85 protein-coding genes, 4 tRNA genes and 19 pseudogenes (2 of these 108 running past the window's edge) are annotated in these 115343 nt (G+C 62.8%); 26 read left to right on the forward strand and 82 right to left on the reverse strand.

Translation table 11 applies throughout. The annotated features are described in order from the left end of the window. Nucleotides 1–307, forward strand: the 3' portion of a protein-coding gene (locus ACQVLG_RS06425; RefSeq protein ID WP_474293506.1) for a hypothetical protein. 101 nt of this gene lie to the left of the window's left edge; only the last 307 of its 408 coding nucleotides appear in the window; its start codon lies beyond the left edge, outside the window; it ends in the stop codon at nucleotides 305–307. Nucleotides 308–333: 26 nt separating this feature from the next. On the opposite strand, the gene ACQVLG_RS06430 is transcribed toward ACQVLG_RS06425, so the two are convergent. The 6 genes and pseudogenes from ACQVLG_RS06430 to ssb form a co-directional block, all read right to left on the reverse strand. Continuing rightward, nucleotides 334–1557, reverse strand: coding sequence for an MFS transporter (locus ACQVLG_RS06430; RefSeq protein ID WP_474295556.1), 1224 nt, complete (start codon nucleotides 1555–1557; stop codon nucleotides 334–336). 19 nt (nucleotides 1558–1576) lie between these two features. After that, entirely contained in the window at nucleotides 1577–2335 is a 759-nt protein-coding gene (locus ACQVLG_RS06435; RefSeq protein ID WP_474293508.1) for a nucleotidyltransferase family protein, read from the reverse strand. Continuing rightward, the gene (locus ACQVLG_RS06440) at nucleotides 2332–3420 is read right to left on the reverse strand and encodes a DUF455 family protein (RefSeq protein WP_474293510.1); all 1089 of its coding nucleotides are present in this window, start codon (nucleotides 3418–3420) and stop codon (nucleotides 2332–2334) included. Before ACQVLG_RS06440 ends, ACQVLG_RS06435 begins: the two co-directional genes overlap by 4 nt. 108 nt (nucleotides 3421–3528) lie before the next feature. Further along, nucleotides 3529–4719, reverse strand: coding sequence for a tRNA lysidine(34) synthetase (locus tag ACQVLG_RS06445; RefSeq protein WP_230542127.1), 1191 nt, complete (start codon nucleotides 4717–4719; stop codon nucleotides 3529–3531). A 65-nt stretch (nucleotides 4720–4784) separates the two neighbouring features. Continuing rightward, complete coding sequence (locus tag ACQVLG_RS06450; protein WP_230542128.1) at nucleotides 4785–5009, reverse strand: hypothetical protein; 225 nt, start codon at nucleotides 5007–5009, stop codon at nucleotides 4785–4787. A 306-nt stretch (nucleotides 5010–5315) separates the two neighbouring features. Beyond that, nucleotides 5316–5823: pseudogene (ssb, locus tag ACQVLG_RS06455) on the reverse strand (single-stranded DNA-binding protein). A gap of 382 nt (nucleotides 5824–6205) precedes the next feature. On the opposite strand from ssb, the gene uvrA reads away from it, so the two are divergent. Next, nucleotides 6206–9055, forward strand: a complete 2850-nt coding sequence (uvrA, locus tag ACQVLG_RS06460) for an excinuclease ABC subunit UvrA (RefSeq protein ID WP_230542129.1) — start codon at nucleotides 6206–6208, stop codon at nucleotides 9053–9055. A gap of 104 nt (nucleotides 9056–9159) precedes the next feature. After that, nucleotides 9160–10341, forward strand: a complete 1182-nt coding sequence (locus tag ACQVLG_RS06465; protein ID WP_474293513.1) for a hypothetical protein — start codon at nucleotides 9160–9162, stop codon at nucleotides 10339–10341. Nucleotides 10342–10485: 144 nt separating this feature from the next. Here ACQVLG_RS06465 and ACQVLG_RS06470 read toward each other — a convergent pair. Next, nucleotides 10486–12354, reverse strand: a pseudogene (locus tag ACQVLG_RS06470) (phosphoenolpyruvate carboxykinase (GTP)). 328 nt (nucleotides 12355–12682) lie between these two features. Between ACQVLG_RS06470 and ACQVLG_RS06475 the strand changes: the two are divergent. After that, nucleotides 12683–13696 (forward strand): D-2-hydroxyacid dehydrogenase family protein, encoded by a 1014-nt coding sequence (locus ACQVLG_RS06475; RefSeq protein WP_230542132.1) that lies wholly within the window; start codon nucleotides 12683–12685, stop codon nucleotides 13694–13696. Here the strand turns inward: ACQVLG_RS06475 and ACQVLG_RS06480 are convergent. Further along, nucleotides 13684–14457 carry an L-asparaginase gene (locus ACQVLG_RS06480; RefSeq protein ID WP_230542133.1) on the reverse strand — a complete coding sequence of 258 codons (774 nt, stop codon included), beginning with the start codon at nucleotides 14455–14457 and terminating at the stop codon, nucleotides 13684–13686. The two genes, ACQVLG_RS06475 and ACQVLG_RS06480, sit on opposite strands and share 13 nt — an antisense overlap. A gap of 162 nt (nucleotides 14458–14619) precedes the next feature. Here ACQVLG_RS06480 and ACQVLG_RS06485 point away from each other — a divergent pair, with 162 nt between their 5' ends. Next, nucleotides 14620–15105, forward strand: coding sequence for an asparaginase domain-containing protein (locus ACQVLG_RS06485; RefSeq protein ID WP_034754431.1), 486 nt, complete (start codon nucleotides 14620–14622; stop codon nucleotides 15103–15105). A gap of 548 nt (nucleotides 15106–15653) precedes the next feature. After that, on the forward strand, nucleotides 15654–18401 hold the full coding sequence (locus tag ACQVLG_RS06490; protein ID WP_474293515.1) for a TonB-dependent receptor domain-containing protein: 2748 nt from the start codon (nucleotides 15654–15656) through the stop codon (nucleotides 18399–18401). Between the two features lie 135 nt (nucleotides 18402–18536). Here the strand turns inward: ACQVLG_RS06490 and ACQVLG_RS06495 are convergent. After that, a pseudogene (locus ACQVLG_RS06495) lies at nucleotides 18537–19434 on the reverse strand (recombination-associated protein RdgC). 116 nt (nucleotides 19435–19550) lie between these two features. After that, nucleotides 19551–20670: pseudogene (gene dinB, locus ACQVLG_RS06500) on the reverse strand (DNA polymerase IV). 227 nt (nucleotides 20671–20897) lie between these two features. Here dinB and ACQVLG_RS06505 point away from each other — a divergent pair. From ACQVLG_RS06505 to ACQVLG_RS06540, 8 genes are all read left to right on the forward strand, one after another. Then, complete coding sequence (locus ACQVLG_RS06505) at nucleotides 20898–23057, forward strand: S9 family peptidase (RefSeq protein WP_474293517.1); 2160 nt, start codon at nucleotides 20898–20900, stop codon at nucleotides 23055–23057. A gap of 98 nt (nucleotides 23058–23155) precedes the next feature. Then, nucleotides 23156–23231 (forward strand) — tRNA-Val (locus tag ACQVLG_RS06510). Nucleotides 23232–23285: 54 nt separating this feature from the next. Next, a tRNA-Asp gene (locus ACQVLG_RS06515) sits at nucleotides 23286–23362 on the forward strand. 217 nt (nucleotides 23363–23579) lie between these two features. Next, nucleotides 23580–23655 (forward strand) — tRNA-Val (locus tag ACQVLG_RS06520). 53 nt (nucleotides 23656–23708) lie between these two features. Continuing rightward, a tRNA-Asp gene (locus tag ACQVLG_RS06525) sits at nucleotides 23709–23785 on the forward strand. Nucleotides 23786–23887: 102 nt separating this feature from the next. After that, nucleotides 23888–24991 carry a hypothetical protein gene (locus ACQVLG_RS06530; RefSeq protein ID WP_474295558.1) on the forward strand — a complete coding sequence of 368 codons (1104 nt, stop codon included), beginning with the start codon at nucleotides 23888–23890 and terminating at the stop codon, nucleotides 24989–24991. Further along, the gene (locus ACQVLG_RS06535) at nucleotides 24982–25608 is read left to right on the forward strand and encodes an ATP-binding cassette domain-containing protein (RefSeq protein ID WP_474293519.1); all 627 of its coding nucleotides are present in this window, start codon (nucleotides 24982–24984) and stop codon (nucleotides 25606–25608) included. Before ACQVLG_RS06530 ends, ACQVLG_RS06535 begins: the two co-directional genes overlap by 10 nt. 135 nt (nucleotides 25609–25743) lie before the next feature. Beyond that, nucleotides 25744–26091, forward strand: coding sequence for a CzcE family metal-binding protein (locus ACQVLG_RS06540; RefSeq protein ID WP_474293521.1), 348 nt, complete (start codon nucleotides 25744–25746; stop codon nucleotides 26089–26091). A gap of 75 nt (nucleotides 26092–26166) precedes the next feature. Here ACQVLG_RS06540 and ahpF read toward each other — a convergent pair whose 3' ends face one another. The 22 genes and pseudogenes from ahpF to ACQVLG_RS06650 all read right to left on the reverse strand — a co-directional run bounded on the left by ahpF (nucleotide 26167) and on the right by ACQVLG_RS06650 (nucleotide 51666). Then, nucleotides 26167–27762: an alkyl hydroperoxide reductase subunit F gene (gene ahpF / locus ACQVLG_RS06545; RefSeq protein WP_230541991.1), complete on the reverse strand. Its 1596-nt coding sequence runs from the start codon at nucleotides 27760–27762 to the stop codon at nucleotides 26167–26169. A 98-nt stretch (nucleotides 27763–27860) separates the two neighbouring features. Further along, nucleotides 27861–28424 (reverse strand): alkyl hydroperoxide reductase subunit C, encoded by a 564-nt coding sequence (gene ahpC, locus ACQVLG_RS06550; protein ID WP_071326099.1) that lies wholly within the window; start codon nucleotides 28422–28424, stop codon nucleotides 27861–27863. A 188-nt stretch (nucleotides 28425–28612) separates the two neighbouring features. Next, nucleotides 28613–29005, reverse strand: coding sequence for a DUF3597 domain-containing protein (locus ACQVLG_RS06555; RefSeq protein ID WP_474293523.1), 393 nt, complete (start codon nucleotides 29003–29005; stop codon nucleotides 28613–28615). Between the two features lie 178 nt (nucleotides 29006–29183). Continuing rightward, nucleotides 29184–32027, reverse strand: coding sequence for an EAL domain-containing protein (locus ACQVLG_RS06560; protein WP_474293525.1), 2844 nt, complete (start codon nucleotides 32025–32027; stop codon nucleotides 29184–29186). Between the two features lie 134 nt (nucleotides 32028–32161). Further along, the gene (gene rbsD, locus ACQVLG_RS06565) at nucleotides 32162–32554 is read right to left on the reverse strand and encodes a D-ribose pyranase (RefSeq protein WP_034753900.1); all 393 of its coding nucleotides are present in this window, start codon (nucleotides 32552–32554) and stop codon (nucleotides 32162–32164) included. Between the two features lie 4 nt (nucleotides 32555–32558). Beyond that, entirely contained in the window at nucleotides 32559–33467 is a 909-nt protein-coding gene (gene rbsK / locus ACQVLG_RS06570; protein ID WP_474293527.1) for a ribokinase, read from the reverse strand. Next, on the reverse strand, nucleotides 33464–34528 hold the full coding sequence (locus tag ACQVLG_RS06575) for a LacI family DNA-binding transcriptional regulator (RefSeq protein ID WP_474293529.1): 1065 nt from the start codon (nucleotides 34526–34528) through the stop codon (nucleotides 33464–33466). The genes rbsK and ACQVLG_RS06575 overlap by 4 nt, the downstream gene beginning before the upstream one ends. A 9-nt stretch (nucleotides 34529–34537) precedes the next feature. After that, a pseudogene (locus ACQVLG_RS06580) lies at nucleotides 34538–35510 on the reverse strand (ABC transporter permease). A gap of 18 nt (nucleotides 35511–35528) precedes the next feature. Then, nucleotides 35529–37082 (reverse strand): sugar ABC transporter ATP-binding protein, encoded by a 1554-nt coding sequence (locus ACQVLG_RS06585; protein ID WP_474293531.1) that lies wholly within the window; start codon nucleotides 37080–37082, stop codon nucleotides 35529–35531. Nucleotides 37083–37168: 86 nt separating this feature from the next. After that, nucleotides 37169–38126 (reverse strand): annotated as a pseudogene (locus tag ACQVLG_RS06590) (substrate-binding domain-containing protein). Nucleotides 38127–38334: 208 nt separating this feature from the next. Continuing rightward, nucleotides 38335–39218 (reverse strand): annotated as a pseudogene (locus tag ACQVLG_RS06595) (EamA family transporter). A gap of 160 nt (nucleotides 39219–39378) precedes the next feature. Next, entirely contained in the window at nucleotides 39379–40467 is a 1089-nt protein-coding gene (locus ACQVLG_RS06600) for a zinc-ribbon domain-containing protein (RefSeq protein WP_474293533.1), read from the reverse strand. A gap of 8 nt (nucleotides 40468–40475) precedes the next feature. Beyond that, nucleotides 40476–41591: a hypothetical protein gene (locus tag ACQVLG_RS06605; RefSeq protein ID WP_474293535.1), complete on the reverse strand. Its 1116-nt coding sequence runs from the start codon at nucleotides 41589–41591 to the stop codon at nucleotides 40476–40478. A 67-nt stretch (nucleotides 41592–41658) separates the two neighbouring features. Then, a complete protein-coding gene (locus ACQVLG_RS06610) occupies nucleotides 41659–42381 on the reverse strand; it encodes a hypothetical protein (RefSeq protein ID WP_474293537.1) in 723 nt (240 codons plus the stop codon). 47 nt (nucleotides 42382–42428) lie between these two features. Beyond that, a complete protein-coding gene (locus ACQVLG_RS06615; protein ID WP_474295917.1) occupies nucleotides 42429–43139 on the reverse strand; it encodes a hypothetical protein in 711 nt (236 codons plus the stop codon). A gap of 174 nt (nucleotides 43140–43313) precedes the next feature. Further along, nucleotides 43314–43421: pseudogene (locus ACQVLG_RS06620) on the reverse strand (zinc-ribbon domain-containing protein); the annotation flags it as partial. Between the two features lie 281 nt (nucleotides 43422–43702). After that, entirely contained in the window at nucleotides 43703–45964 is a 2262-nt protein-coding gene (locus ACQVLG_RS06625; RefSeq protein WP_474295560.1) for a YgiQ family radical SAM protein, read from the reverse strand. A gap of 226 nt (nucleotides 45965–46190) precedes the next feature. Continuing rightward, complete coding sequence (locus ACQVLG_RS06630) at nucleotides 46191–46469, reverse strand: DUF4404 family protein (protein WP_070219601.1); 279 nt, start codon at nucleotides 46467–46469, stop codon at nucleotides 46191–46193. Between the two features lie 11 nt (nucleotides 46470–46480). Beyond that, nucleotides 46481–46693 carry a VF530 family protein gene (locus ACQVLG_RS06635; RefSeq protein WP_070219603.1) on the reverse strand — a complete coding sequence of 71 codons (213 nt, stop codon included), beginning with the start codon at nucleotides 46691–46693 and terminating at the stop codon, nucleotides 46481–46483. A 118-nt stretch (nucleotides 46694–46811) separates the two neighbouring features. Further along, on the reverse strand, nucleotides 46812–48965 hold the full coding sequence (locus ACQVLG_RS06640) for a M3 family metallopeptidase (RefSeq protein WP_474293540.1): 2154 nt from the start codon (nucleotides 48963–48965) through the stop codon (nucleotides 46812–46814). 226 nt (nucleotides 48966–49191) lie between these two features. After that, on the reverse strand, nucleotides 49192–51327 hold the full coding sequence (locus tag ACQVLG_RS06645) for a M3 family metallopeptidase (protein ID WP_230542002.1): 2136 nt from the start codon (nucleotides 51325–51327) through the stop codon (nucleotides 49192–49194). A gap of 120 nt (nucleotides 51328–51447) precedes the next feature. Then, nucleotides 51448–51666 (reverse strand): SlyX family protein, encoded by a 219-nt coding sequence (locus ACQVLG_RS06650; protein WP_034753936.1) that lies wholly within the window; start codon nucleotides 51664–51666, stop codon nucleotides 51448–51450. 159 nt (nucleotides 51667–51825) lie between these two features. Between ACQVLG_RS06650 and ACQVLG_RS06655 the strand changes: the two genes are divergently transcribed. Both ACQVLG_RS06655 and ACQVLG_RS06660 read left to right on the forward strand, forming a co-directional pair. Further along, nucleotides 51826–52206, forward strand: coding sequence for a type II toxin-antitoxin system RelE/ParE family toxin (locus tag ACQVLG_RS06655; protein WP_474293542.1), 381 nt, complete (start codon nucleotides 51826–51828; stop codon nucleotides 52204–52206). Continuing rightward, nucleotides 52203–52559, forward strand: a complete 357-nt coding sequence (locus ACQVLG_RS06660; protein ID WP_219312054.1) for an addiction module antidote protein — start codon at nucleotides 52203–52205, stop codon at nucleotides 52557–52559. Before ACQVLG_RS06655 ends, ACQVLG_RS06660 begins: the two co-directional genes overlap by 4 nt. A gap of 7 nt (nucleotides 52560–52566) precedes the next feature. Here ACQVLG_RS06660 and ACQVLG_RS06665 read toward each other — a convergent pair. Continuing rightward, nucleotides 52567–54631, reverse strand: a pseudogene (locus tag ACQVLG_RS06665) (UvrD-helicase domain-containing protein). Nucleotides 54632–54840: 209 nt separating this feature from the next. Between ACQVLG_RS06665 and ACQVLG_RS06670 the strand changes: the two are divergent. After that, nucleotides 54841–55326, forward strand: coding sequence for an SRPBCC family protein (locus tag ACQVLG_RS06670; protein ID WP_230542004.1), 486 nt, complete (start codon nucleotides 54841–54843; stop codon nucleotides 55324–55326). A 9-nt stretch (nucleotides 55327–55335) separates the two neighbouring features. Here ACQVLG_RS06670 and ACQVLG_RS06675 read toward each other — a convergent pair whose 3' ends face one another. Beyond that, nucleotides 55336–56457 carry an HD-GYP domain-containing protein gene (locus ACQVLG_RS06675; RefSeq protein WP_474293545.1) on the reverse strand — a complete coding sequence of 374 codons (1122 nt, stop codon included), beginning with the start codon at nucleotides 56455–56457 and terminating at the stop codon, nucleotides 55336–55338. Nucleotides 56458–56621: 164 nt separating this feature from the next. Further along, nucleotides 56622–58070 (reverse strand): dihydrolipoyl dehydrogenase, encoded by a 1449-nt coding sequence (locus ACQVLG_RS06680; RefSeq protein WP_474293547.1) that lies wholly within the window; start codon nucleotides 58068–58070, stop codon nucleotides 56622–56624. Between the two features lie 129 nt (nucleotides 58071–58199). On the opposite strand from ACQVLG_RS06680, the gene ACQVLG_RS06685 reads away from it, so the two are divergent. Continuing rightward, nucleotides 58200–59090 (forward strand): ArgP/LysG family DNA-binding transcriptional regulator, encoded by an 891-nt coding sequence (locus ACQVLG_RS06685; RefSeq protein WP_474293549.1) that lies wholly within the window; start codon nucleotides 58200–58202, stop codon nucleotides 59088–59090. Here the strand turns inward: ACQVLG_RS06685 and ACQVLG_RS06690 are convergent. The 3 genes from ACQVLG_RS06690 to hemE all read right to left on the reverse strand — a co-directional run bounded on the left by ACQVLG_RS06690 (nucleotide 59087) and on the right by hemE (nucleotide 63071). After that, nucleotides 59087–61141 carry a primosomal protein N' gene (locus ACQVLG_RS06690; protein ID WP_474293551.1) on the reverse strand — a complete coding sequence of 685 codons (2055 nt, stop codon included), beginning with the start codon at nucleotides 61139–61141 and terminating at the stop codon, nucleotides 59087–59089. The genes ACQVLG_RS06685 and ACQVLG_RS06690 overlap by 4 nt on opposite strands. A gap of 188 nt (nucleotides 61142–61329) precedes the next feature. Then, nucleotides 61330–61611, reverse strand: coding sequence for a hypothetical protein (locus ACQVLG_RS06695; protein WP_474293553.1), 282 nt, complete (start codon nucleotides 61609–61611; stop codon nucleotides 61330–61332). A gap of 374 nt (nucleotides 61612–61985) precedes the next feature. Beyond that, nucleotides 61986–63071: a uroporphyrinogen decarboxylase gene (gene hemE / locus ACQVLG_RS06700; RefSeq protein WP_072457493.1), complete on the reverse strand. Its 1086-nt coding sequence runs from the start codon at nucleotides 63069–63071 to the stop codon at nucleotides 61986–61988. A gap of 1456 nt (nucleotides 63072–64527) precedes the next feature. Between hemE and ACQVLG_RS06705 the strand changes: the two are divergent. The 5 genes and pseudogenes from ACQVLG_RS06705 to ACQVLG_RS06725 all read left to right on the forward strand — a co-directional run. Then, nucleotides 64528–64659: pseudogene (locus ACQVLG_RS06705) on the forward strand (prolyl oligopeptidase family serine peptidase); the annotation flags it as partial. Between the two features lie 85 nt (nucleotides 64660–64744). Continuing rightward, entirely contained in the window at nucleotides 64745–65224 is a 480-nt protein-coding gene (locus ACQVLG_RS06710; protein ID WP_474293555.1) for a prolyl oligopeptidase family serine peptidase, read from the forward strand. A gap of 2513 nt (nucleotides 65225–67737) precedes the next feature. After that, nucleotides 67738–68795: pseudogene (locus ACQVLG_RS06715) on the forward strand (DEAD/DEAH box helicase); the annotation flags it as partial. A 24-nt stretch (nucleotides 68796–68819) separates the two neighbouring features. Beyond that, entirely contained in the window at nucleotides 68820–69401 is a 582-nt protein-coding gene (locus ACQVLG_RS06720; protein ID WP_474295562.1) for a DEAD/DEAH box helicase, read from the forward strand. 52 nt (nucleotides 69402–69453) lie between these two features. Next, nucleotides 69454–69942 carry a hypothetical protein gene (locus tag ACQVLG_RS06725; protein WP_474293557.1) on the forward strand — a complete coding sequence of 163 codons (489 nt, stop codon included), beginning with the start codon at nucleotides 69454–69456 and terminating at the stop codon, nucleotides 69940–69942. A gap of 118 nt (nucleotides 69943–70060) precedes the next feature. Here the strand turns inward: ACQVLG_RS06725 and ACQVLG_RS06730 are convergent, their stop codons facing one another. Further along, on the reverse strand, nucleotides 70061–70318 hold the full coding sequence (locus ACQVLG_RS06730) for a hypothetical protein (protein ID WP_474293559.1): 258 nt from the start codon (nucleotides 70316–70318) through the stop codon (nucleotides 70061–70063). On the opposite strand from ACQVLG_RS06730, the gene ACQVLG_RS06735 reads away from it, so the two are divergent. Together ACQVLG_RS06735 and ACQVLG_RS06740 are read left to right on the forward strand one after the other, a co-directional pair. Then, nucleotides 70317–71969 carry a DUF885 domain-containing protein gene (locus tag ACQVLG_RS06735; RefSeq protein WP_474293561.1) on the forward strand — a complete coding sequence of 551 codons (1653 nt, stop codon included), beginning with the start codon at nucleotides 70317–70319 and terminating at the stop codon, nucleotides 71967–71969. The two genes, ACQVLG_RS06730 and ACQVLG_RS06735, sit on opposite strands and share 2 nt — an antisense overlap. Nucleotides 71970–72140: 171 nt before the next feature. Beyond that, the gene (locus ACQVLG_RS06740; RefSeq protein ID WP_230542013.1) at nucleotides 72141–72542 is read left to right on the forward strand and encodes a hypothetical protein; all 402 of its coding nucleotides are present in this window, start codon (nucleotides 72141–72143) and stop codon (nucleotides 72540–72542) included. An 83-nt stretch (nucleotides 72543–72625) separates the two neighbouring features. Here the strand turns inward: ACQVLG_RS06740 and tatC are convergent, their stop codons facing one another. The 35 genes and pseudogenes from tatC to ACQVLG_RS06915 all read right to left on the reverse strand — a co-directional run bounded on the left by tatC (nucleotide 72626) and on the right by ACQVLG_RS06915 (nucleotide 105749). Beyond that, nucleotides 72626–73384: a twin-arginine translocase subunit TatC gene (gene tatC, locus ACQVLG_RS06745; RefSeq protein ID WP_474293563.1), complete on the reverse strand. Its 759-nt coding sequence runs from the start codon at nucleotides 73382–73384 to the stop codon at nucleotides 72626–72628. Then, nucleotides 73381–73913: pseudogene (gene tatB / locus ACQVLG_RS06750) on the reverse strand (Sec-independent protein translocase protein TatB). Before tatB ends, tatC begins: the two are co-directional and overlap by 4 nt. 48 nt (nucleotides 73914–73961) lie before the next feature. Further along, on the reverse strand, nucleotides 73962–74198 hold the full coding sequence (tatA, locus tag ACQVLG_RS06755) for a Sec-independent protein translocase subunit TatA (RefSeq protein WP_230542016.1): 237 nt from the start codon (nucleotides 74196–74198) through the stop codon (nucleotides 73962–73964). Between the two features lie 80 nt (nucleotides 74199–74278). Then, a complete protein-coding gene (locus ACQVLG_RS06760) occupies nucleotides 74279–74650 on the reverse strand; it encodes a histidine triad nucleotide-binding protein (protein WP_230542017.1) in 372 nt (123 codons plus the stop codon). 15 nt (nucleotides 74651–74665) lie between these two features. Further along, nucleotides 74666–75037, reverse strand: coding sequence for a phosphoribosyl-ATP diphosphatase (locus ACQVLG_RS06765; RefSeq protein ID WP_034753849.1), 372 nt, complete (start codon nucleotides 75035–75037; stop codon nucleotides 74666–74668). After that, nucleotides 75034–75471, reverse strand: a complete 438-nt coding sequence (gene hisI, locus ACQVLG_RS06770) for a phosphoribosyl-AMP cyclohydrolase (RefSeq protein WP_166448584.1) — start codon at nucleotides 75469–75471, stop codon at nucleotides 75034–75036. The genes ACQVLG_RS06765 and hisI overlap by 4 nt, the downstream gene beginning before the upstream one ends. A gap of 26 nt (nucleotides 75472–75497) precedes the next feature. After that, nucleotides 75498–76259 (reverse strand): imidazole glycerol phosphate synthase subunit HisF, encoded by a 762-nt coding sequence (gene hisF, locus ACQVLG_RS06775; protein ID WP_070290307.1) that lies wholly within the window; start codon nucleotides 76257–76259, stop codon nucleotides 75498–75500. Between the two features lie 60 nt (nucleotides 76260–76319). Further along, nucleotides 76320–77094, reverse strand: a pseudogene (gene hisA, locus ACQVLG_RS06780) (1-(5-phosphoribosyl)-5-[(5-phosphoribosylamino)methylideneamino]imidazole-4-carboxamide isomerase). 55 nt (nucleotides 77095–77149) lie between these two features. Beyond that, nucleotides 77150–77788: an imidazole glycerol phosphate synthase subunit HisH gene (gene hisH / locus ACQVLG_RS06785; RefSeq protein WP_474293567.1), complete on the reverse strand. Its 639-nt coding sequence runs from the start codon at nucleotides 77786–77788 to the stop codon at nucleotides 77150–77152. A 38-nt stretch (nucleotides 77789–77826) separates the two neighbouring features. Continuing rightward, nucleotides 77827–78417, reverse strand: coding sequence for an imidazoleglycerol-phosphate dehydratase HisB (gene hisB, locus ACQVLG_RS06790; RefSeq protein WP_010402123.1), 591 nt, complete (start codon nucleotides 78415–78417; stop codon nucleotides 77827–77829). 19 nt (nucleotides 78418–78436) lie between these two features. Next, nucleotides 78437–79531, reverse strand: a complete 1095-nt coding sequence (gene hisC, locus ACQVLG_RS06795; protein WP_230542021.1) for a histidinol-phosphate transaminase — start codon at nucleotides 79529–79531, stop codon at nucleotides 78437–78439. A gap of 33 nt (nucleotides 79532–79564) precedes the next feature. Then, nucleotides 79565–80542 carry a DNA-methyltransferase gene (locus tag ACQVLG_RS06800; RefSeq protein WP_474295564.1) on the reverse strand — a complete coding sequence of 326 codons (978 nt, stop codon included), beginning with the start codon at nucleotides 80540–80542 and terminating at the stop codon, nucleotides 79565–79567. A gap of 5 nt (nucleotides 80543–80547) precedes the next feature. Beyond that, nucleotides 80548–81873 carry a histidinol dehydrogenase gene (gene hisD / locus ACQVLG_RS06805; RefSeq protein ID WP_474293569.1) on the reverse strand — a complete coding sequence of 442 codons (1326 nt, stop codon included), beginning with the start codon at nucleotides 81871–81873 and terminating at the stop codon, nucleotides 80548–80550. Nucleotides 81874–81902: 29 nt separating this feature from the next. Continuing rightward, nucleotides 81903–82584, reverse strand: a pseudogene (gene hisG / locus ACQVLG_RS06810) (ATP phosphoribosyltransferase). Nucleotides 82585–82596: 12 nt separating this feature from the next. Beyond that, nucleotides 82597–83849 (reverse strand): annotated as a pseudogene (murA, locus tag ACQVLG_RS06815) (UDP-N-acetylglucosamine 1-carboxyvinyltransferase). A 4-nt stretch (nucleotides 83850–83853) separates the two neighbouring features. Continuing rightward, nucleotides 83854–84090, reverse strand: coding sequence for a BolA family protein (locus tag ACQVLG_RS06820; protein ID WP_034753824.1), 237 nt, complete (start codon nucleotides 84088–84090; stop codon nucleotides 83854–83856). 58 nt (nucleotides 84091–84148) lie between these two features. Beyond that, nucleotides 84149–84909: pseudogene (locus ACQVLG_RS06825) on the reverse strand (ABC transporter permease). Continuing rightward, a pseudogene (locus tag ACQVLG_RS06830) lies at nucleotides 84906–85822 on the reverse strand (ABC transporter ATP-binding protein). Before ACQVLG_RS06830 ends, ACQVLG_RS06825 begins: the two co-directional pseudogenes overlap by 4 nt. A 210-nt stretch (nucleotides 85823–86032) precedes the next feature. Then, a complete protein-coding gene (locus tag ACQVLG_RS06835) occupies nucleotides 86033–86380 on the reverse strand; it encodes an STAS domain-containing protein (protein WP_230542024.1) in 348 nt (115 codons plus the stop codon). 52 nt (nucleotides 86381–86432) lie between these two features. After that, nucleotides 86433–87068 carry an MlaC/ttg2D family ABC transporter substrate-binding protein gene (locus ACQVLG_RS06840; RefSeq protein WP_230542025.1) on the reverse strand — a complete coding sequence of 212 codons (636 nt, stop codon included), beginning with the start codon at nucleotides 87066–87068 and terminating at the stop codon, nucleotides 86433–86435. Between the two features lie 72 nt (nucleotides 87069–87140). Next, nucleotides 87141–88022 carry an MlaA family lipoprotein gene (locus tag ACQVLG_RS06845; protein ID WP_230542026.1) on the reverse strand — a complete coding sequence of 294 codons (882 nt, stop codon included), beginning with the start codon at nucleotides 88020–88022 and terminating at the stop codon, nucleotides 87141–87143. After that, nucleotides 88019–88489: an outer membrane lipid asymmetry maintenance protein MlaD gene (gene mlaD, locus ACQVLG_RS06850; RefSeq protein WP_070219660.1), complete on the reverse strand. Its 471-nt coding sequence runs from the start codon at nucleotides 88487–88489 to the stop codon at nucleotides 88019–88021. Before mlaD ends, ACQVLG_RS06845 begins: the two co-directional genes overlap by 4 nt. 79 nt (nucleotides 88490–88568) lie before the next feature. Beyond that, nucleotides 88569–89351 (reverse strand): lipid asymmetry maintenance ABC transporter permease subunit MlaE, encoded by a 783-nt coding sequence (gene mlaE / locus ACQVLG_RS06855; RefSeq protein WP_152255879.1) that lies wholly within the window; start codon nucleotides 89349–89351, stop codon nucleotides 88569–88571. Beyond that, a pseudogene (locus tag ACQVLG_RS06860) lies at nucleotides 89348–90083 on the reverse strand (ABC transporter ATP-binding protein). Before ACQVLG_RS06860 ends, mlaE begins: the two are co-directional and overlap by 4 nt. A 331-nt stretch (nucleotides 90084–90414) precedes the next feature. After that, nucleotides 90415–91877: pseudogene (locus tag ACQVLG_RS06865) on the reverse strand (glutamate synthase subunit beta). 79 nt (nucleotides 91878–91956) lie between these two features. After that, on the reverse strand, nucleotides 91957–96669 hold the full coding sequence (locus ACQVLG_RS06870; RefSeq protein WP_474293573.1) for a glutamate synthase-related protein: 4713 nt from the start codon (nucleotides 96667–96669) through the stop codon (nucleotides 91957–91959). 194 nt (nucleotides 96670–96863) lie between these two features. Further along, on the reverse strand, nucleotides 96864–97571 hold the full coding sequence (locus ACQVLG_RS06875) for a transposase (protein WP_230542031.1): 708 nt from the start codon (nucleotides 97569–97571) through the stop codon (nucleotides 96864–96866). A 156-nt stretch (nucleotides 97572–97727) separates the two neighbouring features. Next, nucleotides 97728–98408, reverse strand: a complete 681-nt coding sequence (locus ACQVLG_RS06880) for a response regulator transcription factor (protein ID WP_034753797.1) — start codon at nucleotides 98406–98408, stop codon at nucleotides 97728–97730. A 137-nt stretch (nucleotides 98409–98545) separates the two neighbouring features. After that, nucleotides 98546–99673, reverse strand: coding sequence for a PAS domain-containing sensor histidine kinase (locus tag ACQVLG_RS06885; protein ID WP_474293575.1), 1128 nt, complete (start codon nucleotides 99671–99673; stop codon nucleotides 98546–98548). 49 nt (nucleotides 99674–99722) lie between these two features. Further along, nucleotides 99723–100265, reverse strand: a complete 543-nt coding sequence (locus ACQVLG_RS06890; RefSeq protein WP_474293577.1) for a DEAD/DEAH box helicase — start codon at nucleotides 100263–100265, stop codon at nucleotides 99723–99725. Then, complete coding sequence (locus tag ACQVLG_RS06895; protein ID WP_474293579.1) at nucleotides 100217–101764, reverse strand: DEAD/DEAH box helicase; 1548 nt, start codon at nucleotides 101762–101764, stop codon at nucleotides 100217–100219. Before ACQVLG_RS06895 ends, ACQVLG_RS06890 begins: the two co-directional genes overlap by 49 nt. Beyond that, the gene (locus ACQVLG_RS06900; protein WP_474293581.1) at nucleotides 101722–102765 is read right to left on the reverse strand and encodes a hypothetical protein; all 1044 of its coding nucleotides are present in this window, start codon (nucleotides 102763–102765) and stop codon (nucleotides 101722–101724) included. The genes ACQVLG_RS06895 and ACQVLG_RS06900 overlap by 43 nt, the downstream gene beginning before the upstream one ends. A 276-nt stretch (nucleotides 102766–103041) precedes the next feature. Then, on the reverse strand, nucleotides 103042–103530 hold the full coding sequence (locus tag ACQVLG_RS06905) for a YbjN domain-containing protein (protein ID WP_474293583.1): 489 nt from the start codon (nucleotides 103528–103530) through the stop codon (nucleotides 103042–103044). Between the two features lie 29 nt (nucleotides 103531–103559). Beyond that, nucleotides 103560–104255 carry a hypothetical protein gene (locus ACQVLG_RS06910; RefSeq protein WP_474293585.1) on the reverse strand — a complete coding sequence of 232 codons (696 nt, stop codon included), beginning with the start codon at nucleotides 104253–104255 and terminating at the stop codon, nucleotides 103560–103562. 9 nt (nucleotides 104256–104264) lie between these two features. Beyond that, nucleotides 104265–105749, reverse strand: coding sequence for a putative porin (locus ACQVLG_RS06915; protein WP_474295566.1), 1485 nt, complete (start codon nucleotides 105747–105749; stop codon nucleotides 104265–104267). Between the two features lie 26 nt (nucleotides 105750–105775). On the opposite strand from ACQVLG_RS06915, the gene ACQVLG_RS06920 reads away from it, so the two are divergent. Then, the gene (locus ACQVLG_RS06920; protein WP_474295918.1) at nucleotides 105776–105979 is read left to right on the forward strand and encodes a hypothetical protein; all 204 of its coding nucleotides are present in this window, start codon (nucleotides 105776–105778) and stop codon (nucleotides 105977–105979) included. 57 nt (nucleotides 105980–106036) lie between these two features. On the opposite strand, the gene ACQVLG_RS06925 is transcribed toward ACQVLG_RS06920, so the two are convergent. From ACQVLG_RS06925 to ACQVLG_RS06960, 8 genes are all read right to left on the reverse strand, one after another. Continuing rightward, nucleotides 106037–106756 carry an energy transducer TonB family protein gene (locus ACQVLG_RS06925; protein WP_474293587.1) on the reverse strand — a complete coding sequence of 240 codons (720 nt, stop codon included), beginning with the start codon at nucleotides 106754–106756 and terminating at the stop codon, nucleotides 106037–106039. A gap of 10 nt (nucleotides 106757–106766) precedes the next feature. After that, entirely contained in the window at nucleotides 106767–107177 is a 411-nt protein-coding gene (locus ACQVLG_RS06930; protein ID WP_034753784.1) for an ExbD/TolR family protein, read from the reverse strand. Nucleotides 107178–107190: 13 nt separating this feature from the next. Then, nucleotides 107191–108258, reverse strand: coding sequence for a MotA/TolQ/ExbB proton channel family protein (locus ACQVLG_RS06935; RefSeq protein WP_474293589.1), 1068 nt, complete (start codon nucleotides 108256–108258; stop codon nucleotides 107191–107193). After that, complete coding sequence (locus ACQVLG_RS06940) at nucleotides 108249–108971, reverse strand: DUF2341 domain-containing protein (RefSeq protein WP_474293591.1); 723 nt, start codon at nucleotides 108969–108971, stop codon at nucleotides 108249–108251. The genes ACQVLG_RS06935 and ACQVLG_RS06940 overlap by 10 nt, the downstream gene beginning before the upstream one ends. Before the next feature lie 56 nt (nucleotides 108972–109027). Continuing rightward, nucleotides 109028–109771, reverse strand: coding sequence for a ShlB/FhaC/HecB family hemolysin secretion/activation protein (locus tag ACQVLG_RS06945; RefSeq protein WP_474293593.1), 744 nt, complete (start codon nucleotides 109769–109771; stop codon nucleotides 109028–109030). Further along, entirely contained in the window at nucleotides 109768–110664 is an 897-nt protein-coding gene (locus ACQVLG_RS06950) for a POTRA domain-containing protein (protein ID WP_474293595.1), read from the reverse strand. Before ACQVLG_RS06950 ends, ACQVLG_RS06945 begins: the two co-directional genes overlap by 4 nt. A 147-nt stretch (nucleotides 110665–110811) precedes the next feature. Further along, entirely contained in the window at nucleotides 110812–112239 is a 1428-nt protein-coding gene (locus ACQVLG_RS06955; RefSeq protein ID WP_474293597.1) for a filamentous hemagglutinin family protein, read from the reverse strand. A 119-nt stretch (nucleotides 112240–112358) separates the two neighbouring features. Then, nucleotides 112359–115343 carry the 3' portion of a hypothetical protein gene (locus tag ACQVLG_RS06960; protein WP_474293598.1) on the reverse strand. It continues 1422 nt past the right edge of the window, so the window shows 2985 of its 4407 coding nt (coding positions 1423–4407); its start codon lies off the right edge, out of view; it ends in the stop codon at nucleotides 112359–112361.

Raw genomic sequence — 115343 nt, forward strand, 5'->3', positions numbered from 1 at the left:
GGCATTGACGGCGAACCAGGCCACGCATACGGTCAAAGGCAAGATCAAGGGCTACGCCACGGCCGAATACACGCTGACGGGCAAGGCGGGCCAGACCCTCAGCGTCAAGCTCAAGACCAATCAAACATCAAATTACTTCAACATCCGCCAGGCCGGCCAGGAGGAAGCCCTGTTCATCGGCTCGACCAGCGGCAACACTTACCAGGCGGCACTGCCGGCCGATGGCGAGTACACGGTGCAGGTGTATTTGATGCGCAATGCGGCGCGCAGGAATGCGGTGGGAATTACAGCCTGGAGATGGGCATAAAAGAAGCCGCATCGCATTGATCCGCGTCATGCCGGCTTGCTGCCAGCCGAGTATTTGCTGGCGGCAAGCGCCAGGCAGGCGGCCAGCAAGAGCATGGCGGCCAGGATAAATGCCGCACCGCTGTCGTGGCTGGCAGGATCAACGGCGACCAGCATGGCGAACAGTGCCGGTGTCGCCAGGCCCGCCAGGCTGCCGGCACTCTTGACGGCGCCCTGCAGCCAGCCCTGCTGCCGCGCCGATACGGCGCTGGTGAGCAGACCCTGCAATGCCGGGTTGGCCATTTCTCCCACGCCGAGCAAAAAAATGGCCACATATGCCCCCGCCGACTGGCGCGACAGGGCAAGGCACAAGAAGCCGGCACAGCAGCCGGCATAGGCCAGCATGGCCGTGCGCCGCGGGCCGTATCGTGTCATCAGAAACGGTGCACATTTCATCTGGGCCACGCCGCCCCAGCCGGCCAGCACGGCAAGCATCAAGCCGACCTGGGTGGAGTCCCAGCCATACCGCTGTTGCGTGTAAAACACGAACGCCACGGAAATCGACCAGTGCGCGCTGGCCACCAGCAGATACGCGAGGGTCAGGAAACGCAGTTCGGGGCGCCTGGCCAGCTCGAACACGGCGCCAAATGGATTGCTCATGCGCCAGCTGACGGGGACGCGCTTGTCCGGCGGCAAAGATTCGGGCAAGACCAGTACGCCGTACAGGAGATTGCCGAGCGACAAATAGCCGGCAAGGTAGAAGGGCAAACGCACGTCGATATTGCCCAGCCAGCCGCCCAGGGCCGGCCCCGCCACCAGTCCCATGCTGTACGCCGCGCCCATCGAGGCAAACGCGCGGTTGCGCGCAGCCCCCTCGGAACAGTCCGCAATAAATGCATAGGCGATGCCAAAGCTGGAAGCGGTGATACCGCACAAGATACGCCCCAGCACCAATTGGCCCAGCGTTTCAGTGTCCGCCAGACAGAAAAAATACACTGCCACGCCCAGGTTCGACAGCAGCAGCAGGGGGCGCCGGCCAAAGCGGTCCGACAATGCCCCCAGCAGTGGCAAGGCAAACATTTGCGACAGCGAAAACAACATCCCCAGATAACCGAGCCATAGCACGGGCTGGGCGGGACTGTCCGTCAATTGCAGCAACAAGCGCGGCAAGACGGGGGCCACCAGTCCCGCGCACAGGACGTCGATCAGGACGGTCATGAAGACCAGCGGAAAACCGAATAGCTGTACCGGCCGGCCCTGCTCCGTGCGCATCAACACAGTGCCAGCCGTCTCAGGCGGCAAGCGCTGACGTGTCACTCTTCCATTCCGCCGGCGCATGCAGGGCATACCCGTCGAGCAAGGGCCCGCCATACGGCTGCAGCGCACGCGCGGCCAGGCCGCCAAACGCCTGCTTGCCGGCGGGTGGGTCGAGCAGGATCGCGCGCATGGCGGCATGCAGCTCATCCGCAATCGACGGGCTATGGGCCCTGAGCCGGCGCGCCAGATGCTTGCCGACGCCACTCCACGCCCCCCCGGCCCGCAGCACGAAATTGGCCAGCACGTCATACAGCTTGGTGGCGATCGCCAGTGTTTCCTCGGCCACCGTGCTGTCGACCAGGTCTTCTAGCAAGGTCGTGATCTCGTAGCGGCGGCTGGCCAGGGCATCGCCTGTCAGCGCCGGCGGACCTGCGTCGTAGATCGCCTGCGCCAGCTGGTACAGGGCGACGGATGTGTTTGTCTGTGGCAAGAGATTCCTGCCCTCGATAACCATCATCGCCATCGGAATCCGGCCGCCGGGACGATCCATCTTGCGGCAAAAGTAATCGAAGGAGCGCAAGTCATGGCCATACAATTCCACCGTCTGCTGGCCCAGCTTGCGCGTCTCGCGCCAGGCATGCGGCACGTTCTCGAACAGGAGCAGAAGGTCGATATCCGAGGTGGCCGTTCCCTGGCCGCGCGCGATGGAACCGCCGATGATCGCCGCCAGGACATGCGGATAGGCGGGCAGGATGTGTTGTTCCACCAACTGGCGGGCTGCGTCGAAATTCATTCCATCATCCCCTGCAGGTCAGGTAACTCCACCGGTTGAGAACGGCCCCGCTGGCGTTCGATTTCCGTCGCGCTGAAACCGACATACTGGCGCGCGGCGGCATTGAAAAATCGCCCGCCGACCACGCTCACCTTGGAAGACTCTTCCAGCGTGCGCAGGCGCTGCACGGCTTGCGCGCCGAGCAGGGTGTGAAAACTGGCCAGACCATTCTTCACGTGGTTGACCTCGTCGATATAAATGCATTCATGCAGCAGGGAAATATCAGCGCGCCCGATGGCACGGTACAGCTCCGCATAGTACAGGTCGGCGCCCAGCGAAAAGCCTTCGCCGATCACTTGCTCGAGGCCGATGCAGTCTGCCGCATTCTGCGCCGCCCGGCAACTTTTCCAGATACCCAGGGACACCGGCGTTTCGCCGATGCGGCCCCCTTCGTTCGCCAATGCGCCCAGCAGCAGCAGCTGCGCGTGGCGGAATTCTTCCGCGCACTGCAAGGTCAGCGATTCGGCCACGTCGCCCGGCAACTCCGGGAATCGCAGCACCAGCATGGCGCACACTTCGCCGGCGCACACTTCCACATTAAAAATCTGCTGGTGCAATTTCCTGCGCGGATAATCGCGGTCCAGCTCATAGCGCACATAGTCGACGATCTCCAGCTGCTCGGGGCGCCCGGGCAGCTCGGGACAATCCCACTGCGCCGGCAGCACCTGCCCTTCGAGGCGCTGGCAGCCGCTCTGCATGGCAGGCAGTAACCACAGCACTTTCTGTGCCGCCAGCTCGCTCTTGGCCCACAAGCCGAACGAGGCGAGCGCCTGCATGCTGTGCCGGAGGGTGGCGAAATGCGCGTCGATGTGCACGCCCTCGTCCGCGCAAGGCGGGGCGCCAGGCGCTTCGCCCAGGGCAAAGCTCCTGCAGCAATCCTCTACCGTCGACAGTGCCTGCTGCGCCGCATGCAAGGTCATGGACCACGCGATCTTGCCAGCCACCTCGCGTTCCGTAATCAACGCGTGCGCCGCAGCGTTCCGGATGGCCTCAAGGGCGTGGGCGGCAGCAGCCAGGTGTGCCGTGTGTTCTTTGATGACGGACATATCATTCCCAACGATAGCTAATGGAGTATCAACCGCATCGGAACAACCGTGGCGCGCGGCAATGCGAAGGATGCCCAGGGCAAGGCGCGCCAGCGGTTGTCCGGCAGGCTAGGCGGTGGTGCGCAACATCCTGAGGAAGCGTTCCCTCAGTGCCCAGTTCACGGGCTCGAGCGTCTCATAGCCCAGCACCTCATCCACAGGGAACACCGTCTCCCCGGCAGAACCTTCCTTTGCCGCCCAGCGCAACATTTTCTCGGGCAAGCCAGGAAACGCCGACGCCATCCAGTACGCCATCGAATAGTATGCGTTGCGTCCCTCCGCATAGCCGGGATAACGGTCTGCGTAATTCGAAAACGAATACTTGGGGAAGCAGCCATCGATAATTTTCTTGGGCGTCATCCACAGGGGATAGACGAGGGTGACATCGCCGATCGGGCGGGCCGGCAGGGGCAATAATCGGCGCTCGGTCGCCATGATCGCGAACATCTCGCCCAGCAAGTCTTCGAAATTCAGGCCGGTGGCGATAAATTTCGCATCGAGCGATTTGGCCACGCTCGTCAGTACGCGCCGGATGATCAGGGTGCCGAGGAATTCGAAGTCATCGTCGGGAAATTCCCGGGCAAAACGGTCGGTGATGCCCAGGCCGCCAGCGCTGGCGCCGAGTATCGCTTTCGATTCTTCTTCCGATACCACGGTCAGCGGCAGATGGTAGGCCTGTGCCAGCTCGCGCGCGCGCGGAACGCCGGAATTCCACTCGCCCGGCCCTTCGATAATGACTGGATGGATGTCGATCGGGAACTCGTCAAATTGCGACAAGGCATACAGCAAGGCATTGCTGTCGCCTCCGCCACTCACGCCGACCACCAGCTTGTCGCCAGGCGACAGGGTGTCGCGCAGCGTTTGTGCCACGGCATCGCGCACGGCCAGCTTGCACTCGTTCGACGAGAGGCGTTTCAGGATATTCGGACCGCCCTTTGCCGCGCCGTTGGCGTAGATATATTCGGCAACGGCTTCTTCATTGTTGGCGGGCGGGGAAACCTGCAAGGTATTGTTGGTGTGCAGGAAAGGATCAATATTTCTTTGAAAAAATGCATAGACTTGCCGGTCCGGCGGAATCGCGCTGCCTGTTTCACTCAAGCAAGGAAAAAGGCTATAGGCGCCAGACGGATCGCGCAGGTAGGTCGCCACCGCCGTCCAGGGCACATGATTGCGCGCCAGGGCATCGAGCACGCGCTCATCCTCGCCGATGTCAAAACTGGATGTTCCATGGGTCGTTACTACAATTAATTCTCGATTCATTGAGCCTCCCTCGGATAAAGCCCAAGGTGGGCTAGGGCTAGCACCACCTTGGGCACAGTCAGTAATTACATCGACGACAGCACGGTGCTCGGGCCGACGATGCACTCGAGGTTATTGCGCGAGCATTTCGGAGCGGCGCCGTGCATGCGGCTGTTTTCCAGCGCGGCAATATCCAGTGCGGCCACGGCGACGTTGCTGGCAGCAGCGATGTCACGGTTGGCGCGTTTCAGGGAATAGCCAGAGGTGTTGAAAGAACCGGTACCATGAACCACTTGGGTATTACTAATCATAAGTTTCTCCTTGAGTGATGGACCTGCGCTCGGAACCGCAAAAAATACACAATTCCGGCCACCGGCAAAGGGTGGCGTAGATTATTTTATAAGGTTTCATCTACGACATTCTCTCGTTTTGTCACCACTGGACAGTAAACTGTATCGGCAATGGTCTTTTGTTACTCCTAGAAAATATTACGCTGCAGCTTGCGCGCAGGACAGGCCCACCTCTTGGCGTGGCAGCCCATCGCAGGCGCCGCAAAAGAAAAATGCCCTGCACATCCAGGATGTGCAGGGCATTGCTGATGAAATGATGTATTCCGATCAGAACGGGATGTCGTCATCCATGTCCGAGAAGTTCGGTGCTGGCTTCGGCGCCGGACGTGGCGCCGGTGCCGGGGCTGGACGCGGGGCTGGTGCCTGGCGCGGAGCCGGGGCTTCGTAGCCGCCGCCACCGCCGTAGCTGTCATCGCCGCCGGCGTCGCCGCCCATGCCGGAACGGCCGCCCAGCATTTGCATCTGTTCCGCGATGATGTCGGTTGCGTACTTCTCGACGCCGTCCTTGTCCGTGTATTTACGGGTTTGCAGGCGGCCTTCGACGTAGACGGACGAGCCTTTTTTCAGGTACTGGCCGACGATTTCCGCCAGGCGGCCGAAGAACGAGATGCGGTGCCATTCTGTCAATTCTTTTTGTTCGCCCGTGTTGCGGTCCTTCGATTTGTACGAAGTGGCCACGGCGATGTTGGCGATCGCGTCGCCGCTAGGCATGTAGCGGATTTCCGGGTCACGGCCCCAGATTGCCGACGATGATGACTTTGTTGACTGATGCCATGAATAACTCCTGATGAATCGCTGCGGGAGCCGGTAGCCCCGCGCGTGAGATTTTTTACCAAACGACGATTATAAGCGACCATGCGGCGCAAAGCATCCGCTTTCTAACGGACGCCAGCGACCATGCGGCAGCACGTTTTTTTCACGGCAAGGGAAAACAAGAAACTTGAATACTGGTATTATATACAGTGTTTGAACGTCAGCACGCATCTGTATCAAACTTTGCCGGGGCACCTACGCGGGGCGATGCAATCCGCCCGTGACTGCCTCAGGCATGCAGAGCAAAACCCGGCTATAGTAACAGGTTGACCCGTTGTGGCTGCCTCATCTGGCAGTTCCCGCAATGCGCCGGCCGCACCACTCACTGAAAGCAAGGCAATCACATGGAACAGATCCGCATTCGCGGCGCTCGCACGCATAACCTCAAGAATATCAATCTCGATTTGCCGCGCAATAAGCTGATCGTGATTACCGGCCTGTCCGGTTCCGGCAAATCGTCGCTGGCCTTCGACACCCTGTACGCGGAAGGCCAGCGCCGCTATGTCGAGTCGCTGTCGGCGTATGCGCGCCAGTTCCTGCAGCTGATGGAAAAGCCCGACGTCGACCTGATCGAGGGTTTATCGCCCGCCATTTCCATCGAACAGAAGGCAACGTCGCACAACCCGCGCTCGACGGTGGGCACCGTGACGGAAATCCACGATTATCTGCGCCTGCTGTATGCGCGCGTCGGCACGCCCTACTGCCCCGACCATCCGGAAAACGCGCTGGCCGCCCAGTCCGTATCGCAAATGGTCGATGCCGTGCTGGCCATGCCGGAAGACACCAAGCTGATGATACTGGCGCCCGTCGTCGCCAACCGCAAGGGCGAGCACGTCGACCTGTTCGAGCAGATGCAGGCGCAGGGCTTCGTGCGCTTCCGCGTGCAAAGCGGCACGCATGCGGCCAAAATCTATGAAGTCGATGACCTCCCGAAATTAAAGAAAACGGAAAAACACACGATCGACGTCGTCATCGACCGGGTCAAGGTGAACCAGGACATCAAACAGCGCCTGGCGGAAAGTTTCGAGACGGCCCTGCGCCTGGCCGACGGCCGCGCCATCGCCTACGAAATGGATACCGCCCAGGAACACGTGTACTCCAACAAGTTCGCCTGCAATGTGTGTGGCTATTCCCTGCAGGAACTGGAGCCGCGTCTGTTCTCGTTCAACAACCCCATGGGCGCCTGCCCCGAATGCGACGGCCTGGGACACATTGAATTCTTTGACCCGAAACGCATCGTCGCGTTCCCCAATCTGTCGCTGGCGTCGGGCGCCGTCAAGGGCTGGGACCGCCGCAACCAGTTTTATTTCCAGATGCTGTCGAACCTGGCCGCCTACTACGAGTTCGACCTGGACATGCCGTTCGAGCAGCTGGACCTGAATTCACAGCAAGCCGTGCTGTACGGTTCCGGCAAGCAAGTGATCCCGTTCAGCTATGTGAACGAGCGGGGCCGTACCGTCATCAAGGAACACACGTTCGAAGGCGTGGTCAACAATCTGCAGCGCCGCTACCGCGAGACGGATTCGATGGCCGTCAAGGAAGAACTGGCCAAGTTCATCAATGAAAAATGCTGTCCATCATGCGATGGCGCGCGCCTGCGCGTGGAAGCGCGCTTCGTCAAGGTCGGCACGGGCAAGCAGCAGCGCGCCATCTATGAAGTGGCGGGCAAACCGCTGCGCGAGACGCTGGAATTCTTTGAAAAGCTGAAATTGACAGGCGCCAAGAAAGAGATCGCCGACCGCGTGGTCAAGGAAATCATTTCGCGCTTGAAATTCCTCAACAACGTGGGCCTCGATTACCTGTCGCTGGACCGCAGCGCCGATACGCTGTCCGGCGGCGAAGCACAGCGCATCCGTTTGGCATCGCAGATCGGCTCCGGTTTGACGGGCGTCATGTATGTGCTCGATGAACCGTCGATCGGCTTGCATCAGCGCGATAATGACCGCTTGATCGAAACCTTGAAACATTTGCGCGACATCGGCAACAGCGTGCTGGTGGTCGAGCATGATGAGGACGCGATCCGCACGGCCGACTACATCGTCGACATGGGTATCGGCGCGGGCGTGCACGGCGGCGAGATCATCGCCGAAGGCAGCCTGCAAGACATTTTGAAAAACAAGAAGTCGCTGACGGCGCAATACCTGAACGGCAAGCTGAAAATCGCCGTGCCGGCCAAGCGCCACGCCAGCAATCCGGAAAAGCAGCTGGTGATTACTGGCGCAACGGGCAACAACCTCAAAAAGGTCTCGCTGAGCTTGCCGGTGGGCCTGATGACGTGCGTGACGGGCGTGTCCGGTTCAGGCAAATCGTCGCTCGTCAACGACACCCTGTATCCGGCCCTGTCGCGCCATTTGTACGGTTCGCAGACGGAACCGGCGCCGCACGAATCGATCAGCGGCCTGGAACATTTCGACAAGGTCATTTCCGTCGACCAGGCACCGATCGGCCGCACGCCGCGCTCGAATCCGGCCACCTATACCGGCTTGTTTACGCCGATCCGCGACCTGTTCTCCACCGTGCCGACGGCCAAGGAACGGGGCTACAGCGCGGGGCGCTTCTCGTTCAACGTGAAGGGCGGGCGCTGCGAGGCGTGCCAGGGCGATGGCGTGATCAAGGTCGAAATGCATTTCCTGCCCGACGTCTACGTGCCTTGCGACGTCTGCCACGGCAAGCGCTACAACCGCGAAACGCTGGAAGTGCAATACAAGGGCAAGAACATCACGGAAGTGCTGGGCATGACGGTGGAAGAAGCACATGAATTCTTCAAACCCGTCCCCTTGATCGCGCGCAAGCTGCAAACCCTGCTCGACGTGGGCCTCGGCTACATCAAGCTGGGCCAGAGCGCCACCACGCTGTCCGGCGGCGAGGCGCAGCGCGTGAAATTGTCGCTGGAATTGTCCAAGCGCGACACGGGCCGCACCCTGTACATCCTCGACGAGCCGACGACGGGCTTGCACTTCCACGATATCGACTTGCTGCTGAAAGTCATCCACCGCCTGCGCGACCAGGGCAACACCCTCGTCATCATCGAGCACAACCTGGACGTCATCAAGACGGCCGACTGGATCGTCGACCTGGGCCCCGAAGGCGGCGCCGGCGGCGGGCAGATCATCGCCACGGGCACGCCGGAAGACGTGGCCGTCAACCCGGCCAGCGTGACGGGCAAGTACCTGGGGCCGCTGCTCAAGCAATAAACGGCGTCTCCCTCTCAATCCCCCGGCCAGTTGTCTTGCCCGGGGGATTTTTCTATGGGAAACTGTTCTCCCGGCCCTGTGGCCACTTTCATACCGAGGGCCATTTGTCGCTTGCATCATCACTTGCAACATTGGCGCGCCGCAGCATCGCCATTGCATTGGCTGGCGCCACGCTGCCCGCATGGGCCTGTTTTTGCCCGCCAGACGCATCCGGGGAATTCCTGCACCTTGCGCAGGCCGAGGGCAAGCGTCCGCCGTCCGTCACCTTGCCCGCCAATGCACGCGGCATCCTGTTTCTTCCCGGGCAGTATCCCGATACCCTGGCCAGCGATGAGGACGGCTATTCGATCGTCGCTCCGCCTGTCGCCCTCTCCGCGAAGCGCTTCCATATCCAGGAACGCGGCACGGGCCGCAAGCTGACACCGGTAGTGGTGCGGCTGCATGTGGAAAAGCAGATGGGCGTGCAAGATAAGGCCAGCTTTCTGGCCAATACCCGAATGCAGCAATGCGCAAAGCAAGAACAGCCGCTCACGCCACTCTGCCGCACCCTGATATCGTTGAAATGGGACTGGTCAAAACAGGAACAGGACGGCCCCAGCGACAAGGTGAAGCGATTTGCCTTACAGAATGGCTTGCGCGATGTCAGCGAAGAAGTCGATGCAGCCTACGGCCTGTACCGGATCGAGGCACGTGAAGGATTCAAGCCTGGCAAGGTACGTACGATATTTCTCTATCGCGACGGCGGGCGGCGCGTGAAGGCCGAGCTGCGCATGGCAAGAACGTCGCTGAATCTGGACGGCCAGACACCCTTCACGGTCGGCGCGGACGGTGCCGCCAGGCGCGAAAAGCTCCGCATGGCCCGCGGCGGCAGTTGCGACATTCTGATCACGCTGGCCAGCCAGCCATTGCGCCTGGCGCTGCCTCCGGCGTACGAGGCCTATCCAGCAATGCTGATGTACTTCATGCAGGAAAAACTGGAGCAGCGGGACCAGCAGCAATTCTCTGCGACACAAGGTTTTACGGCATTCCGCTATTGGCCGACAGTCTGCACCAAGATTCCCTATGGCAGCAGTTTCCATGGCCAGGGACGCGAACTGGCGATCGGCGATTGCCAGGCGCCGGCACCACGCCAGGTCAAGGCGTACGCAGGCGTACTGGAAGTGGAAGACAACCTGCATGAGACGGCGCCGCTGGCCATTACCTTTCCCGCAGAAAAGCCTGGGCAATGTCCCAAAATGATGGACAGGGTCTACCCTATTTATGTCGTGCCGGCCAAGGCCGGCTAGACACATCGTACTCGCCATAAAAAACGGCGCGGATTGCTCATGCAATCCGCGCCGTTTCTCTTTTTGCTAGCACCCCAGTCATTGCCGGCGTGTCATTTATCGCACGCCAGTCTTTGCCGGCGTGTTCTCCCCCACTACTAAACCTTATGCACTCAGCCGCTTTTCCAGCGCAGCCTTGTGACCTGTCAATTCCTGCGGCAGATGATACGCGAGTTTTTCAAACAACTCCGTATGCAATTTCAATTCTTCCACCCACGCGGCCTTGTCGATCGAGGTGATGGTGTCGAACTGTTCTTGTGTGAATGGCAAGCCATCCCAGTTCAGGTCGCCATACTGCGGCGTCGTGCCGAACAGGTTTTCCACGCCGCCCGCCTTGCCTTCGATACGCTCCAGCATCCACTTGAGCACGCGCATGTTGTCGCCAAAGCCAGGCCAGACGAATTTGCCAGCCTCGTCCGTACGGAACCAGTTGACGCAATAGATCTTCGGCAGGGCAGCCGGGTTGACCTTGCCCACCTTGACGCCCATGTCCAGCCAGTGCTGGAAGTAATCGCTCATGTTATAGCCGATAAACGGCAACATGGCAAATGGATCGCGGCGCACGACGCCCATCTGGCCCACGGCAGCCGCCGTCGTTTCGGAACCCATGGTGGCGGCCATGTACACGCCTTCGACCCAGTTGCGCGCTTCGGTCACCAATGGCACGGTGGTCGAGCGGCGGCCGCCGAAGATGAAGGCCGAGATCGGCACGCCGGCCGGATCGTCCCAGGCCGCGTCGATGACGGGGTTTTGCGTAGCAGCAACAGTGAAGCGCGCATTCGGATGCGCCGCCTTGGTGCCAGACGCCGGCGTCCAGTCCTTGCCTTGCCAGTCGATCAGGTGGCTTGGTGCTTCTTTCGTCAAGCCTTCCCACCAGACGTCGCCGTCGTCCGTCAGCGCCACGTTGGTGAAGATCGTGTTGTCGCGCATGGACGCCATGCAGTTGTAATTGGTTTTTTCGTTGGTGCCCGGCGCCACGCCAAAATAACCGGCTTCCGGGTTGATGGCGTACAGACGGCCATCGGCACCGGGTTTGATCCAGGCGATATCGTCGCCGATGGTGGTCACTTTCCAGCCGTTAAAACTTGCCGGCGGGATCAGCATGGCGAAGTTGGTCTTGCCGCAAGCGGACGGGAACGCTGCCGCGACGTAATGCTTCTTGCCTTCCGGCGATTCCACGCCGAGGATCAGCATGTGTTCGGCCAGCCAGCCCGGATTGTTGTCCGATGCTTGCGCTTCCTGGTAGCCCATGTTCGAGGCGATGCGCAGGGCGAAACATTTCTTGCCCAGCAAGGCGTTGCCGCCGTAGCCGGAACCGAAGGACCAGATTTCGCGCGTTTCCGGGAAATGCACGATGTATTTAGTGCTGTTGCACGGCCATTTCACATCTTGCTGGCCGGCAGCCCGGCGCGCCCACGCTGTGCACGCACGGCACGAACTCGCCATCGGTGCCCAGCACGTCGTACACGGCACGGCCCATGCGGGTCATGATCTTCATGTTGACGGCGACATACGGCGAATCGGACAGTTCCACGCCGATGTGCGCGATCGGCGAGCCCAGCGGGCCCATCGAGAAGGGCACCACGTACATGGTGCGGCCGCGCATGCAGCCGTCGAACAAGCCGTTCAGGGTATGGCGCATCTCGCCAGGCTCGGTCCAGTTATTCGTCGGGCCAGCCGCTTCTTTCGTTGCCGAGCAGATATACGTGCGGTCTTCGACGCGGGCCACGTCGCTCGGATCGGAGCAGGCCAGGTAGGAATTCGGGCGCTTTTCGGCATTCAGTTTTTTCATGGTGCCGCTGGCAACCATTTCAGCGCACAGGCGCTCGTACTCTTCTTGCGAGCCATCGCACCAGTAGATGCGGTCTGGCTTGGTCAGCGCGGCAATATCGGCCACCCAGTGATCAGTTTCTGTTGTTTAATATAAGCTGGGACGTTGAGTGCGGCGACGCCACCCATGACGGGCTGATTCATATTACCTCCAATACCAATAAAAGAAATTCTGGTCATTCCGGCAAGACAGGCAGCATCGTTGAGAGGTGGCTGCGGCTCACTGCGGGCGGGGTGCTCACGCGGGCAGGGCTCTGGCGTCGTTTACCTGGATCATGCACCCAGGCTGCAGGAACAGTTTGCGCTATAACTATAATCAGGAAGCTTTAAAAGTGCCGGCGATTGTACACCCGCCTAACGGCTATTCTCGCAAAAATGTAGGAGAATAGCTTGACTAATGTAGTAGGCTATTCAGCATTTCCCGTATCCTGTTATTTCCCTACCAAATCTTCACTAAAATCGGCCATCCACCATGAAAATTGCCATACTCGATGATTACCAGGATGCCGTGCGCGGCCTCGATTGCTTCAAATTGCTCGATGGCCACGAGGTCAAAGTGTTCAGCAATACGGCGCGGGGACTGGGCCAGCTGGCCATCCGCCTGGCGCCGTTCGATGCGCTGGTGCTGATCCGCGAACGCAGCAGTTTCAACCGGGCCTTGCTGTCGAAACTGCCGAACCTGAAACTGATATCGCAAACGGGCAAAGTCAGCGGACACATCGATGTGGCCGCCGCCACGGAACTGGGCATCGCCATCGCGGAAGGCATCGGCTCGCCCACGGCGCCGGCCGAACTGACGTGGGCGCTGATCATGGCGGCGCAACGCAAGATCGTGCCGTACGCGCAACATTTACAGGAAGGGCTGTGGCAAACGTCGTCAATCGAGCCGGCGCGCAACACGCTCGGTACGGTATTGAAAGGGCGCACCCTGGCGATCTGGGGCTACGGCAAGATCGGCCAATTGATCGCCGGCTATGGCCGCGCCTTCGGCATGACCATCCTCGTGTGGGGCAGCGAAGCGAGCCGCGCCGCGGCCGTGGCGGCCGGCGACACGGCCGCGCCATCGCGCGAGGCATTTTTTGAACAGGCCGACGTGCTGACCTTGCACCTGCGTCTGTCCGACGCCACGCGGGGCCTGGTAACGGCAGAAGACCTGGCGCGCATGAAACCAACGTCCCTGTTCGTCAACACCAGCCGCGCCGAGCTGGTGGCCGATGGCGCGCTGGAAGCGGCGCTGCCCCAGGGGCGCCCGGGCGCCGCCGCGCTGGACGTGTTTACGGATGAACCCTTGCCGCCCGGCTCGCCATTGCTGCTGCTGCCGAACGTGCTGGCCACGCCGCACCTGGGCTACGTCGAGCGTGACAGCTATGAACTGTATTTCCGCTACGCCTTGCAAAACATCGTTGATTTTGCGCAAGGTCAATGCACGCGCCTGCTCAATCCCGAGGCATTGCAACATGCACGCCAAGCCCCTCAGGAGCGCTGAAAGCCCTTGATCAGGTCGGGCTCGCCCGTGAGGCGGATGGCGGGCGCGGGCAGCACGTGCCTGCCGCGCCACAGGCCGGCCCAGCCGGGCGGCCAGGCGATGTCCTGGCCGGCATACGGCGCCACGCCAGCGCGCACGGCCACGACCGGCACCGGCGGCATGTCGGGCAAGGGCTCGCCCGGGGTGCGCGGCATGTCCAGGCTGTACATGTAATTGGGCAACAAGGCGTCGCAGACGCGGCCAAACCAGTCGGTGTGGTCGTCGTCGCGCCCCAGCGCCTGCGCCAGGCCTTGCGGATCGAAACGGGCCAGGGCATCGATCAACTCGCCAGTGGTGGCGCCGGGCGTGTCGCCCCAGCCCATCACGGGGTTGACGTTGTAATCGGCGCCCGAACCGTACCAGCCTTCGCGCCACGGCCGCTGCATCCAGTCGCGCGGCCCCGTAAACAAATGCCAGCGCCAGTGCAGGCCGGACGGTTTCGGCCAGGAATACAGATACAGTTTCTGATAGCCGGCCTGGTGCAGCTCGCGCACCATGGCCATCAGGCGCGCGTGCGGCATGCGGTCGGGCGGCGCGCGCCGAAACAGGATCGCTTCGCCGTCGGCAAACTGCACGTCGTCGGTCGACAGGTTCAGGTCCAGGGTCCGCGCTTCGCTGCCGAAACGGGCGGCGATCCAGCCCGTCAGCAAATTGACGGACGTGATCACCCCGTAACCGCGGTGGCGGTGAAAAATGACGGTGCCGGGAGCGAGCGCTTTCATACGGAGTCGGGGTGGCAGGCAAACAAAGAAACCAGTGTACTCACAGATGGCCAAATTTTCCAGATGCGATCCGCAACGGCCCGCAGCGGGCCCGCCATTCACGCAAGGCACACAATCCACGCTATCATGCGCGTCATTCTCCACTGACATCGTGACCACATCATGACTTTGCGCATACTCGCCACTGGCGGCACTTTCGACAAACACTACAACGAATTGAACGGTACCCTGGGCTTTTCCGACAGTCATTTGCCGGCAGCGATTGCCCGCGCGCGCATGACGGCGCCCGTGGCGCTGGAGCAATTGCCCCTGCTCGACTCGCTCGACATGCAGGATGCGGACCGCCAGCGCGTGCTGGCCTCGTGCCGCGCGGCACACGAAAAAGCCATCGTCATCATCCACGGCACCGACACCATGCGCGAAACGGCGCAGGTGCTGGGCGCGGCGAACCTGCAGCAAACGGTCATTTTGACGGGCGCCATGATCCCCTACGAAATCGACAACTCCGATGCCCTGTTCAACCTGGGGTTTGCCTGCGGCGTGGCGCAAACCTTGCCAGCCGGCGTGTACGTGGCCATGAATGGCCAGATTTTTGCATGGGACAATGTGCAAAAGAACCGCGCCGCCGGCGTGTTCCAGCCCTTGTAAGGGCGCCGATGGCGGGCAGGGTGCGCACAACAGACCGGGAAGCGGTCGACTGACACTCTGTCACAATTCTAGCAGCCCGCTTTAGCGGGCTTTTTTTACGTTTTTTGACCTTTCATAAATTCTGCAAAGCGACAGTTTTTCTCGAATTATTGTAGGTAAAACATCGAATTGCCAATAGAATAATTTTATGTTGTAAAAAAACGCCATCTATCATTTTTAAAAACAACGATATTGTTGAATATAAAACTGCAATTTAACAATTAATTTAAACATTCTTCTGTATCCACAATTTATTGCCAAATCCGACACGGTTGACATGCATTTTTTCTTGCTGAGACGACATAATGTTCGCCTCGACAAGTTATAAGTGCATTTATAACAATATTGCGCTAAGTAGTCTTCCACCTCCCACCGACGTGGTTCCGCCTACCGTACACGAGCACCGCAAGCCGTCTATCCGATAGCTTGCGCGGTGCTCGTGTACCGCTTGTCGTTATTAAAACTACTACGGAGTAATTGTTACAATGGCATTTAAAGAAAAAATTGGCGTGCGCAGCGTACGCCTGGCCCTGACCGTCCTGGCAGGCAGCGTCTTGTTCTCTGGCCAATCCATGGCGGACGAAGCAATTCAAAAAGTTGAAATTACCGGTTCGAGTATCAAGCGTATCGCCGTCGAAGGCGCCTTGCCTGTGCAGCGCCTGTCGCTCGAAGCGATCGCCAAGACCGGCGCCACCACGATTGCCGACCTGGTACAGAATCTGCCCGCCATGCAAGGTTTCCAGATCGGCGCCACGGCAGCCGGTTCCGATTCCGGTGGCCGTACCAGCGCCTCGATCCATGACATCGGCGAAAGCTATACCCTGGTCCTGCTGAACGGCCGCCGCATTGCGCCGCAAGGCGCCGACAATACGGTCAACCTGAACGCCATCCCGATGAGCGCGGTTGAACGTGTCGAAATCCTGACCGACGGCGCTTCGGCCCTGTACGGCTCGGACGCCATTGCCGGCGTGATTAACTTCATCCTGAAGAAGAACATGCAAGGCGGCAACGTCGAAGCCACCTACACCGCGCCAGAACACAGCGGCGGCGGCAATAGCTGGAATACCAACATCACCTACGGTTTCGGCAATCTGGACGAAGACCGCTACAACGTGATGGTCAGCTATCGTCACGACGAGCAAGAGAAAGTGCGCGCCACCGACCGTTCGTTCGCCCGCAGCGGCTACATTCCGTTCAGCCGCAACGGCAAAAACTACGTCTACAACAACACCAGCACGTCCGCAGCTCCAGCCAACGTCGCGCTGTCCTTCAAGGACAACAACCCGACCAAGGGCTATACCTACAATCCCTACAAACAGGCCAACGGTGATTGCGCACCGCAAAGCTATGTTTTGCAGACGAATACCAATGCGTGCGGCTTCGACGGCGCCTCAATGGTGGAAATCGTGCCGCAATCGAAGCGCGATAGCCTGTTTACCCGCGCCAGCTACAAGGTCTCGGACGACATGACGGCGTTTGCCGAAGTGGCGCTGTCGCACTATGACCTGACGGCGCGTATCGCCGCCAATCCGGTGCCGATCACACTGTTCAACCGCGATGAAAAGACTGGCAAGATCACGCAATTGCCTGGCTACAGCCAATACATTCAGCCTGGCCTGACGACGGCCCAGCAGACGGTCGGTCTGTCGTCGGTCATCGCCAACTACCGCCTCGTCGACTGGGGCCCGCGTGCCAGCCAGTCGATTACCGACACCAAGCATCTGGTGGTGGGCGTCGAAGGCGAGTTCGCCGGCTGGAACTACAGCAGTGGCCTGACCTGGTCGAAAAACGCGATCAACGAGCGCTACGTCGGCGGCTATGCCAAACGCGACAACCTCCTGTCCTTGCTCAACAACAAGGATTTCAATCCCTTGGCGTTACCAGGCCAGCAATCGGCCGCGATTCAGCAACTGATCGGCGAATCGCAATTCAGCGGTTCCGTGCGTACTGCATCGACCACCCTGCGCGGCGTAGATGCGCATGGTTCGCGTGAAGTGTTTAGCTTGCCAGGCGGTATGGCCAACATCGGCATCGGCGGCGACTACCGCGAATACAGCTACGAGCAAACGCCAGATGCCGGTGCCACCAAGGACACCATCTATGGCTTTGAAAGCAAGAAGGCTTATGACCTGAGCCGCAAGACGTATGGCGTCTTCGCCGAATTGCTGGCCCCTGTCACCAAGACCGTGGAAGTGACCATCGGTGCTCGTCTGGACAATGTGTCGGCAGTCGACAATGGCTTGACCCACACCACCACCGGCAAGAGCGAAAGCGCGTCGACCTACAAGGTGTCGGCACGCTGGCAGCCAGTGCAATCGTTGTTGATCCGCGGCTCCTACGGCACGGGCTTCAAGGCGCCAAGCATGCTGGACCTGGGTCAGCCACTGGTCAGCTCCGGTTTCACCTCCACCTCGTATGACTGCCCATTCCCGGGCACCCCAGGCTGCCAAGACAGCAAAAAGCAATACAACCGCTTGTCTGGTGGCAATCCGGACCTGAAATCGGAAACGTCGAAGCAATTCACGGCCGGTTTCCGCGTTGAGCCTAACTCGAGCTTCTCGTTCGGTGCCGACCTGTGGGATGTGAAAATCTTTGACGCCGTATCGTCGGTGGCCGAATCGCTGGCCTTCTCGAATCCAGAGAAATACAAGGATTACTTCGTCATGTTCACGCCGGCGGAAAGCCCGAAGGCATTCTATGCATTCAAGTCGCTGGCCATGAACATCGGCCAAATGCATAACCGTGGTATCGACTGGGATATGACGGCACGCAAGAAGCTGGACTTCGGCAACCTGACCGTGAACCTGAACGGCACCCACATGCTCAAGGCAGACTACACCGTGCCAGGTACGCGTAACGACTGGACCAGCAGCCTGAACATCTATGGTATCAACCAGGCCGTGACGTTCCGCGATCTGATCAAACTGACCGCCACCCTGGATACGGGCAAGCTGAGCAACACGATGGTGGTGAACTATCGCAATGGCTACACCGACGCCCTGACCGAGGTATACAACGTCGACACCAAAGGCATCGAAAAGATCCGCCTGGACGTGCCGTCGCACATCACCTTCGATTGGCAAGGCCGCTACGCGATCAACAACAAAACGTCGATCCGTGCCGGTATCAAGAACCTGTTTGACCGCAATCCACCGCTGTCGCTGCGTGCGTCGTCCGGCCACCAGGTCGGCTTCGATCCGCGTTACGCTGATCCGATGCTGCGCACGTTCTACATCACCGGTTCGTACAAGTTCTAATATAAAAACTTGAATTAGCCTGTCTGAAAAGCGCCTTGCACTTCACCGTGCCAGGCGCTTTTTTTATGCGCCCGCAGATTGCACAGGCAAAAAAAAAGGAGCCGCAGCTCCTTTTCCGTACCGATATATCTGCTTTTATGCAGTCGCTTCGCCGCCCAATGCCTCGACCACGTCGGCCATCAGCTTGGAGAGCTCGCCCGTCATCAGCATCACGTCGCCGTCGAAACGCTCTTCGTCGTTCTTCGTGCTCGATTCCGTTTCCTTGATCACGTCCAGCGGCTTGACGCTCTTGATGGCCAGGGACTCCGTCAGCACGAACGAGATCTTGTCGTTCCACGTCATGGCCAGGCGCGTGCATTGCTTGCCGGCAGCGATGTGGCGGCGCACGTCGTCCGCTTCCAAGGTGTGGCGCACGTAGCGCACGGTGGCCTTGCTTTCGCCCGTGGCGCGCAATTCCGTGTCCATGTCGACCGTGAAGCCGGCAGGCGCATCGTCGGCCTGCAGCCATTCCGTCATCACCGCCACGGGCGAGCGCTGCACGCGCAGGCTTTCCAGCGGCAATTTGTCGACGGCTTTGAGCAGCAGCTTGATCACTTCATCGGCTTTCGCCGGGCTGGCCGCATCGACCACCAGCCAGCCATTGACGGGATCGATCCACGTCCAGACGTTGCTGCGGATGCTGAAGGCGCGCGGCAGCAGTTCGTCGGCCACGCGCTCCTTCAATTCCTTCATGGCCTTCTTACCAGGCGCAAAGCCTTGCGCTTCTTCCATCTCGGCGGCGCGGGCCTTGGCCACCTGGTTGATGACGGTCGCTGGCAGCAATTTCTTTTCCGTGCCCAGCAGGATCAGCATTTGCTTGTTGACAACATGGACCAGGCCGCCCGTTCGGGCGCGGCGTATCCCAGCCCTGGCGCATCAGATCCATGCTGGTCGCCGGCGTAAATTTGTTCGAGGACAAGGCCTCTTCCAGTTGTTCTGGCGTATAGGCCCATGGTGCGGGCAGGCGGTAAATCTGAAGATTCTTGAACCACATAGTTTTTGTCTTCCGTTTGTTTCAGTAGTGCCAGGGGAACGCCATTCTACACTTTCGACATGAAAATGCCGTCAAAAGCGCGGTCTGGCGCGGTATGTATCTTGTAGGAAACGCCGCTACAGGGCGGGAAACAGCTCCGCCTGGGCGGGTATCTGCCGCGTCACGACGGCCGGATCGGACAAGGTCGAGATGCGCACGCCCAGCAGGCGGATTTTTTTCTCGAACGGCACGCGCCGCAAGCAGTCGCGGCTGGCGCGCAGGATGGCGGCGGCGTCCGCCGTGGCGCTGGGCAGGGTGACGTCGCGCGTGACGGTGCTGAAATCCTCGAAGCGCAGCTTGATGCCCACCGTGCGCCCCGCCAGCGACTGTTTATCGAGGTCGCCGGCCACGCGCGTGCACAGGCTTTCCAGCTTTTCCGACAGGGTGGCGCGGTCGCGCACCACCTGCAAGTCGCGCTCGAACGTCGTTTCGCGGCTGACGGACTTGGTTTCCCGGCTCGTCTGCACGGGCCGCTCGTCGATGCCCAGCGCCGCCTGGCGCAGCCAGCCCGTGTACAGGTCGCCGAACTGCGTGCGCAGCATGGCCATGTCGGCCCGCGCCAGCTCGCCGATGGTATTGACACCCAAGGCTTCCAGCTTGGCCGTCGCCTTCGGGCCGATACCGTTGATCTTTTTTGCCGGCAAGGGCCACACGCGCGCTTCAATGTCCTCGGGCGACAAAATGGTGAGCCCGTCGGGTTTTTCCAGGTCGGAACAAATTTTCGCCAGCAATTTGTTCGGCGCCAGGCCGATCGAGCACGACAGGCCCGTCGCCTCGGACACGGCCGCCTTCAGGCGCGCCGCCATGGGCCGGCGCCTGCTCGCCGTATTCCGTCAGGTCGACATAGATTTCATCGATGCCCACGTTCTGGATGATGGGACACAGCTGGGCCACGGCTTGCTTGAAGCGGGCGGAATACTCGCGGTAAGCCTCGAAATCGGCGGGCAGCAGGATGCTGTCGGGCGCCAGTTTCGCCGCCTTCATGATGCCCATGGCGGAAAACACGCCGAACGCGCGCGCCGCATAGGTCGAGGTGGTGACGACGCCGCGCCCCACGTAGTCGCGCATGCGCGCAAATTGCCGCGTGCCGTCTTCCTGCAGCACGGGCTGCTGCAGCCGGCCGCCACCGATCACCACCGGCTCGCCGCGCAATTCGGGATATTTCAGCAATTCCACGGAGGCAAAGAAGGCGTCCATGTCCAGGTGGGCTATCCAGCGGCGGGCGGGCGGCTCGAGAAGGGGGGAGGCAGATGTGGTCAAGGGCACCTCGCGGCGGAATGCAGTTAAATACTGTTGTTATATACAGTATCGCGCTGGAAATGCCCGTGGATGCAAGCACCGCGCCGTGTTGACTGAAATCATGATTGGCTTTTCTATTTAGCAAGAATAGAATTGCTGCACAACAACGAACCGAAGGAGTTGCCTTGTCCACAGCACATCACGCCTTGCGCCGCATTGCCGCCTGCTCATCCATCGTGCCGGCCCTGCTGCTGTCCACGCTGGCGCCATCCGCGCTGGCCGCCGACGCCACCGCTGCCACCGCGCCCGTCGCCGCCAGGACGGCCTGGCAGGAAACGCGCCACGGCACGGTCGTCACGGACGACTACCGCTGGCTGCAAAAGAAGACCGACCCTGCCGTGATCGACTACCTGAATGCGGAAAACGCCTACACGGCCGCCGTCACGGCCCCGATCCAGCCGCTGGCCGACAAGGTGTATGCGGAAATCAAGGGCCGCATGCAGGAAGTGGACCTGTCCGTTCCCGCGCGCCAGGGCAATTTCTACTATTACACGCGCGTGGAAGCGGGCAAGCAATATCCGATCCATTGCCGCCGCCCCGTGGGCGCGAAGGGCGCGTATGACGCCCAGGCGGTCGAAGAGATTTTGCTTGACCAGAATCAACTGGCCGAAGGCCACAAATTCTTTGCCGTGCGCGCCTTCAGCGTCAGCCCGAATGAACAATTGCTGGCCTACACCACGGACACGACGGGTTTCCGCCAGTACGAGCTGCATGTCAAGGATTTGAAGACGGGCAAGTTGCTCTCGGACAGCATGCCGCGCGTGACCTCGCTGGCCTGGGCGGCGGACAATGCCACCCTGATGCTGACGCAGGAAGACGCCACCACCAAGCGCGCTGACCGCTTGTTCCGCCTGGCGCTGGGCGGCACGCCGCAGCAGGTCTACCACGAGCCGGTGGAGCAATTCGCCATCGGCGTGAGCCGCACGCGCGACCAGCGCTACTTTGTGCTCACGGCGCGCAGCACGGACACGAGCGATGTGCTGCTGTTGCCAACGAACAAGCCGGAAGGCAGTTTCCAAAGCGTGCTGCCACGCGAGAAGGGCCACCGCTACGGCATCGAACACCGCGACGGCCAGCTGTATATTCTGACCAACAAGGATGCGAAGAATTTCCGCGTCGTCAGCGCGCCGGTCGCCGCGCCGCAGCCGAAGCACTGGAAACCCGTCGTGCCGCACAACAAGGATGCCGTGATCCAGTCCATCGACGTATTCCAGGGCTACCTGGTGGTGATGGAAAAGGCCCGCGCCCTGAACCGCGCGCGCATCCTTGATTTTGCGCAAAAGAACTGGAAAACCGTGCAGTTCGACGACCCCGTCTACCTGGCGACATCCGTCGGTACGCCGGAATTTTCCGCCACACAATTTCGCATGTCCTACCAGTCGCCCGTCACGCCGCCCACCGTCATCGACGTCAGCATGCAGGATGGCAAGCGCACGGTGCTGAAGCAGCAGGAAATCGTCGGCGGCTTTGACGGCAGCCGCTACACGACGCAGCGCCTGTGGGTGAAGGCGCGCGACGGCGTGCAAGTGCCGCTGTGGATCGTCTACAAGAAGGGCGTCAAGCTCGACGGTTCCGCGCCGCTGCTGCTGTATTCATATGGTTCCTACGGCATCTCGACGGAAGCCAGTTTTGCCATCAGCCGCATCAGCCTGCTGGAGCGGGGCGTCATCTACGCGCAGGCGCACATCCGCGGCGGCACGGACATGGGCGAAGCGTGGCATGAAGACGGCATGCTGATGAAGAAGAAAAACACCTTCAACGACTTCATCGACAGCGCCGACTACCTGGTGCGCGAAAAATGGACGAGTCCGAACCGCCTGATCATCCAGGGCGGCAGCGCGGGCGGCCTGCTGATGGGCGCCGTCGTCAACATGCGCCCCGAGCTGTTCCACGCCGTGCACGCGGCCGTGCCCTTTGTCGACGTGATGAACACCATGATGGATGCCAGCCTGCCGCTGACGACGGGAGAGTACCTGGAATGGGGCGACCCGAACCAGAAGGCGGCCTACGACTACATGCTCAGCTACTCGCCCTACGACAACATTGCCCGCAAGAATTACCCGGCCATGCTGGTGACGACGGGCCTGAACGACAGCCAGGTCATGTACTGGGAACCGGCCAAGTACGTGGCCAAGCTGCGCGCGCATAAAACGGACGGCAATCCCTTGCTGCTGAAAACGAATATGGGCGCCGGCCACGGCGGTGCCTCGGGCCGCTATAACGCCATCGCCGAGAACGCGTTTAATATGGCGTGGATGCTGTCGCAGTGGAATATCACGGAATAATGTGAAAAAGCGCTTGCAGAAGGATTTTAGCCATCCTATAATAGCGCCTCTTCCAGACGTGGTGACAAACGTCGGGATGGTTTTCTGAGACAAGCAACGGGTGCTTAGCTCAGTTGGTAGAGCGGCGCCCTTACAAGGCGTAGGTCGGGAGTTCGAGCCTCTCAGCACCCACCAAATCAGAAAACTGTCCAGTGCTTCATGGATCAGCAACACAGATCATACGAGCTTGGAGTGGTAGTTCAGTTGGTTAGAATACCGGCCTGTCACGTCGGGGGTCGCGGGTTCGAGTCCCGTCCGCTCCGCCAATAAAAGAAAAGCCCTTTGGTTCCCAGAACCGAAGGGCTTTTCCCATTTCAGCAGCCAAAAACACGCCAGTTCCCCCTCCTTTGAGCATTTTTGCGCTTTTCAGCAAAAAAACTGCTTTTATCCCATAAGAATAGTTGCACAAGCGCGATAGCGCCCCCTATAATAGTGCCTCTTCCAGACGTGGTGACAAACGTCGGGATAGTTTTCTGGGTATGCGGGTGCTTAGCTCAGTTGGTAGAGCGGCGCCCTTACAAGGCGTAGGTCGGGAGTTCGAGCCTCTCAGCACCCACCAAACAGAAAATTATCCAGTGCTTCATGGATCAGCAACACAGATCATACGAGCTTGGAGTGGTAGTTCAGTTGGTTAGAATACCGGCCTGTCACGTCGGGGGTCGCGGGTTCGAGTCCCGTCCGCTCCGCCAATAAAAGAAAAGCCCTTTGGTTCCTGGAACCGAAGGGCTTTTCCCATTTCCGGGCAGCAAATGCACTAGAATCAGCGCTATCCTGACTCAGTCCACGCCTTGATGCGCCTGCCCCGCAGCTTTCCCCCCTACCTCGCCCTGCGCTTGCGCCTGGCCCATCATGCTTTGCTGCAATTTGCCGCCAGCGTGACCAGTTCCGTGGAAATCTTCTTTTTCCTGGCCGGTCCCGTCCTGCTGGGCCTGCTCAGCGTCATCGCCCTGCCCGGATTTCTCGCCGTGAACCAGCCCTGGCCCGCCGCCCTGGCCATCATCGGCACGCAAGCCCTGCTCACTTGCCTGCCCGCCTGGCTGCTGCGCAAGCGATTGCTGCCGGCGCATACCGCCGCCTGGCTGCGCCAACTGCCCTTGCCGCCGCGCCTGCGCTGGCAAGCCGATATCGCCGTGGCCGGCCTGCTGATGCTGCCGCTGGGCCTTGCCTATGCCGTCTCGGCCGCCATCTGGCTGCTGCAGTCACCTCCCTGGCTGCGCCCGGTTGCCGCGCCAGGCACTATTGCCACCATTGGCGCATGGCTGCTGGCCTGGCTGCTGACGACGCTCATCGTGGCCCGGCGCCTGCGCGCGCCACGCCCCGCACAAACGGCGCGCCCGGCCACGATGAGTACCTATGTGCCGCAGCCCCCCCGCTGGCGCAGCGTCTTCCTGTGGCGCCAGCTGTTCTGGCTGCCGTTCTGGCGCAACGAGAATGTGATCGGCCTGCAGCAAAGCGTGCTGCTGGCCACGGCCGGCGCCAGCATGCTGGCCTGGCTGCTGCGCATGCCCCTCGTGCCCGCGCCGCTGCTGGGCTTGCTGGCCAGCGCCAGCCTGGTCATCGTGACGGACCGCGGCGACAAGGCCGTGCGCGAGCAGATCGCCGTGCTGCGCCCCGTACTGAACGCCTGGCCCCTGGCCAGCACGGCCCTGACGCGCCTGGCCTGCGCGGCCAGCCTGCTGCCGGCGTTTGCCGTGCTGCTGGCGGGCGCTGTCTTGCTCTACAACATCAACCCTGCCGCCCTGCAACAGCGCGTCACCACGGTGTACGCCATCACGGCCAGCGTCGCCCTGCTGGCCATCGTCGGCCTGCCCCGCCTGACGGCACGCGGGCGTGTCGCCCTCGTCGTCCTGTCCATCCTTGCCTTGAGCGCCATCGGAAGCGAATTATGGAATTGAACCTGCCTTCTCCCGTGCTGTATATCGAGCACCTCGATTTTCACTTCCCCACGCACAGCGTCTTCCAGGGGTTCAAGCAGCAATTCGGCCCCGGCATCACCTGGCTGCGCGGCGCGAACGGGGCCGGCAAGACGACCCTGCTGAAGCTGGCGGGCGGCGCCCTGCTGCCCGCGCGCGGCGCCATTCGCCTGGACGACATCGACAGCGCTCACATGCCGCTGGCCTACCGCGCGCACACGTTCTATTGCGGCGGCGATGCGCCCGCCCTGCCCTGGCTGCAGGTGCACGAATTTCTCGACCTGCACCTGGCCCTGTACCCGGGCAGCGACCAGGCCCTGCTGAACGATGAGCTGAACGCGTTTGCCCTGCTGCCAACCTTGCAGCAAAGCATCAACGCCCTCTCGCTGGGCCAGCATAAAAAACTGCAACTGGCCTTGGCCCTGGCCTTGCCCGTGCGCCTGTTGCTGATCGACGAACCGTTCAACGGCCTCGACGCGGCCGCCATGGCGCACCTGCGCGCGCGCCTGGCCGAGCCGGACCGCCTGGCGCGCCAGTGCATCGTGCTGACCAGCCACCTGGCGCCGGACGTGCCGCTGGCGGCGACGGTGGAAATATAGACAGGAAATACAGCTTTGCAGATCGGCCAAGGACAGCTTACGATGCCGTGTTGCAAAAACCGGCGATCCCGGTGCAGCCACAACGACAACATGGCGCGGTTACTCGCCGCGCCAGGCTTATTCTTGGAGATTAATATGTTGAACACCCACCGCAGCGCCCTGGCCATCCTGTGCGCCGCTATCACCACCTGTACCGCCTCGGCCCTCGCCGCCGGTCCCACGGGCACGGCCGCCGACTATGGCAGCAGCGCGCCCCACGCCGCCGCCCAGCGCAGCATCGAACTGCAGGCCGATACCCGCCACATCAACGTCACGCGCGGCGAAACCGTCACCATCGCGCGCGCCGGCCAGCGTTTTACGTGGCACGTGCAGACTTTTAATAACAGGACCGCCTTTGCCCTGAGCGACATCGCGCCGAAGGACATGCCCGTTGACGGCATTCAAGTGTATGTGGCCGCCAATCCCCTGTACGCGGGCAGTTAAGTTTCCTGCGCGCATAAAAAAAAAACCGGAACCACCTTGCGGCAGTTCCGGTTTTTTCTTGATAAGGCTCAATAGTTAGGCCGTCAGTGCTTCTTTCGCTGCGGACTCGTCAACCACTTCCTCGTCGTCCGAGCGGATCAGGTGGTCAAAGGCGGACAGGGCTGCCTTGGCGCCTTCGCCGGTGGCGATGATGATCTGCTTGTACGGCACCGTGGTGACGTCGCCGGCCGCAAACACGCCGGGGATCGAGGTCTGGCCGCGTGCGTCCACTTCGATTTCGCCGTGGCGCGACAGGGCTACCGTGCCTTTCAGCCATTCCGTGTTCGGCACCAGGCCGATTTGCACGAAGACGCCTTCCAGCTCGACCTTTTTCGACTCGCCGCTGACCCGATCCGTATAGCTGAGGCCATTGACGATCTTGCCGTCGCCGTGGATCTCGGTGGTTTGCGCCGACGTAATCACGGTTACGTTAGGCAGACTGTGCAGCTTGCGCTGCAGCACCGCATCGGCACGCAATTCCGCGCCGAACTCGATCAGGGTCACGTGTTTCACGAGGCCGGCCAGGTCGATCGCCGCTTCCACACCCGAGTTGCCGCCGCCGATCACGGCCACGCGCTTGCCCTTGAACAAAGGACCGTCGCAGTGCGGGCAGTAGGCGACACCGTGGTTGCGGTATTCCTTCTCGCCCGGCACGTTGATTTCGCGCCAGCGGGCGCCGGTGGCCAGGATGACGGTCTTGGCTTTCAGCACGGCGCCATTCGCCGTTTCAATCTCGATCAGCTTGCCTGGCGTCAATTTCGCGGCGCGCTGCGTGTTCATGATGTCGACGTCGTATTCCTTGACGTGCTGTTCCAGCGCCACGGCGAACTTCGGACCGTCCGTTTCCTTGACGGAAATAAAGTTTTCGATGGCCAGGGTATCGAGCACCTGGCCGCCGAAACGCTCGGCCAGCACGCCCGTGTTGATGCCCTTGCGGGCCGCGTAGATGGCTGCTGCCGCGCCGGCTGGGCCGCCGCCGACGATCAGCACGTCAAACACGTCTTTCTTGTTCAACGCTGCCGCCTGGCGTGCGCCGGCGTTGGTGTCGAGCTTGGCGAGGATTTCCTCGACATTCGTGCGTCCCTGGCCAAAGTGCTGGCCATTCAGGAACATCATCGGCACGGCCATGATCTGGCGTTCTTCCACTTCCTTCGGGAACACGCCGCCATCGATGGTGGTGACCTTGATGCGCGGGTTGATCACGGCCATGGCATTCAAGGCCTGCACCACTTCCGGGCAGTTATGGCAGGAAAGCGAAATAAACGTTTCAAATTCGTAATCGCCGTCGAGGTTGCGGATCTGCTCGATCACGGCATCGTCGAACTTGATGGTGTGGCCGCCCACTTGCAGCAGCGCCAGCACCAGCGAGGTAAATTCATGGCCCAGCGGCACGCCGGCGAAACGCACGCCGATGTCGGAGCCGGTACGGTTGATGCTGAACGACGGAACCCGTACGCCAGCGTCAAGGCGCTCGACCAGCGTGATCTTGTCGCTCAACAGGACTATCTCCTGGAGCAATTCCTTCATCTCGCGGGCTTTTGCGCTGTCATCGAGAGAAGCGACCAGCTCAAGCGGATACACCACTTTTTCCAGGTAGGATTTCAGTTGGGTTTTGAGGGTTGCATCTAACATGATTTTTTCTTCCTTTACAAATATTTAGGCGAATGCCGGGCCGGACGCCCGGTCCGGCATCGCGGTAACTACTTGTTTGCTACATCGTGCATCGAGACTTAGATCTTGCCGACCAGGTCCAGCGATGGGGTCAGCGTTGCTGCGCCTTCCGTCCATTTTGCCGGGCACACTTCGCCTGGGTGGGAAGCCACGTACTGGGCGGCTTTGACTTTGCGCAACAGTTCTGCGGCGTCACGGCCGATGCCGTTGTCATGCACTTCCAGCACTTTGATGAAGCCGTCCGGATTGATGACGAAGGTGCCGCGCAGTGCCAGGCCTTCTTCTTCGATCATGACTTCGAAGTTGCGCGACAGGGCGCCCGTTGGGTCGCCGATCAGTGCGTATTGCACTTTCTTGATCGCGTCCGAGGTGTCGTGCCATGCTTTGTGCGCGAAGTGGGTATCGGTCGAGATACCGTACACGTCGACGCCCAGCTTCTGGAACTCGGCGTGGTGATCGGCCAGATCTTCCAGTTCGGTTGGGCAAACGAAGGTGAAGTCGGCTGGGTAGAAGACGAATACCGACCACTTGCCTTTCAGCGACGCTTCCGTCAGATCGACGAATTTGCCATTGTGGTATGCGGTTGCCTTGAATGGTTTAACTTGGGTATTGATCAGCGACATAGTCATTTCCTCTCGTGTGGTGAATCAGTAAGACTCTAGTGTAAGGGGTTTTAACCCATATGCAAAATTGATTGTCACAATAGTTTCAATTGGTTTTAACTATCATGACGCCATGGGAACTCCATGATAGGCAGTTCCCACGGGATTGAACAGCGACAACAAGGGTTTCCCTTCCTGCCGCCGGGTCTTTAATTTTTGAGTTCTTCCGGTACTTTGCCGCCGTTTTCCGCCAGCTTGATCATCACCTGGCGATGCAGCCAGATATTCATGCTGGCCGAATCATTGGTGTCGCCCGTGAAGTGCAGCTCTTGCGCCAGTTCCTTGCGCGACGCCAGGCTGCTGTCAAGTTGAAGCAATTTCATCAGGTCGACGATGGACGTGCGCCAATTGAGTTTTTCCGCGTTTTTGCTGGCCAGGTCGACCAGCACCACTTCCACGTCCACCACCGGCACGGCAGCGGCAGGTGAGGCCGCCGGTGCGGCTGCCGCTGGCGCGTCGGTGGCGGCAGCTGGCGTGGCTGCAGGGGCAGCGTCGGACGAATGGTGGAAGATCTTGTTGTAGATATTGCTGAAAATGCCCATGAGGTCACCTCGAGTTGAGTGAATGGAAGAAGAGTTGCCTGCGCGCCCGGTTCACATGACGCGAACCGGTGACAGCTGGAGCCGGGCGCAGGCGCCAGCCCATCGAGTATAAGCCCGTTCGGGCCGGGAGCCCTGTCCCGCAGGCTTGCGTCAAATCTGGTGGCGGGCTACATCTGTTTCAAGGGTGCAAGGGCCGCCGGGCATGCAGCAGCGCATCGAACGTTTCGATGGCCAGCGGCGGCGCAAACAGATCGCCTTGCGCAAAATCGCAGCCGATGTCCTGCAGCAGCACGCGCTGCTCCGGCGTCTCCACCCCTTCGGCAATCACCTGCAAACCCAGCTTGTGCGCCATGGTGACGATGGCTTCGCACAGCGCCAGCTCGCTGGCGCCGGGGGCCAGCTTGCGCACCAGCACGCCGTCGAGCTTCAGGTAATCGATGCCGCAATGCTGCAATTGCGTCAGCGAAGCCTGGCCGCTGCCAAAGTCGTCGAGGGCGATCTGCAAGCCCGCCTCGCGCAGGTGCTGCAGGCGGGGCGCCATGCCGCTGGCCGGTCCCAGCAGCGCATCTTCGCGCATGTCGAGCACAATGGCCGAGGCCGGCACATCGAGCGCCAGCAGCTGGCGCAGCCAGGTGCCGGGCGCCTCCGCTTCGCGCTGCAGCTCCAGCGGCGACTGGTTCAGGCACAGTTGCAGCCCCGGCAAGCCGATGACCTGGCCCTGCGCGCGCCAGCGCAGCAATTGCGCGGCCGCCGTGCGCAGCACCCAGTCGCCGATGTCGACGATCAGCCCGCTGCTTTCGGCCAGCGCCAGGAAATCGGATGGACAGATGATGCCCCGCTGCGGATGGTGCCAGCGCAGCAAGGCTTCCACTTTGGCAATATTGCCGCTATGCAGCTCGACGATGGGCTGGTAATGCAGCCGCATCTGCTGTTCGCGCAGGGCCGTGCGCAAGTCCGCCCCCATGCGCATGCGGTTGACGGCCGCCACCTGCATGGCGGGCGTGAAATAACTGTAGCGGTTGCGCCCCGCGCCCTTCGAGACATACATGGCCTGGTCCGCATGCTTGAGCAAGTCTTCGATATTGCCCGCGTCGTCAGGGTACAGGGTGATGCCGATCGAGGCGGAGACGAAGGCCTGCTCCTGGCCCAGCAGGAACGGCGCCAGCAAGCCGTCGAGTATCTGCCGCGCGATGCGGTCGACTTGCTGCAGATCATCAAGGTCGGACAGGATTACCGTGAATTCATCGCCGCCCAGGCGCGCCACCGTGTCCGTTTCGCGCACGCCCACGCGGATGCGCCGCGCCGCCTCGATCAGCAGGATATCGCCCTGGTGGTGGCCCAGGGTGTCGTTGACTTCCTTGAAATGGTCGAGGTCGATGAACAGGATGGCCACGCGGCTCGTATCGCGCCGGCCCTGGGCCAGCGCCTGGCGCAGGCGCTCGTGGAACATGCGGCGGTTCGGCAATTGCGTCAGGGTATCGAAATTGGCTTGCTGCCAGATCAGCGCTTCCGTTTGCCGCTTGTCCGTCACGTCTTCCAGCATGCACAGGTGGTGCGGGCCACGGTGGCGCGCCGTGTCGATGGCCGTCACCGAGGCATCGACCCACACCACGCCGCCATCGGGCCGCACGATGCGTTTCGAGTGGCGAAAGCCGGGCAGGCTGCGCGCCAGCAATTGCGCCACCTGTTCCTGCTCGCCCGCCACGTCGTCGGGATGGCTGATCTCCATCCAGCTCGATTGCTTCATGTGCTCCAGGCTGCGGCCGCTGATGGCCAGGTAGCGGGGATTGATATCGAGAAAACGCCCGCTCAGGGTATCGATCAGGGCGATGCCCATGGGTGCTTCCTCGAACATGGTGCGAAAGCGCAGTTCTCCCTGGCGGATGGTTTCCTCCGTGCGGCGGCGCTCGCGCGCCAGATTGCTGAAGTGAAAGGCCGCCGACACGGCCAGCAGGCTGCCCGCCACGCCCAGCGACAGGTACAGCCAGCCGAGATCCGCGCCCGGCACGGGGCGATACAAAAAGCCCTGGTAGGCGCGGCTGTCCGTGGCATTGCGCGGCAACACGCCCATGGCCGCATAGGTATCGGCGATATGCTGCCAGCGCTGGGGATTCATGTAGCCCGGTTCCACCAGTGTGGGCTGCAGCAGCAGCTCCATCTGCTGCGCCTCGTACAGCAGGTGGGCATGGTCGTGGCGCTGGCTGTATTTGACGTGGATCAGCTGCGCCATTTCCTCGCGGTGCGCCATTGCGTATTGCCAGCCGCGCAGGCTGGCAGCGCGGAATGCTTTCACGCGCTCGGGATGGCGGCGCAGTTCGTGCTCGCTGGTAAACAGGTTGTCGCCGTAAAAATCGATGCCGGCCGTGCGCGGCGTAAACTGGTAATAGGGAAATCCCGCCCGGTCCAGGTAATCGGGTTCGTTGGTGGAATACGCGGCAATCGCATCGACCTTGCCATTGATCAAATCCTCGATCCTGTAGCTGGGCGGCAAGTGGCGCATCTGCTGCGGCGCGACACCCATTTTCCGCAGGAACAGCGAGACTTCATCGGATGCGGCCGCCACGTCGGTGGGCGCGCCTATCATCACGGGCGCCCCCACCAGCTTGCGCACGTCGGGCGCGCCGCCTTGCTGGCGCATCAGCAGCACGCTGGGCGAATGCTGGAACACGACGGCCAGCACCACCAGGGGTTTGCCGGCCAGGCGGCTCAGCAGCAGGGTGCTGTTGCCCACGCCATACTCGGCCTGGCCCGCCAGCACGGCCGCCTCGGCGCGCGGCGCGCCGCTGCCTTCGAGCAGCGTCACGTCGAGGCCCGCCTCGCGGTAATAACCCTGCTCGATGGCCGCGTAATAGCCGGCGAACTGGAACTGGTGCGTGAAATTGAGCTGCAGGGAGACGGGCTCCAGCGCGTGCGCCGGCGTGGCCAGGCACAGCAGCAGGAAGAACAGGCCGCGCCAGCCGCGCGCCAGCCTGCCGGCGAGCGGCAAGACAAAGCGGAAAGCGTCGCGGGCTTTCATCGGCATGGCGGCACACCACAGGAAGCTGCCGGGCTGGCAGGGATACGGCTATTGTAGCCGCCCCTTTTGCCGAAGGATAACTATTTCAGTGAGGACAATAACGTTAATGTTTTTGGCAAACAATCTGGCGTTTGTTTGCGCTAGAACACGACGCCGGCCACCAAAATGATGTTGGCATACGGACTGCACTCGCCCGTGCGCACGATGGCGCGCGCGCCCTTGCTCAATTGCTTGAACTCATCATGCGTCACCTGGCGCGCATCGGGCAAGGCCAGGGCCGCCACCTGCGCCGCCATGGCCGGATTATGCTGCGGCAACTCGCTGGCGAGCAAATGGTATTCCACCTGCATTTCGCTCAATACCGTGTTCACGGTATCGATGAAGCCGGGAATGCCGCGCGTCAGGGCCAGGTCGATCAGGGGCACGCCCGGCTGCGACGGCAAGCCCGCGTCGCCGATGACGAGCATGTCGCCATGGCCCAGCGAGGCGATCAGTTGCGACAGTGCGATATTCAGCAGCGGTGATTTTTTCATGGTCTCAGAACAACTCGTGCAAGTGGGGGATCGACGTTTGCGCGCCGGGCTTGGTGACGCTCCAGGCAGCCGCGCGCTGGCCTTGCTGGATCGCTTCCGCCTCGTCCATGCCGGACGCCAGGCCCGCCACAAAACCGCCGATGAAAGTGTCGCCGGCCGCCGTCGTGTCGACCGCTTGCACCGCTTCGGCCGGAAACGTGTAATCGCCGCCATACAGGGCCGCATGCACGCCCTTGGAGCCGAGGGTGATGATGACGTTGTCGCTGCCCAGCTTTTGCAGCGCGGCCGCCAGCGCCTTGGCGTCCGCGCCTTCCGGGCTGACGCCGGCCAGCATGGCCGCCTCGATTTCGTTGGGAATCAGGTAGTCGACCAATTCCAGCACGCCTTCCGGCAAGCTGGCGGCTGGCGCCGGGTTCAGCACCACGGTCTTGCCCAGCGAGCGGGCCAGCTTGATGACGTGCACGACGGTGGCCATCGGCGTTTCCAGCTGCAGCACGACGATGTCGGCCTGCTCGATCAAACCTTGCGCAGCGTCAATGTGCGCGGGGCTCAACAGATCGTTGGCGCCGCCGGCGATCACGATGCTGTTCTGGCCATGGTCGTCGACGAGGATGGAAGCGATGCCGGACGCGACGCCCGGCAAGGTGGTGATGTGGCTGTCGATGATGCCGTCGCCCACGAGGGCCGCGCGCAAGGTGGCGCCGAACGCGTCGTCGCCCACGCAGCCGACCATGGCCACTTGCTGGGCGCCCGCCACTTTGCCGCTCAGGCGCGCGCAGGCCACGGCCTGGTTGGCGCCCTTGCCGCCAGGAATGGTGCGGAAAGCGCCGCCCGTCAGGGTTTCGCCGGGGAGGGGCATGCGCGGCACGCGCAAGACCAGGTCCATATTGATACTGCCGATAACCACGATCATGATGTCATTCCCATCAGTTCAGTTGCAGGAGAAGAAGTAGGTACAGCAGAAGGTACGGTGGCGGCCACGCTGGAGCCGCGCACGTGCAGCTCGGGCGCGATGCTGCGCTGCTGGCGCGGCAAGGCGGGGTCGGCGATGCGCGCCAGCAGGCAGGCGGCCGTGATGCGGCCCAGCTCGCGCGTATTTTGCGCCACGCTGCTCAAGGCCGGATGCACGAAGCTGGCCAGGTCGATATCGTCGAAGCCGACGACGGCCAGTTCCGCCGGCACGGCAATGCCGCGCTCGGCGGCGGCGCGCAGGGCGCCAAAAGCCATCAAATCATTGCAGCAGAACAAGGCGTCAGGACGCTGGCCCTGCGGCAGCGCCAGCAAGTCCAGCGCGGCCGCATAACCGCCCGCGCTCGTAAAATCGCCATGCACGCACAGGGCGTCGGCCAGGGTCACGCCCGCGTCCGCCATGGCGCTGCGCGCGCCGGCGATGCGCTCGTTGGAAATGCTCACTTCGCGGGGACCGGCGATGCAGCCGAGGCGCCGGCGTCCCAGTCCCAGCAGATGGCGCGCGGCCAGGGCGCCGCCGGCGCGGTTATCGACGGCCACCGCATCGATGGCCAGGTCGCTGGGCGCGCGGTCGAGCAGCACGGCCGGCACCTTCATCTTGCGCAGCAATTCGCCATCGCTGTCGGCCAGCGCGGACAAAATCAGGCCGTCACAACGCTTGGTCAGCAGCACGTTCAGGTAATCGCGCTGCTTGACGGGGTCGTCATCGGAATTGCACAAAATCACGCTGTAGCCGGCCGCGTAGCAGCTGTCCTCGTCCTCGATGCCGCGCGCCACTTCCGAGAAATACGGGTTCGTATTGTTCGGAATGATCAGGCCGATGGTGCCCGTGCTGCGGCTGCGCAGGGAACGCGCCAGCGCGCTGGGCACGTAATGCAGTGCCTCCGCCGCCGCCAGCACGGCGCGGCGCGCCTCGTCGCTGACGGGGCGGGTATTGTTGAGGACGTGCGACACGGTGGTAAACGAGACCCCCGCCGCCTGCGCCACTTGCTTGATGGTTGCCATGGGCCAGTATTATGAACGCTCGCCGCGGCGGCGGTAGGTGTCGAGCACGACGGCGGCAACGATCACCAGGCCCGTGACGATGCGTTTCACGGGTTCGGACACGCCCACTTGCGCCAGGCCCGCTTCCAGCACGGAAATAATCAACACGCCGATAAACGTGCTGATGACGGAACCGCGCCCGCCCATCAGGCTCGTGCCGCCGATCACGACGGCAGCGATCACCTGCAACTCCATGCCCACGCCGCCGTTCGGGTCGGCCGCTTTCCAGGCGCGACACCTGGAACAGCGCGCCCACGCCGGCCAGAAAGCCCATCAAGGCAAACACCAGCACTTTCGACGGTTTTGTATTGATGCCGGACAAACGCACGGCTTCTTCATTCGTGCCGATGCCGATCCAGTGGCGTCCCAGCACCGTGCGCGTGAGTACCAGGTGGCCGATGACGACGATGGCGATCGAGGCGATGAAGGCGGGCGACAGGCCAAATGCGATGGGCGAGCTGATGCCGTCCACGGCGCTGCCGATGTATTCCGTGCGCGAGTTCGTCACTTGATACGCCATGCCGCGCGCCATTTCCAGCACGCCCAGCGAGACGATGAACGAGGGAATGCGCCAGCCGACGGAAATGAGGCCCGTCGTGGCGCCGCACAGGGCGGCGACGAACATGCCCAGCAGGGCCGCGCTCCACACGGGCCAGCCCCAGTGCACGACGGCCAGCGACAGCACGGAAGCGGCCAGCGCCATCACGGAGCCGACGGACAAATCGATGCCGCCGATGATCAGCACGAACGTCATGCCGACGGCCATCACGACCAGGGTCGGGATGTTGTTCGACAGGGTACTCAAGGTGGCCAAAGTAAAAAAGTTTTCGCTGGCAAACGAAAACAGCACGCACATGGCCAGCAAGGCGCCGATCAGGCCCGCATAGTTTTTCAGGTCGGCCAGGCTGCGCTGCAGATACGAAGGAGAGGAGTTGGAGGTCATGGGAATCTTTCCGGCGGATCAGGCCGCAGCTGGAGTGGAGTTGGGGGTCAAATAGCCGGAGAAGGCGGCCGACAGCAGCGCGTCCTGGCTCCAGGCGCCGCGCTCGAAGGTGTCGACGATGCTGCCCGCGCTCATGACGGCGATGCGGTCGCAGATCAGCATCAGTTCGCGCAAATCGCTCGACACGATGACGAGGCCCTTGCCCTGGCGCGCCTGTTCGGCCAGCACCTGATAAATATCAAACTTGGCGCCGATATCGATGCCGCGCGTGGGCTCGTCGAACAGCATCACGGGGCAGTCGCGGTACAGCCAGCGGGCGATCACCACCTTTTGCTGGTTGCCGCCGGACAACTCCGCCACCCTTTGCGCGCTGTTGCGCGAGCGGATGCCCAGGCGCTGAATGTAATCGTCGGCCACCGTCGCTTCGGCCGCGTCGTTGAGCCAGCCGGCGCCACTGACGGTATCGAGCGAAGCCAGGGTCGTGTTGACGGCGATGGACTGGCGCAACAACAAACCTTGTCCCTTGCGGTCTTCCGTGATCATGGCGATGCCCGCTTTCACGGCTGCCTGCGGCGAGTGCAAGGCGGCGGGTATTTCGCTGTCGCCGAGGAACACGTCACCGGCGTCGGCGCGGTCGGCGCCGAAGATCAAGCGCAGCAATTCCGTGCGGCCCGAGCCGATCAGGCCGGCAATGCCGAGGATTTCGCCGGCGCGCAAGTCAAACGAGGTCGGATTGACCACCTTGCCGCGCGCCAGGCCGCGCACGCGCAGCAGCGGTGCGCCGATGGTGCGCCCGCTCAGGTCGACGGCGTCGTCGGCCGAACGGCCCACCATCAGGCTGACCAGGTCAGCGGCGGAATGGCCCGCGATGTCGTCGTCGCACACCAGCTGGCCGTCGCGCAGCACGGCGATGCGGTCGGCCACGCGCTTGAGTTCTTCCAGGCGGTGGGAAATATAGATGATGCACACGCCGTCGGCTTTCAGGCGTTCGATCTGCAGGAACAGCAATTCCACTTCGCGGTGCGTCAGCATGGCCGTCGGCTCATCTAACACCAGCAAACGGCAGGCGCCGATCAGGTTGCGCGCGATTTCGATCATTTGCTGGTGGCCGATGCCCAGTTCGCCGACCAGGGTCCACGGGTCGAGGCCGCCCAGGCCCACTTTCTCCATCTGTTCGCGCGCATCGCGCTCGAGACGGTTGCGGTCGATGAAGCCGAAGCGCTGCGGCAAATTTTTCAAATACAGGTTTTCCGCGATCGACAGGGTGGGAATCAGATTCAATTCCTGCATCACCATGCGGATGCCCAGCGCCTCGGCGGCGCCGCGCGAGGCGGGCTGGTAGGGCTTGCCGTCAAGCAGCATCGTGCCCGTGGTGGCTTGCTCCAGGCCGCAGATGATCTTCGACAGGGTACTCTTGCCCGCGCCGTTCTCTCCCGTCAGCGCCAGCACCTGGCCAGGGGCGAAGCGCAAGCCCACGCCACCGAGGACGGGGCCGACATAGGACTTGCCGATGTTGTCCAGGGTCAATAGAGGGATGGCGGCTGATGGCGCCGGGGGGATGTCGGTAGGCATGATAAAACTCCGCGGAAAAAGGCGGCGGGGCCGGCGCCGCAGTCTCAGGCAGAGACGCGGACGCTGGCCCCGGCGGGATCAGACGATCAAGACTTGGCGCCCTTGGCGACCAGTTCGACCTTGGTTTCGATGACGCCGCCGAGATCGGCCTGTTTCTTCTTCTGCGCCAGGGCTTTCAGCACGGTCTCGATGCCGAACACGGCTTGCTGAACCGAACTGGTCGGCGGTGGCCAGCACGCGGCCATCGGCCAGCATCGGCTTGATGGCGTTGATGTTGTCGTAGCCGACGACGAGCACTTTGCCCGTCTTGCCGGCCGCCTTGATGGCGGACACGGCGCCGATGGCCATGTTGTCGTTACCGCACAGCAAGGCCTTGATGTTCGGGTTGGCATTCAGCATGGCGGCCGCCACCGTATTGGCGGGGGCGATTTCCCACTGGCCCGACTGTACGCTGACCACTTTCGCACCGGCCGCGCTCATGGCATCCTGGAAGCCCAGGGTGCGCTGCTGCGCGTTGTAGGTAGTCGACACGCCTTCGATGATGCCGACGGGGTCGCCCTTCTTGATCTGCTTGGCCAGGAAGTCGCCGACGACCTTGGCGCCCTTGCGGTTGTCCGGACCGACGAAGGGCACGGTGATGCCCTTCTCTTTCAGGGCGCCATCGTCGAGCTTGTTGTCGATATTGACGACGATGATGCCCGCGTCGATGGCTTTTTTCAGCACCGGCACCAGCGCCTTCGAGTCGGCCGGGGCAATCACCAGCGCGTTGACGCGCGAGACGATCATTTGCTCGACCAGCTTGATCTGGCTCGACGTATCCGTTTCATCCTTGATGCCGTTCGACAGCAGGTCGTACTTGGCGGCATTGGCCTTCTGATGCGCCTTGGCGCCATTTTCCATGGTCAGGAAAAATTCATTGGCGAGCGACTTCATCACCAATGCCACCTTTGGTTTGGCTGGCGTCTGCGCCATCGCCGGCACGGCGGGCAAGGCACACGCGAGGACAGCGGCGGCAATCATTTTCAGGCGAATACGGGATGTCATGGGCGTCTCCAGAGTGGTTGGTCAAGCACGTGTACTGCATGCTTTTTAGGAAATTCGTTGCGCGCAAACGTTTGCGCGAAGCGAATAGTGCCTCAATGCCCCATATCAGTGCAAGCAAAACAGTATGTGCGGTGCAGCAAAAAGGAGGTATCCATAGGGAAACGGGCAGGCCGATGCGATCGGCCTGCCGAGGGGAAATGCGCGGAAGTCAGGCGTTTGTTGCGGGACGGGCACTGGCCCACTGCACGGCCAGCACGCTGGCCAGCACCAGCAGCAAGCCCAGCATCGACCAGCCCGTCATGGCCTGGCCCAGCAAGGCCCAGCCCAGGACGACGGCCATCAGGGGACTGAGCAGGCCCAGCGAGGAGACGGCCACGGGCGACAGGCGGCTGATGCCGCGGAACCACAGGGCATAGGCCAGCAGCGCGCCGGCCAGGCACAGGTAGGCGTAAGCCAATACTTGCTGCAGGGACAGCGGCGGCAACGGCGCGTCGGCCAGCCAGGCGACGGGCGCCAGCATCAGGCCGCCGAGCAGCAATTGCCAGCCCGTCAGCGCCAGCACGGGCAAGTCCGGCTTCCAGCGCCGCGTCAGATAGGTGCCGGCCGCCATGCAGGCCGTGCCGCCCAGCGCGGCCGCGATGCCGACGGGTTCCCACACGGTGCGCGCGGCGACAACAGCAACACGCCCATGCCGGCCACGCCCAGCACGCTGGCGCCCAGTGCCAGGCGGGCCGGACGGCGCCCTTCCACGCCCCAGGCCAGGCCCATCACCAAGAGCGGCTGGATGGCGCCCACCACGGCCGCGAGGCCGCCCGGCAAACGGTAGGCGGCGACGAACAGCAGGGCCTGGAACACGCCGATATTCAGCGCGGAAAGAATCAGCACGCGGCCCCAGTCGCGCCGCGCGGGCAGGCGCCGCATGATCAGCAACAACAGCAGGCCGGCCGGCAGCACGCGAATCAGGGCCGCCGTGTAGGGCCGGTGCGGCGGCAGCAGTTCGGACGTGACGATGTAGGTGGAACCCCAGATCAGGGGCGCCAGCGCCGTGAGCACGATATCGCCCCAGGCGGGACGGAGAATGGAGGTGGACATGAACTATCTCGACGTTAAGATAATTCCAGTGTGGGCGTGAACTATCTTGATGTCAAGATAAATTGGCGGATGCACCGCTGCGTGCGGGCGTAAAAAAACCCGGCATGGCCGGGCTTCGGGAATGATGCAAGGCGGCAAGTTGCGCCGCCTGGCTCTCCGCCTAATCGCGCACGCGCCGCAGGGTTGTCACCCGCATGCCGCCCATGCTGATCTGCGCCGTGCTGCCATCATCGCTGACGATAATGTCCATGGCCGCTTCGCCCGCGCCTTCCGGCGCGATCGTCACGGTATTGCCGTTGGTGGTGAAGGTGGCCTTGGTCGAGGTTCCGTTATTGATCACGCTGTCGCGTGTAAATTCCAGGACATTGCCCATCGCCGCCTGCCATTTCCCCACCGCCGGGTGACCGCCAAAGCTGAACACGCTTTTCAGCTTGTCCAGCAGGCCCGCGCCCTGCACGGCCGGCGATCTGCCCATCGCAGCGGCCACGCCCCCCAGGCTCATCTGCTCTTGATCGATGACTTGCCATCGCTTGTCGACCAGCGCCAGCGGCAGCCGTACTTCCAGGTCGCCGTCCGGCAAGCGTTGCAGGATCAGCGCGCGGTCCGGCGATTTGGCGAACCACGCCGCCTCATCGGTCAGCGTCAAGGTAGCCTTGGCCATCGCCACTTGCTGTGCGCCCAGGTCGCGCACCTGATCGTAGCCGCTGACCTTGGCCACTTTCACGCCCGTGGCCACGCACAGCTTGTCGCCGCGCAAGGCTGCCTTGCCCGGCGCGGCCAGCGCGTAGACAAATTGCGATTGCGCAACCCAACCGCCGCTGCCTTGTTCCACGGGGGCGGCGTACAGTCCGCTACGCACGAGGATATCCAGCCATTGCCGAGTGGAACTGTCGTACGAGGCCACGCGGATCTCTTCCTTCTGGTACGGCAAGTTGCTCAAGCAGAGCAACTTGTCGCGTGCCGCCTCGTCGGCCGCCAGGTGGGCATCGATGGCGCGGCTGAAACTGTTGGCCGAGGCCGCCTCTGGCGCCAGCAGCCACGCCAGGGCGCCGCCTGCCACGATGAGCACCGCCAGCGCGCTGCCGGCGATGATGACGTGGCGCCGCTTCACGCGGGACGGCGCCGGCGTCGCGGCTGGTGCAGATGCCGGTGCCGGTGCCGGCGCCGCGTTGACGGCCTTGCCGCATTCATCGCAGAAGCGCGCGTCGGGCGTATGGGCGGTGCCGCATTGGGTGCAGAAGTGAGCCATGGTCAGCCTTATTTGAGTTTATGCGCGCATTCGCCGCAGAACACGTCATCGGACGCAACCGGTGCCTTGCAGCTGGGGCAGTGCAGATTCTCAGCTGCCGCTGCCGGGGCGGCTGGAGCGGCTGGTGCCGCCGCCTGCTCGGCCAGGGCACGCGCGCGTTCGCGCGCTTCTTCGGCTTTCTTCTTGACCGTGGCCAGGCCGTCGTTCAGGCTCGCTTCCGAGGCGCTGAAATCGACGTTGCGCGTGGCGTTCAGGTAAATGATGCACACGCCCTTGGTAAAGATCAAACTTGGCACCACGGCCGCGGCCGCCATCAGCAAGCCGCCGCCCAGGCCGGCAGCGATGATGTAGCCGGAACCGCCGCCCAGGCCCGAGGCCAGGGAATACATGTTCAGCTGGCTACCCAGGCCGAGTATGGTGGCCGACATGCCCGTCGTCAGCGACACGCCCGTGCCGACGACGCCAAAGATCAGCAGCGTCACAAACGCGGTGATCAGGAACAGCAGCACTTCCAGCAGGATCACCGACACCAGCTTGGTGCGCACGATCTGGTTCAGGCGGGCAATGATCTGGAACACGGTGGCGCCCGACCAGGCGGCAGGGCCGGCCAGCGGCAGCATCACGTAAAACAACGCAAACACCAGCACGCCCAGCACGATGGCCGACAGCGGGAAGACCACCGTGTACAGCACGGGGCCCAACACGGGAATCTTGCAGACGAACAAGATAATGGCGATGGCGATCATGGCCGCCAGCACGATCAAAAATTCAAGGAAGACCACCGCGATCAGGCGGTGGCTTGTGACCAGCGAAACGAGCACGGCGGCATCAACCAGACTCATGCCAGGCTGGCCCTGCGCATCGCGCATCAGCATGATGCCCACGGCGTTGGAACCGTAAAACATCACGAGGAAGGCCATCAGGCCGCCCAGGAAGACCAGCACGACACTTTTCATGCTGCCGGCGAGCACGGTCAGCACGCCACCGACGAGCACGGCGCCGATGAAGGTCAGGGCCAGCAGGGCAATCGCGCGGAAGTTCCTGATGGCGTCGGTCGCTTCGATCAGCGAGCCCACGGCGGAGGAAAAGGGAAGAGGTTTTGCTGCTTCAGTGGAAATGGTCATGTCTAGCCTGGATGGGGGTAAATCGGGGAACGGAACGGCCGGCATGGCCGCCCCGTGGTAATCAATGTCAGTAAGCGCGGGCCAGCTGCAGGTCGGACGCGGGCGCCTGGCGCTGGACGATCTGCAGCTTGACGTTCTGACCGCCGACGCGCTTGCTATTCAGGTACAGGGCCGTGCGCACCGGGTAAATGCCCTGCGGCACGCCTTCCGGCATGGGAATCGAGAAGCCGCCCTTGTAGGCGCCGCTGCCGTTGTTGCTGCTGACCACCTTGCGCACCGTCTTGATCAAGTCGCCATTCGGCTTGTACAGGCTCAATTCCTCTTCCACCAGCGGGTTCGGATCGCGCGTGCCGGCCGCCACTTCGATATACGAATTGGTCTGCGCCTTCTGGCCCGGACGCACGGAGGATGGCGTAAAGCCCGTCTCGTACTTCACCAGGGTCGACTGCTCGGGCAGCTTGCCCTTGTTGGCCACCTTGTAGTCGGTCTGCACCTGCTGCGCCGTCTTGACTTGCTGGCTTTGATAATTCAGGGCCACGCAGGCGAGCGCGCCCAGGCTGGCGCCCAGGGCCGCGCCGCGCACCGTGTTGTTGCCGCCGCCCAGCAAGCCGCCGACGACGGCGCCAATGCCGGCCAGCATGGCCGTGTTGCATTCGCCGCTGGCCGCTTCCGTGCCGGCGGTATTGGTGCCGGTGGCGCCAGGGCCGCCCGGCGCGGCACAGCCGGCCAGCATCGAGGACACGACCAGCAGCGCCACCATGGGCTTGGCAATTTGTTTCATTTTTTTCACGTTATTCTCCAGGAAGATCAAAATAGGGGGAAGGCCAGCCGCGCGGCTTACTCGATCTGGATTTGCGACAGCGCCTTGTCTTGCGCTTCCTTCGCCTTGCGCTTGATGTCCTGCGCATGGCGGTTGCCCGTATCCATGCGCAACACGGCATTCGCGTTGGCGATGGCGCAGTCGTATTTGCGCTGGCTCATGCAATGGCTCGCTTCCGACAGGCTCTCCGTGATCACGCTTTCCAGGCCGGTAGTCTGTTTGACAGGCGCCGGTGGCGGCGGTGCCGCCTTGACGGGCTTGGCGGGTTTTTCCGCGACAGGTGCCGGTGCCGGTGCCGGCGCAGGTGCAGGAGCTGCCGCTGGCACTGGCTCAGGCTCGGCAGCAGGTGTCGCGGCCAGGTCGGCCGACGTGCCGCCATCGAGCGCAGGGTCGCTGATGGCCAGCGGCTGCTCGGCGGCAACCGTCTCCTCGGCAGGAACCGTCGGTGCGGGGACTGGCGCGGGCACGGCAGGCTTGCCTGACAGGTAATAGTATCCCCCTGCCGCACCCACTACCACTACTGCCGCGACGGCCGCGGCGATCAATTTCATGCGGCTGCTACCGGTCGGGCCGTCGGATGGCGTTTCCGGCACGCCGGCGGGTGCCGGAGCAGGTTCTGGCGCCGGTGCAGGTGCCGGTGCGGGATCGGCACGGCGCTTTTCCAGCACGGGCGGCGGCGCAGGTGGCGCGACCGGTTCCGCCACCGGTGCCGGGACAGGCTCAGGCACGGGCACCGGTTCAATGACAGGCTCAATCATCGGCTCGATAACCGGCTCGATAACCGGCTCCGGCAGCGGCGGCGGCACCGCTGCGGCAAGGGGTGCCACGGCAAAGCTGAACGCGCACTTGGGGCAGAACCTGGCTTCGGGCTTGCAATCATGGCCGCACTGGCCGCAGGTCTTGCCTGGCACCGGGGGGGCGGCGGCAGGGGCAATAGCAAACGTGGTGCCGCAGGAGGAACAGAATTTGGCGCCCGGCTTATTCTCGGCCTGGCAGGAAAGGCATTTCAATTGGCATCTCTTTTCATATCAACGCAGGGAGTCGCGTACGCTGGCGATTGCCAGAAAGGCAGCTTTGTTGCCGTACGGCTAAATATCTGACGAGTATATTTTCAAACACCAAGTTGCCACAAGGGAAAATTGCCTTTTGCTCTATTCAATTTTTAAATATTGGTAAAAATTATGCCGCCATGGCGGGCCATGCCCCATGTTGGTGCACCAATAACAAAAAACCCGGCAACGCAGTACGCGTTGCCGGGTTTTTCAAAGGATGCCCGAGGGCCGAAGACTATCTACTTGCGTCCGCCCCGTGCCGGCGCGGCATGGCCGCCCTTGGCTGGCGGCTTGCCGCCACGGCCCATCGGCACGGCGACCGGCTTGGCCTTGGTCTTGATGGTCGACAAGATTGACGGACGCACTTTCGACTCGACGGCCGTCGCCTTCGGCGCTGCGGCCGTGCCGCCCAGGGCGATACGGTTCTTGCCGGGCGTAACCTTGAACTTGTCCGGCGTGCCGGCGCCATGCGTCTGGCGGCTGCGTTCGCCGGCGGCCAGGCCGCCCGACTCGGATGACGTCCAGGCGGGGATCAAATGCTTGTCGCCATTGCCGATCAAGTCGCCTCGGCCCATGTTGACCAGCGCTTCGCGCAAAATCGGCCAGTTGGCCGGGTCCTGGTAGCGCAGGAACGCTTTATGGGTGCGGCGGATCTTGCCGCTGCGGGCCGTTTCCACCACTTCCGAGTCTGCCGTGACCTTGCGCAGGGGATTCTTGCGCGTGTGATACATGGTCGTCGCCATCGCCATCGGCGTGGGCATGAAGGTTTGCACCTGGTCCAGCTTGAAATTGTTTTTCTTCAGCCACAGGGCCAGGTTCAGCATGTCCGTGTCCGTCGTGCCCGGATGGGCGGCGATGAAATACGGGATCAAATACTGCTTCTTGCCCGCTTCCAGCGAGAAACGGTCGAACATTTCCTTGAATTCGTCATACGCGCCGATGCCGGGCTTCATCATCTTCGACAGGGTGCCCTCTTCCGTGTGCTCAGGGGCAATCTTCAGCAAGCCGCCCACGTGGTGCGTCACCAGCTCCTTGACGTACTCGGGGGACCGCACGGCCAGGTCGTAGCGCAAGCCCGAGCTGATCAAGACTTTCTTGATGCCGGGAATGGCGCGCGCCTTGCGGTACAGGGAAATAAGCTTGCTGTGGTCCGTGCCCAGGTTCACGCAGATGGACGGGTACACGCACGACAGGCGGCGGCACGACACTTCGATCTCTTTTTCCTTGCAGGCGAGGCGGTACATATTCGCCGTCGGACCGCCCATATCGGAAATGGTGCCCGTAAAGCCTTTGGTTTTATCGCGGATATGCTCGATTTCGCGCAGGATCGACGGTTCCGAACGGCTCTGGATGATGCGTCCTTCATGCTCCGTGATCGAGCAGAAGGTGCAGCCGCCGAAGCAGCCGCGCATGATGTTGACGGAAAAGCGGATCATTTCCCACGCGGGGATATGCGCCTTGCCGTAGCTCGGGTGCGGCGCGCGCGCGTAGTTCATGTCGTACACGCCATCCATCTCGTCCATGGCCAGCGGCAGCGGCGGCGGATTGAGCCACACGTCGCGTTCGCCGTGCGCCTGCACCATGGCGCGCGCATTGCCGGGATTCGATTCCAGGTGGAACACGCGCGAAGCGTGTGCATACATGACGGGGTCATCCTTGACGACGTCGTAGGCGGGCAGGCGCACCACCGTCTTGTCGTGCTTTTCCTTGGCCATGGCCAGGCGCTCTTCGCGGCTCATGATGCGGATCGGCTTGATGACTTCGGCCGATTTCGACGCATTTTCCGTGGCGCAGGCGGTCTTGTCTTCCTGCACCATCTCGTAGGGGCTGTAGTGCGGATCGATCTTGCCGGGCACGTCGACGCGGGTGGAATTGTGCACGCCCCAGTCGTCACCGGGCAGCCAGCCGGCCGGCACCATGAAGGCCGTGCCGCGCAAGTCGCGGATATCCTTGATGTTTTCGCCGGCGGCCAGACGGTGCGTCAGGTCGACCAGCGCGCGCTCGGCATTGCCGAAAATCAACAAATCGGCCTTGGAATCGGGCAAGACGGAACGGCGGACCTTGTCCGACCAGTAATCGTAATGGGCGATGCGGCGCAAGGACGCCTCGATGCTGCCGATGACGATGGGCACGTCGGAATACGCTTCGCGCGCGCGCTGGGCGTACACGGTGACGGCGCGGTCCGGGCGTTTATTTGGTTCGGCATTGGCCGTGTAGGCATCGTCGGAGCGGATCTTGCGGTCGGCCGTGTACTGGTTGACCATGGAATCCATGTTGCCGGCGGTAATGCCGTAGTACAAACGCGGCTTGCCGAGGATGCGGAAGGCGTCGGCCGACAGCCAGTCGGGCTGGCTGATGATGCCGACGCGGTAACCTTGCGCTTCGAGCAGGCGGCCGACCAGGGCCATGCCGAAGCTCGGATGGTCGATGTAGGCGTCGCCCGTGACGAGGATGACGTCGCACTGGTCCCAGCCCAGCGCGTCCATCTCGGCACGCGACATCGGCAGGAAAGGCGCCACGGCAGCGCGGGCAGACCGCTTGGGAACGGTCGCAAATAAATTGGTAGGGGAGCTCATAGGGTACGGATTGTACCGGAATTGGCCATTTCCAACCTGACGGCCTGCTTTTTACTGTTGGATTTCAGTACAAAAAACGTTTAATTTTCAAACACTTGGGGAAAGAAGGCCCGTCCCGGCAGGGCCAGGCCCAGCATTTCCCGCAACTTGCTTAAATGCCCATATTGGCTAGAATCTCACCCAGTTCCCGCAAAGCCGGCTCCAGTTTCGGATGCTTGACGGCAAACTTGGCCGACAATTCCTGGCTGCGCTCGGCCAGTCCATACGTGGTCGACTCTTCTTCCTGTTCCTGCGCGGCGCGCTTTTCCATCAGCAACTTGATGTCGACATCGAGTTTTTGCAGCAAACCATGCAGTTCTTCATCGACGGGGCCGCTGCTTGCGAGGGTCGAATGCAGTTGTTGCAGCGATTCCTTGAGTTTGCTATCCATGTTTTTTCCTGTCAGTCAGTAAATTGCGTGTCCAGGAACAATTGTTCCACCTTGCTCCTGGCCCACGGGGTCTTGCGCAAAAACTTCAGGCTCGACTTGATGCTGGGATCGCTGATGAAGCAATTGATATCGATGTGCTTGGCCAGGCCGTCCCAGCCGTAGTGGGCGTGCAGGCGCGTCACGATACCTTCCAGGGTAATGCCATTCAAATCTTGCTGACTCATATACTCTTTCGACTGCCTTGGTTACGTCTTCATTTACATCTTACTCAATTCTACGCCGCCGGCACAGAAAGCTTGCGTGCGCCAGGTCAACGCAACGCAAGCTTCTGATGAGAACGGCTTACTTCGCGTTCAAGCCGCGGCGTTCCAGCAGCGGTTCCACGGTAGCATCGCGGCCGCGGAAGTCGCGGAACAGCTGCAGCGCATCGACGCTGCCGCCGCGCGACAGCAATTTGCTGCGGAACCAGTCGCCATTCTTGCGCGTCAGGCCGCCGTTTTCCTTGAACCAGTTGACCGATTCCGCGTCCAGCTTTTCCGACCACAGGTAGGCGTAATACGCCGCCGAGTAGCCGCCCGAGAAGCTGTGCGAGAAATACGCGGTGCGGTAGCGCGGCGGCACGGGCGCGTAATCGACGCCCGCATCTTTCAGCGATGCCGCTTCAAAGGCCAGCACGTCCGTCGGAATCTGGCTCGGCGCCAGCTGGTGCCAGCGCTGGTCCAGCAGGGCGGCCGACAGGTATTCCGTCGTCATGAAGCCCTGGTTGAATTTCTTCGCCGCAGTGACCTTGTCGAGCAATTCCTGCGGCATGGCCGCACCGCTCTGGTAGTGCTTGGCATAGTTTTGCAGCACTTCCGGCCAGACGGCCCACATTTCATTGACTTGCGACGGGTACTCGACGAAGTCGCTCGGCACGCTGGTGCCGGCAAAGCGCGGGTATTTCACGTTCGAAAACATGCCGTGCAGCGCATGGCCGAATTCGTGGAACATGGTCGTCACTTCATCGAACGTCAGCAAGGTCGGCTGGCCGGCGGGCGGCTTCGGAATGTTCAATTGGTTGGCGACGACGGGATGCGTGCCCATCAGCGATGATTGCGACACATATTCATTCATCCACGCACCGCCATGCTTGTTGCCGCGCGCATAGAAATCGGCAATGAACAGGGCCAGCGGCTTGCCGTTGGCATCCAGAACGTCGTAGACGCGCACGTCCGGGTTGTACACCGGCAAGTCCTTCCGTTCCTTGAAGCTGATGCCATACAGTTTATTGGCGGCAAAGAAGACGCCGTTGTTCAGCACGCTATTCAGTTCCAAATACGGTTTCAGCTCGTTTTCATCGAAATTGAAACGCTGCTTGCGCAGCTTGTCCGTGTAGATGGCCCAGTCGGCCGCTGCCACCTGGAAACCGCCTTTTTCCGCATCGACCACTTGCTGCAGGTCGGCCGCTTCGCGGCGCGCGTTGGCGACGGCCGGTTTCGCCAGTTCCGACAGCAGGGTGTTGACGGCCGTGGTGGTCTTGGCCGTCTGGTCTTCCAGCGAATACGCGGCGTAGTTGGCGTAACCGAGCAAAGTCGCCCGTTCGGCGCGCAGTTTGGCCAGCTTCAGCACGATGGCGCGGTTGTCGAACTCGCCGCCCTGGCTGCCGCGGTTCAGCGACGCATCCATCAGGCGCTGACGCGTCTTGCGATCCGTCAATACGGCCAATGGCGGCTGGCCGCTGGTGTTCACCAGGGCAATGACGAACTTGCCCGTCAAGCCCCGTTCCTTGGCTGCCGTGGCGGCCGTATCGATATCGCTGTCCGTCATGCCCGCCAGTTCGGCACGCGTGTCGACGATGATGCTCTTGGCATTCGTTTCCTTCAGCACGTTTTGCGCGAAAGCCGTTTCCAGGCCCGCCTGCTCGGCGTTATAGGCTTTCAGTTTTTCCTTGTCCGCATCGGACAGCTTGGCGCCGGCGCGCACGAAATCCGTGTGATAGCGCTCGAGCAGGCGCAGGGATTCCGCATCGAGGCCCAGCTTGTCGCGCTTGGCATACAGGGTGTCGATGCGGGTAAACAATTTCGGGTTCAGGGTGATGGCATCGCCATGCGCGGCCAGTTTCGGCGACACGTCCACTTCCACCGCTTCCAGCACGCTGTTCGTGTTGGTCGACGTCATGTTGCTGAAGATGCTTTGTACGCGGTGCAGCAGCTGTCCCGTGCGCTCCAGGGCCACGATGGTGTTCTCGAACGTGGCCGGCTGGCGGTTGCTGGCGATCACGTTGACTTCGGCCAGCTGGCGTTTCATGCCTTCGGCAAACGCCGGCGCATAGTGCTCGTCCTTGATCAGGCCGAATTGCGGCATCTGGAACGGCAGCGGACTGACTTTCAACAGGGGATTCTGGGCGCTGACGGCGGCGGCAGGCGCGGATTTTGCGGTGGCGGCAGCCATGGCGGAAGGAACGGCGTGGGCCAGCATGACGCTGGCGGCGATGACGAGCAGTTGTGGACGGATCATGACATCTTTCAGGAGGCGCGGGAAGAACCGCGATCGCGTCGCGGGCCAGTGGCAGATCATAGCAGCCTGTCACACAGGCGTCATCCAACATGGGCGATCCTGTGGTGCAGCACGCCAAATGCGCGGTTTACCACGGTGTACAATCAAAATCCCCAAATAAAAATGGCCGCCCATTGCCGGGCGGCCATTGATGTTCAGCACCGGCGAGGCCGGTGCTGGGGAGAAATTACTTGCCGTTCAAGCCACGGCGTTCCAGCAGCGGTTCGATCTTCGCATCGCGGCCGCGGAAGTTGCGGTAGATGTCGAGCGCATCGGCGCTGCCGCCGCGCGACAGCAGTTTCTGACGGAACCAGTCGCCGTTCTTGCGCGTCAGGCCGCCGTTTTCCTTGAACCACTCGACCGTGTCGGCGTCGAGCTTTTCCGACCACAGGTAGGCGTAGTAGCCGGCCGAATAGCCGCCCGCGAACGCGTGCGAAAAATACGTGGTGCGGTAGCGCGGCGGCGCCGGGGCGAAATCGACGCCCGCGTCCGTCAAGGCGGCCTTTTCAAACGCCAGCACGTCGGTCGGGATCTGTGCCGGGGTCAGCTGGTGCCAGCGCTGGTCCAGCAGGGCCGATGCCAGGTATTCCGTGGTCTTGTAGCCCTGGTTGAAATTGTCCGCCGCCGTCACCTTGGCCAGCAGTTCAGCCGGAATGGCCGCGCCCGTCTGGTAGTGCTTCGCGTAGTTTTGCAGCACTTCCGGCCACAGCGCCCACATTTCATTGACTTGCGACGGGTATTCGACGAAGTCGCGCGGCACGCTGGTGCCGGCAAAGCGCGGGTACTTCACGTTCGAAAACATGCCGTGCAGCGCATGGCCGAATTCGTGGAACATGGTGTTGACTTCGTCAAACGTCATCAGGGTCGGCTGGCCCGCTTCCGGCTTCGGAATGTTCAGGTTATTCGCGATCACCGGCTTGCGGTTCAGCAAGCTCGACTGGCCCACGTAGGCATTCGCCCAGGCGCCGCCGCGCTTGTTGCTGCGCGCGTAAGGGTCGAGCGTAAAGATGGCCAGCTGCGTGCCGTCTTCATTGAAGACGTCGTACACCAGCATGTCGGTGTTGTAGACGGGCAAGTCGGTGCGCTGCTTGAAGGTGAGGCCGTACAATTTACCGGCGGCAAAGAACACGCCACGGGTCAATACGCTGTGCATCTCAAAGTACGGTTTGAGTTGCGTTTCGTCAAAGTTGTAGCGTTCGGCGCGCACCTTGTCGCTGTAGAAGGCCCAGTCGGCGGCGCCTACCTTGAAGCCGCCTTTGCCCGCATCGATGACCTTCTGGATGTCGTCCGCTTCACGGCGCGCATTGACGACGGCCGGCTTCGCCAATTCGCCCAGCAGGGCGTTCACGGCGGTGGTGTCGTGCGCCGTCTGGTCTTCCAGCGAGTAGGCCGCGTAGTTCGGGTAACCCATCAGCGCGGCACGTTCGGCGCGCAGCTTGGCCAGTTCCAGCACTTCCTGGGTGTTGTCGAACTCGCCGCCACGGCTGCCGCGCGCTTGCGAAGCGGCCATGATGCGTTCGCGCACGGCGCGGTTGGTCAGCAGCGACAGCGGCGCCTGGCCCGTCGTGTTGACGAGGGCGATCACGTACTTGCCGTCCAGGCCGCGCTTCTTGGCCAGGCCGGCGGCCACTTCGATGGCGGCCGGCGACAGGCCGTCCAGTTCTTCGCGCGTATCGACGACGACAGCCGAGGCGTTCAATTCCTTCAGCACGTTCTGCGCGAACTTGGTCGACAGGGCTGCCAGCTGGCCATTGTAGGCGCGCAGCTTTTGCTTGTCGGCCGCCGACAGCTTGGCGCCCGCGCGCACAAAATCGGTGTGATAGCGTTCCAGCAAGCGTTTCGATTCCGCATCCAGGCCCAGCTTGTCGCGCTTGGCGTACAGGGCGTCGATGCGCTTGAAGAGCTTGTCGTTGAGCATGATGGCGTCGCTGTGGGCCGCCATTTTCGGCGCCAGTTCGCGTTCCAGGCCCTGGATCGTCTCATTCGTGTTGGAGCCGGACATCACGGAAAACACGGTGCGCACGCGGCTCAGCAGCTGGCCCGAGCGTTCCATGGCCACGATGGTGTTGTCGAAGGTCGCTGGCTGCTTGTTATTCGCAATCGCGTCGATTTCCGCCAGGTTGGCGGCCATGCCTGCCGTAAAGGCGGGCGCGTAGTCGGCATCCTGCACCTTGTCGAACGGCGGATAGTGGAAGGGCAGGCTGCTGGCCTGCGCAAACGGGTTCGAAGCAGGCAGCGCTGCGGCCGCGGTGGCGGCAAAAGCGGCGGCGGCTGGCGCCAGCATCAGGCTGGCGGCGATGACGAGCATAGTTGGACGGGTCATGTCTTCTTTCAAGGAACGCAAGAGAGCCGCGATTGTGTCGCGGGCCAGCCTGAAATAATAACAGCCAGAAACACTTGCGTCACCCGCAACTACCGATGGTAGCGATACGCCCGTACAGCGTTAGTAATGCGGCGGACGTTCGTTGACCAGCCCGCCATTCGCCTGCTGCGCCCCGTCGCGCACGTGCTCGCCCAACTTGTGCAGCATCGCTTCCAATTGATCGATGCGCTTGCCCTGCTGGTACACCATCTGGTTCAACGACTCGACCAGGTCTTCCTGCTGCGCCAGCTTGATTTCGATATCGACGAAACGTACTTCCATCTGTTCTGCATTGTCCATGGTGCTCTCGGTGATTCCTGACTGAAAGGGGGCATTCTACCGCCGCAGCGGCGTGAGCCAGGACAAACTCCCTCCATTCCCCGCCGGACGGGCTGCGATTTCTGTTTATTCTTCCTGTATGGGCTCAAACCGCTTGACGAATGAGAACAAACGATTACAATGAATGCACCAACGCCGCCCGAACCAGTACTCATCGATACGCGCAAGACGGCCGAATACCGGCGCTGGGAAGATGGTTTGCACGATGTGGCGGCCGCCGCCATCGATGCCCGCATCAAGCATTTGCAGCACGGTAAGAAGGGCGACTGGCGCCCTGTGGGCGAAGGCGTGTGCGAACTGCGCTTTTTACAGACGGGGCCGGGCTGGCGCGTGTATTTTCATGAAACGAATCGGGGCACCCTGATCTTGCTGCTGCTGGGTGGCGACAAATCCAGCCAGCAACGCGACATCAAGCAGGCGCAAGCGATCCTCAGGGAACTGAAAGCCCGGCAGGCGGCCATCCGGAAAGCGGCGGCATCCACAGGAGCACGAAAGCAATGAACCAACATATCGACCATGACACCTTCGACCTCGACGACCTGGAGGCCTTAGGCCTGAGCAAATTTGACCCAACGCAACATCTGACCAGCAAGGCCGCCGTGGCCGCCTACATGAGCGAAATCGTCGCCACCGGCAACGCGGAACTGTTCCAGTCCGCCATGAACGACGTGGTGCGCGCCTACGGCATGGGCAAGGTGGCGGCCAGGGCCGACATCACGCGCGAAGGCGCATATAAAGCCTTGCGCGAAGGCAGCAAGCCGCGCTTTGAAACCATTTTAAAGATGCTCGACGCGCTGGGCATGCAGCTGGCCATCGTGCCGAAAACCACGCCCGACGGCGCAGTGGAAGCGTGAACGCTGCTTAAGCCTTCGGCGCGGCCAGCAAAGCCTTCATGCGCGCCAGACGTTCTTTCGGCGAAATCACTTCCGCTTCCGTCGGCACGGCGTCGCCCACGTCGAGTTGCATTTCCTTGATGAAGCGCGACGGATCGCAATGGACTTGCTCGCCCGCCCGCTTGCGCTTCTTGCACCAGGTGACGTGCAGAGTGCGCTGGGCGCGCGTAATGCCCACATACATCAGCCGCCGCTCTTCCTGGATGCGCGCGGCGATGGTTTCGGCGGGCGCGTCCGCGTCGCCCTTGTGCGGCAAGATGCCCTCTTCCACGCCAACGAGAAACACGTGCGGAAACTCCAGCCCTTTCGACGCGTGCAGGGTGGACATGCGCACGGCGTCCTGCTCCTCATCCTTGCCCTCCAACATCGTCATCAGGGCCACCATCTGCGTCAGTTCCAGCACGTTCTTTTCTTCGCCATCGCGGTCCTTGCCGCCCCGGCCACGCTCCTTGAGCCAGTTGACGAATTCGAGCACGTTCTGCCACTTGCTTTGCGCTTGCCGTTCCTCGAAGGCATCATACAGATACGATTCGTAGTGGATTTCCTTCATCATGTCGTCCAGCACTTCGGCCGCGTTGTCGCCGCTGCCGGCCGCGCCGGGGCGGCTGGCGCGCGATTCGAGGTCGTTGATGAAGTTGCAGAAGTCGCGCAGCGGTCCCAGCTGGCGGTCCGTCAGCTTGGCCTCGCCTCGATGCCGCCTTTAAAGACGGCCTGAAACAGCGAGCACTGCCACTGCCCCGAAAACGCGCCCAGCACTTCCAGGGTCGACTGCCCCACGCCACGGCGCGGCGTCGTCACGGCGCGAATGAAGGCCGGGTCGTCGTCTTCGTTGGCCAGCAAACGCAGGTAGCTGATGATGTCCTTGATCTCGGCCTTATCAAAAAAACTCTGGCCGCCCGAAATCGTGTACGGGATGCGTTCCTTGCGCAAACATTGCTCGATGATCCGTGCCTGGTGGTTGCCCCGGTACAGAATCGCGTAGTCGGAAAATTTGTTTTTTCTCTCGAAATGGTCGGCCGAAATCATGATGGCGACCTGCTCCGCCTCCTGCTCGTCCGTCTGCATGCCCAGCACCTTGATCGGCTCGCCCAGGCCGTGCTCCGACCACAGCGACTTTTCGAACAATTTCGGATTATTGCCGATGACGGCATTGGCCGCATTGAGCACGCGCATGGTGGAGCGGTAATTCTGCTCCAGTTTGATCACGCGCAAATCGGGGAAATCCGTTTCCAGCGTTTTCAGATTTTCCACCGTGGCGCCGCGCCACGCATAGATCGCCTGGTCGTCGTCGCCCACGGCCGTAAACATCGGCTTCTTGCCGATGCCCGTCACCATCAATTTCACCAGTTCGTACTGGCAGGTATTCGTATCCTGGTATTCATCGACGAGCAGGTAGCGCAAACGCCGCTGCCACTTGTCGCGCACGGGGCCATTGTTGCGGAACAATTCCACGGGCAAGCGTATTAAATCGTCGAAATCGACGGCCTGGTAGGCGGAGAGCGTGGCCACATAGCTGCGGTAGATGCGCGCCGCGTTCGCTTCATCTTCATCCTTGGCTTGCGCCAGCGCCATGTCCGGGTCGATCAGGCCATTTTTCCACAGCGACATGGCATTCTGGATGCCGCGGATCACCTGTTTATCGGTGGTAATGGCGAGGTCTTGCACCAAGGAAAAACAATCGTCGCTATCCATATGGAAAAGCGGTCTTTCAAGCCCACGCCATTGGCTTCCTGGCGCAGGATTTTCACGCCCAGCGAGTGGAAGGTCGATACCGTCAACTGCTTGGCCTGGCGCGGCTGCTTCAAGAGCTTGGCGATGCGTTCCTGCATTTCCAGCGCCGCCTTGTTGGTGAAGGTCAGCGCGGCGATGGTGCGCGGGTCGTAGCCCCGGTCTTCGATCAGATGGGCGATCTTTTGCGTGATCACGCGCGTCTTGCCCGAACCGGCGCCCGCCAGTACCAGACAAGGGCCGTCGAGGTAGGTAACCGCTTCGCTTTGGGGCGCATTCAGACCGAACTGTGGTGCTTTGGACATCAGGGTATTTCCGCAGGGAACAGCAGCCCATTGTAACAGCGTCGCGCCCGCCATTTGCACGGCGAGATCTGCATGAAAAACAGGCAACGGCATTGATATATCGCCATATGCCGCCATCTTGGCCGCTGCAATGCGTGCGGCGCGGCCACGCCTGGAGTACCATTCCGCCTATATCGCCCGCGCGCGCCCACTTACCGAATGGCAGTCCCATGAAATTTGAACACCTGATTGAAATCAACGATCCCTTGAACCCGCTGATCGACACCCTGACCCTGGAACAGGTCTGGCGCGGCCTCGTCTTGCGCGCCGAGTCGCCCAAGCTGTTCGTGCCGCACCTCGATGAATGCCGGATCAGCGAGCGCTGCGATGCCGGTTTCGCGCGCAGCCTGCGCTATGGCGAGCTGGTCATCAACGACAAGGTGGTGCTGGTGCCGCAACTGCAGGTGCGCTATGAAGTGCCGGCGCAGAAAGACATCAGCGCTTCCTCGCTGGTGATGACCATCGAGATGCCCGACGAAGCGAGCCTGTGGGTGCGCTTCCAGTACGACGACGGCCACGACGCGGCCACCGATGCGGCCAACGCCCTGTACGACGACTTCCGCCGCTCCGCCTACAAGGAGTCCGACATCGACACCGTGCGCATCATGCGCGAGCTGGCGCTTGAGGGACGACTGGATGCAGGTCTGCTGAATTAACCTCCCGCGCTAAATTCGTGCGCTGCGGCCCCATAACTGGTCGGGGCGAAATTGCAGTCCCGCCTGCTCCGCGCTGAGCACTTCGCGGATGGCGTGCAAGTCCACGCGCGTATCGCGCCGCAGCGGCACGTCCAGGCGCGCGCCGCGCGGGCCGATCAGCGATTGCACGTGGGGCGTGGTGGCATTCAAGCCCTTGCGCGTGACGACGCCGATTTCTCCATTCAACAGTTTCACGAAGGTGCCGACGGGATAGATGCCCAGCTCGCGCACCAGCAAGGATGCCAGCGGCGCATCCAGGGTGGCCTTGTCGGCCATCAACATTTCGCGCAGGGCCACGTTCGGCAGCAAAGGCTGGCGGTAGCTGCGCTTCGAGACGCGCGCGCAATAGCGGTCGGCCAGCATGATCAGGCGGGCACCGATGCCGATCGCCTCGCCTTGCGTGCCCAGCGGATAGCCGCTGCCATCGATATTTTCATGGTGCTGCAGCACGGCTTGCAGCCAGACGGCGTCCGTCACGCCCGCCGCGCGCAGCAAGTCGACACCGGCTTGCGGATGGGCGCGCAAATAGGCGCGTTCCTGCGCATCCAGCGGCCCGGCCTTGTGCTGGAAATCCGCATGGCGTTCCAGCATGCCCACATTCATGCTCAGCGCGGCCAGCACCACGCTGCGGATCACATCGTCACCGAGTTTCAGGGCGCGCGCCAGCAGGGCCGCGATGACGGCCGTATCGACGCTGTGCCGCACGGCAAAGTCGCCCGCGCCCTGGTTGTGCAGGATGCAGGCCAGCGCCACGTCGGCGTCCAGAACAACGGCCTCTTCCACCAGCTGCGCCAGCGCGGCCAGCGGTGCGTGGCTGCCCGCTTGCCCGGCGGCGATGGATGGCAAGACGAGGGCCAGCCCCGCCGTGACGAGGTTCAGCATGCGCAGGGCCGACGGCGCTTCCGTGGCCGTGCGCGGCACGTCGGCGCTGGTATCGGCGATGACGCCGCGCGCCAGCAGCAATGCGATCTGGTTCTCGCTGCTGATGACATGGCCCAGCCTGGCCAGCAAGCCGCCCGTCTCGCCATGCACGTCCCAGGGCAGGGCCACGCCCAGGGCGAGTTCTCCCGCGTAAATGCGCCGAATTTTCACATCGTCTCCATCATCGCCTGCACCCGCTTGTTTTTACCATCGTGGCATCAGCGGCATGTACCAATTGAAATGTTTTTTGCTTTTAATCAATATTTCAATGTGGCAGCGATGATCGCGCAATCATGTGCGCTTGTCTACAAAATTGTGTAAATATCAAAATTGCATCAGACGCCAGGCGAGCAGTCGGCGCAGCCGGGCGCGTGTTCCGGGTCTTTTTCCAGGTGCAGCGCCAGTTCGCGCAAGGCCGTGCGCACGCCTTCCTCGATGACGGGGTGGTAGAACGGCATGTCGAGCATGGCCGGCACCGTCAGCTGCGCCTGGCATGCCCACGCCAGCAAATGGCCCAGGTGTTCCGCCCGGGGGCCGATCAGCTCGGCGCCAAGAAAACGCTTGCTGCCGAATTCCGCATACACGCGCAGCATGCCCTGGTTTTGCAGCATGACGCGGCTGCGGCCCTGGTTGCCGAACGACACGGCGCCGACGGCGAAGCGGCCCGCGTGGCTCACGCACAGCTGCTGGTAGGTGGCGCCCACGGTGGCGATCTGCGGCTCCGTGAAGGCGATCGCCAGCGGCGTGCGGCGCAAGCCAGGCTTGACGTCAGGAAAGCGCGCCGCGTTGTCGCCCGCGATGCGGCCCTCGTCGGCCGCCTCGGGCAGCAGCGGCAAGGCGTTGTCGGCATCGCCCGCGATGAAGATGGCACTCTTGCCGCACTGCATGGTGTGCGGGTCATGCAAGGGGATGCCGTGGCGGTCGAGCTCGATTTGCGCCGTTTCCAGGCCGATCTTGTCCACGTTCGGACGGCGGCCGATGGCGGCCAGCACGTACTCGAACTGCTCGGTTCTTTCCACGCCCGCATCATCGCTACTGGTGAGCGCGATGCCGCCGCCGTCCGGCGTTGTTGCCATGTGGGCGACCTGGGTCATGAAACGGATATCGAGTTCGCGCGCCAGCACGGCGTCGGCCTCCCGCAGCACCAGCGGATCCGTCAGCTGGGCGACTTTATTGCCGCGCGCAAACACCGTCACGCGCACGCCCAGCCGCGCCAGCGCCTGTCCCAGTTCAAGGCCGATGACGCCGCTGCCGACCACGGCGACCGATTGCGGCAAGTCCGTCCATTCGAACACGGCGTCGCTGGTGATGACGCGCTGGCCCGCCGCCTGCCACTCGGGCGGCACGATGGGCGTGGAACCGGTGGCGATGACGACGCTGGCGGCTTCGACAAGCGTGTGTTCGTCGACCTGCAGCTTGCCTGGCGCGATGAAGCGGGCGTGGCCGCGCAGCTTTTCTTCGTCGGGGATGGCGTTGACGCCGTCGAGCACGAAGCCGACAAAGCGGTCGCGCTCGCTGCGCACCCTGGCCATCACTTGCCGGCCGTCGATGCGCACGGGGCCCGGATGCACGCCAAAAGCGGGCGCGGCAGCCACCGCATGGGCCGCCTCGGCCGCCGCGATCAGGAGTTTGCTGGGCATGCAGCCGACCCTGGCGCACGTCGTGCCGTACGGCCCGCTTTCGATCATCAGCACGCGCTTGCCCTGCATGCGCGCCGCCCTGTGCGCCGTCATGCCGGCCGTGCCGCCGCCGATCACGGCCACATCCACTCGTATCGTTTTCATGGTGCTGTCCATCCCACTGAGGTTGCTCACAGCGTTCGATACTACCCGTTTGCCGAAAATAAGGTTTTACTTTGCAGCAATATATGCATTAGTATAACTAATCATTTTCAAAATTTATAAGCTGAGCTAATGGGATCACTCGATTATCGCGCGCTGGCCGTGCTGGACGCCGTCGCCAGCCATGGCAGTTTCGACAAGGCTGCCCTGGCGCTGGGCATCACCCAGTCGGCCGTCTCGCAGCGCATCAAGGCGCTGGAAGACGCCAGCGGACGCTTGCTGATCATCCGTGGCCAGCCGGCCGTGCCGACGGGCCTGGGCCAGCGATTGATCGTGCATCACCGCAACGTCAAGCTGATGGAAGCGTCGCTCGACATCGACCTGGGCAACAGCGTCAGCATGCCGGAAATCGCCATCGCCATCGATGCCGACAGCCTGGCCACGTGGTTTCCCGACACCTTGTCCGCCCTGCTGGCGCCGCCCCGCTGCCAGCTCGACGTGCGCCTGGCCGACAGCGACAGCGCCTTGCAGATGGTGCGCGACGGCTCCGTGTTCGGCTGCGTGGCGGCAGAGTCCGGCACAGCGATCGACGCGGCGGCCGCCACCAGCGTCACGCCGCTGGGCACTTTGCGCTATGTCTGCGTGGCCACGCCCGTGTTTGCCGGGCACTGGTTCGGCGATGGTTTTATTGCCGAGGCGGTACAACTGGCGCCGGCCGTGGTGGGCCAGCACGGCTTGCTGGCGCGTTTCCTCGCGGAACAATTGAGCCTGCGCGAACCATTTCCGCACCACACCTTGCCCGTGGAAGCGGCGCGCCGCGCCTGCGTCCAGGATGGCCTGGCCTACGGCCTGATGCCGCAGCGCCTGGCCGCGCAGGCGCTGGCGACAGACCGTCTCGTGGATCTGATGCCGGGCAGCACCCTGGACGTACCGCTGAGCTGGCATGCGTGGACCTTGGACACGCCGTTTACCAAGCTGTTGTCGGAACAGATCGTCAAAGCCGGGCGCGACTACCTGGCTTAAATATCCAGCGGATCCACTTCCAGCGACCATTTCACGCGCGTCTTCATGGCGCGCAATTCCATCAGCCATTCCTTCAGGAACGCCTGCAGCGCGGGCCGCGAGGGCGATTCCAGCAGCAGCTGGGCGCGGTCCACGTTGTAGACGCGCGTCATGCTCATGGGAATCGGGTCATTGATGGTCACTTGCGGGTGTTCCATGCACTCTTTCGCCGCCTGCAGGAATTCGATGGCCGTCGCCAGCTCCGGGGCTTCGGCGCGCAGCAGGGCCTGGAACAGGTAGGGCGGCAGCGCCGCCTGGGCCCGCTCTTCCAGCAAGGTGGTGGCGAAATGGTCGTAATCGTGGTTGACGACGGCGTCGTACAGCGGATGGCGCGCATAGCGCGTCTGGATCAGCACTTCGCTGACGCTGCCCCCTTCCGTCTGCGCGGCGCGCCCGGCCCGGCCCGCCACCTGCATCAGCTGGGCGAACAGGCGTTCGCTGGCCCGGTAATCCTGGGAAAACAGGGCCGTGTCCGGATTCAAAATGCCGACCAGGGTCAGTTTTTTGAAGTCGTGGCCCTTGGCCACCATCTGCGTGCCGATCAGAATATCGACTTCGCCCCGGTGCACGGTGTCGAACGCTTCCTGCGCGCTGCCCTTCTTGCGCGTGGAATCGGCATCGATGCGCAAAATCCTCGCCTCGGGAAACAATTGCTGCAAGCCCTCTTCCACCCGCTGCGTGCCCCGTCCCAGCGGCTGCAGATCGACGTTGCCGCAGGTGGGGCAATGGCGGGGAATGCGCAGTTCCAGGCTGCAATGGTGACAACGCAGCCGGTGCTCGGGCTTGTGCAGCACCATGAACGAGGTGCAGCGCGTGCAATTGCTGATCCAGCCGCACGATTCGCAGCAGATGACGGGCGAATACCCGCGCCGGTTCAAGAACAGCAGCGACTGCTCGCCGCGCTCCATGCGCAGTTTTAATGCCGCCACCAAGTGCGACGTCAAGCCGTCCTTCGGCTTGTCGCGCTCCATGTCGAGGATCTTGACGCGCGGCAACACCGCATTCTTGACGGCCCGTTCGCGCAATTCCAGCTTGCGATAGCGCCCCGTCTGCGCGTGGTGCCAGCTTTCCAGCGACGGTGTGGCCGAACCGAGCACGATGGGAATCTGCAATTGCCAGGCGCGCCACACGGCCAGGTCGCGCGCGGAATAGCGCAAGCCTTCCTGCTGCTTGTAGGAAGGATCGTGCTCTTCGTCGATGACGATCAGTTTCAATTTCGGCAAGGACGCCAGGATGGCCAAGCGCGTGCCGAGCACGATGCGCGCCTGGCCCTGGTGCGCGGCCAGCCAGTGCAGCATGCGCTCGCCTTCGGACAGGCTGCTGTGCAGGGTCGCCAGCATGACGCCGGGAAAACGCGCGCGGATATTGCCTTCCAGCTGGGGCGTGAGGTTGATTTCCGGCACCAGGATGAGGATTTGCGCATCGTCCTCGCGCGCCAGCACCTGGGCGCAGGCTTGCAGATACACTTCCGTCTTGCCGCTGCCCGTCACGCCGTACAGCAGGGTTGGCTTGAAACCCTGGGCGCCGCCGATGGCGTCCGCAGCTTCTTGCTGGGCAGCATTGAGCGCCGGCATGTTCAGCGGCGTGCCGTCATGCGCATCGGCCAGCTTGCCCAGCTTCTTGATGGCGCGGTCGAGCGCCACGGTGGTCAGCACGCGCAGGTTCTTCGGTAAACCCGGCAAGGCCACTTCACCGAGCGGGCGCTGGTAGTAATCGGCGGCGAAAGCGGCCAGCGCCAGCCACTGCTCCGACAGGGGCGCCAGCTGGCTGCGCACGGCCAGCACGTCCTTCAATTTCGCGGCAGGCACGTCGGTGCTGTCGGACACGCCGACGATCAGCCCCATCACTTCGCGCCGGCCGAACGGCACCAGCGCCAGCTGCCCCACTTGCGGCAGCGGCGCGTCCGCGACGCCGTCCGCCGCCGCCCCGTTCCAGCGATAGTCGAACAGGGCGTTCAGGGGCGTGTCGAGCGCGATTTTCAGGATGCACGGCGTCAAAAGGCACTGCGGCATGGGGGTATGGCCTATCTCAATAAAAAAGCGCGCCGCAGGGTCGATGGCGCGGCGGGATGTCAGGCGTCAAGCCAGCGGGCCATGATACTTGTTTCGTCCGTCAAACGCCTAACGGCAGACAGCACGGCGTGTCCTCGTGCCAGAAGAAAATTCTGTGGATAACTTTGTGGACAAAGCAAAATTAACTTTCAGAAAAATGTGGATAGAAAATTTCGTTCGCCGTCAAGAGCGGCACGCAAGAAAAATAAAGCATTTAAAATCAATGGCTTAAAAATTGATGCCCGGGAGGCTAGAAATCCACAGCACATTTCCGCCGCTGTGCATAACTGAACCATTTGTAATTTATTTATACAGAAATCCGCACCATTTTGATGCGCCAGATTCGGAAAAACACGGGCGGCACGCGGCAAAATTGACAATTGCCGGGCAAGCGTTCGCTTTTGCCTGGCGGGCGGCGAAACATTGTTCAATTATCATGCAGTGCAACATGCACTTCAGGTGAAACCTGAACATCGGCGCTAAGTATCGGTTAACAAATTACTTTTCAATTTTATCCACAGAATCTGTTGATAACTTTGTGGACAATGAAGGAATAAGGCGAGCGGACGAAAGAATAACCTTATCAATTGCAACAAAGTCCGCCAAACAAGGCATTTTTTTTATTTCTTAATAATCAAGCACTTGCAAAGCGCCCCCGGGCATGGCTTTGACACTGCCTCTTATTTCCGCAGCAAAAAAAATTGTGCATAAGTCGGTATTTCTTGCTAAGGCGCAGCAAAGAAAAAGGCAGGCTTCCGCTGGAAAGCCTGCCTTATCTACCCCTGCGCCAGGGGAAAACGAATACTTACTGGCCGCTGCGCATGGCGCGGCTCATGCTGTGCACGGCTTCCACCATCGCTTCGACCGATTCCGGCGGCGTGAACTGGGAAATGCCGTGGCCCAGGTTGAACACGTGGCCCGTGCCGGCCGACGGCGCGCCGAACGCATTGAGCACTTTCGCCACTTCGGCGCGGATCTGCTCGGGGCTGGCGAACAGGATGGCGGGATCGAGATTGCCCTGCAAGCCCACTTTATGGCCCACCAGCTGGCGCGCGCGCGTCAGGTTGACGGTCCAGTCCAGGCCCACGGCATCGGCGCCGATGTCGGCGATCTGCTCGATCCACTGGCCGCCGCCCTTGGTAAACACGATGGCGGGAATCTTGACGCCATCCTTGTCGCGTTTCAGCTGCGCCACCACTTGCTGCATGTAGGCCAGCGAGAATTCCTGGTAGGCGCCATCGGCCAGCGCACCGCCCCAGGAATCGAAAATCATCACGGCTTGCGCGCCGGCATCGATCTGCGCATTCAGGTACTGCGCCACGGAAGTGGCGTTGATCGCCAGGATGTGGTGCATCAGGTCGGGGCGGTTGTACAGCATCTTCTTGATGGTGTGGAACTCTTTCGAGCCGCCGCCTTCCACCATGTAGCACGCCAGGGTCCACGGGCTGCCGGAAAAACCGATCAGCGGCACGCGGCCATTGAGTTCCGTGCGGATCTGCGTGACGGCCTTGAAGACGTAGTCGAGCGATTCCAGGTCCGGCACCTGCAACGCCTTCACGTCCTGTTCCGTGCGCAGCGGACGCTCGAACTTCGGGCCTTCGCCATCGGCGAAATACAGGCCCAGGCCCATCGCGTCGGGCACCGTCAGGATGTCGGAAAACAAAATCGCCGCGTCGAGCGGGAAGCGCTCCAGGGGCTGCAAGGTCACTTCGGTGGCGTAATCGGGATTCTTTGCCAGGCCCAGGAAGGAGCCGGCCCGCTCGCGCGTGGCGCGGTATTCGGGCAGGTAGCGGCCCGCCTGGCGCATCAGCCAGACAGGGGTGTGCTCGGTCGGCTGGCGCAGCAGGGCGCGCAGGAAAGTGTCGTTCTGGAGCGGAGCAAATTGTGGCATGGAAGGCAATCAATAGCTTGGAGAAGCGGTATTATCGCATCCAATCGCCGCCATTTCATTGATTCCGGTGCCGCTTTGCAGCATTTGCCACGCACAGCGATGACTTTCGTTGTGCCTGCCCTTCCATTATGATGATGAACGCCGCCGCGCTGCCTGACGCCGCCTGGAGGCCCCCTCTTTCCACCACGACACGGAGCCCGCATGACCTCGACCGCATCCAGCACCCCCTTATGGCATCTGGCCATCGCCGATCAGCGCCGCCCTCGTCGCCGCCGGCGCCTCGCCGCTGACGCAGCTGGCCCTGGGGGGCGCGGATGGCGCCGACGTGTACTGGCTGGCCGGACGCGCCAGCGAGGCGGGCCGCAACACCCTGCTGCGCCAGCGCGGCGCGCGTGTCGATGAACTGACGCCGGCACCGTTCAATGTGCGCAGCCGCGTGCATGAATACGGCGGCGGCGCCTATGCCGTGGCCGGCGATAGCGTGTATTTCTCGCATTTCGCCGACAATTGCCTGTACCGCGTGAGCGGCGACGGCGCGCCCGAAGCCTTCACCACGGGCGGCAACACGCGCCACGCGGACTTCGTCGTCGATGCGGCCCGTGCCCGCCTGATCGCCGTGCGCGAACAGCACCCGGAGCAAGGCCACGCGCAGCCGGAAAACTGCCTGGCGGCCGTCGGCTTCGACGGGCGCGAAACGGTGCTGGCACGGGGCCACGATTTTTATGCGGCGCCGCGCCTGTCGCCGGACGGCAGCCAGCTGGCCTGGATCAGCTGGGACCACCCGCGCCTGCCGTGGCAAGGCACGGAACTGTGGCTGGCCGACGTGCACGCGGACGGCACGCTGGGCTCTCCGCGCCTGATCGCCGGCGGCGCGCGCGAGTCGATTTGCCAGCCGGAATGGTCGCCGAACGGCTTACTGCACTTCGTTTCCGACAGCAGCGGCTGGTGGAATTTGTACCGCCTGCATGGCGCCGATATCGAGGCGCTGTGCCCGATGGAAGCGGAATTTGCCACGCCGCACTGGACTTTCGGCGGCAGCATGTACGGCTTTCTGTCCGACGACGAGATCGTCTGCACGTATATCCAGGCCGGCGTCAGCTACCTGGCGCAGCTGAGCGTGGCGGCGGCCAAGCTGGAACCGATCCCCCACCCGTACCAGGAAATCCGCGAACTGCGCGTGGGCCCCGGCTTCGTCGCGCTGCTCGGCGGCAGCCCCACCATCGCGCTGGAACTGGCGCGCATCGATTTGGCTAACCATGAGCTGGAAGTGCTGGCGCAGTCGATCACGGCCTTGCCCGCGCTCGACTACCTGTCCGTGCCGCGCAGCTTGAGTTTTACCAGCAGCAATGGCCGCACGGCGCACGCCTTCTTTTATCCGCCGAAAAATGACGAGGTGCAGGCGCCCGAGGGAACCTTGCCGCCCGTCATCGTCATCAGCCATGGCGGCCCCACCAGCATGGCCAGCAATACATTAAAGCTGGCGACGCAGTACTGGACCAGCCGCGGCATCGGCGTGCTTGACGTCAATTACGGCGGCAGCAGCGGCTTCGGCCGCGAATACCGCGACGCGCTGCGCGGGCAATGGGGCATCGTCGACGTGGAAGACTGCATCGCCGGCGCCCGCTACCTGGCCGCCAACGGCCTGGCCGACCCCGAGCCCCGAGCGCCTGATCGTGCGCGGCGGCAGCGCGGGCGGCCTGACGACCCTGTGCGCATTGACGTTCCACGACGTCTTCAAGGCCGGCGCCAGCTACTATGGCGTGTCCGACCTGAAGGGCCTGGACGACGATTCGCACAAGTTCGAATCGCGCTACACCGACTACCTGATCGCCCCGCAGCCGCAAGCCGAGGCGCTGTACCTTGAGCGCTCGCCCATCCACCACACGGATAAACTGTCGCGCCCGATGATCTTCTTCCAGGGCCTCGATGACAAGGTGGTGCCGCCGCAGCAGTCGCAGCTGATGGTCGACGCCCTGCAGGCGCGCGGCGTGCCCGTCGCCTACGTGCCGCTCGAAGGCGAGGGACACGGCTTCCGCAAGGCGGAAAACATCGTGCGCACGCTGGACGCGGAACTGTATTTCTACCAGCGCGTGTTCGGCCTGCCCGTGGCGGCCGGCGAACCGCCCGTGCATATCGCCAACTTGCCCGCATGACCGATCCGCATGCAGACCAGCGCTTGCTGGACGAATTCGCCGCCCTGGAACAGCACGAACAGATGATCCTGGCCTTGCTGGCCATCGCGGGCGAACCGGTGGGCAAGCATGCCGTGTACGAACACTTGCAGCGCGCCAACGTCGTCGAGCCGGACGGCACGCCGTTTTCCCTGTTGGTAGTGACCAACATGTTGCAACGGCTGACGCGTCTGGCGCTGGCCAGCGAGGTGGTGGGACGGGGCTATGCCTGCGAAGCCAGGCTGCGCTGGCCCGCCATGCGCGCCGCCATCGAGCACCTGGTGTTCCGCGACCTGTGCCAGGCCATCGAGCTGATCAACCCCGTGCGCCGCAACTGGGATGGCTATGTGGAATTGCGCAGCTACCGCCAGGGCGTGGCGCGATTGCGCATCGCCCTGCTGCGCAATGACGAAGTGCGCCAGGTGGCCGCCATCCTGGCCGCCTGCATGGCGTGCTATGAAGCGCAGCAGCTGCATCCGCTGATCGAGATCTTCGGCCGCCCGTTCGAGCCGGAGATGTTGTCTTTCGTCATGCCGCAATTGCAGGATGACATCCTCGCCGTGCTGCTGGGCAATGCCCCGCGCGAGCCGGGCACGGCGCACGCCATCCGCGCGTACGCGCGCGCCCATCATGCGCGCCAGGCGGCCGCCGGCGACCACATCGGCGCCGCCCTGCCGCTGGCCCTGGCCGAGGACGCGCTGCTGTGCGGCGAACTCGACGCGGCCGCGCGCTACCTGGCGGGCCAGCAGGGGCCGCAGGCGCTGTTTGTCGACAGCAGCATCGCCCTGTTGCGCGGCGAACATGCGCACGCCGTGGCGGGCTTCGAAACGGCCTTGAAGGGCTTGCGCAAGGAAACAGGCAAGCGCAAGCTGTGCTTTACGGGCATCGGCGGCCACCTGTACGTGCTGGCCCTGCTGCGCGGCAACGACGCCAAGCTGCTGAAGAGCGCGGAAACCTATCTCGATATCGCCCTGCACGCGCAGCCGAATCACGACAGCATCGTCTACCAGCAATTGAATACCTTGCGCCTGGTGCGCGCCGGCGTGCAGCAGGCGGAAAGCATCCCTACGCGCAACTGGGAAACGGCACTGCAGGCGCAGCTGTTCCAGGCCTTGTTGTACTACTGGCTGGCGCTGCCGCAGTTGAGCGAACGCAAGGACCAGCTGCGATCGCTGGTGCAGCAAGCGGACGCGGCCGGCTACGACCTGATCGCCGCACAGGCGGCCGGATTGCTGGGCTTGCTGGGCGAGCCGCAGCAGGAGCGCTATGCCACCTCAAAACGGGCGCAGCATGGCCTGACGGACATGGCGCCGTGGTTCGAGCGCCAGGAAGCGTGGCAGCGCCAGCTGAGCGCGCTGATCAATCTGCAGCAGAACGCGCCCGCCGAAGCGCTGGGAGGCGTCTCGCGCCTCGTGTGGCTGGTGGCGTTCGACCCGCGCTTCGGCTTGACGGCCGTGGAAGTGCGCGAGCAGAAGCGCGATGCGCGCGGCGGCTGGAGCAAGGGCCGCGCCATGGGATTGAAACGCCTGGCCGAAGAGGCGGGCGACATCGATTTCCTCACGCCGCAGGACGCCCGCGCGGCGGGCAGCATCGCGCCTTTTAAACAATATTATTCTTCGGCGCCCCGCTATGAAGTCGAGCTGGACAAGGCCGCCGTGCTGCTGGTGGGCCACCCGCTCGTCTTCTGGCTCGACCACCCCGACACGCGCGTGGAACTGATCGCCGGCGCGCCCGAGCTCCTGATCAAGTCGCACGAGGGGCAGCTGTGGCTGGGCATGCAGCCGCCCTTGCCCGACAACGGCGGCAACGTGGTGGTACAGAGGGAGACGCCGACGCGCCTGCGCGTGGTGCACATCCTCGACGAGCACCGGCGCATCGGCGCCATCGTGGGCCTGGGCCTGTCCGTGCCCCTGCATGCGGAAAAACAGGTGATGCAGGCGATCGGCGCCATCTCGTCCATGGTCACCGTGCAATCGGACATCGGCGGCGGCGCCGGCGACGCGGAAGCCATCACGGCCGACCACCGCCTGCACGTGCACCTGCTGCCCTATCAGCAGGGCCTCAAGATGCAGATTTTAGTGCGTCCGCTGCTCGACAACGGCGCCTATTACGCCCCCGGCAGCGGCGCCGAAAGCGTGTTTGCCGACGTGGCGGGCCGGGCAGTGCAGGCGCGGCGCGACCTGAATGCGGAACGCGAGGCGCAGCGCCAGCTGATCGGAAAATGCCTAGTGCTGGAAGAAGCGGAGGAAGAGCATGGCGAGTGGCTGCTGGGCCAGCCTGCGCTGGGCCTGCAATTGCTGGTGGAATTGCAGGCGCTGGAGCCAGACGGCATGGTGCTGGCGTGGCCCGAAGGCGAAACCATACGCGTGTCGAAACGCATCGACAGCGGCCAGATGCGCCTGAATATCAAGAGCGAAAAAGACTGGTTTGCCGCCAGCGGCGAAGTGCAGATCGACGAAGACAAGGTAATGGATTTGCGCGCCCTGCTCGACTTGATGCAGAACAACAAAAGCCGCTTCGTGGCCCTGGGCGACAACCAGTTCCTGGCTCTGAGCGACGAATTGCACCGCCGGCTGTCCGAACTGGCCGCGTATGGCGAAGCGCATGCCGATGGCGTGCACATCCACCCGCTGGCCGCGTTTGCGCTGGAAGAACTGGCCAACGATGCGGGCGGCGTCAAAGCCGACAAACTGTGGCGCGAACACTTGCTGCGCCTGCGCGCCCTTGACGACTATCAACCGCAGTTGCCCAGCACCTTGCAGGCGGACTTGCGCGATTACCAGCTGGCCGGTTTTAACTGGCTGGCGCGGCTGGCGCACTGGGGCGTGGGCGCCTGCCTGGCCGACGATATGGGACTCGGCAAGACATTGCAGGCGCTGGCCCTGATCCTGGCGCGCGCGCCGCACGGCCCCACCCTCGTCGTCGCCCCCACGTCCGTGTGCATGAACTGGATCAGCGAAGCGCAGCGCTTCGCGCCCACCTTGAACATCAAACTGTTCGGCAGCGGCGACCGCGCCGACATGCTCGATACCTTGCAGCCCTTCGACGTGGTGGTGGCCACTATGGCTTGCTGCAGCAGGAAGCCACTATGTTTGCCGGCGTGCGCTGGCATACGATCGTGCTGGACGAAGCGCAAGCCATCAAGAACGGCGCCACCAAGCGTTCGCAAGCCGTGATGGCCCTGCAGGGCGACTTCCGCATGGTGGCCAGCGGCACACCGCTGGAAAACCACCTGGGCGAATTGTGGAACCTGTTCCGCTTCATCAACCCCGGCTTGCTGGGGACCCTCGACCAGTTTAATTTGCGCTTCGCCGGTCCCATTGAGAAAGATCAGGACAAGCGGGCGGCGGCCGGCGCGCGCTTGCGCTTGCGCCGCCTGATCGCGCCATTCATCTTGCGCCGTACGAAGACGCAAGTGCTGTCGGAATTGCCATCGCGCACGGAAATCGTGCTGGAAGTGGAATTGTCGCCGCAGGAAACAGCGCTGTACGAATCGTTGCGCCGCGAAGCGCTGGAAAAGCTGGCCATGGTGGAAGGGCCGGCATCGAAGAAAGCCATCCAGATCCTGGCGGAAATCATGAAACTGCGCCGCGCCTGCTGCAATCCGCAACTGGTGGCGCCCGAGCTGGGCCTGGCCAGCAGCAAGCTGGCGGCCTTCGCCGAGCTGCTGTCGGGCTTGCTGGAAAACCGCCACAAGGTGCTCGTCTTCAGCCAGTTCGTCGACCATTTAACCCTCATCCGCAAGCACCTGGAACAGCATGGCGTCAGCTATCAGTATCTCGACGGCAGCACGCCCATGCAGGAGCGCAAGCGCCGCGTCGACGCCTTCCAGGCGGGAGAAGGCGATGTCTTCCTGATCAGCCTGAAAGCGGGCGGCATGGGCATCAATCTGACGGCGGCCGATTACGTGATCCACATGGACCCGTGGTGGAATCCGGCCGTGGAAGACCAGGCCTCGGACCGCGCCCACCGCATGGGGCAATTGCGCCCCGTCACCATTTACCGGCTGGTGGCGAAGCACACGATCGAGGAAGGCATCGTCGAATTGCACCAGCACAAGCGCGACCTGGCCGACAGTCTGCTGGAAGGCAGCGACGCGGCGGCGCGCATGTCGGCCAGTGACATGCTGGGCATGCTGCAGGAGGGCTTGAAAAAATGAACAGCGAGTCCCGTTCCATGCGATTATTCCTGTTTCTTCGCCCTCCTTGCTCATGACCGACTATATCGCCACCAGCGCCGGCCAGCGCGCCACCTTTTTGTGCGGCAAATCCTGGACGGCTTACGTCAGCACCTTCCTCATCGCCGTGCTGCTGTTCTTTGCCGCCCTGCCGCTGGCCTTCAAGTACAACACGCGAGCCGCCTTCGTGGTGCTGATCGGCTCGGCGCTGATCGTCGGCTACCGCCTGCTGACCATCCGCAGCTATCAGCTGTACTACGACGAGGCAGGCGTGTGGCTGGCCTCCGGCATCTTGCCGTGGAAAAAGAAACTGACGGGCGTCAAATGGCGCGACATGGATGAAGCCGTCTATGAAACGAACTTCTGGAGCTGGCTGTTCCAGTCCTACACGGTGCGCGTCAGCCAGCGCTACACGCAGGAAACGGAAATCCACGCCACCGGCATGGCGCGCGGCAAGGATGCCGTGGCGGAGCTGAATGCGCGCCACCAGGACATGCTGCGCGGCAGCGCCATCGTCGTCTAGCCCGGCGGACGGGCGGCAAAAAACTGCGCAAGCGCGGCAATTAATGCTAATCTTTGGGCCGCCCAGGCAAGCAAGGCCAACCTTTCAATAGTTGTTTGTTACTTACATTATCAGTTTATTATTTAGTGATTTTAACAAACAGCCAGATATTCAAGAGATTAACTATGCTGACAAGAAACAAAATTGCGCTCGCCGCATTGATGATGGCATTTACCCTGACGCCGGCCAGCGCCGCCAAGAAACCGCAAAAAAGCGGCAAGGCCGGCACCAGCAGCAGCAAGAAAAAAACCGTCGCAAAAAAGGCGGCCGTCGTCACGGCGGCCACGGCAGCCACGGTCGCCGCCGTCGCCAGCGAGAACAGCAGCGACCGCTCCATGAATAACCTCAGCGGCCAGTTCCTCACGGCCCTGTGGCGCCTGGACCCGGAAAGCGCGATTTCCGTCGGCAAGTATGATGGCGCCGCCAACCTGAGCATTCCCGATGCGGCCAGCCGCCAGAAACAGCTGGCCTTCATCGAGGAATGGCTGGGCAAGTTCGGCAAGCTGAATGCGAGCAAAATGTCGGACAAGCAACGCACCGACCTGGCCTTGCTGACGAACAAGCTGCAATCGGACCGCTGGTATCTGACCACCTTCCGCGAATTCGAATGGAACCCCGCCCAGTACAACGTGGCCGGCTCCATCGATTTCATCCTGAACACGGAGTACGCCTCGCAGCCGCAGCGCCTGCGCACCTTGCTCAAGCGCATCGCCAGCGTGCCGCAATACTACGCGGCCGCCCGCGCCAGCATCGTCAACCCCACGCGCGAACACACGCAGCTGGCCATCGCCCAGAGCGCCGGCGTGCTCAGCGTGCTCGATGACCTGAACAAGACAGCACAGGGCTCCATCCTGACGCCAGTGGAAAAGCAGCTGTACAACGCCCGCATCGCCGCCGCCCGCACCGCCGTGCAAGGCTATGCGGCCTGGCTGACGGAGCAGGATGCCGCGCTGGCGCAGAACGGCAATGCGCGCTCCTTCCGCATCGGCAAGGATTTATATGAACAGAAATTCGCCTACGATATCCAGGCCAGCGTCAGCGCCGAGCAGATGTACCAGAAAGCCCTGGCCGCGCGCGAAAAGCTGCTTGAGCACATGGACAGCCTGTCCGACGAGCTGTGGAGCAAAACCATGGGCAACACGGCCAAGCCGGCGGACCGCACGGCGAAGATCGGCATGGTGATCGACAAGCTGTCGAGCAACCACGTGGCGCCCGCCAATTTCGTGCCGGAAATCCGCCGCCAGATCCCGGAATTGCAGGAATGGGTGACCAGCCACAACCTGCTGACCATGGACCCGAAAAAGCCCCTCGTCGTGCGTGAAACGCCCGCCTACCAGCGCGGCGTGGCCGGCGCCAGCATCGAGGCGCCCGGCCCCTACCGCCCGCAAGACCGCACGTATTACAACGTGACGCCGCTCGACGGCGAAACGCCGGAACAGGCGGAAAGCAGCTTGCGCGAATACAACCACTGGATCTTGCAGATCCTAAATATCCACGAAGCCATCCCCGGCCACTACACACAGCTCGTGTACGCCAACAAGTCGCCGTCGCTGGTCAAGTCCATCTTCGGCAACGGCGCCATGATCGAAGGCTGGGCCGTGTACGGCGAGCGCATGATGCTCGAATCGGGCTACGGCAACAATGCGCCGGAAATGTGGCTGATGTATTCGAAGTGGAACTTGCGCAGCGTCACCAACACCATCCTCGACTACAGCGTGCACGTGCTGGGCATGACGGAAGCGCAAGCGCTCGACCTGCTGACGCGCCAGGCTTTCCAGACCAAGCGCGAAGCCACGGAAAAATGGCGCCGCGTGCAGTTGAGCTCGGTTCAGCTGACCAGCTATTTCAGCGGCTACAGCGAAATCATGGACTTGCGCGAACAGCGCAAGCAGGCGCTGGGCAACAAATTCGTGCTGAAGGATTTCCACGAGCAATTCCTCAGCTACGGCAGCGCCCCCGTGAAAGTCATCAAGGAACTGATGAATTAAGCGACGTTCACCGTCAGCTTGCAAAGGGCGCCGCGGCGCCCTTTTTGCATGCGTTTGCGCTGCCGCAAACCACCGGCTTGCCGATCCATTAAGCTCATGGGAAGGCAGGCGCCACCGCACTCCTCACTGGCAATTGCCGATTTTCCTGCTAGGCTGGATATAGGAGCGTCCATGCATATGCCCATCCAGTTCGACACCCTCGATTACGCCAAACGCCTCGCCTCGGCCGGCGTGCCCACACAGCAGGCGGAGGCCCATGCGATGGCGCTGGGCGAAGTGCTGGGCTCGGCCGTCGTCGTGCATGGCGAACTGGCGGCGCTGGAGCGCAATGTACTGGGGGAAATCAAGTTGGTGTCGCAACAGGTCGATACCAAGCTGGGCGCCCTGGAGTTGAAGATCGATGCGCTGGAACTCAGGCTCGACACCAAAATAGACGCCCTGGAGCACAAATTCGACGCCCGCCTGGAACGCCTGGACTTGCGCCATGGCGCAGACATGAAACACGTGTACTGGATGATGAGTACTTTGATCCTGCTCAACCTGGGCATCCTCAGTAAACTGATGCTGCAGTAAGCGCGCACTAACTTTCCCGACAATGAAAAAGCCGCTGCTCCCGGGGGAGGTCAGCGGCTTTTGTCTGCGCCTGTGGCTGCCGTCTAGGACGCTTCTTCCGGCGCCTGGGTGGCGCGGACAAATATCGGCGCCAATAACAAGCCCAGTTCGAACAGCAGGCACATCGGGATGGCCAGGGCAAACTGGCTGACGATGTCGGGTGGCGTGACGATGGCGGCGATGACGAAGGCACCGACGATCATGTAAGGACGTATTTCCTTGAGTTTCGCGATGGAAACGAGGCCCATGCGCACGAGGATCACCACCACCACGGGCACTTCGAAGGTGGCGCCAAAGGCCAGGCACATCGACATGACGAATTCGAGATAATTTTCGATATCGGGCATGAGGGTGATGGAGTCGGGCGAGAACTGGTTGATGAAGTGAAATACCCTGCCAAAGACAAAGAAATAACAGAAGGCAACTCCACTCATGAACAATAATGATGAGGAAATCACCAGTGGCGCGATCAGGCGTTTTTCATGCGCGTACAGGCCTGGTGCGATAAACGCCCACAGCTGGTACAGCACCCAGGGCAAGGAGATGACAAAGGCCACCAGCAGGGTCACCTTCATCGGTATCAGGAACGGCGAAATGACGCCGGTGGCAATCATTTTGGAATCTTTGCCGGTCAGCGAACTGAGCATCGGCTGGGCGATGATGTCGTAGACTTTATCCGGGCCAGGCCACCAGAACAGCAACGCGCACACCACGGCAATGCCGATCGAGGCCTTGACCAGGCGGTTACGCAGCTCGACCAGATGCGAGATAAAGGTTTCTTCCACGGGGGATTTGCTACTCATGAGTAAAAGGAGGAGGAACTGGCGCGCGGACGGAAACGCGCCACGCGGGCGGCCGCCGACTGCACGTGCTGCTTGCCGCCATGGCGCTGCTTGTACCAGCCGGGAACGGCGGAATTGCGCACCAGCTTCTTGCGGCGAAATTCGCGCGCCTTGCGGGCCAGGTCATCGTTGGTGGCGCGCAGCATGGCTTCATGGGCATCGTGATGCCCATCATATGCACTGGAATCGCCGCGCCAGGCGTTTTCCACCTCGGCCAGGTTGCCGGAGATCGAGTTTTCCACGCCATGCATGGATTTCTCCACGCTTTGCTTGACGGAATGGGCTGCCTCCTGCACTTCCTTCTGCAGGTTTTTCAGCTCTTCCATTTCGATTTCGCGCGAAACTTCGGATTTCACCTGGTTCAGATAGCGTGTGCGCGGCCGTACAGGGTGCCGGCCATGCGCGCCACCTTCGGCAACTTTTCAGGGCCGATGACTATCAACGCAACCACGCCGATGATGGCGATTTTAGAGAGACCGAGATCGATCATAAGCGGACAAGGGCTGTTACCGGACGAGGCAAGGGCCCCGCCACGCTATCAGGACTTGCTTTTCTCTTTCGTTTCGACGTCGATGGTGCTTTTGTCGGCCACTTGCGATGGCGCAGCAGGAGGGGTGCTGGCTGCCGGGGCGTCATCATCGCCCTTGACGCCATCCTTGAAGCCTTTGACGGCCTTGCCGATATCACCGCCGATATTGCCCAGTTTCTTGGTGCCGAAGACCAGCATCACGATAACCAGAACGATCACCCAGTGCCAAATACTCAATGAACCCATCACATTCTCCTTGCGGGACGGTGCCCGAATAGCGTCAACCAATGCCGGTAGTATACACGCGAACCCGGCGCACGGCGAAATCAGTGCTGGCCGCGCCAGGGACGGGGACCGCCGTACACATGCATGTGCAGGTGATACACCTCTTGCCCGCCGTTCGGGCCGCTGTTGATCATGGTCTTGAAGCCGCCGGACGGCACCCCATCGGCGTCATAGCTGACGGCGCAGCCGAACTCGGCAGCGAGTTTCGGCGCCAGGCGCAGCAGCTTGCCCAGTATTTCCGTATGGCTATCGTCGCAGTCGGACAGGCTGGCCACGTGGCGCTTCGGGATCAGCAGCAGGTGCACGGGGGCGGCCGGGTTGATGTCCTTGAAGGCCAGCAAGTCGTCGTCTTCATACACGATGGAAGAAGGAATTTGTTTCGCAGCAATCTTGCAAAAAATACAGTTATCCACGCACGCTCCAGTAGGTCAGTGTTTGTCTGTTTCGCCGGCGTCGCGCAATTCATCCTTGCGCGCCGCCTTTTCTTCCAGGCCGGACAAGCCTTCGCGGCGCGCCAGCTCGTCGAGCACCTGCTGCGGCGTCAGGTCGAACTGCGCCAGCATCACCAGGCTGTGAAACCACAGGTCGGCGCACTCGTACAGCACTTTCGACGGGTCGTTGTCGCGCCGCGCATCCTTGGCGGCCATCACGGTTTCCGTCGCTTCCTCGCCGATTTTTTTCAGAATCGCATCATCGCCCTTGGCAAACAGGCGCGCGACATACGAGGTGGCGGGGTCGCCGCCATTGGCCAGCTTGCGCGATTCAATCACGGCGGCCAGGCGTTTTAACGTTTCGCTCATTTGCTCTTGCTTTCCGCGTAAATCGCCTCAGGGTCTTTCAGGACGGGGTCGGTGACTTGCCATTCGCCCGTTTTTTCGTCGCCTTCGAACTTCTGGAAGAAGCACGAATGGCGGCCCGTATGGCAGGCGATGCCGCCGGCTTGCTCGATTTTCAGCAAGACCACGTCTTCGTCGCAATCGAGGCGGATTTCCAGCACCTTTTGCGTGTGGCCCGATTCTTCGCCCTTGTGCCACAGTTTCTTGCGCGAACGGCTCCAGTACACGGCTTCGCCCAGCTCCACCGTGCGCGCCAGCGCGTCGCGGTTCATCCAGGCGAACATCAGCACGTCATTGCTGCCCGCTTCCTGCGCGATCACGGGCACCAGGCCGTGCTCGTCCCATTTGACCTTTTTCAGCCACTTGGCATTGCTTGCTACGATGGTTCCGTTTTGCATGTTCTTCTATCCTGCTTGTATGTACTTTACGCCAGGCGCATGGGAATGCCCTGCTGCGCCATGAACTGCTTGGCTTCCTGCACCGTGTGCTGGCCATAGTGGAAGATGCTGGCGGCCAGCACGGCATCCGCGCGCCCCACCTTGATGCCATCGACCAGGTCTTGCAAGCCGCCCACGCCGCCCGAGGCGATGACGGGGATGCTGACGGCATCGGACACGCCGCGCGTCAGGCCCAGGTCGAAGCCCACCTTGGTGCCGTCGCGATCCATGCTGGTGAGCAAGATTTCTCCGGCGCCCAGGCTTTCCATTTTACGCGCCCACTCGAATGCGTCCAGGCCCGTGGCCGTGCGCCCGCCATGGGTAAACACTTCCCACTTGCCGGGCGACACCTGCTTGGCGTCGATGGCGACGACGATGCATTGCGAGCCGTGCTTTTGCGATGCCTCAAACACCAGCTGCGGGTTCGTCACGGCCGACGTGTTGATGCTGACCTTGTCGGCGCCCGCGTTGAGCAGGCGGCGCACATCTTCCACCACGCGCACGCCGCCGCCCACGGTCAGCGGAATGAATACTTGCGATGCCACGGCTTCGATGATGTCGAAGATCAAACCGCGGTTGTCGCTCGAGGCGGTAATATCGAGGAAAGTGATTTCGTCGGCGCCCTGCTCGTCATAACGGCGGGCAATTTCCACGGGGTCGCCCGCGTCGCGCAATTCCGTGAAATTGACGCCTTTGACGACGCGGCCATTCGTCACGTCGAGGCAGGGGATGATACGTTTTGCAAGCATGATGGGTTCCAGATTGTCGCCAGGCCAGGACACGCACAGGCGCGCCCCGGCCGGGCTGGCTTAAACGGCGGCGTCGGTCAGTTCGTCGGCGCGTTCCTGCGCCTGCGCCAGGTCGATCGTGCCTTCATAGATGGAACGGCCGCAGATCACGCCTTCGATGCCTTCGGCCTGGACCGCGCACAGCGCTTCCACGTCGCCGATATTGTGCAGGCCGCCCGAGGCGATGACGGGGATCTTGACGGCTTGCGCCAGCTTGACGGTGGCGTCGATATTGATGCCGCCCATCATGCCGTCGCGGCCGATGTCCGTGTAGATGATCGATTCGACGCCGTAGGCTTCGAATTTTTTCGCCAGGTCGATCACTTCGTGGCCCGACATCTTGCTCCAGCCATCCGTTGCTACTTTGCCATCCTTGGCATCGAGGCCGACGATGATGTGGCCCGGGAAGGCGCCGCAGGCGTCGTGCAGGAAGCCGGGGCTTTTCACGGCCGCCGTGCCGATGATGATGTAGGTGATGCCGGCGCTCGAGGTAGCGCTCGATGGTGTCGAGGTCGCGGATGCCGCCGCCCAGCTGCACGGGGATTTCCTCGATGTCGTTTTCCACGGCGAAATCCTGCACGGCTTTCAAGATGGCTTTCACGGCGCCCTCGTTCTTCGGCTTGCCGGCAAAGGCGCCGTTCAGGTCGACCAGGTGCAGCCGGCGCGCGCCTTGCATCAGCCAATGGCGGGCCATCTCGGCCGGGTCTTCGGAAAATACGGTGGCAAGTTCCATATCGCCTTGTTTCAGGCGTACGCAGTGACCGTCTTTCAGGTCGATGGCGGGAATAAGCAGCATGGTCAGTGTGATTTAAAAGTGAGTGAGAGGCGGAAAAAAAGCCGGAGAGCCAACGTTAAGGTTGCCAGTGAACGAAGTTCTTGTACAGCTGCAAGCCAGCGGCAGCACTTTTTTCAGGGTGAAACTGTGTCGCAAAAATATTATCACGGGCGACGGCGCAAGCGAACGGCGCGCCATAGATAGTCTCGCCCACCGTGTGCGCCGCTTCTTGAGGTTGAGCAAAATAGCTGTGCACAAAGTAAAAATAGGCGTTGTTGGCAATGCCATCCCACATGACATGGGACGCCGTTTGCCGCACTTGGTTCCAGCCCATTTGCGGCACCTTGAAGCGCGAGCCGTCTTCCTGCACCTGGCCGTCGAGCTGGAAGCGCACGACTTTGCCTGGCAGCAAGCCCAAACCGGCCGCGTCGCCCTCTTCGCTGCCGTCGAACAGCATTTGCTCGCCGATGCACACGCCCAGCACGGGCTTGCTGTCGGCGGCGCGCAGCAGCGCCTCCAATACGCCCGATTCGCGCAGGCTGCGCATGCAGTCGGGCATGGCGCCCTGGCCCGGCAAGACGATGCGGTCGGCGCTGTCGATGTCGGCAGCGACACCGGAAATGCGCACGTCGGCTTCCGGCGCCACGGCACGCAGCGCCTGCGCCACCGAGCGCAAATTGCCCATGCCGTAATCCACCACCACAATTTTATTCATGTTTGATCCCGGAATCTACAATATAGCGAGAGCGGCGCTCACAGGCTGCCCTTGGTCGATGGAATGATGCCGGCCGCGCGCTCGTCGAGCTCGGCAGCCATGCGCAGCGCGCGGCCAAAGGCCTTGAACACGGTTTCGCACTGGTGGTGGGCATTCGTGCCGCGCAAGTTGTCGATATGCAATGTCACGCCCGCATGATTGACGAAGCCGCGGAAAAATTCCAGGGTCAGGTCGACGTCGAAGCCGGCGATCATGGCGCGCGTAAACGGGATGTGGTATTCGATGCCAGGGCGGCCCGAGAAATCGAGCACCACGCGCGACAGCGCCTCGTCCAGCGGCACGTACGCATGGCCGTAGCGGCGGATGCCCTTCTTGTCGCCGATGGCCTTGGCCACGGCCATGCCCAGGGTGATGCCCACGTCTTCCACCGTATGGTGGTTGTCGATATGCACGTCGCCCGTCGCTTCGATATCGAGGTCGATCAAGCCGTGGCGGGCGATCTGGTCCAGCATATGGTCGAGGAAGGGCACGCCGGTATTCAGCTTTTGCTGGCCCGTGCCGTCCAGGTTGAGGGCGACGCGAACTTGCGTCTCATTGGTGTTGCGCGTGATTTCTGCGGTGCGGTTCATGGGAGGCTCTGGCGATTAGCTAAACGAGGGATGCCTTGAAGGCATCGTAAAAAAGGGAATTTTCTTCCGGGGTGCTGACGCTGATGCGCAGGCAATTGGCCAGCGCAGCATGCATTTTACTCATATTTTTAATTAAAACCCTGCGGGCAAGCAGTTTTGCGCAAACATCGTCGGAATCTGCCACACGAATCAGAAGAAAATTTGCCTTCGAAGGGAACACGGTCACGCCGGGCAGCTCTGCCAGGCGTCGAGCCAGCGCATCGCGCGCGCTGTTGAGCAAGTCCGCCTGCGCGTTGAGCACGTCGAGGTGCTCGAGCGCGAATTCGGCCGCCGCCTGCGTCAGCACATTCACGTTATACGGCGGGCGCACTTTCTCGAATTGCGCCAGCAGGGCCGGCGCGGCCGACATGTAGCCGAGGCGGATGCCCGCAAGGCCCAGCTTCGACACGGTGCGCATCACCACCAGGTTCTCGAATTCGGGCAGGCGGCCCATGAAGCTGTGCTGCGCGAACGGCTCATACGCTTCGTCGACGACGGCGATGCCCGTGTCGCCGAGGGCGGCGAGGATGCGTTCGATGTCGGCAGTGGCAAACAGGTTGCCCGTCGGGTTGTTCGGGTACGCGAGGAAGACCAGCGCCGGGCGGTGCGCTTCGATGGCCGCCAGCATGGCCGGCATGTCCAGGCTGAAGTCCGGATTCAACGGCACGCCGACGAAATCCATGCCGGCAAACTGCGCCGAACGGGCATACATGACGAAGGCCGGCACGGGCGCCAGCAGCACGGCGCGCTGGCCCGGCTCCTGGCGGGCGCACGCCATGGCCAGGATGGAAATGAGCTCATCGGAGCCGTTGCCCAGCATGACGTCAAAGCCGGCGGGCACGCCCAGATTGGCGCAAATGGCTTGCTGCAGGCTGGCGTACGACGGCGGATAGCGGTTCAGCGCCACGCCGGCCAGGCGCGCGCCCAGTTCCTCGCGCAGCTGCTGCGGCAGCGGATACGGGTTTTCCATCGCATCGAGCTTGATGTAACCGCTGGCATCGGCGACCTGGTAGCTTTTGACGGCGCGCACATCGGCGCGCACGGTGTTGCTGATTAACTGATCGAGGAAAGACATGCTGCAAACACTCCTGATGGAATTAAAGGGAGACTAAACGACGACGTCTTCCGGCACGCTGGCGCTGCGCGCCTTGCGGGCCGGTGTTTTTTTCACGGCGGGCGGTTTTTTCACGGCAGCCGGTTTTTTGACCGCCGCCGGCTTTTTCACCGCCTTGGCGGGTTTCGCCGCGGCGCCTGTCGCTGCGGCACGGCGCTTGGCCGGCGCCTTTTTCTCAGGCTGCGGCGCGGCCGGCGCGGCCAGCTCCTGGGTCAATGCCGCCAATCGCTGTTCGATGATGGCGCAGTAGTCGGGGTTCAGTTCGAAGCCGACGAAATCGCGCCCGCAGCGCTTGGCCGCCAGGGCCGTGGTGCCGCTGCCCATGAACAGGTCGAGCACCACGCCGCCGGGCGGGCACGAGGCCTTGAGCATGCGCTCGATGATTTCCAGCGGCTTTTGCGTCGGGTGGTCGGCCCGTTCCGGGTGTTCCTTGTGCAGGCGCGACACGCTCCACAAGTCTTTCGGGTTGTAGCCCACTTCCAGCCATTTCGCGCCGATGAAGATCGAGCGCGAACGGGCTTTCTTGGTGGCCGCGTCGTAGGCGATGCGCACCGCGTCAAGGTCGAAGTAGTAATCCTTGCGCTTGACGAAGAAGCCGATAGTGTCGTGCACCGATGAAAAGCTGCGCACGCTGCCGCCCATGGACGGCACGCGGCGATCCCAGATGATTTCATTCATCATCGCCATGCGCTGTTTCAGCATGACGAAGATCTCCGGCGAATAGCGCCAGGTGAGGAAGATATACAGGCTGCCGTTGGCTTTCAGCTTGGGCAGCGCCGCATCGATCCACTGCTCGGTCCAGCGCAGGTAGTCGGCCACCGACTGCTGGTCCGAGGCATTACCGTAATCCTTGCCCAGGTTGTACGGCGGGTCCGTCAGGATCAGGTCCACGGAGCCATCGGGAATGCGCGCCAGGCCTGCCAGCGCATCTTCGCAATAGACCCGGTTGACCCAGTCCGGCTGGTCCGCCATCGTCGTCATGGCTGCGGCTTCAGACGCAGCTCGGCGCTGCGCGCGTGCGCCTGCAAGCCTTCGCCATACGCCAGGGTGGCGGCGACACGGCCCAGGGTTTGCGCGCCCGCTTCGCTGACGTGGATGATGGACGAGCGCTTCTGGAAGTCGTACACGCCCAGCGGCGACGAAAAACGCGCCGTGCGCGAGGTCGGCAGCACGTGATTGGGACCGCAGCAATAGTCGCCCAGCGATTCGGACGAAAAACGGCCCAGGAACATGGCGCCCGCGTGGCGGATCTGCTCGGCCCACTGCTGCGGGTTGTCCGCCGAGATTTCCAGGTGCTCCGCGGCGATGCTGTTGGCGATTTCGCACGCCTCTGCCATGCTGCGCACCTTGATCAGCGCGCCGCGGTCGGCCAGCGAGGTGCTGATGGTGGCCTGGCGCGGCATCGTCGGCAGCAGCCTGGCGATGCTCTCCTCGACTTTCGCGATGTAATCGGCGTCGGGGCACAGCAAAATGGCCTGCGCCAGTTCGTCGTGCTCGGCCTGCGAAAACAGGTCCATCGCGACCCAGTCGGGGTCCGTCGTGCCATCGCACAGCACGAGGATTTCGGAAGGCCCCGCGATCATGTCGATGCCGACGATGCCGAACACGCGGCGCTTGGCGGCGGCCACATAGGCGTTGCCGGGGCCGACGATTTTATCCACGGCGGCGATCGTCTGCGTGCCGTAGGCCAGCGCGCCGACGGCTTGCGCGCCGCCGATGGTGATCACGCGCGTCACGCCCGCGATCGCGGCAGCGGCCAGCACCATCTGGTTTTTCACGCCATCGGGCGTCGGCACCACCATAATGATTTCGCCCACGCCCGCCACGTGCGCGGGAATCGCGTTCATCAGCACGGACGACGGATACGCCGCCTTGCCGCCCGGGACGTAGATGCCGACGCGGTCCAGCGGCGTGATCTTTTGCCCCAGCACCGTGCCATCGGGCTCGGTGTAGCTAAAACCGCGCAATTCCTCGCGCTGGCGTTCGTGGAAGGCGCGGATGCGCTGGGCGGCGATCTGCAGCGCCTCGCGCTGCGCCGACGGCAAGCCGTTCAGGGCCGCCTGCAGTTCGGCTTGCGAAATATCAAACGCCGCCATTTCCGCCGCGCCGCCATGCGGGATGCGGTCGAAACGGTTGGTGTATTCCAGTACGGCGGCATCGCCGCGCGTTTTCACGTCGGCCAGGATTTTTGCGACCGACGTTTCAATCGCTGCATCGGTGCCCGCCTCGAACGCCAGCAGCGTATCGAGCGATTGTTGGAAACCATCCTGGCTGGAATCGAGCTTGCGTATCTGTATCGGCATAATCGGCTTTCTGCTACTGAATGTGTTGTCTAGGCTTGCGAGGCAGTTTGCGAAGCGCGCTCAAATGCCTCGATAATCGGCTGCAAGCGCTCGCGCTTGAGCTTTAATGCCGCCTGGTTGACCACCAGGCGCGATGAAATTTCCATGATGTGCTCGACCTCGACGAGGTTGTTCGCGCGCAAGGTGCTGCCCGTGCTGACCAGGTCGACGATGGCGTCGGACAGGCCGACCAAAGGCGCCAGCTCCATCGAGCCATACAGCTTGATCAGGTCGACGTGCACGCCCTTGGCGGCGAAATGCTCGCGCGCCGTGTGCACGAACTTGGTGGCCACGCGCAAGCGCGCGCCCTGGTGCACGGCTTTTTCGTAGTCGAAGCCGGCCTGCACCGCCACCGACATGCGGCAGGAGGGCGATATTCAGGTCGATCGGCTGGTACAGGCCTTCGCCGCCGTGTTCCAGCAGCACGTCCTTGCCCGCCACGCCGAAATCGGCCGCGCCGTACTGCACGTAGGTCGGCACGTCGCTGGCGCGCACGATGATGACGCGCACGTTCGGATCGTTGGTGGCCAAAATCAGCTTGCGCGAGGTCTCCGGGTTTTCCAGCACCTTGATGCCGGCCGCTTCCAGCAGCGGCATGGTGTCCTCAAAAATGCGGCCTTTTGACAGCGCCAGGATCAGCTGGGAGCTGTCGCCGTTGTTCGATCCGTTCATGCTCGTTCCTTGTTATTTAATACGTACGATGTTCGCGCCGACGGCCGACAATTTGACTTCCATGCGGTCGTAGCCGCGGTCGAGGTGATAGATGCGGTCGATCAGCGTTTCGCCGTCGGCCGCCAGGGCCGCGATCACCAGCGACGCCGAAGCGCGCAGGTCGGTCGCCATCACGGGCGCGCCGCGCAGTTGCTTGACGCCGGCGATGATGGCCGTGTTGCCCTCGATGGTGATGTCGGCGCCCAGGCGGTTCATTTCCTGCACGTGCATGAAGCGGTTCTCGAAAATCGTCTCGGTGACGCGGCTGGCGCCATTCGCGATCGTATTCACGGCCATGAACTGCGCCTGCATGTCGGTCGGGAAGCCCGGGTATTCCGTGGTGCGGAAGCTGACCGGGTTCGGACGGGCCGACATTTCGGCGCGGATCCAGTCGGCGCCGAAGGTCATCGTCAGGCCCATGGCGCGCAGCTTGTCGAGCGCCGCGTCGAGAATGTCGGTGCGCACGTTGCGCAGGGTGATGTCGCCGCCGGTGGCCGCCACGGCGCACAGGAAGGTACCCGTTTCGATACGGTCGGCGATCACCGCGTGCGAGGCGCCGTGCAGGGCGTCGACGCCCTGGATCACCAGGCGGCTGGTGCCGATGCCGTCGATCTTCGCGCCCATGGCCACCAGCAGGTGCGCCAGGTCGGTAACTTCCGGTTCGCAGGCGGCGTTTTCCAGGATGGTCTCGCCTTCGGCCAGGGTCGCGGCCATCAGCAGGTTTTCGGTGCCGGTGACGGTGATCATGTCGGTGACGATGCGCGCGCCTTTCAGCTTGGCGCACTTGGCGTAGATGTAGCCCGCTTCGATGCGGATCTCGGCGCCCAGCGCTTCCAGGCCCTTGATGTGCTGGTCGACGGGGCGCGAACCGATGGCGCAGCCGCCCGGCAAGGACACCTTGGCTTCGCCGAAGCGCGCCAGCATGGGGCCCAGCACGAGGATCGAGGCGCGCATGGTTTTCACCAGTTCATACGGCGCTTCCAGGGTGTCGATGGCGCTGCCATTCAAGACCACGCGGTCGCCGTCCTGCTGCACTTTCAGGCCCGTCTGGCCCAGCAATTTGAGCATGGTGGCGACGTCGTGCAAATGCGGCACGTTGGTCAGGTCCAGGTCGCCCGCGGTCAGCAGGCCCGCGCACAGGATGGGCAGGGCGGCGTTTTTTTCGCGCCGGAGATGGCGATGTCGCCGTTCAGGCGGTTGCCGCCGTTGATGAGGAGCTTGTCCATGTGCTTATCCTTGGAATTCTTCAGGTGTCAGGGTTTTCATCGACAGCGCGTGGATTTCTTCGCGCATGCGGTCGCCCAGCGCCGCGTAGACGATCTGGTGACGCTGGATCAGGCGCTTGCCGGCAAACGCGGGCGAAACGATCACGGCCTGGAAGTGCTGGCCATCGCCCTCCACTTCGAGGTGCGTGCATTCGAGGCCGGCCGACAGGTAGCCGTGGATCAGTTCTGGAGTGGTGGTCACGATAAGTCCTTGATATTGAATAATGTAGTGATGTGATGTGCCGCAATCAATGGCGCAATTAGTGTCGCAGTCTGTAGCCGCTTTTCAGCAGGCGGATCGATGCCAGCGCCAGGATCACGAGGAAGCCGGCGACGATGGAAAGACTGAGCCATGGGCTGACGTCGGACGTGCCGAAGAAGCCGTAGCGGAAGCCGTCGATCATGTAAAAGAAAGGGTTCAGGTGCGATACCGTCTGCCAGAAGGCGGGCAGCGAGTGGATCGAATAGAACACGCCCGACAAGAAGGTGGCAGGCATGATCAGGAAATTCTGGAAGGCGGCCAGCTGGTCGAATTTTTCGGCCCAGATGCCGGCGATCAGGCCCATGGTGCCCAGCATGGCGGCGCCGAGAAACGCGAAGATGACGATCCACAGGGGCGCGACAAACGACAGGTCGGCGAACCAGCAGGTGATGGCAAACACGCCAAAGCCCACGGCCAGGCCGCGCGCGACGGAAGCGAGTACATACGCCGAAAAGATTTCCCAGTGCGACAGGGGCGTCAGCAGCACGAACACCAGGTTGCCCGTGATCTTCGACTGGATCAGCGAGGACGAGGAGTTGGCAAACGCGTTTTGCAGCACGCTCATCATCACCAGGCCGGGAATCAGGAAGGCCGTGTAGCTGACGCCGGGGCTGGGCTCGACGCGCCGTCGAGCACATGGCCGAACACCAGCAGGTACAGCATCGACGTGAGCACGGGCGCGGCCACGGTTTGCGTCGCCACTTTCCAGAAGCGCAGCGTCTCTTTGTAGACGAGGGTGCGAAATCCTGTCGAAATCATACGGTACCTTTATCCATGATCTGCAAGAAGATATCTTCCAGGTCGGCTTGTTGCAATTGCATTTCATCGATTTCGACGCCCGCCTCGCGCAGGCGGGCGAGGATTTTCTCGACTTCGCTGTATTCGTTGACGCGCAGGCTGAACTTGTTCGGCGCCTGCTGTTCTTCCGGGTGCAGCACCAGGTGCCGCAGGTCGGCCGGCAAGGCGCCGTGTTTCAGGTGCAGCTGCAGCTGCGAGCCGGCGATGCGGCGGATCAGGGCCGACATGGTGTCGAGCGCCACCACCTTGCCGGTTTTCAGCATGGCCACGCGCTGGCACATGGCTTGCGCCTCTTCCAGGTAGTGGGTGGTCAGCACCACCGTGTGGCCCCTTCGCGGTTCAGGCGCGAGATGAACTTCCACAGGGTCTGGCGCAGTTCCACGTCGACGCCGGCCGTCGGCTCATCGAGCACGATGACGGGCGGCTTGTGCACCAGCGCCTGGGCCACCAGCACGCGGCGCTTCATGCCGCCGGACAGGGCGCGCATATTGGTGTCGGCCTTGCCGGTCAGGTCGAGGTTTTCCATGACCTCGTCGATCCACTTGTCGTTGTTCGGCAGGCCGAAATAGCCGGACTGCAGGCGCAGGGTTTCGCGCACGGTGAAGAACGGGTCGAACACCAGCTCCTGCGGCACCACGCCCAGGTTGCGGCGCGCGTTGCGGAAGTCCGTGACCACGTCGTGGCCATGGATCTTGACGGTGCCCGCGTCGGGGCGTATCAGGCCGGCGATGATGGAAATGAGGGTGGTCTTGCCGGCGCCATTCGGGCCGAGCAAGCCGAAAAACTCGCCTTCCTCGATGGCCAGCGACACGCCGCCCAGCGCCTTGAGCGATTTATAGCTCTTTTCTACATTCGTGATTTGAATTGCGGTCATGTGCTTGTTTCAAGTGTAATGCGTCTGGTGTGATGCGCCGGCTGCCGGGGAAAGCCAGGCTGGCAGGCCGGCGCAGGGCGCCCCTTCCGTGGAGGGTGGCGCAACAGTCAATTATAGTTGGAAACTTCGTGGAACACTTGGAGATCAATCCGGCGGCGCTGCTGGCCTGCCGGCTTGAAAGCTACTGCTGATGCGGGGAGTGGGACAGGATCAATGATGATGCAGGTCGGACGGGCTGCGCTCGGCGTGGCCGCCGGCGCTGGCGCAGTCGTCGGCCGTCAGGGTGCTCGACACGAGCGAGCAGACGCCATACAGCTTGGTGAGGTTTTTCAGGTTGTTCGGCAGGTTTTTCAGCTCCAGCACGCCGCCCGCTTCCTGCGCGGCGCGCTGCCACGTCAGCATGACGGAAACGGCGGCCGAATCGACGGCCTTGACGTTGCGCAAGTCGAACTTCGTCTGACCCGAGCGGATGGCGTCCAGACCCTGCTCCAAGGCCGAAGTGGCATTGTGCACGGTCAGGGAAGTCAGGGACTGCAAGGTGTCGAGAGAGTCGGGCATGGCGTCGGGCTGCGCTGGTCTGGAGCTGGGTCAGGAGCTATATGATAGCCGATTATTTGGCTTTGGCGGCGGGACGGCTGGCCAGGGCCTTGTTTTTTGCCTGCAAGGTCTTGATCAGGCCATCGATGCCGCCCTTGCTGATCTCGCTGGCGAAGCTGCTTTTGTACGTTTCCACCAGCCACGCGCCCAGCACGTTGATGTCATAGATCTTCCAGCCGGACGGGGTTTTCGCCACGCGGTAGTTCAGGGGCACGGGTTCGCCGCGCGCCACATTCACTTGCGAGCGCACTTCCACTTCCGTGTCGGCCGGGTCGGCGCGCAGCGGCTTGAATTCCACGGTTTCGTTCTTGATCTGCGACAAGGCGCCCGAATACGTGTAGATCAGCAAGGTGCGGAATTCCGCAGCCAGCTGCTTTTGCTGGTCGGGCGTAGCGTCGCGCCAGTGGCGGCCGGCGGCCAGCGAGGTCATGCGCTGGAAATCCACGTACGGCAAGATCTTGCTTTCCACCAATTCGGTGACGCGCTTGATATCGCCAGCTTGGATGGCCTTGTCGGCCTTGGCCGTGTCGATCACGTCCTGGCTGATACGTTTGACCAGGGCGTCCGGCGCTTCGGCAGCGGGTGCGGCCTGGGCCGCGGTGGCAAAGGCGATGGTCGCCATCGCCAGCAGTTGTTTCATCAATTTCATGGTTCTACCTTTCATGGTGTTGCTATGCACCGGCTGGCGTTGATCGCAGCCGTGGTGTTCTTGTACCGGAGTTTACTCCTGAGGCCTGGCCTCGGAGGCAACGGTATTGCTACCAGATGTTACGAGGTCCGCTGGCGCCACCTCGGCGGCGGCCGTGGCCGCAGGCGCGTCATTGGCAGGCTGCGGTTTGGCCTCGTACTCCGGCTCGTAATCGCTGGTGTCGTTTTTTGGCACTTTGCGGTCGCGGCGGTCCGTATCGCCATCGAAGACCTTGCTTTCGCGCGCTTGCAGGAAGCCGTCGCGGATGAATTCATAACGGTCCAGCGCGGCCGCTTCCATCAAGTTGGTCGCGTCGAGCAGCGCGGCGCGCTTGTCGACCACGCGCGTCACCGTGCCGATATTGCGCACCGAGACAGGATCCTTGTAGCGCCATGGGTCGCCCGTGATATCGAGCGGCAGGGCTACCGTGTCGCGCACGGTCGATGGGCCCAGCAGCGGCAGCATCACGTACGGACCAGGCTGCACGCCATACCAGCCCAGGGTCTGGCCAAAGTCTTCGCTGTGCTTGGGAATGCCGGCCTGCGAGGCGATGTCGATCAGGCCGAAGATGCCGAAGGTCGAGTTCATGCTGACGCGCACGACGTCCTGCAAGCCCGCTTCGCCCTTGCCTTGCAGCAAGTTGTTCACGGCGCTCCACACGTCGGACAAGTTGCCGAAGAAGTTGCCCACGCCCGTTTGCACGAACGATGGCGTGACCGTCTTGTAGGCCGTGGCGACCGGTTTCAGGGCCACCTGGTCGACGGTATCGTTGAACTTGAACATCGCGCGGTTGTAACCCTCGAGCGGGTCGCGCGGATTGGTGCCGGTGGCGCAGGCGCTCACGCTGGCGGCGATGGCCAGGGCCAGGCCGATACGCGCCAGGCTGCCTTGGGATTGTTTGGTCGACTCGCTCATTTGCTGTCCTTTCCTTCCGCTGCCTTGCTGTAGATGAACTGATTGATCAGGTCTTCCAGCACTGTGGCCGATTGAGTACGGGCGATCTTGTCGCCCTCTGCCAGGTTCGCCAGATCGCCGCCTGCTTCCAGGCCGATATATTGCTCACCCAGCAAACCGGCCGTCAGAATCTTGGCCGAGCTGTCTTTCGGAAATTTGTAGCCATCTTCGATGTCGAGTTTCACCAGCGCCTGGTAGGTCTTGTCGTCAAAGCGGATCTCCGCCACGCGCCCCACCACCACGCCAGCGCCCTTGACGGGCGCCTGCGGCTTGAGGCCGCCAATATTGTCGAACTTGGCCGTAATGGTATACGTCTTGCTGAAAGACAGCGAGCTCATATTGCCGGCCTTGAGCGCCAGAAACATCAATGCCGCTACACCGAGCAAGACGAACAAGCCGACCCAGACATCCAAAGATTTACGTTGCATAAACAATCCTAAATAATTTTTACTTGTTGCCGCCTGCGCAATATCTTGCCCAGGCCCGCTGTTTGTCGCTGATGAGCAATTACTTGCTAAACATCAACGCTGTCATCATGAAATCGAGCCACCACACCATCAACGACGAAATCACCACCGTGCGCGTGGTGGCGCCGGAGACGTCTTCCGGCGTCGGCTGCGCCTGGTAACCCTGGAACAGCGCGATGAAGGTAACCGCGATGCCGAACACCAGGCTCTTGATGGTGCCGTTGCCGACCTCTTTCCAGACATCCACGCCGCCTTGCATCTGCGACCAGAACGAGCCTTCATCGACGCCGATCAGCACCACGCCGACCAGGTAGCTGCCGATGATGCCGACGGCCGTAAAGATGGCGCCCAGGATAGGCATGGCGATCACGCCGGCCCAGAAACGGGGCGCCAGCACGCGCTGGATCGGGTTCACGGCCATCATTTCCATGGCCGACAATTGCTCGCCCGCCTTCATCAGGCCGATTTCCGCCGTCAGCGACGTGCCGGCGCGGCCCGCGAACAGCAGCGCCGTCACGACGGGGCCCAGTTCGCGCGTCAGCGACAGCGCCACCAGCAAGCCCAGCGACTGCTCGGCGCCATACGTGGTCAAGGTGTAATAACCTTGCAAACCCAGCACCATGCCGACAAACAGGCCGGAGACGGCGGTAATCACCAGCGAGCGGTTACCGATAAAAAACAGTTGCTCGATCACCAGGCGCGGACGGCGCCACAGGCCGCCCGACGAGGCGATGATGATAAAGAACGAACGCACGGCAAAGCCGAGGTCTTGTACCGCATTGCGCAACCATGCTCCGATCGCCGCCAGGAAACGCGCGATCATCGGCCGCCCCCCGCGTGCAGACCCAGGTCGTCGGCCAGCGACTTGCCAGGATAATGGAACGGTACGGGGCCATCGGCCTCGGCATTGACGAACTGCTTGACGTAAGGATGCGTCGACACGGCCATCTCGGCCGGCGTGCCGTGCGCCACGATCTTGCCCGATGACAGAAAATAGACATAATCAGCGATGGCGAAACACTCCTTCACATCGTGCGATACCAGGATAGACGTGGAGCCCAGCGCATCGTTCAGATTGCGGATCAAATTGGCCGTCACGCCCATGGAAATCGGGTCCAGGCCGGCGAACGGCTCGTCGTACATGATCAGTTCGGGGTCGAGCGCGATGGCGCGCGCCAGCGCGACGCGGCGGCCCATGCCGCCCGAAATCTCGGCCGGCTTCAATTGCGCCGCATTGCGCACCCACGGCGTGCAGCTTCATCAGCACCAGGGTGCGGATCAGCTCTTCATTCAAGTCCGTGTGTTCGCGCAGGGGGAAGGCCACGTTCTCGAACGCCGTCAAGTCCGTAAACAGCGCGCCGTGCTGGAACAGCATGCCCATCTTGCGGCGCAGCTGATACAGCTCGTCGGTGCCCAGCGTATGCACGATCTGGCCGTCCACATTCACGGAACCGGAACTGGGACGCAGCTGCCCGCCGATCAGGCGCAGTACGGTCGTCTTGCCACTGCCGGAGCCACCCATGACGGCCACAACTTTTCCACGTGGGAAATCCATTTGAAGGCCCGATAAAATCGAACGTTCTCCATAGGCAAAGTGTAAATCACGGATCTCAACAAGATTTGGCACGACGAAGCTCACTATTTTAATGGCGTATTGTAGTGCAGAAACGCCAACCTCTGCTGAGACACCCCTTGGGACAGCCCCGTAAAGGGGAAGAATACAACACTAATGAATCGAAAGTCAGATATTGTAGTGGAAATTTGACCTGCGCATCGCGCACCCATCCGATGGCACTCACGGCTGTCGACTTGACAAGTAAAAATAAGAAAGGCCACGGCGCGCTCCGCGCCGTGGCCCTGTCAAAAAACGAACAATTGCTCGTTAATTAGCGCGGCAGCAGGGATGCCCCCATCAGGAACTCATCGACGGCGCGCGCGCACTGGCGCCCTTCGCGGATGGCCCACACCACCAGCGACTGGCCACGGCGCATGTCGCCGGCCGCAAAGACTTTCGGCACCGAGGTCTGGTAGCAGCCGGCGCCATCTGTTGTCGCCTTGACATTGCCGCGCGCATCCGTATCGACGCCGAACGCTTCCAGCACTTGTTGCACCGGGGAAACAAAACCCATGGCCAGGAAGACCAGGTCGGCCTTCATCTCGAATTCCGAGTTCGGCACTTCGCTCATCTTGCCGTCTTTCCATTCCACGCGGCAGGCGATCAGCTTTTCCACCTTGCCGCCTTGCCTTCGAAACGCTTGGTGGCCACGGCCCAGTCGCGCTCGCAGCCTTCCTCGTGCGAGGACGAGGTGCGCAGCTTGGTCGGCCAGTAGGGCCAGACGAGCGGCTTGTTTTCCTGTTCCGGCGGCTGCGGCATCAGTTCGAACTGGGCCACGGAGGCGGCGCCATGGCGGTTCGAGGTGCCGACGCAGTCGGAACCCGTGTCGCCGCCGCCGATCACCACCACGTGCTTGCCCGTGGCCTTGATCTGGTCCTTGAGCTTGTCGCCCGCGTTGACCTTGTTTTGCAGCGGCAGGAAATCCATGGCGAAATGCACGCCTTTCAGCTCGCGGCCCGGCACGGGCAAGTCGCGCGGCTGCTCGGCGCCGCCGGCCATGATGACGGCGTCAAATTCTTTTTCCAGGTCTTCCGGGAAAATGGTTTCCTTGGCCCAGTTGTTCACGTGCGCAGGGAAGTCCTTGCCGACCAGCACGCTGGTACGGAAGACCACGCCTTCGGCTTCCATCTGTTTTACGCGCAGGTCGATGTGCGACTTTTCCATCTTGAAGTCGGGGATGCCATAACGCAACAAACCACCGACCCGGTCGCTCTTCTCGAACACGGTGACGGCATGGCCGGCGCGCGCCAGCTGCTGCGCCGCCGCCAGGCCGGCAGGGCCGGAACCGACGATGGCCACTTTCTTGCCGGTGCTAAAACCCGCCGGCTGCGGCGTGACCCAGCCGTGCTCCCAGCCCATGTCGATGATTTTATGTTCGATGGACTTGATGCCGACCGGATCTTCGTGGATGCCCAGGGTGCAGGCCGATTCGCACGGCGCCGGGCAGATGCGGCCCGTAAATTCCGGGAAGTTATTCGTCGAATGCAAGATGTCGAGCGCTTCGCGGTAGGCGCCGCGGTACACTAGGTCATTCCAGTCGGGAATGATGTTATTCACGGGACAACCCGTGGTGCAGAAGGGGATGCCGCAATCCATGCAGCGCGCGCCTTGCACGGTCGCTTGCGCGTCCGACAGGTGCAAGACGAATTCCTTGTAGTTCTTCAGACGCGCGGCAGGCTCCAGATAGTGTTCGTCCTGGCGCTTGAATTCCATGAAGCCGGTAATTTTACCCACGATGTTTCCTTTGTATTTGGCTGGCGGGGAGCGGCTAGGCCGCTCCCTGGTCATTCATTTGGCAATGAGCTTAGCTGGCTCAGGCGGCGACGGCTTGCACTTCCATGGCGGCATCGGCTGCCATTTCGATCAGTGCGCGCTTGTATTCGTTCGGGAAGACTTTCACGAACTTGCCGCGCGCCGCGGCCCAGTCGTCGAGCAGGACGCGGGCGCGGGTGCTGCCCGTGTGCTTGAAGTGACGCTCGATCAGGCGCTTGAGGATGACTTCGTCCGCTTCCGGCACGCCATCGCGATGCTGCGTATGCCAGGCATCGCGGTCCAGATGCTGTTCCGCCGCCGACACGACCTTGTCCAGGCTGACCAGGCTGACCATGGCCGTGTTGCACTTGCTGGCAAAGTCGCCGGCCGGGTCATACACATAGGCGATGCCGCCCGACATGCCGGCCGCGAAGTTGCGTCCCGTGTTGCCCAGTACCACCACCGTGCCGCCCGTCATGTATTCGCAGCCATGGTCGCCCAGGCCCTCGACCACCGTGGTGGCGCCCGAGTTGCGCACGGCAAAGCGTTCGCCGGCCACGCCGTTGAAGAAGGCTTCGCCGGCAATGGCGCCGTACAGCACCGTGTTGCCGATGATGATGTTGTCCACGGCCCAGCCACGGAACTCGGTATTCGGCCGCACGATGATGCGCCCGCCCGACAATCCTTTACCCACGTAATCGTTGCCCTCGCCCACCAGGTCGATCGTGATGCCGTGCGCCAGGAAGGCGCAGGCCGACTGGCCCGCCGTGCCTTGCAGCTGGATGTGGATGGTGTCGTCCGGCAAGCCGGCGTGGCCGTATTTCTTCGCCACTTCGCCGGACAGCATGGTGCCCACCGTGCGGTTCAGGTTGCGCACGGGCGAGATGAAGGAGACGCGTTCGCCCTTTTCCAGCGCCGCGCGCGCTTGCGCGATCAGCTTGTGGTCGAGCGCCTTTTCCAGCGCATGGTCCTGGAATTCCACGTGGCGGCAAGCCTGGCCATCCGGCGTTTCCGGCTTGTAGAAGATGGACGAGAAGTCCAGCCCCTGCGCCTTCCAGTGCGAAATCGCCTTCGATTTGTCGAGCAAGTCCACGCGGCCGATCAGCTCGTCATACGTGCGGATGCCCAGCTGCGCCATCAATTGGCGGGCTTCTTCGGCCACGAAGAAGAAGTAATTGACGACATACTCGGGCTTGCCCGAGAACTTGGCGCGCAGGACGGGATCTTGCGTGGCCACGCCCACAGGGCACGTGTTCAAGTGGCATTTGCGCATCATGATGCAGCCCTCGACCACCAGCGGCGCCGTGGCGAAACCGATCTCGTCGGCGCCCAGCAAGGCGGCGATGACCACGTCGCGGCCCGTCTTCATCTGGCCGTCGTCGGCCTGCACGCGGATGCGGCTGCGCAAGCCGTTCAAGACCAGGGTTTGTTGCGTTTCAGCAAGGCCCAACTCCCACGGCGTGCCCGCATGTTTTACGGACGACAATGGCGAAGCGCCCGTGCCGCCGTCATGGCCGGCGACGACCACGTGGTCGGCCTTGGCTTTGGTGACGCCGGCGGCGACCGTGCCGATGCCCACTTCCGACACCAGCTTCACGGAAATCGACGCGCGCGGATTGGCGTTCTTCAAGTCATGGATCAGCTGCGCCAGGTCTTCGATGGAATAAATGTCGTGGTGCGGCGGCGGCGAAATCAGGCCCACGCCCGGCACGGAAAAGCGCAGGCTGGCGATGTATTCGGACACCTTATGGCCCGGCAACTGGCCGCCCTCGCCCGGTTTGGCGCCCTGCGCCATCTTGATCTGGATCTGGTCGGCCGAGTTCAGGTAGGCGGCCGTGACGCCGAAACGTCCCGACGCCACCTGCTTGATGCGCGAGCGCATGGAATCGCCTTCCTGCAGCGGAATATCGACGACGATCTGCTCGGCGCCCACGATGGAGGCCATGGTGTCGCCCTGGCGGATCGGGATGCCCTTCAATTCCTGCGTGTAGCGGTTCGGATCTTCGCCGCCCTCGCCCGTGTTCGACTTGCCGCCGATGCGGTTCATGGCGACCGCAAGCGTTGCGTGCGCTTCCGTGCTGATCGAACCGAGCGACATGGCGCCCGTGGCGAAACGCTTGACGATTTCCTTGGCCGGCTCCACTTCGTCGAGCGGGATGGCCTTGGTCGGGTCGAGCTTGAACTCGAACAGGCCGCGCAGGGTCAGGTGGCGACGGCTCTGGTCGTTGATGATTTGCGCGTACTCCTTATAGCTGGAGAAATTGTTGCTGCGCGTGGAGTGCTGCAGCTTGGCAATCGCGTCCGGCGTCCACATATGGTCTTCGCCGCGCACGCGGAATGCGTATTCGCCGCCCGCGTCAAGCTTGTCAGCCAGCACGGGATCGTTGCCGAAGGCCAGCGCGTGCAGGCGCAGCGCTTCTTCCGCCACTTCAAACACGCCGATGCCTTCCACGTTCGAGGCCGTGCCCTTGAAGTACTTGTCCACCAGCGACTTGTTCAGGCCGATGGCTTCGAAGATTTGCGCGCCGCAGTACGACATATACGTGGAAATGCCCATCTTCGACATGACTTTCATCAAGCCTTTGCCGACCGCCTTGGTGTAATTGTAGATGGCTTTGTCCGCCGACAAGTCGCCGGGCAAACCGTGCGCCATCTCGGCCAGGGTTTCCATGGCCAGGTACGGGTGGACGGCTTCCGCGCCATAGCCAGCCAGCAAGGCGAAGTGGTGCGTTTCGCGGGCCGAGCCCGTTTCCACGACGAGGCCGGTGGAAGCGCGCAAGCCCTTGCTCACCAGGTGCTGGTGCACGGTGGAGGTGGCCAGCAGCGCGGGGATCGCCACCTGGTCGGCGCAAATGGCGCGGTCCGAGACGATCAAAATGTTGTGGCCGGATTTCACGGCGTCGACGGCTTCCGCGCACAGCGAGGCCAGGCAGGCTTCCACGCCTTCCTTGCCCCAGGCCAGCGGGTAGCAGATGTCCAGTTCGTACGACTTGAACTTGCCGCCCGTGTGGGCGCTGATGTTGCGCAGACGCGCCATGTCGTCAAAGCCCAGCACGGGCTGCGCCACTTCCAGGCGCATCGGCGGGTTGACGTTGTTGGTATCGAGCAAGTTCGGTTTCGGGCCGATGAAGGACACGAGCGACATCACCATCGCTTCGCGGATCGGGTCGATCGGCGGGTTCGTCACTTGCGCGAACAATTGCTTGAAGTAGTTATACAGCGGCTTGAGCTTGTTCGACATGACGGCCAGCGGCGAGTCATTGCCCATCGAACCCGTCGCCTCTTCGCCGGCCACGGCCATCGGCGCCATGAGGAATTTCAAGTCTTCCTGCGTATAGCCGAACGCCTGCTGGCGGTCCAGCAGCGACGGCTGGGCTTTTTCGCCCTGGGCGCGGTCCTGTTTCGCCTGTCCTTCGGCCAGCTTGATCTCGTCGAGCTTGATGCGCACCGAGTTGATCCACGCTTTATAGGGCTTGGCGTTGGCGTAGGTGTTTTTCAGTTCCTGGTCGTCGATGATGCGGCCCGCTTCCAGGTCGATCAGGAACATCTTACCGGGCTGCAAGCGCCATTTCTGGATGATTTTCGACTCGGGAATCGGCAGCACGCCCGATTCCGACGCCATCACCACCAGGTCGTCGTCCGTGACGATGTAGCGCGCGGGACGCAAGCCGTTGCGGTCCAGCGTGCCGCCGATGTGGCGGCCATCCGTGAATGCCATGGCGGCCGGGCCGTCCCACGGTTCCATCATGGCCGCGTGGTATTCATAGAAGGCGCGGCGGTTGTCATCCATCGTCGTGTGGTTTTCCCACGCTTCCGGAATCATCATCATCATCGCCTGGGCGATCGGGTAGCCGGCCATCAGCAGCAGTTCCAGCGCATTGTCGAAGCATGCCGTGTCGGACTGGCCTTCATAGATCAGCGGGAACAGTTTCTGCAAGTCGTCGCCCAGCACGGCCGACTTCATCACGCCTTCGCGCGCGCGCATCCAGTTGAAGTTGCCTTTCACCGTGTTGATCTCGCCATTGTGCGCGATCAAACGGTAGGGGTGGGCCAGCGGCCATTCGGGGAAGGTATTCGTCGAGAAACGCTGGTGCACCAGGGCCAGGGCCGAGATGCAGCGCGCGTCCTGCAAGTCCTTGTAATACACGCCCACCTGGTCGGCCAGCAGCAAGCCTTTATAGACAATCGTGCGCGCCGACATCGACGGCACGAAGAATTCCTTGCCGTGCAGCAGTTTCAAGGCCTGGATGGCGTGGCCCGACGATTTGCGGATCACATACAGTTTGCGCTCGAGCGCGTCGGTGACCATGATGTCCGGGCCGCGGCCGATAAAAATCTGGCGGATGACGGGTTCCTTGGCGCGCACGGTGGGCGACATCGGCATGTCCGTATCGATGGGCACGTTGCGCCAGCCCAGCACGACCTGGCCCTCGATGCGCACGGCGCGTTCGATTTCCTGTTCGCAAGCGATGCGCGAGGCGTGTTCCTTCGGCAGGAAGACCATGCCCACGCCGTATTCGCCAGGCGGCGGCAATTCCACGCCCTGCTTGGCCATTTCTTCGCGGTAGTACTGGTCGGGAATCTGGATCAGGATGCCGGCGCCATCGCCCATCAGCGCATCGGCGCCCACGGCGCCCCGGTGATCGAGGTTTTTCAGAATCAGCAAACCCTGTTCGACGATCGAATGGGTCTTGTTGCCCTTGATATGGGCGACGAAACCGACGCCGCAGGCATCGTGTTCATTGGCTGGGTCGTACAGGCCTTGCGCTTTCATGGGCTTCTCCGCTGCATATGACTATCGAAAAACTAGAGTAGTGCAACGCAACAAAAAACTCAACTAGAACAATTAGGGTCGGAGTCGAATTAAATTCTATTCCGTCGCTTCAAAAATTTAATAGGGACATAGTCGAAGCCATTTCAATAAAACGTCAGAAAGAAACCATTTTTTGTTTTAAATGCGAATGCTTTTCAATTGGCGTCCGGCTCGGCGACGATTTTGCGGGGACGGCCCCGCTTGGCGGGCAACACTTGCCGCTGCATTTTTTGCTCCAGCGCCTGCTTGAAAGCGTCGGAACCCAGCGGCCAGCCCTTCAATACAGCCTGTTCCACGGTTTTCACCTGGCTGCTGCCCAGGCCTTGCTCGAACAGGCGCAAATACGCCGCCTCGCGGTCGAACGGCGTATTGCCCAGCGCCCAGTACAAGGCATGGTCGGTGATGACGGCATCGGGCCGCACGCCCGCATGGTGGGCATAGCTGGACCAGCTGTAATCGAGCGCCTGGCCCGCCAGGCCCGTCTGCACGGGCACGCATTCCAGGTAGCGGCAGCAAGTAAGGAAGAAATTGTCGGGATCAATGACGGAGGTTTTGTAGCGTCCCTGCCACAAGGCCCCTTCGCGGCCGTATTTCTGGTTGAAATACGGCACGTAATAGCGCCCCAGCCACTGCATCAGCTGCCCCAGGCCCGTCGCATCGGCTGGCGTCGCCAATAAATGTAATTGATCTGGCAATAAAACGTAGGCGTGGATGGCCACCTTGAACATTTTCGCGCCCGTTTTCAGCCAGGACAGGAATTGCGCATAGTCCGCCGCGTCCTGGAACACGGGCTGGCGGTTGCTGCCGCGCTGGATCACGTAATGGGGCAGTGCGGGAATGATGAGGCGGGGCAAACGGGCCATGGGAAAAGTCGTCAAATGAAGGCTAAGGCCTTGATTTTACACACTTTCGAGTGCAGAGCGCGACTCTGACCCTGTTTTATTTGAAATACGGGAAAAAGCGGTTGACTCTGTCCCTTTTATGCTGCCGCCCGCTCGCGGGCGGCGCAATATGCGCGATCAGGACAGATTGAAACTGGCCGACAGGCTGTAGCCCTCGCCATACGCGCTGCGCAGCGGCAAGTCCTGGCCCAGGCCCGTCTTGGCTTTCTTGCGCAGCCGGTACACGAGCATGTCGACGCGGCGGCCCGCATCGGGGTCTTCGCCACCCATGCCGGCCACGATGACGTCGCGCGGCACGGGGCGGGTGTTGATGGTCAGCAAGTGCAGGAAGTTGAATTCCTTTTCCGTCAGGGCGATCACGGCGCCCATCAGCTCGAGTTGGCGAGCGCTTACTTTCAAGGTCCACTTGCCTGGCTCGGGCACGGGGTCTTGCGGCCCCACGCGGCGGTCGAGCGCCTCGATGTGGGCGGCCAGTTCGGGGAACTTGATCGGCTTGGTCAGATAGTGGTCGGCGCCAAGGCGCAAGCCGAGGATGCGGCTGTCGAAGGCGACACGCCCCGTCAGCACCAGCACGCCGATTTGCGGATACAACTGGCGCATGCGGGGGATGACGTTGAAGCCGTCCTCATCGGGCAAGCCCAGATCCAGCACCACCACGCCGACATTACCATGGCTCAATGCAGTCCACATGCCGCCAGCGGAGCTGGTGATATGGACTTCGTGCTCGAGCTCAACGAGGAATTCCGCCATGTCTTCGGCGTAGTCCAGATTGTCTTCGACGATCAATATTTTCGTCATTGCTACGCCATTCTTTGTTAGTAAGCAAACCGTGGGCAAACCATGCCATTCACTTCTGCACCATGATGGACGGGCTGATAGGTTTACGTCAAGGAATTATCACGGTTGACTTCAGCGGAAGCAAGGCTTTTCCTTGTCTAGACAGGAAGCGGCAGCCAAATCCGGAAAACTGCCCCGCCTTCGGGCAGATTATGCCCCTGCAAACTCCCGCCATGCACGTCCACGACGGCGCGGGCCATGTACAGTCCGAGACCCGCGCCCGCATGCGTGGCATGGGTTCCACGGAAACTTTTTTCGAAGATATGCGCCAGTTCCGCCTCCGGCACGCCGGGGCCCTGGTCGCGCACGCACAGTTCCACGCCGCCGCTACTGGCCCGCCGTCCCGCCACGGTGATGCTGCTGCCGGCCGGACTGAACTTGACGGCGTTGTCCAGCAGGATTTTCAGGCACAGGGCCATGCCGGGCACGTCGCAGCGCAGCCGGGCCGGCAAGTCTTCATCGAGTTCCAGCCGCACGTGGTGGCTGGCGGGCACGGTAGCGGCTGCCTGCTGCAGCAGGTCCAGCGGCGCGATGCCGTCGGCGGCCCGCTCGCGGCCGATGGCCGCCATGCGTTCAGGTGACAGATAGTCGTCGATCATCGCCAACAAACGGTCGACGGCCGTCTGGATTTTGACGTAGCGCTTGCGCGTGGCCTCGTCGGCGTCACTGGAAGTCGAGACGAGGCGCTGGATGGCGCCGTCGATGGTGGCCAGCGGCGTGCGGAATTCATGCGACAGCATCGAGGCGAAGCGCTTCTGCTCCTTTTCCCGCTCCGCTTCCTGCGCCTGGGCAGCGCTGACGTCGCGCACCGTGCCCGCCACCGTGACGCCCCGCCCTGCTGCCGCGGGCACGATGGTCGAGCCGATTTCCAGCGCCAGCAGATGGCCGTCGGCATGCGCCAGTTCCACTTCGCGCAGCAAGGTCAAACGGCTCGTATCGCCATCGCGCCAGCGCTGCAGCCGGGCCGGCACGTCGGCCGCCAGCTGCGCCGCGTGGCGCTGAAGGGCAGGCAGGTCGTAACCGGTCATGCGCTGCGCAGCAGGGCTGATATAGATCAATTCGAGAGTGCTGGCGTCGAGCAGGAAGGCGGCGTCGCGGCCATGCTCGGCCAGCAGGCGGAACGTCGCTTCGCCGGCGCGCGCGCGCTGCAGGGCGCGGCGCAACTGGACGAAGCGCAGCGCCATCAGGATGGCGCCGGCAAGCAGCAGGAGGAAAATGGGCAGCATGCTTTATACCTGGCAGGAAAGAATCGCCAAGTATAAGCGTGCGCTGCCCTTAATCTTCCAGCGGGGCGAAAATCTGCTGCAAGTCTTCCTGCGTGAGGGCCATCTTCTGCGATTCGCCTTCGGCCAGGATTGATTGCGCCAGCTCCGATTTCTTTTGCTGCAGCAGCTGGATTTTTTCTTCCAGGGTGCCCTTCGCAATCAATTTGTAGACGAACACGGGCTTGTCCTGGCCGATGCGCCAGGCGCGGTCCGTGGCCTGGTTTTCCGCCGCCGGATTCCACCACGGATCGTAGTGGATCACCGTGTCGGCCGCCGTCAGGTTCAGGCCCACGCCGCCCGCTTTCAGGCTGATCAGGAAGATCGGCACGGCGCCCTGCTGGAAGGCCGCCACTTGCGCGCCCCGGTCCTTCGTTTCGCCCGTCAGCAAGGCGTACGGAATGTCGCGCGATTCCAGCTCTTCCTCGATCAATTCCAGCATGCTGGTAAATTGCGAGAAGACAAGGATCTTGCGCCCTTCGTCGAGCAAGTCTTCCACCATCTGCATCAGGTCGAGCAGCTTGGCCGAACCGGCCGACTGCTTCTTCGCCGGCAAGGATTCACGAGGCGGGGGTCGCAGCACACTTGCCGCAGTTTCAGCAGCGCTTCGAGGATGACGATCTGGCTGCGCGCCACGCCCTTCTTGTCGATTTCTTCGCGTACTTTTTGATCCATCGCAAGACGCACGGTTTCATACAGGTCGCGCTGCGGTCCCGTGAGCTCCACCTTGCGCACCATTTCCGTCTTCGGCGGCAATTCCTTGGCGACATTGTCCTTCGTGCGGCGCAGCAGGAACGGCTTGATGCGGCGGTTCAGCAGCATGCGCCGCAGCGGATCGTCCTGGCGCTCGATCGGATGGCGGAACTGGGTATTGAAGGTCTTTTCGTCGCCCAGCAAGCCCGGCAGCAGGAAGTGGAATTGCGACCACAGCTCGCCCAGGTGGTTTTCCAGCGGCGTGCCGGACAGGCACAGGCGGTGGCGCGCGCGCAGCAGGCCCGCGCTTTGCGCCGCCTTGCTGCGCGTATTCTTCTTGATGTAGTGCGATTCGTCGAGGATGACCGTGTGGAAATCATGCTCGCGCAAGGTTTCCTCGTCGCGCGGCAACAGGGCATACGTTGTCAGCACCAGGTCGCACTGGTCGATCTGGTCGAATTGCTGCGCACGGTCCTTGCCTTGCAGCAGCAATACCTTCAGGCTGGGCGCAAATTTTGCCGCCTCGTCCTGCCAGTTGCCCATCAAACTCGTTGGTGCGATGACGAGGGCCGGATGCGTGAGGCGGCCCGCTTCCTTTTCCACCAAGATATGCGCCAGGGTTTGCACGGTTTTTCCTAAGCCCATGTCATCGGCGAGGATGCCCGCCAGGTCATGGTCGCGCAGGAATTGCATCCACGCCAGGCCATCGGCCTGGTAGTCGCGCAGGGTGGCCTGCAAGCCCGCTGGCGCCGCCACTTTTTGCACGGAACCGAACTGGCTCAGCTTGCGGCCCATGGCGCGCAGCTGCTCGCCGCCCGTCCACTGCATCTCCAGGCCCCGCGCCAGCTCTTCCAGGCGCGCCGCGTCCAGGGTCGACATGCGCACGGCATGCCTGATCTTGTCGCCGAAATACAGTTCGCCCAGGGTGTTCAAAATCGGGCGCACGCGGCCCCACGGCAGCGCCACGCGCGTGCCGTCCGGCAAGGTCGCCAGCATCTGGTCATCGTCGGCATGCGCTTCGATGACTTTCGGGTTGAAATCGTTGGGCGCGTTGCGGATCAGCTGCACCAGCACGGGCAGCAGCGGCACGCGCTCGCGGTTGACGACGATGCCCAGTTCCAGCTCGAACCAGGCGTTGCCGCTGTCCGGGTCCTGGTCGTCGATTTCCGCGTACCAGTCGCCCACCTCGCTCACGTCGTAGCGGTACTTGGCCGTCTTTTCCACGATCCAGCCCTGCGCCAGCAAGGTATCGATGCCGGACTCGGCAAAACGCAGCCATTCCGCCTGCGAAGGCAGCAGCAAGGCGCCTTTCAGCCCGCTCAGGGGGGCGGAACCGGGCTTCTTGAATTGCAGCTCGGCCAATGTCGCCAGCGCGCGCGCGCCTCGTCGACCGTGTTTCTCTGGATAATTTCCGTCACCTCGCCCACTTGCCGCACCACGCGCTGCGACGGGTCGAACGAGACCCTTTCGCCATCGTAATCGTAGGACAGCACGGCGAAGTCGCTCCAGCGCTGCGCACTGCCATCGGCCAGCATGGCGCTATCGAGCAGCAAGACCGGTTGCGCCGGCACATCCTTGCGCAAGCGCTGCGGCAACGGCTGCGGCAGCGGCATCAAATGCTGCAAGCCTTGCGCCAGCAGCAGTTGCGACACGCGTACCTTGTCGTTCGCGTTCAACGGCGGCGCCTGCGCCACCAGGGCCTGCAGGTCGGCCAGGGAAATATCGGAGCCGCCCTGGTTCAGTTCCAGCACGCCGCACGACAGATTGTCGATATACCACGGCGGATCGGTGGGCAGCATGTAGTCGATCTGGTCGGCGCCATGGTGCTTCGCGCCTTCCGGCGGGTCCACCTGCCAGCCCAGGCGCATGGTCTTGCCCTCGTCGCGCCAGAACAGGCGGGCGGGACGCACGGGACCTTCCTTCAATGGATACACGAGACCATTGCCGACGTCGGCCCAGGAATTGGCCCACAGCAATTTATCCTGCTCTGCCAGCATTTTCAGCAGGGCCGCGCCCACCTTGCCCTTCGGCTCCGTGGCGCTGCCCGTCTGCGAATTCTGTCCGCTGCGCATGGCCACGAAGAACCGCACGAGGTCTTCATCTGCCGGCGTCAAGAACGTGGGCGGCGCCGACAGCAGGGAAAAGATTTCGCTGATGGGAGACGCCGCCGCCACGTCGCCATTCGGCCGCAGCCGCGCCTTGTACAGGCACAGGGCCACGTGGCGGCCACCGCTGGTGGGCGCCAGCACGTAGATCAGGCGATGCTGGTTGAGTTTGGGATCGGGCTCGGCTATCGTCAGCACGGCCTTCGGATGGGCGGCAGCCTCCACCCGCTGCAGCCAGGTGGCGACGGCGTACGGCAAAGGCGCTCCCGGCGCGCGCTGGCCGGGGCAACTGGGGTTTCACTGGTTTCGTCGCGGGTAAAATCCATGGGGCGCATTTTTGTGTAAAGGTCGTATCCAAATCGGCAACAGGCAATATTATCCGCCATACAGCCGTTGCTGGCTTGATTCACACACGCTCTTTGAGCAGTTTTAATGCGCGATGCCTAAAAAATAAGTATTTAATACGACACTTGGGGTTCGCTGACGGCAAAAAAGGCCCGTCATGGGCCTTTTTTGCCGCCTGTGGACGGCTTATCAGGCCGGCACAGTTTCTTCTTCGGCCACGCTGGCGGCCTCGACTACCGGTGCGGTGCTCGTATCGGCCGGGGTAAAGTTGCGCAAGAACAAGAAAAACTGGCCCATCATCTGCGTCCACAATTGCAGATTGATATTCAGGTACTCCTTGCTGACGCCGCCGGCGACGAGCACATCCATTTCCAGCACGACGAAATCGCCATGCTGGGCCACGCGGGCGAAGCGCTTGCTGCGGTGCCATTCGGCCAGCAAGCCGACCGGCAAGTCGCCGCCCTGCACGCGCAGCGGGCAGCTCAGGGTCAGGTCGGCGTACTGGCCCGGCGCAGCTTCATTGCCCCACAGCACTTGAAAGCCGATGCCATGGCTGGCGCTATGCAGGCGCACGACGCCGTCGTGCTCGATGCTGGTGACGGCGCAGCCGGCCGCCTTGATGGCCTCGGCCGTTTGTTCCGCATTCAGGGTGGTCAGCAAGCTATTCGTGTTTTCCATCGTCATTCCATTCATTTCAAAAAGTAAAATTATTGGGGGGCCGGTGCGGGGGCGGCCGGCGTTGCTGCCGCGTCGGTTTGACGCGCATCAAAGCGGCCCTGGTACAGCTGGTCGCCGTACTGCTGGGCAATCTGTTCGAGTTTCACCCTGCTTTGCGCGGCGAACGGCTGGCGCGCCTTCATGACGTCCAGCACGTCGAGGCCTTCATACGCTTGCAGGATTTCCTGCCCGGCCGCATACAGCTGGGCATTCTTGCTCTCGCAGCGCGCCAGGGCGCCGCGCTGCGCCGCCACTTCGCCATCCAGGCGCGCGCGCTCCGCTGCCAGCTGCTTGCCCGTGGCGGCCAGCTGTTCGCCGGCCTGGCGGTACTGCGCCAGACTGGCGCTGGCCTCTTGTGCGGCGGCGGCGCCGCGCTGTTGCTCGGCTGCCAGTTTTTCCCGCTGCGCGCGTTCCTGGGCCAGTTGCGACTGGCTGCGCGCCAGTTCCTTCTTCAAGCCATCGCTGGCGGGCGCGGCGGCTGGTGCGGCCGTGGCGACCGGCGCGCCCTTGGCTTTGAGCAATTCCAGCTCGCCGCGCGTCTGCTGCAGCTGCGCCGTGACATTGCGCAACTCGGCGCGCAAGCGCTCTTCCATGCTTTGCCCCTTCTGTCCCTGCGCCTGGGCGGTGCTGGCGGCCAGCAAGCTCAGCAGCAGTAGCGGCAAGCGCATTTTGTTGGATATCAACATCATGGCTCCTTAAAAACGCGCGTTCAATTCGATTTGCAGGGTGTCGATCGACAGTGCCGAACCGAACACTTCGCGGCTCGACGTCCAGCGGCCATTGAGCCAGGTATTCTTGTCGAGCGCATACGCGCCACCGAGGTAGTAGCCGCGCGCATTCGTGCCGCCCAGGTGGAAGGTGGAATCGTTGTAGGCGTCAGGCAAGGCATCCGGTTCGATGCGCTTGTAGCCAAGCAGCACGTTCCAGTCGCCGCGCGCTTGCGTATTCGCCTTGCCCAGGGTCGCCTGCAGCATGTAGGCGTTGCCGCCGCTCCTGAAATCGGCTTGCGAGACGCCGCCCGTGCCGCCGAAGTTGTTCATGATGCCGCCCTTGGCGCGCGCCCACATTTCATTCTTGTCGTAGGCCATGTTGCGCACATAATCGCCTTCGATGCGCAAGTCCGTGCCGCCGGCCACCTTGCTATCCCAGCGCGCATTCAGGTTGGCCAGGCGGAACTTCGACGCCAGGCCCACGAATTGCGGCTGCGGCGTATTCGCCGGGTCCAGCGGGTTCAGGGCGATATTGCGCAGCAACATCAAGCTATTGCCCTTTTGCATGCTCGATGGACGCGACCAGTCCGTGCTGCAGCCATCGGCGCCCGCGTACAGGGCGCACGGCTGCGAATACTCGCCGTTGATGTTGCGGAAGTTGTAGTAGGCCACGGCGCCGCGCAATTGGTGGTCGCTATTGATCTTCCACGACGCGCCCACTTGTGCACCGAGCAGCCATTTGTTTTCGCTCGACATTTTTGCCTGGCTGCGGCTAGGCGCGTTGTCGGACGAATACTCGAGCGGAATCAGGCCCAGGGTACCGAATACGGTGACGTCCTTGCTGTCGCCAATCGGCTGCTGCACCTTGGCGGCGATGCCGTCGAAATTGAGTTCGCTGGAAAACAGTTCATCGCTGGAAACAAACGGGTTATCGAAGCGGCCCGCCGTCAGTTTCAGCCAGGAAGCGGGCTGGTAGGACAGCCAGGCCTGGTCCAGCCAGATGTTTTTCTTGCCCAGGCCGCCGCCCAGGGTTTGCGTGGTCGAGACCGGGCTATCGTCGTTGCCGCTGGCCAGGCGGATGCCCGCTTGCGTGCTGTCGGAAATGTCGGCCAGGATACCGAGGCGGGCGCGCGCGCGCAACAAGTGCTTGCGGTCTTCGCGCGTGTTCAGCAGCGCCGGCAGGGCCAGGTTGGTGTTGGAATTGACGTCGTAGCCGCTGCCGCTGTTGAGCGAGCGCCAGTCGATCTCGATATTGCTGTTGGCCATGTCGTAATAGCGCGATTCGTAGCGCGCGCGCACGTCGCCTTCCAGGCGAATGCGCTTGGTCCAGGCCGGCGTTTCATTCGGCGCCGCCCAGCCGCCCGCTTTTGCCTCGGCCATGACCTGGCCCTTGATTTCGTCGCGGATCTGTTCGCGCACGGTTTGCGAAATATACGGCACGCGCACGTCGCCCGGCTGTACCTGCGCCAGGGCGGCCGGCGCGGCGGCCGGACGGCTTGCGCGGCGGCCAGCGCTTCGCTTTGCGCCTGCGCCAGCAAGGCTTCGCCGGCATCCTTGTTCAGGGCGCCGCTCTGGATCAGGCCGCGAATCAGCTTGACCATGGTGCTGTCCGCCGGTGCCGTCTGGGCGTGTACCGCGCCTGCCGCCATGCTCAGGGCGAAAGCGGCCAGCGCCAGCGGAAGGCGGCGCATGCGCTGTGAGGGGGAAAATATGGAATTCATTGTTTCTTTCGGTAAAAATTAAAATGAATGTGGGCACTACGGCCGGCGGCCTTTAATGGATACGCGGGCCGGGAAACGCAGGGACGCGGGCGGCCGCTCATCGGCACGGAAATCGCGCACCATGGCCAGCACTTGCTCATCCGTCTGCGCATTGCCCGTGCCTTGCACCAGCTGCACCTTCGTCGTCTTGCCTTCCGCATCGAGCCACAGGTCGACGCGGATGTCGGCAAACGCCAGCTGGCGCGTGCGCGGGTCGCGGGCAAAGGCCATCTGCAGGGCGTTGGCCACATAGCGGCCATACGATCCCGCACCGAGGCCGCCGCCACCGCCGCCGCCCGTCATGCCGCCGCCGCGCCCGGCCTGGATGCCGAACGCATCGCTGCCAGCCTGCGCCGCGCCGTCGATGGTGACGGGGTCGCCCTTGTCCGGCGACGGGCTTTCCGGCGCGTCATCCATGGGTTTATCGGCCGGCGTCGGTTCCGGCTCCGACACTTCCGGCACCACCTTGTCGGGCGTCGGTTCAGGCAGTTTTTCCGGTTCCGGCGGCGGCGGCGGGGGCGGCGGGGGCAGCATCAGCATCGGCGGGGCCGCCACTTCGCGCTTGGTGGCCGCCGTGTCCGACAGCAAATACCAGACCAGCGCGGCCAGACCAGCGGCCAGCAGCGCGCCGCCGGCCACGCCGCCCCAGCGGCGCCACCACTGCGCCGCGCCCGACGGTTCCGAGGCGGCCATCTTCATCATGTCGTCACGCTTCACCTTGTGCTCCTCATGCCGGCTTGCCGGTCACCAGGCCCACCTGGTTCAGGTCGATGCGGCGCAGCAAGTCGAGCACTTCGACCACTTTCGCGTATTGCACGGCGGCATCGCCGCGCACGATCACGGGAAAATCGGGCGTCAGGGCCTTTTCCGTGCGCAAGCGCTCTTCCAGCTCGGGCAGGGTGACGGGATAGGCGTCGAGGAAGACCTGGCCCGCGTTGTCGATGGTGATGGCCTTGGTCTTCGGTTTTTCCAGCGCCATGGCCGAACTGGCCTTGGGCAGGTCGACCTTGATGCCCGGAATGCTGGCATTGCTGGTCAAGATGAAGATCACCAGCACCACCAGCAGCACGTCGACGAAGGGCGTGATGTTGATGCCGCCGCTACGCTTGCGGGGGGTAAACTTGGCGGAGGTGGCCATGGTTATGCGCCCCTCACGCCTGTTGCAGCACGGGACGCATCTGGCGTCCGTCGCCCTGCTCTTCAGCCAGGCGCGTGGCAAATTCATCAACGAAGACGGCCATATCGGCGACGATAGCGTCAGAACGCGACGACAGCCAGTTGTAGCCGAACAGGGCGGGAATCGCCACGCCCAGGCCCGCAGCCGTACACAGCAGCGCTGCCGCCATGCCCGGCGCCACCGAGTTGATGTCCACGGCGCCGGCCATGGCCGCCACGACGAACACCAGCATGATGCCGATCACGGTGCCGAACAGGCCGACGTACGGCGCGCCTTCGATGGTGGTCGACAGCCAGATCATGCGCTTCGACATGCGCTCGCTTTCGCGCACCATCACGCCATCCATGGCGGCGCGGATGGCGCCGATGGTGGCGTTCGAAACGGCGTTCAGGTCGTAGCCGCGGTCGTGGCGGCGGCGCATCTCGTCGATGGCCACGTCATACAGGCGCCACAGCGAGGAATCCGTCTTCACGGAAGCGCTCAGCTTGCCGTTGCGCGCCAGGTGGTCGAGCGGTGCGCCGGCCGCTTCGTGGAACGATTGCATGAATTGCGCATTGGCGCGCGAGATGGCGCCATAGCTGCGGCCCTTGCCGATCATGATGATCCACGACAAGACCATCATCAGGCCCAGCACGCCGACGACGATCCAGGCGTCGAGCGGCATGGCGGCGATGATGAAGCCGAAATGGCTCTTGCCGGCCTGCTGTTCATCGGCGCCAAACACGGCCAGGCGCGATTCGGAACCTTGCGAGACGGCGTCGGCCAGCAGCAGGGCGTCGGGACGGGCCGTGCGCGACAGGCGCAGCTCGTCGATGGCGCCCGTGAAGTTGTTCAGGGTGGAAGTACCGGAAGCGACCGGCGGCGCATCGGCGCCCACCGAGGCCGCCGTGCTGAACGCCGGCAGAGCGGTGGCCAGCGAGACGGCCGGACGGCCGCCCACGTACAGGGCCACGTTGTTCTTGTCGGCCTTGACGGCCAGGTGCGACCATTGCGCGGCCTGGATAGGCTGGCCCGGCTTGCTGCGCTGACCATTCACCTGCACGAAAGGCACGCCCTGGTCACGCCGATCAGCAATTCACTGGCGCCATCGCGGCGCGCATACAGTACTTGCTGCGCGCCCAGGCTGTCCGGACGCACCCAGGCGGAAAAGGTGAATGGCGCACCGGCGGCCAGCGCCAGCGAAGGCGAGGCGGGCAGCATCAATGGCGCCGTGCCCAGGCGGGCGCCGGCGCCGATGACGGAACCGTCGAGCGCCGGCACGGCCGTCTGCGCGTGGTTGCCGTAGGCGGTGCTGTCGCGCGAGGGTACGCCCGGCTCGGTGAAGTGGTACACCAGGCTGTAGTCGGGGTCGAAGGTGCGCTGGCCGTTGCCGGAAGCGGGCGCCTTCGGATTGCCGTAATACATCCACAGCTGCTGCGGCGTGCCGGCCGTCAGGGCCGGTACGTCGACCCAGATCAGGGCGATGCCCAAGAGCGGGTTGAACTGTTCGATCTGGTGGTTCAGCACCGTTTTATCGTCGCCCGCCACGAAGCGCAGGTCGGCGCCGTTGTCGCTGACGCCTTCGAAGTTGAAGTTGCCCGAATGCAAGCGCAGCAGCACGGGAATGCGGCCGGGATCGCCGCCCACGGCGCCCGCCTTCGGGCCGGCATCGACGGTGACGGGTTTGCGGTAAGCCCAGTCGGGCTGCCACCAGGCATGCGCCAGGCCGGGAACGAGCGTGCCCAGGATCGTGAGCAGAAAAAGAAAACGTTGCATGACAGTGATTCTCCGAAGAAAAGTCTAAAAAAGTGCAGTGCTGTTGAGCTGGCCCGTCAGTAGCTGGCCGACAGGTTGAAATTGATGCGGCGCACGTGTTTGTGCGTGCGCGGGCCCTCGCGCAGCGGATACGAAAAGTCGATGCGGCCATTCAGGTAGCGCAGGAACTGGAAGCTGCTGCCCACGCCCACGGAGGCCAGGCCGAACAGGTCTTTCTGCTCGATCATCGGATCGCGCAGGCGCAGGCGCGCGCCATCGGCAAACGCATACAGGCGCCAGTTTTCCAGACGGCTGAAATACGTCAGCTGGGGCGTGCGCCATTCGACGGTGCCGGACACGCCGTAGTCGCCCGTCGCCTCGGCCGACAGGTAGCCGCGCACGGAGTTGGCGCCGCCGGCGGCCATCTGCTCGCCCGATACGAGTGCCGCATCGGCCAGCTGGCCCGACATGCGCCCGTGCAGCTGCGCGCCGCTGCCCAGGGTGTAGGTGGCATTGGCGTCGCCCTTCAGCACGAGGAAGCTGGGCGAGGCCTTGTAGCGCTTGTTGTCATAGGCGGCGCTGTCGCTGCCGTAGCCGAATGAAGCGCGCGTGCCGGCCACCAGCGACAGGCCCAGGCCGTAGGTTGCCGCCTCCGTCTGCGCAAAGCCGTTGTACGACACGCTCAGGGGCACGTACTTGAGCGGAATATTGCTGCCCGTGCCATTGAGCTTGAGCGCTTCCTGGTTATCCTTGAAGTCGATGCCGGCGGAAAAGCTGTGCCACCAGATGCCGCTGTTGGGCACCGTATAGTTGACTTTCATGCCCGCGCATGGCCCTTGCCCAGCACGCTGGTGCCGCCCGTGCTGGCCACGTTGCTGTTCGACTGGTAGCCGGTCGCTTCCACGCTCCAGCCCTGCGTGCCGATCGGCGCCACGTACGAGGCGGACCACACCTTGGTCTGGTTCAGGTCGCCCGGCGTGCCGAAAAAGCTGATGGTGGCGCTATGCCCGAGCTGCCACAGGTTGTCGTGGCCAATCGACATGCTGGTACGCAATTTCTTCGTATCGGCGCTGTAATCGTTGTTCAAGCCCACGCTGGCGCGCCACGGGCTGCTGTCGTCGACTTTCAAATCCACGTCCATGGTGCCGGGCAGGCTGCCTTGCTTCACCAGCGGCATCACCTGGCGCTTGGGACCGCGGTTCAGGGCCGTCAGTTCCACTTGCGCCTGGGTAAAGTCAGGCACCTTGCCTTCCGTCAAGGCCGGCACTTGCTGGCGCACATCGAGCGGCGAGTTGTATTGCGCGCCGACCACGCGCAGGCGGCCCACCTTGGTTTCGCTCACCTGCAGCACCACCACGCCCTGCTCCACCTGCTGCTCCGGCAAGTCCACGTAGACGGACTGGTAGCCCCGGGCTTGATATGCCGCAACGAGGGCGTCGCGCGCCCCTTCCACGTCCTTCAAAGTGCGGCCCGGCCCCAGGAAGGGCGTGACCGCCTCTTCGATGGCACGCGCATCGAGCACGGTATTGCCGCGCACCAGGTATTCCTCGATCGTCACTTGCCGTTCCGGCGCGGCCACAGGAGCGGCCGCCGGGACGGCGTCCTGCGCGCGCGCCATGCCGGGCAGCGCCAGCATGGCCAGGCACAGCATCGTCAAGGCGGTCGCAGGCGCCGCTGGCGGCACGCCCCTGCCCTTGGTTGTCATTTCACGCATCTTCCATTCACCTTAAAATCAAACGGTTGCCCTGTGTTGCGGCGCTGGGCCGGCGTATTGTTTGTTGCTAATGCTGATCTACTGATGCCTAGACAGCCGCCGCGCGCGACGACTGCCGAATGTCATCAAATGTTCATAAAACTCCGCTCAAGGCTGTAAACCGCGCCGTTCGTTCGGCGTGAGCGCCTGCAGCTGCGGCGCCGTCAACGGCCCCGCCCCCAGCACCTGCACCACGCCGGCCGGCTGGTAGCTGGACGCCTGCGGTTCGCCGCCCGTGTGCTTGCCAACACCGGCTTCGTCCGCCTGCTCGTTGCCAAAACCCAACACTTTCACCGTGAACAGCGACGGCTGCGCCTGGCGCGTGGCGGCCCGTTCGCGCTGCAGCACGTCCTGCGCCGCCGTCACGGCTTGCGAGGCGGCCGCGCTGGCATTGCTGAGCGCACCCACGTTCACCGAAGCGATGGTCGGGATGCCCGTCGACTTGCCCTGCACCTGGATGTTTTCCGCATTCACCACCTGCAAGGCGGCCAGGTTGACGTTGCCCGAGACGCGGATGCCCGCCTCGCCCGCGTCGATGCTGCCCAGCGGGGCGATCAGGTCGATGTCGCCGGGCGGCACCTCCGGGATCGGGTTCAGGGTGGCGATGCCGGCGCCCGTGTTCGGCGTGGTCGGCGACAAGGTCACCATGCCGATGTCGTCGTAGACCCGGCGCTGCGGCGCAAACACCACGGTGGACTTGGAGCCGCGCCCCGCATTGATGTCGCCCTGCGCCGACCAGGCCAGGATGTTGCCGCCGAACGTGGTGAAGATGCGGCTCTGGCCCAGCAGGATGCTGTCCCGGGCGTAGATCTGGATTTCACCGGCGCCCTGCGTCAGCACGCCCGAGCCTTCGCCCGGCACGAAGCCGCCATCGACGCCGACCAGGGTCCGTCCGCCCGGCGTCAGGATGTCGATGTTGCCGCCGAAATCGGTGTGGATGCCGGCATCGGCCAGGTCGAACACCGGCGCGTGGGTGTCGCCCAAACGCACATACTGCTCACGCGTCAGGTAATTGACGCCCTTGCGCGGCCGCTTGGTGCTGCCGCCTGAGGCGCCGTCCAGATAGTAGGTGGCGCCGCTGAACATGGTCAGGTCGCCCGCATAGGTCACGGGCTTGCCCTGCGCATCCTTGCTCGGGAACAAGGTGGCGATGGCTTCGCGACCGCGCAGGTAGCTGCCTTCGCGCACGCCGCCCGCTGCCGTGTACTCGCGCCCGCCAGCCTTGAGTTCGGCGAAATACACGTTGCGCAGGAAGACGCGCTGCTGTTCGGCCGGCAAGGCCGCGAAAAATTTGCGCGCGTCCATGCTGCCGGCATCGAAGGTCAGCCCCGCGCCGTTTCGCTGTCCGGCGCCGTAGCGGGTTTCCAGCCAGTTGACCAGGTGCAACTGGCTCGACAGGCCGTATTCGCGCTGCAGGTCGCGCCTGGCGCCGCCGCTGGCGCTGGCCTGGAGAGACTTGTCGAGCTCGCCTTGGCGCGCCGCCAGGAAGGCGGGCGCGCCCGCCGCGTCGCCGCTGTAGCCAAATTCCGCGCGCAACCAGTCTGCCAGGCCCAGGCGGCCGCCATACGTTGGCCACCGCCTTGCCGGGCTGGTCGGCCAGCGGCTTGCCTGGATCGATCAGGTTGGCAGCGTCGAGATAGCGCGCGGCAAAGGCGTCATAGTTGGGGCCATGCGCCCCGACCCCGGCCGCCACCGCGATGCTGGCGCCGCTGCTGCGGTCGCCAGCCGTGATATGCGTCACCGCGCCGATACTCTTCAGCTCGGCCTTGTCGGCCATGTCGATATCGCGCCCGGCCGTCACTTCCAGCGTGCCCGGACCGCCCACGTAGAACGTGCCATAGCGGATGTCGCGGCCGGCACGCACGACCGATACCTCGTCCGGATTGTTGTGCAGTATCAAATTGCCGCGCGCCGAACCGACAAAGTTTTCCGTCGGCCGCAGCGGCAGCGACGGATTGGCGTACGCTATCTCCGACGTCCAGCCCAGCAATCCCTGTGGCGTGGCTTCGACCAGCCCCAGCGCCGTGCCGGCGTTGACGATGTCGCGGCCGGCACGGATATCGACGGGACCGGCGCCCCTCGTACCAGGTACTGTGGCTGGCCGCATTGCCGCCGCCGCGCGTGATGATGGAACCGGTGCGCAGGCCGATGATGTCGCCTGCCAGCGCGTAGTAGCGCGCCGGCAGCTGGTCTTGCACCGCGTAGCCCGAGGCGGTGGGCGGCGTCAGCGTGAACAGCGGATAACGCTGCGGTGAAGCGCCCGCTTCGCGCGACGCGAACAGCACGCTGGGCGCCTGTGCCTCCTGGTTGACGTTATGCGTGTACATGTCGCCATACGCGGTGGTGCCGGAAACGCCCGCGAAACCGGGATTGAATGGGCTCGGCAGCGCGGTCGGATCGGCGCCCGACGCCGTCACGGTATAGGCGCCGGCGTAGATCGAATCGGCGGCCAGCAATTCCAGCTGCCCCGGCGTGCGGCGGGTGAAATGCGCATTGACCGGCGATGGTGCCAGCAGCAGGCCGGTGGCCGGCCGCGCCGGCGCATTGGTGCTGGTGTCCATATCCCTCGCCCCTTGGGCGGAGTTGCCGACATACAGGCTGCCGCTGGCGGCCACGGCGCGCAATTGCGACGGCATCACGAAACGCCCGCCGCTGGAAGCCTGATTGCCGCTGGCGCGGTCGTCGCTCCAGGCCGTGGACGGCGTCAGGTTGCCGCCCGCGCTGAACAGGTCGATGGCGGTCGACGGCGTCCACAGCGAGAACCAGCTGTAGCCTTCGCCGTCCTGCGCCACGCCCTTCGCGGTGAACGGCGTGCCGTTGTTGATCTGGGTGACGCGGCCGGCGTCGCCCACGCCGCCCAGCACCAGGTCGCCGCGCGCATCGATGCGCACGCCGGAGTCGCCCGGCACCACCACCGGCCCGCCGCCCGCGATGGACGAGGTGGCCGTGTAGACCTGATAGGCGCGCGACTCCTGGCTGTCGCCCATGTCGAAGCGCAGCTCGATGCCGCCCACCGATCCCGCCTCCATGCGCAAGGCGCCGCGCAGGTTGACGAAGGTGCTATTGAGGTCGCCACGCGTGCCGGAAAAACGGGTATCCGGCGTGATCTCGCCGATCGTGTCGGCAAACGAGCGCACCTCGGCCACCGGATTGAGGCCGCCGCCAATGCGCACGTCGAGATCGCCGCCGCCGGTGAGCGTAAGCACGGAACCGTCGGCCGATACCCGGCCGGTGCTGGCCACCGCCAGGTTCAGGCCCTGGCTGCGCGAGACGAATTTCGCGCCTGGATCGGTACGCGGCGACAACATACCGGCGGCCCTGCCCGCCTCGAGTACCAGGTTGCCGCCGCCCAGGGTGCCGATGCCGGTAAAGCCGGTCATCACGGGCTGGGTCTCGTACAGGAAGTTCGTGCCAAGACCGCCAGCGACATAACTGCCAAAGTTGATCCACCAGGCGGTGGGCACGCCATCGCCCTGGGCGACCGCGCTGCCGGTGCCCTGGCGCCACAGCCAGGTGCCGACGGCGCTGCTGTCCTGCTGCGGACGCAAATAGCCCACATCGTCGGGACGACGCTCCGTGGTGTAGCCGCCACCCACCAGGTCGCCGGTGACGTCGCCCTGCGCGCGCACCAGCACGTTGCCGCCATGCTCGGGATACCAGGCCTGGTACAGGCTTTGCGCGCCACCGTCGACGTAGGGCTTGAAGGCGTCGCCATCGGGGCCGAGGATGGAGCCCTTGCGATCGGCCGCGCGCGGCAGCCGGTAAGCCGCCGCCACGTTGGCCGCCTGGGTACCGGCCGTGTACACGCCGTACGGCGAATTCTGGCTGAAGTTGCCGCCGGCAAGGAGGTCGAGGTCGCCCGTGCCCGTGCGCAGCACGCTGAACAGCTGTTGCCGCGCAGGCAGGGCTACCATCGGGAAACTGGCGCCTTCGGGCAGCCAGGTCACCAGATCGCCCACATCCGGGCCGAAATTGTTGTATTCCAGCAAGGCTTCCACGCTAGTAAATTCGGCGAGATTAACCAGCGTGCCGGGAGGATAGCCGAACATCTCCGAGTTGCCCATCCAGTAGAAATTGCCCGCCACGCCGTCGATCGGCGGCGCCGCCACCTTCGGCAGACTGAGCCCCAGGACCGCGCCGTAGTGGTGGTCGGCCAGCAGCAGACTGCGGTTGTCGCCCATGGGGCGCAGCGCGCGGCTATCGGCCGCCTGCATATCGGCACCGGCCACCAGGCGCATCGACCACGACTGCGAACCGCTGGCCAGCATCGGCGCCAGCGCCCAGTTGCGGCCCTGGTTGCCGTCGGCATCGGCCGGACGCAGGGCCACCGAATCGGCGCCGCCAGGCAGCCGCACCCAGGTTTCGCTCGGCACCAGCGCGCCCTTGCGCAGCTGCAGTTCGCCGGCCAGCGCCACGCCATTGGCAGGCGTATCGGGGGTGCCATCGCCATCGTAGTCGGGGCTCGGCGTGTCCCTGACCGCGCCCACCGGGTACGGCAGCGGTACGCCGCCGGGCCAGGTCATGGCCGCCACGGACATTCCCACGGGCAAGCGGGTGCCGGCATCGAGCCGCGTGCCGCTGCCCAGCGTGACGGCCTTCGCCAGCACGGTGCCCGCCGCATACACGATATCGCCGGCGGC

The organism is Janthinobacterium sp. TPC_1, from assembly GCF_056037845.1.

Bases quoted from the DNA above. Each gene is read 5' to 3' on its own strand.
- ACQVLG_RS06430 (WP_474295556.1), bottom strand. From the start codon at position 1,557: ATGCGCACGGAGCAGGGCCGGCCGGTACAGCTATTCGGTTTTCCGCTG.
- ACQVLG_RS06435 (WP_474293508.1), bottom strand. From the start codon at position 2,335: ATGAATTTCGACGCAGCCCGCCAGTTGGTGGAACAACACATCCTGCCC.
- ACQVLG_RS06440 (WP_474293510.1), bottom strand. From the start codon at position 3,420: ATGTCCGTCATCAAAGAACACACGGCACACCTGGCTGCTGCCGCCCAC.
- ACQVLG_RS06445 (WP_230542127.1), bottom strand. From the start codon at position 4,719: ATGAATCGAGAATTAATTGTAGTAACGACCCATGGAACATCCAGTTTT.
- ACQVLG_RS06450 (WP_230542128.1), bottom strand. From the start codon at position 5,009: ATGATTAGTAATACCCAAGTGGTTCATGGTACCGGTTCTTTCAACACC.
- uvrA (WP_230542129.1), top strand. From the start codon at position 6,206: ATGGAACAGATCCGCATTCGCGGCGCTCGCACGCATAACCTCAAGAAT.
- ACQVLG_RS06475 (WP_230542132.1), top strand. From the start codon at position 12,683: ATGAAAATTGCCATACTCGATGATTACCAGGATGCCGTGCGCGGCCTC.
- ACQVLG_RS06480 (WP_230542133.1), bottom strand. From the start codon at position 14,457: ATGAAAGCGCTCGCTCCCGGCACCGTCATTTTTCACCGCCACCGCGGT.
- ACQVLG_RS06485 (WP_034754431.1), top strand. From the start codon at position 14,620: ATGACTTTGCGCATACTCGCCACTGGCGGCACTTTCGACAAACACTAC.
- ACQVLG_RS06530 (WP_474295558.1), top strand. From the start codon at position 23,888: ATGCGCCTGCCCCGCAGCTTTCCCCCCTACCTCGCCCTGCGCTTGCGC.
- ACQVLG_RS06535 (WP_474293519.1), top strand. From the start codon at position 24,982: ATGGAATTGAACCTGCCTTCTCCCGTGCTGTATATCGAGCACCTCGAT.
- ACQVLG_RS06540 (WP_474293521.1), top strand. From the start codon at position 25,744: ATGTTGAACACCCACCGCAGCGCCCTGGCCATCCTGTGCGCCGCTATC.
- ahpF (WP_230541991.1), bottom strand. From the start codon at position 27,762: ATGTTAGATGCAACCCTCAAAACCCAACTGAAATCCTACCTGGAAAAA.
- ahpC (WP_071326099.1), bottom strand. From the start codon at position 28,424: ATGTCGCTGATCAATACCCAAGTTAAACCATTCAAGGCAACCGCATAC.
- ACQVLG_RS06555 (WP_474293523.1), bottom strand. From the start codon at position 29,005: ATGGGCATTTTCAGCAATATCTACAACAAGATCTTCCACCATTCGTCC.
- ACQVLG_RS06560 (WP_474293525.1), bottom strand. From the start codon at position 32,027: ATGCCGATGAAAGCCCGCGACGCTTTCCGCTTTGTCTTGCCGCTCGCC.
- rbsD (WP_034753900.1), bottom strand. From the start codon at position 32,554: ATGAAAAAATCACCGCTGCTGAATATCGCACTGTCGCAACTGATCGCC.
- rbsK (WP_474293527.1), bottom strand. From the start codon at position 33,467: ATGATCGTGGTTATCGGCAGTATCAATATGGACCTGGTCTTGCGCGTG.
- ACQVLG_RS06575 (WP_474293529.1), bottom strand. From the start codon at position 34,528: ATGGCAACCATCAAGCAAGTGGCGCAGGCGGCGGGGGTCTCGTTTACC.
- ACQVLG_RS06585 (WP_474293531.1), bottom strand. From the start codon at position 37,082: ATGCCTACCGACATCCCCCCGGCGCCATCAGCCGCCATCCCTCTATTG.
- ACQVLG_RS06600 (WP_474293533.1), bottom strand. From the start codon at position 40,467: ATGGCTCACTTCTGCACCCAATGCGGCACCGCCCATACGCCCGACGCG.
- ACQVLG_RS06605 (WP_474293535.1), bottom strand. From the start codon at position 41,591: ATGACCATTTCCACTGAAGCAGCAAAACCTCTTCCCTTTTCCTCCGCC.
- ACQVLG_RS06625 (WP_474295560.1), bottom strand. From the start codon at position 45,964: ATGTCGCGTGCCGAGATGGACGCGCTGGGCTGGGACCAGTGCGACGTC.
- ACQVLG_RS06630 (WP_070219601.1), bottom strand. From the start codon at position 46,469: ATGGATAGCAAACTCAAGGAATCGCTGCAACAACTGCATTCGACCCTC.
- ACQVLG_RS06635 (WP_070219603.1), bottom strand. From the start codon at position 46,693: ATGAGTCAGCAAGATTTGAATGGCATTACCCTGGAAGGTATCGTGACG.
- ACQVLG_RS06640 (WP_474293540.1), bottom strand. From the start codon at position 48,965: ATGATCCGTCCACAACTGCTCGTCATCGCCGCCAGCGTCATGCTGGCC.
- ACQVLG_RS06645 (WP_230542002.1), bottom strand. From the start codon at position 51,327: ATGACCCGTCCAACTATGCTCGTCATCGCCGCCAGCCTGATGCTGGCG.
- ACQVLG_RS06650 (WP_034753936.1), bottom strand. From the start codon at position 51,666: ATGGACAATGCAGAACAGATGGAAGTACGTTTCGTCGATATCGAAATC.
- ACQVLG_RS06655 (WP_474293542.1), top strand. From the start codon at position 51,826: ATGAATGCACCAACGCCGCCCGAACCAGTACTCATCGATACGCGCAAG.
- ACQVLG_RS06660 (WP_219312054.1), top strand. From the start codon at position 52,203: ATGAACCAACATATCGACCATGACACCTTCGACCTCGACGACCTGGAG.
- ACQVLG_RS06670 (WP_230542004.1), top strand. From the start codon at position 54,841: ATGAAATTTGAACACCTGATTGAAATCAACGATCCCTTGAACCCGCTG.
- ACQVLG_RS06680 (WP_474293547.1), bottom strand. From the start codon at position 58,070: ATGAAAACGATACGAGTGGATGTGGCCGTGATCGGCGGCGGCACGGCC.
- ACQVLG_RS06685 (WP_474293549.1), top strand. From the start codon at position 58,200: ATGGGATCACTCGATTATCGCGCGCTGGCCGTGCTGGACGCCGTCGCC.
- ACQVLG_RS06690 (WP_474293551.1), bottom strand. From the start codon at position 61,141: ATGCCGCAGTGCCTTTTGACGCCGTGCATCCTGAAAATCGCGCTCGAC.
- hemE (WP_072457493.1), bottom strand. From the start codon at position 63,071: ATGCCACAATTTGCTCCGCTCCAGAACGACACTTTCCTGCGCGCCCTG.
- ACQVLG_RS06720 (WP_474295562.1), top strand. From the start codon at position 68,820: ATGAAACTGCGCCGCGCCTGCTGCAATCCGCAACTGGTGGCGCCCGAG.
- ACQVLG_RS06725 (WP_474293557.1), top strand. From the start codon at position 69,454: ATGACCGACTATATCGCCACCAGCGCCGGCCAGCGCGCCACCTTTTTG.
- ACQVLG_RS06735 (WP_474293561.1), top strand. From the start codon at position 70,317: ATGAATAACCTCAGCGGCCAGTTCCTCACGGCCCTGTGGCGCCTGGAC.
- ACQVLG_RS06730 (WP_474293559.1), bottom strand. From the start codon at position 70,318: ATGGAGCGGTCGCTGCTGTTCTCGCTGGCGACGGCGGCGACCGTGGCT.
- ACQVLG_RS06740 (WP_230542013.1), top strand. From the start codon at position 72,141: ATGCATATGCCCATCCAGTTCGACACCCTCGATTACGCCAAACGCCTC.
- tatC (WP_474293563.1), bottom strand. From the start codon at position 73,384: ATGAGTAGCAAATCCCCCGTGGAAGAAACCTTTATCTCGCATCTGGTC.
- tatA (WP_230542016.1), bottom strand. From the start codon at position 74,198: ATGGGTTCATTGAGTATTTGGCACTGGGTGATCGTTCTGGTTATCGTG.
- ACQVLG_RS06765 (WP_034753849.1), bottom strand. From the start codon at position 75,037: ATGAGCGAAACGTTAAAACGCCTGGCCGCCGTGATTGAATCGCGCAAG.
- hisI (WP_166448584.1), bottom strand. From the start codon at position 75,471: ATGCAAAACGGAACCATCGTAGCAAGCAATGCCAAGTGGCTGAAAAAG.
- hisF (WP_070290307.1), bottom strand. From the start codon at position 76,259: ATGCTTGCAAAACGTATCATCCCCTGCCTCGACGTGACGAATGGCCGC.
- hisH (WP_474293567.1), bottom strand. From the start codon at position 77,788: ATGAATAAAATTGTGGTGGTGGATTACGGCATGGGCAATTTGCGCTCG.
- hisB (WP_010402123.1), bottom strand. From the start codon at position 78,417: ATGAACCGCACCGCAGAAATCACGCGCAACACCAATGAGACGCAAGTT.
- hisC (WP_230542021.1), bottom strand. From the start codon at position 79,531: ATGTCTTTCCTCGATCAGTTAATCAGCAACACCGTGCGCGCCGATGTG.
- ACQVLG_RS06800 (WP_474295564.1), bottom strand. From the start codon at position 80,542: ATGGCGGACCAGCCGGACTGGGTCAACCGGGTCTATTGCGAAGATGCG.
- hisD (WP_474293569.1), bottom strand. From the start codon at position 81,873: ATGCCGATACAGATACGCAAGCTCGATTCCAGCCAGGATGGTTTCCAA.
- ACQVLG_RS06835 (WP_230542024.1), bottom strand. From the start codon at position 86,380: ATGCCCGACTCTCTCGACACCTTGCAGTCCCTGACTTCCCTGACCGTG.
- ACQVLG_RS06840 (WP_230542025.1), bottom strand. From the start codon at position 87,068: ATGAAATTGATGAAACAACTGCTGGCGATGGCGACCATCGCCTTTGCC.
- ACQVLG_RS06845 (WP_230542026.1), bottom strand. From the start codon at position 88,022: ATGAGCGAGTCGACCAAACAATCCCAAGGCAGCCTGGCGCGTATCGGC.
- mlaD (WP_070219660.1), bottom strand. From the start codon at position 88,489: ATGCAACGTAAATCTTTGGATGTCTGGGTCGGCTTGTTCGTCTTGCTC.
- mlaE (WP_152255879.1), bottom strand. From the start codon at position 89,351: ATGATCGCGCGTTTCCTGGCGGCGATCGGAGCATGGTTGCGCAATGCG.
- ACQVLG_RS06870 (WP_474293573.1), bottom strand. From the start codon at position 96,669: ATGAAAGCGCAAGGCCTGTACGACCCAGCCAATGAACACGATGCCTGC.
- ACQVLG_RS06875 (WP_230542031.1), bottom strand. From the start codon at position 97,571: ATGGCCCGTTTGCCCCGCCTCATCATTCCCGCACTGCCCCATTACGTG.
- ACQVLG_RS06880 (WP_034753797.1), bottom strand. From the start codon at position 98,408: ATGACGAAAATATTGATCGTCGAAGACAATCTGGACTACGCCGAAGAC.
- ACQVLG_RS06885 (WP_474293575.1), bottom strand. From the start codon at position 99,673: ATGCTGCCCATTTTCCTCCTGCTGCTTGCCGGCGCCATCCTGATGGCG.
- ACQVLG_RS06905 (WP_474293583.1), bottom strand. From the start codon at position 103,530: ATGGAAAACACGAATAGCTTGCTGACCACCCTGAATGCGGAACAAACG.
- ACQVLG_RS06910 (WP_474293585.1), bottom strand. From the start codon at position 104,255: ATGTTGATATCCAACAAAATGCGCTTGCCGCTACTGCTGCTGAGCTTG.
- ACQVLG_RS06930 (WP_034753784.1), bottom strand. From the start codon at position 107,177: ATGGCCACCTCCGCCAAGTTTACCCCCCGCAAGCGTAGCGGCGGCATC.
- ACQVLG_RS06940 (WP_474293591.1), bottom strand. From the start codon at position 108,971: ATGCAACGTTTTCTTTTTCTGCTCACGATCCTGGGCACGCTCGTTCCC.
- ACQVLG_RS06945 (WP_474293593.1), bottom strand. From the start codon at position 109,771: ATGAAAGTCAACTATACGGTGCCCAACAGCGGCATCTGGTGGCACAGC.
- ACQVLG_RS06950 (WP_474293595.1), bottom strand. From the start codon at position 110,664: ATGCGTGAAATGACAACCAAGGGCAGGGGCGTGCCGCCAGCGGCGCCT.